The following is a 115343-nucleotide window of genomic DNA, read 5'->3' as shown; positions in this document are numbered from 1 at the left end:
TTGAGACGGTCCTCCAGGAACGAGATCGCTTCGCGCGGATTCTCCGCCGGGCTGATGTATACATGGATGATCGCGGTCTGCCGGTCACGCTGCAGCAGCTCCTCGTCGATCAGGTCGATATGTGCGATTTTCGGGGCTTCGGTGGTCAGGTCGGAATAGTCTTCGATATAGATGCCGTATGGGACGACCATCTGGGCGATCGAGGAGGCGACCTCCAGATGGCCGGTCGGGATCGAGACGAGTATTTCGGTCCAGTTCATCAGTCTTTTCCTCCCATGGCGTCCTTGAGCTTGTCGAAGAAGCTTTTGCGCTTCTCATAGTTCCGGTCGCCGGTCAGCTTGTCGAAGGCCTTGAGCGCATCCTTCTGCTTGGTATTCAGGTTTTTCGGCACCTCGATGCTGATGCGCACATACTGGTCGCCGCGGGTCGAACGTCCGATATGCGGCACACCCTTGCTCTTGAGCCGGAAGATGGTGCCCTGCTGGGTACCTTCGCTGATGTTGTACTTGACCTTGCCGTCCACGGTCGGGACGATGATTTCGGAGCCGAGCGCCGCCTGCGCAAACGAAACCGGGACCTCGCACCAGATGTCGAAGCCGTCGCGCTCAAACAGCGGATCCGGACGCACCGATACCGTGACCATCACGTCGCCGTTCGGGCCGCCGTTGACGCCGTGGTCGCCCTGGTTACGCACCGCGAAGGTCTGCGCGTCATCGATGCCGGCCGGGACATTGACGTCCATCTTGACGTTTTTCCGCACCCTGCCAAGGCCGTTGCAGTCCTTACAGGGCTTGGTGATGATGCGTCCCTTTCCCGAGCATCTCGAACAGGTCTTGGCGGTCTGGATCACGCCGAACGGCGTGCGCTGCTGGATCTTGATCTGGCCGGAGCCGTTGCAGTCCGGACAGGTTTCCGGCGCGCTTCCGCCCGCCGAGCCGGTGCCCTTGCAGGTATCGCAGTGCTCCAGCCGCTTGAACTCGATCTTCTTTTTACATCCCTTGACCGCTTCCATAAACGACAGGCCGAGATTGATGTTGATGTTGTTTCCGCGGATCGGCGCGTTCGGGTTCCGCGTGCGGGTCGAGCCGCCGAAGCCGGATGAGAACCCGCCGCCGAAGATGTTCTCGAAAATGTCGCCGATGTCGCCGAAATCGAATCCGCCGGCAAAGCCGCCGCCCGGTCCGCCCGCGCCGAAGTTCGGATCGACGCCCGCATGGCCGAACTGGTCGTATTTTGCGCGCTTCTCCTTGTCGGAGAGCACTTCATAGGCCTCGTTGACCTCCTTGAACTTGGCCTCCGCCTCTTTGTCCCCGGGATTCAAGTCCGGGTGATATTTCTTAGCAATGGTGCGGTAGGCCTTCTTCAGCTCGTCGTCCGAGCAGCCCTTCTGTACGCCCAGCACCTCATAATAATCGCGTTTCTCCGGCAAACAAACCACCTCACTTTATTTTTACACAACTCAAAGGGCCAAAGCGTGAATGTTTTTCAGAAAAGGCGGGAAGCCGTGACCTCCCGCCTCTCCGGTTCATCCGCCGTTTCGGCGGCATTCATGCTCGTAGCCCCTGAGGAACTCTATCTACTTTTCAGAAGATTATTTTTTGTCATTGATGTCCTTGTCGTCGTCAACATCCTTGTAGTCGGCATCCACAACGCCGTCGTCCGGCGGGGTCACGTTGATGTCGTCGGCATTCTGTCCGGCAGCGCCTGCCGCCTGATAGGCCTTCGTGGAGACTTCGTAGAATTTCTTCTGAAGGTCCTCCTGTTTTGCCTTGATGTCGTCGATGTTCGTACCCTTGAGCGCTTCCTTCAGCGCGTCGATCTTGGTCTGCAGCTCGGACTTGTCGCCCGCGTCGAGCTTGTCGCCGAGGTCGGTGATGGCCTTCTCACACTGATAGACCATCTGGTCCGCGCCGTTGCGGGTGTCGATCTCCTCGCGGCGTTTCTTGTCTTCCTCGGCAAACTGCTCCGCTTCCTTGACGGCCTTTTCAATGTCGTCCTTGGACATGTTGGTCGAAGAGGTGATCGTGATGTTCTGCTCCTTGCCGGTGCCGTTGTCCTTAGCTGAGACGTGCACGATGCCGTTTGCGTCGATGTCAAAGGTGACCTCGATCTGCGGAACGCCCCTCGGCGCCGGCAGGATGCCGTCGAGATGGAACATGCCGAGCGTCTTGTTGTCCTTGGACATCTCGCGCTCGCCCTGCAGGACGTGGACCTCAACCGAGGTCTGGTTGTCGGCAGCGGTCGAGAAGACCTGGGATTTTTTGGTTGGTATGGTGGTGTTGCGCTCGATGATCTTGGTGAAGACGCCGCCGAAGGTTTCGATGCCGAGGGACAACGGGGTGACGTCGAGCAGCAGGATGCCCTTGACATCGCCGCCGAGCACGCCGCCCTGAATCGCCGCGCCGACCGCGACGCATTCATCCGGGTTGATGCCCTTGAACGGTTCCTTGCCGGTGTAGCTCTTGACCGCGTCCTGTACAGCCGGGATTCTCGTGGAGCCGCCGACCAGCAGCACCTTGTGCAGGTCGTTCGGAGTCAGTCCCGCATCGGAGAGCGCCTGGCGCATCGGGCCCATGGTCGCTTCGACGAGGTCCGCGGTCAGCTCGTTGAATTTCGCGCGGGTCAGGGTCATATCGAGATGCTTCGGGCCGGTCGCATCCGCCGTGATGAACGGCAGGTTGATGTTCGCCTGTGTCACGCCCGAAAGCTCAATTTTCGCTTTTTCCGCAGCCTCTTTCAGACGCTGCATCGCCATCTTATCGCCCCTGAGATCGACGCCGGATTCCTTCTGGAATTCGCTTGCCAGATAGTCGATGACCCTCTGGTCAAAATCGTCGCCGCCCAGACGGTTGTTTCCGGCGGTTGCGAGAACCTCCTGCACGCCGTCGCCCATCTCGATGATTGAGACGTCGAAGGTGCCGCCGCCGAGGTCGTATACCATGACCTTCTGTTCGTGCTCTTTATCCATGCCGTATGCCAGCGCCGCGGCAGTCGGCTCGTTGATGATGCGCTTGACGTCGAGTCCGGCGATCCTGCCGGCATCCTTGGTTGCCTGTCTCTGCGCGTCGGTGAAGTAAGCCGGTACGGTGATGACCGCTTCGGTGACCGGTTCGCCGAGGTAAGCTTCCGCATCGGCTTTCAGCTTCTGCAGAACCATCGCGGAGATTTCCTGCGGCGTGTAATTCTTGCCGTCAATTGTCGTTTTAAAATCGGAACCCATATGGCGTTTGATCGAACTGATGGTCCGGTCCGGATTGGTGATCGCCTGACGCTTTGCAACCTGGCCGGCCAGACGTTCGCCGGTCTTCGTGAATCCGACAACCGACGGGGTGGTTCTGGCGCCCTCAGCGTTCGCGATGACGACCGCCTCGCCGCCTTCCATAACGGCTACGCAGGAGTTTGTGGTTCCCAAGTCTATACCAATGATTTTTCCCATAAGATTACCTCCAGTTCTGATTGTGTACCATTCATTTTATTTTGAGCATATTGTCTTGTTATCTATACATTATATAAAAGCCCTTCCGGCTTTCCTGCAATGTATGGTTCCGGCTAGAAGCCGGAAATTCGGGGTGCTAATTGGCCACTTTTACCATCGCGAACCGAATGATCCTGTCTCCCATCTGGTAGCCCTTCTGGAAGACCTCGACAATCTGGTTTTCTTCCATATTGTCATCGTCGACATGGGCGACGGCATGGTGCAGATTCGGGTCAAACAGTCCGCTGCAGTCGATCTCCTCGACGCCCAGTTTTCCAAAGACCTCATAGATGCCGTTTAAGACCATCTGCATGCCCTTCTGGAATTCGGTATCGGAGCATTCACAGGCCATGGCGCGTTCAAAATTGTCCACAACCGGCAGGAACGCTTCAATCGTGCTGGATACCGCTTCCGGATAGATGGCCGACTTCTCGCGCTGGGTGCGCTTTCTGAAGTTGTCATACTCCGCAAGCGTCCGAAGCAGCTTTTCGTTCAAATCGCCGACCTGCTGTTCGAGCGCCGCGATGTCCTCAGCCCTGCTTTCCTCCTGAACGGCCTCTTCCGCATGCTCCTGCGGGGAAGCTTCCTGTTCGGTGTTACCTTGTGCCTTTTCCTTCGGCGGGTCCTGATGTTTCTGCTTTTTCTTCTTATCATCCACAGCTGGTATGCTCCTTTCGATCCTAGATGGATTGGTGACTGTTGTAATCTATCATAAATGTAGAATCTGCACATTTACGGCTGGTCGTTCTGGCTCTCGATCGTATCGGCCAGCAGCCTGCCCAGAGTATCGGCAAAATACCGCAGATGCGGGATCAGCCTGGAATAGTCGATCCGCACCGGTCCGATGACGCCGATGGCGCCGCCGTCCATTCTGCCGATCTTGTACTTCGCAACGACCACACCCAAATCCTCCAGCTCATACTGTTCGGCCTCCTTGCCCAGAATCACCTTTACCATATCGTTCAGGCTGCTGTCAATCAGGCTGGTCAGCATCTTGCGGTTGTTGAGGAAGGTGAACAGCTCGTGCGCGTGGTCGTTCAGTTCCCGGTAAGCCAGCAGATTGGTCTGGCCGCCCAGGATGAAGTTGCCCTCTTCAATTTCCCGGCATATCTCATAGATACTCACGAGCAGCGGAGAAAATACAACGCTGTATTCCCCAAGCGAAACGAGCAGCGTTTCGATAAAGGCCAGCGTGATATTTTCCAGCGTCCGGTTTTTAAACCGGTCATTGACGAACTTTACGAAGAAGTCCAGCACATCGTAAGAAAGCTGGAATCCAACCCGGCAGACCTTGCTTTTGACCACGCCGTTTGAAGCCATAACCAGCACCACCGCCGTGGTCCTGCCGGCCTTCATGATCTCGATGCGGTTGATGACCGCATCGTGCGGCGTCAGGGTCGTGGTCACGGTCGCGCAGCTTGTGAACTGCGCCAGCGCTTCGCAGGCATCCTGCAGCAGCTTGTCGGGATCGGGATCCTTGACGTTGAACAGCGCGTCGATTTCGTTCTTTTCGGTTTCGGTCAGCGGCTTTATATCCATCAGCCGGTCAATATAGATGCGGTATCCCTGGTAGGACGGCACCCTTCCGGACGATGTGTGCGGCTGTTCGAGGATGCCGAGCTCGGAGAGCGCCGCCATCTCGTTGCGCACCGTCGCGGAGGAAACCGGAAAATCCAGCATGCTGCAGACCGTCTTGGAGCCAACCGGTTCGCCCGTATTGATGTATGCTTCCACAATAGCTGCCAGAATCTTCAGTTTTCTTTCATCAAGTTCCACAGCCATCACCTCTTTTACATTCCATACGTGCTGTATACAAACTTGTTTCGTGTTTCCGTTTCAGGTTTAGCACTCTATATCCTTGAGTGCTAAATAGAATTTATCACGTTTAGGTGGCACTGTCAAGGCATTTCATAGTTTCTTTACAAAATTCTTTCCCGCCGTCTTTTTATCAGAAGCTTCCAGTACAATTTCCTATTTTATAGTGTTCACGTTTTTTCTGGAATATATCACCTGCATAAAAATATTTGTTTTCCAATCCGACCAAATTCTAATAAACTTTTTGATCAAAAGTGTTGACATGTCCAAAGAACTATGGTATTATATTATGCGTTACGACAAGCAGCACGGAGAGGTGTCCGAGCGGTTTAAGGAGCTGGTCTTGAAAACCAGTGACTCGTCAGAGCCGTGGGTTCGAATCCCACCCTCTCCGCCACACCTCATCTTTAAATGGAGACGTACTCAAGTTGGTGACGAGGCTCCCCTGCTAAGGGAGTAGGCCGGTTAATAGCTGGCGCGAGAGTTCGAGTCTCTCCGTCTCCGCCAATATCTAAAACCCGAATCTGGCATTTTGATTATAAAAGTCGTTTTCGGTTGCGTATGAACCAGGGATTGTATCCCTGGTTTTTCGCATTTATAACGCTGTTTTTATAGAAAGCAAAGAGCGGACGAGTCAATCTCGCCCGCTCTTTGTTATTTTATTTTGTTCGTGTCTGCTGTTTCGTCGTTTCCCTTGTCCCACAACTGCGGCGTTTCGTCCGCATCATCTATAACACCGTGAATGGCCTGTTCTATCTCAACATAGGAAACCAATTTCTCATTGTTGAATTTATCAAGGATACACGACATTTTAACCGCCGAATATTCTAAATACATTCTCTCATCGTCAAGAAAAAAGCAATCAATCGGCACTTGCAAAACCTGTGAAATATCGTACAGCATAGGAACGCTCGGTAAATTTAATCCGCGTTCGATTTGTGTAATATGATTTGTTGACTTATGGATTAACTCACCGAGTTTTGCTTGAGTAAGCCCCGACTTATTTCGAAAAAACTTGATTCTCTCTCCAAGTTTCGCGGCATTCATTGCCTTCATACATACCCGCCCCACATCTAATAATATCAAGGAATTTTCTTACTGTGATAATATCATTATACTGTAGGACAGAGTTATACAAAAGAAAGTGAAAACATTATAATATTCCTTAAAACTAAATATTTCATTGACGATTAACACTAATAACATTATAATTTTCTCTTGTAATGCTATTTCTTTAAGGGAGGAATATAAATGTCATTCGTCAAACGTCTTGCAGGTAAATATATCCGCAAAGTGGACGAGCGAAACCGGATTGCTTTACCAACAATCTTCACAAGCAACATTGAAAACGAGGGCTTCTTTGCAGAACGTGAGGGGGGGGAAAATTCTTCTTGTTCCCCACACTCGCGGAGAAGCTTTTGAGAAAGATGCGGTCATTTTATTACCGGACGAACTTAACCGCATTATCGTCCCTGAATTTTTATTAACCTCGCGGGTTTATTGTGTTTCTGTTGTTGAGGACAGAATCATGTTAGAGCCTTTTAGCCCGTCTTGTTCTCTGTGTGGAGAAACGAAAGAGAAAAACTCCCATGTAGAATTGTTTTTGTACGATAATCGAGTTTATTTTTGCGGTGATTGTCTCAAATGGCTAAGCAACGGGAGAGAATCGGCGTCAAAACTCGGCGATGTTTTTATAATCGACCGCTTTCAGTCTGAAAGCATGAAGAACAGAGAGGACAAAACAGACGGCTACAACAACGAAATCAAAACCATCACTTAAACTGGTGATATGCACAGGCCCTAGAAGGAAAGAGACACAGAAAAACTGTCATTTGCATCACATGCACTGCAGCTGCTAAAGCAGTTATATCTCTATTGCTTCTCACTTTGAGCGAAATGATTGTTGTCATTCGCTTCGCTCTATCCTCAAAGCTTAAGCTTTTTATTCTCACCGGCATAGCCGGTGGTTTTGTTACGCTAAAGCTACAAGAAAGCCTGGAGGCGCCGATTGGCGCCTCCAGGCTTTTTGTGCTTTCACATCATATATTTACAGTTCCTGCTTTTTGCGTCCTGCCAGAATGAGGGCTGCCACAAATGCCAGCAGCATGACCGCTGAAATCGCGACCATCGGGAAAACATCTCCGGTATTCGCGTTTCCGCCCGCGCTCTGGGAGCTTCCGCTCTGCGAGCCGGTTTGTGAACCGCCGCCGGATGCGCCGGAACTGCTGCTGTCACCCGGCCTGCTGGAAGCATCTGTTTCTTCCAGCGCGCCGAACGCCGCTTTCAACTCATCATACGCAGCTTTGAGCTGTTCGGCGCTCGCCTGCGTATTGTCAAGGACCATACCCGCAGCCTCCAGCGCATTCTGGAATACCTGCCAGCTTTCGTTTGTATAGCTGCCCTTCTCAAGCTCCCTGTATTCATTGTAAAGATCGCGCAGACTGCTTCTCCATGCGGATGCATCGGACGTCCAGAGGACGTTTTCGGCAAAGGCGGTGAACATCTGCGGCCAGAATTCCCAGTCATGCGCGCCGTTTCGGACGTCATAGGAATACTGGACGCCCTTCGCGGTCAGCTTCTCCGCAAAGGCGTTCATGCTCTTAAGCCTTCGGTCCTGTGCGCCCATGCCAAGCATGACCGTCGGCACGTTCAGGCCCTCAATGCCCTCCAGGTCCATCGACGCCACCTGCGCCGAGCTCCAGATGCCGAAGTATCCGTATGCCGCCGGATGCGCCAGGTACAGCCTTGCCGTCATGGTGCCGCCCAGGGACAGGCCGCAGTAGGCCATCTCGTCGACATTGTTTGAGACATTGTAATGCTTCTCAATATACGGCTTGATGTTATCCATCTGGTTTTGGGTGGAGTCGGCAACCTCGCTGTTGTTCATGGCGACGACAACGGCCGGTTCGGTCTTGCCTTCCGCCACCAGGTTATCCATGATGTTTGGCAGGCATCCGTCGTTCATCCAGTCCAGCTCGCTTCCGCCGCTGCCGTGGGAGATGTAGATCACTTTATACGGCTGAGCACGGTTCTCATCATAGCCGTAAGGCAGATAGACGGCCAGTTCCCGGTCGTTTTCTCCTTCCTTGTAGGAATCGAATACAACGGTTCCGTTCTGTCCGTTCCGCGGCAGCTCGACCGAGCGGTCGACATCCTGTTTGGATGAGTCAAACGGCAGGTACACCATGCTGAAATTCGCTTCCCTGCCGGTGATGGTGTTGACAAGCGGCTTGTTTGCCGGGTCGGTTGTGCTGACGCCGTCCACGATATAGCGGTAGGAGAATCCGCCGCTTGGCAGCGGCATCGTCAGTACCCAGGTTCCGTCTCCAACGTTGATCATATCCTCGGTGTAGCCCTTTTCGTCCAGATTCATCGGGAACATATCTTTTTCCCATTCATACGGGCTGTATTTCACATATACACCGTTCTCCTCGCGGTAGAAGCCGAAGAGATCGCTGAAGATTTTGACATCCTTCGCGTCCGTGTTTTTGTATACGAAGGTCGCGGTATAGCCGGTTGGGGAACCTGCGTCTTCCTTGACGGTCACGCCTTCGGTGTAACCGGCGTTGTCCTTCCACAGGACATTTTTGGCAAAGGCGGTGAACATCTGCGGCCAGAATTCCCAGTCATGCGCGCCGCTGCGGACATCGTAAGAATAATCGATGCCCTTCGCGGTCAGCTTCTCCGCAAAGGTGTTCATGCTGCCAAGCCTTCTGTCCTGCGCGCCCATTCCCAGCATGATGGTCGGCTCATCCAGGCCGTCGATGCCTTCCAGATCCATCGACGCGACGCGGGCGGAGCTCCAGATGCCGAAATATCCAAACGCTTTCGGATGCGCAAGATAGATCTCCCCTGCCAGCGTTCCTCCCGCGGAAAGTCCGCAGTAGGCGGTGTCCGCAACCTCTTTGGAGACGTTATAGTTCGCGTTGATATACGGCATGATGTTTTCCATCTGATTCTGTACAGAATCCTTCACCTCGCTGTAATCCATCGAGACGACAACCGCCGGTTCGGCTTTGTTTTCCGCCACCAGGTTGTCCATGATGTTCGGCACGCATCCGTCGTTCATCCAGTCCAGCTCGTTTCCGCCGCTTCCGTGGGCGATATAGATCACCTTATACGGCTGAGCACGGTTCTCATCATAGCCGTAAGGCAGGTAGATCGCCAGCGGACGGTCATGCTCGTCTTCCTTGTATGAATCGAATACAACGGTTCCGTTCTGCCCCTTCCGAGGCAGCTCGATCGAACGGTCGATATCCTGCTTCGACGAATCGAACGGCAGGTACACCATGCTGAAGTTTGCTTCCTTACCGGTGATGGTATTGGTAAGCGGTTTGTTCGCCGGGTCGGTCATATGAATCCCGTCCACGACATAGCGGTAGGAGAATCCGCCGCTTGGCAGCGGCATCGTCAGCACCCAGGTACCATTTCCGACGTTTTTCATGCCTTCGGTATAACCCGCTTCGTCCAGGTTCATCGGGAACATGTCCCTTTCCCACTCATGCGGGCTGTATTTCACATAGGTGCCGTTCTCCTCCCGATAGAAGCCGAAGAGATCGCTGAAGATTTTGACATCCTTCGCGTCCGCGTTCTTGTACACGAAGGTCGCGGTATAGCCGGTCGGGGAATCCGCGTCCTTCTTGACCGTGACGCCCTCGGTGTAATCTGTACGGCCGTCCGCCAATGCGAAGCTTGGAACGATGCTCAGCAGCATCAGGACAGCAAGCAGAACAGACAGCAGCTTTTTACCATTGTTTCTCATTAAAAATCCTCCTTAAACTTTTTTTAAAAACCAGCCTACAACGTTTGATTTTTTTGTGTATGATGGTATAATTAATAATATATCAACTCAAAAAATTGTACAATATGAAATAAAACGATACGTTGTCGAAATCGACCACCCATTGAACAAATCCTGCAAAATTGTAAAATTAGAACACCATATTTGTAATTTATCTCACCATTTGTCGTATCTTACAACCATCATTGTTTCAATAGAAGGAGAGTTTTTATGATTCGCGTTCTGCTAGCCGACGACAACAAGTCTTCTTTAGATTATTTTGCCGAGATGATCGACTGGGAAAGGTATGGATTCCAGCTTGTATCGACCGCCGTCGATGGGGAAAACGCCTGGATGGACTTTCAGAAGCACCATCCGCAGCTGGTCATCACCGACATCCAGATGCCGGTCCTGTCGGGGATCGAGCTGACGGAGAAGATCAACGCGGCCGCACCGGACACAGTCGTCATCTTCCTGTCCAGCTACAGCGAATTCAAATACGCACAGGCCGCCTTGAAGCTGAAGGTATTCGACTATCTGCTGAAGCATGAGACGGAACCGGATACCCTGCTCAAAAAGCTTTTCGCTGTCAAGGAGCATCTGGAAAAACAGGGCCAACAGAAAAAAATCCTCTCCGAGGATGAGCTGCTGAATCTCTATCAGGAATATGTCCACGGGCAGCAGACCGTCAAACCGAAATACTATCCGGTTCTGAAGCACCGGTACGATTTCTATTATATAGAACAGAATCACATCCTTGAGGCGATGGCCCGGCATCTGCCGGACAGCACGCCTTTGATATCGGAGGCGCTGCTGAAGCAGACCTGCTATCAGGACTTCCCAGATGTCTCCGCCGTCATCAAAACCGCGCCGTATCAGTATCTGGTGCTGGCCCGCACCAGAGAGGAAACGCTGCAGATGGGCTATCAGCTCCGGGACAGGCTGGAGGACATGCTGCAGGCAAGCTTTTCCGCGGTGATCCTGGGGCAGTCCCTGTCGTCCGGGGAATGTATGCAGCGGTATCTCTCGCTCTCTGAACAGCTCTCCCAGCTTTATTTCTATCCGGTGTCCTCCGTCATTGACAGCGGCTACCTGCAGAACCGCGGCGACGATTCCGCGTTCCTGCAGGATACCGGCGGCCTGCAGAAGACGCTTGCGCAGCGTGAAAGGCCGTCGGTCCATCTGGTGGACGAATGGTATTCCAAAGCAATCCAGCTGAAACACTATCCCAGCTTCTGCCGGATTACGGAGCTGTTCCTGACCGATCTTCTGCAGTACCACCAGCGCATCATCGACGTCGGTTCCGGACAGATATTTTCCGTCACAGATCCAAGCGCGCCGGCCTTCTGGTGCGATGCGTATTCGATCTATCAATGGGTCAAACAGCAGTATGCCCGTCTCCTGCGGATCCTCCCCGACACAAAATCCCGCTATTCCGAAATTGTCAGCGAAACCATCGACGTGATCAGCAGGCGGTATATGGACGTCAACCTGAACGTGGACGAACTCGCATCCCAGCTGCACGTCAGCGTGAGCGGGCTCAACACCATCTTCAAAAAGGAAACCGGACAAACGGTCTGGAAGATGATTGTAAAAACCCGTATGGAGCATGCCCGAAAGCTGCTGGAGCAGAACGAATATTCCATCTCAGAAATCTGCACAATGGCCGGCTACAATTCCCTGTCCTACTTTTCAAAGGTATTTCGGAAGACCTTTGACATCTCGCCGCAGGCGTACAGGAGGCAGAACCATGAAAAGACCGGGCATTAATTCGTTGGCACAGAAAGGCATCCTGCTGATCGTCTCCATCGGCCTTGCGTTCATCCTGCTGATCAGCCTCTTCCTGCCGGATATTCTGTACAGCATCATGAAGCCGCATATCTCCAGCTACGTCTCAAGTCTGATCAATGCCAATACCATCCGGCAGAGCGTCATCTGGCGGTTGAACCGCGTCGCGTTCACCGGGCATGACGACGACGAGCTCAAGGAATGGCTGCTGACCTACGAACAGGGCGAGCAGGATGACGCATTGAAGGAGAAGATTCTATCCAAGGTGCCGGTCCAGAAGGTCGGCGTCGGCGGGTATCAAATCCGCGGGGAGGGGGCCATCTCCGTCACCACCTATTCGATGATCTACATCAACGGCGGGGATACTTTTTACCAGCCGGAATCACGAAAGATCGCGTCCATTGTGCTGGAGTCCGATTGGATTCACACGCTGTCCCCCGATATGAGCTACACTTATTCCCCGGTCATCTACTCCGACAGCCGGGAGATTCCCAGTATCATCTGCTTTACGATCCCCATCAGGATGGACGAACTGGACGGCTATATCATCCATATGCTCGATTTTTCCTGCATCCAGACGCAGTTCCGGGAGCTTGAGGACATCGGCATCCATGATTATATGCTTCTCCAGCAGGACCGGGTGCTTTATCAGAATCCGGACACCCATATCAAGCTTGACAGATATCCGGATTGGATGTATCAAGGCGTCCAGTATCAGACCATGGTGCAGGATACCGGGGAGGGCATGGACTTCATGACGCTGTGCTCCTATCAGGAAGAGGACTTCCGGGTCGTCGTGCATGCGGATAAAAAAACACTGCTGGCGCCGTATCAGCAGATTTTCTTTCTGATACAGCTGATCATCTATGTGATCATCCTGACGCTGCTGGTGACCATCCTGCTCGCGTCCAGGGGATCGCTCCGCCGGCTGACGAAGCTCAACCAGAAGATGGACTGTGTCAAACAGGGCGATTATGACGTCACTCTCAAGGACCCTAAAGAGGATGAAATCGGGAATCTCGCACAGACCTTCAACATGATGCTTGGCACCATCAAGCAGGATATCGATCACAAGGTGGAGAGCGAACGCAAGGAACAGCAGATGCAGTACAGCCTGCTGGTCTCCGCGATCGATCCCCACTTCATCTACAACACGCTGAACGTCATCACAATCCTGGCGCGCAGGCAGAAATGCAGTGAAATCGTCAGCGTAAACAAGGCCCTGATCGGCACACTGAAGGACCGGCTGACCACCAAAAACTGCAAAACCTTCGACAGTCTTGCGGTCGAACGGGAGGTTCTGGACCAGTACATGATCATCCAGTCCTATCTGTGCCACAACAACATCGACTACACGTTTGAGGTCTGCGACGATGATCTGGCCCTTCAGATTCCAAAAAATATCCTGCAGCCGCTGGTGGAAAACTGCATCAAGCACGGCTTGCTTCCCCATAAAGACGCCGATACCAGAGAAATTCTGGACGGCATGATCAGAATCTCCGTGCAAAGGCAGGAAGACCGTCTTCGGATTTCCATTGCCGACAACGGCGTCGGCATGGATGACAGCCAGATTGAAACCTATTTTTACCGGGACCTGCAGTCCATTGTAGAATCTGAGTCCGAGCATATCGGCATCTATAATATCCGCATGCGGCTCTCTTATCTGTATCAAGACCGATGTCAATGGATGGTTCAGAGTGAAAAAGGAAAAGGAACCGTCATCACGCTGATGCTGCCGGTTGACCCGGACAAATCAGCAACATAGAACCGGCAGCATAGAATCGGCTTTATAAACTCTTTCCGTCGGTACATTATCATTCTTCCTGCCCGATGCGGGCGGCAGTTCACCATGAACTGCCGCCCGCTTTTTGTCCTCTCAATTGCCAAAGCTTTTGCCGTCACGTATGCATTCGCCGCAAAGCCATCGGCCTGTTCCAACCCCCGAAATATCTTTGCCGCCTGCTTCGCTTTGAACCGGAAACATACGCAGATGAGAAAACCTGTTCCAGCCACGACACGCGGCCCGCACGTGTCCTTACAGGATTTACCGGTTCCATTTTTCAAAAATCTATGTTAATATGATTTTGTTGAGAAAAATGTTATTTTATAGAATTTAAAACAGGAGGAAGAGATTATGAAACGAATTTTGTTATCTTTGATAGCAGTCATCGCCATGTCGGCTACCGTTATAATCCCTTTAGACATAGAAAAATCCAGACAGGACAGCATTTACAAAACATCAGAAAACAGCAGTTCTTCGGACAGGAGCTCGGCCAGCGGCACGCGTTCCGCTTCTGAAGACACAAGCGATACAGAAGCCGTCTCCGATGCATCCGCCGAAGAGGAAACGACAGGCTCCAACTCCGCGGACAGCTCCGCAGCGAGCACACCGGCGGGTGCCGGCAAACGGACCGGCGAGCAGCAGAAACAGGCCGTGTCTTCTTCTGACGCCCCACAGACCTCTTCGCGGCCTCAGGCATCCCCGCCGTCAGCTTCGAAGCCGCAGAATTCCCAGCCGTCGGCATCCAAACCGCAGACCTCCAAGCCGTCAGGGCCTTCGTCGGGTTCCAACAGCTCGAATTCTTCACGCCCAAGCGTATCGATTCCGGAGTCCTCAAAGCCATCCAGTTCCAAGCCGCAAGCACCGGAAACAGATAACGGCAGCCTGTCCTACGCGCAGCAGGTGGTGAATCTTGTAAACAAAGAGCGGGCCAAAGAGGGACTCAGCGCCCTTTCCATCAGCCAGCCAGCCGCCGCGGCAGCACTGGTACGGGCCAAAGAGATTGAGGGCAGCTTCTCCCACACCCGTCCCAATGGCAGCAGCTTCAGCACGGCCCTGACCGAGCAGGGCGCCCGATACAGAAGCTCCGGCGAAAACATCGCCTGGGGCCAGAAAACGCCGGAGCAGGTCATGCAAGGCTGGATGAACAGCCCCGGGCATCGTGCCAACATCATGAGCCCGAACTTCACATCCATCGGCGTCGGCTATTACCGCAGCGCTTCCGGCACAAACTACTGGACGCAGCTGTTTATCGGCTAATATAAGCCGCGTTCTTACCCGGGCGATGGATCGTCATCTTTGTTCGGTCGGTTGATGGTCATCTTTGCCCAGTCAATTGATGGCCGCCCATGCTCAATCAACGGATTGTCGTCTTTACCCTATCAATCGATGGTTATCCGCTGGCTTGCATGGACTCCGCAAAAGAATCAAGAAAACACCTGTCTGCTTGCCGGACAGGTGTTTTTGCATGTTTCTCCAGTCTATCATTTCAGCTCCCCTGTCAGCTCAGACGCAACCACTATGATATCCCGTCACAGCCCGGATGACAACAAAAAGGCATGAAAAGCTGTACATCTTCAGTCAAAATTCTTTTTTCTTGTTGTGCTTTTTATTCAAAAATGCTATAATATTTCTGGTTGAATGAGATAAAATTTTGAAAGAATTTGATGAAACCGGTCCCCGCCGGAGAAGAGCAATGAAAGGAATGAAATCCATGCCGAATTATTATCAGCCCGAGATCGAATGCGCATCCCGGGAACAAATCCGGGCCTGGCAGGATGAACGTCTTGTCAATACGGTCCGGCACGTCTACAAAAATGTGCCTTATTACCGCGAAATGATGGATCAGAAAGGGGTTTCGCCGGATGACATCCGGTCGGTGGACGATCTGCACAAGCTCCCCTTCCTGACCAAGGATGATTTGAGAAACGCCTATCCCTACGGCCTGCTGGCCATGCCGCTCAGCGACTGCGTACGCATCCAGTCCACCAGCGGAACAACCGGCCGCCGGGTGGTTGCATTCTATACACAGCACGACATCGACCTGTGGGACGACTGCTGCGCGCGCGCCATCATGGCGGCGGGAGGCACCAAGGACGACGTCGTTCATGTCAGCTACGGCTACGGCCTCTTTACCGGCGGACCGGGACTCAACGGCGGTTCGCACAAGGTCGGCTCCCTGACCCTGCCGATGTCCTCCGGCAACACCGAACGCCAGATCCAGTTTATGTGCGACCTCGGTTCCACCATTCTCTGCTGCACGCCTTCCTATGCCGCATACCTGGCGGAAAGCATCCATGAACGCGGCATGCAGGATCAGATCAAGCTGAAGGCCGGCATCTTCGGCGCGGAAGCCTGGAGCGAGGAGATGCGGCAGGATATCCAGAATAAGCTGGGCATCAAAGCATATGATATCTATGGGCTGACAGAGATTTCCGGCCCGGGCGTCTCGTTCGAATGCAGCGACCAGACCGGTATGCACATCAACGAGGACCACTTCATCGCGGAGATCATCGACCCGAATACCGGCGAGGTGCTCCCGGACGGCGAAAAGGGCGAGCTGGTCTTCACCAGCATCACCAAAGAGGCCTTCCCGCTTCTGCGCTACCGTACCCGGGACATCTGCGTGCTGAACCGTGAACCGTGCTCCTGCGGCCGCACCCATGTCAAGATGTCCAAACCGATGGGACGTTCGGACGACATGCTGATCGTCAAGGGCGTCAACGTCTTCCCATCCCAGATCGAAACCGTGCTGATGAACAAGGGCTATCCGGCCAACTATCAGATCATTGTCAGCCGTGAGAACAACAGCGATAAGATCGAGGTCCTTGTCGAGATGACGCCGGAGATGTTCTCGGATGAGCTTTCCCGCGTATCCGCCAAGGAAAAGGAACTGGTCGACGCGATGAAGGCCATGCTGGGCATCTATGTCGTTGTCAAGCTCGTCGCGCCGAAGAGCATCGCGCGCAGCGAGGGCAAAGCCGTCCGCGTCGTCGATAAACGCAAACTGTATTGATAAAAGGAGGCGTGAATGCTATGACTGCGAAACAAATCTCGGTTTTTTTAGAGAACAAACCCGGCCAGCTTGCGGAATTCACCAAACTTCTGGAAAAGAACCAGATCAACATGTGCGCGCTGTCGCTGGCGGATGCGGAGGATTTCGGCATCCTGCGCATCATTGTGGATGATTCCTACAAAACCGCCTGTGTGCTTAAGGACGCCGGTTATGTCTTCTCGATCACCAAGGTTCTGGCGGTGGAGATACCCGACAAGCCCGGCAGCCTGGTCCATATGCTGGAAATGCTCGGCGAAAACGATGTCAATCTGGAATACACCTACGCCTTCACGATCCGCAAAGCGGACCGTGCATATATGATCCTGCGCGTGGCGGATAACGAAAGGGCGATCGAAGTTCTTTCGAAGAACGGCGTCAAGCTGATCTGCCAGGACAATCTGTCCGATCTGTTTGCGGACTAAAGAAAAAGATATCAGGCCGGGAAATGACAAACGCATTCCCCGGCCTTTTTGTATCTGCAGAGCGGACAGGCATCCCCCGCCCCGGGATGCTTTTATCTTCTTTACATCCATGATAATGAAAAACTCTGTTTTGGCCGACTATCGGCACACACTATATCGGTTTGAATTTCAATTAATCGATAGGAAAAAAGAGAAATCAGAGTACACCATGCTTTTACAGTCACTATGCGCATTTCATTTCTACGACAAATAAGGATACATATTTGAAAGAAGACGGAAAGGAAACCATTGCTATGCACATTGTGAAACCGGAAGACATGCACCGTATCGCGCCCCTGTTTGAGGGATGGAAAGAAACGATGATCGATTCCTGTCTGCAGGGGCTGATGGGATCAGCTTGGACGGACGACCTCGAAGCGCCGCAGTCCGCGCAGATTGTGGTCGGAGATTTTTGTTTCTTTGCGGGCCGGCCGGATACCACCTTCATCCGGCATATCCCAGAAGGCTTTTCTTCTCCCTGCATCCTGATGATCCCAGGCCATGACGGCTGGAACAGGCCGATTGAGCACATCTATCCGGACTGCGAAGCCTTCACCCGCTATGCCTTTCAGAAGGACGGCTGCTGCTTCAACTGTGCGCGGCTCGAACAGTACGCTGCGGCACTGCCGACCGGATACCGCATACAGCAGATTGACCGGCTGCTGTACGATCAGATTCGGCGTCAGGATTGGGCGAAAGACCTGTGCGCACAGTTTCCGGATTATGATCATTACCGCCGAAACGGGCTGGGATTTGCTGTACTGCATGAGAATCAAGTCGTCAGCGGCGCATCCTCTTACACCTACTACAACGGCGGCATCGAGATTGAGATCGACACCCACGAGGCACACCGGCGCAAAGGGCTTGCGCTTGCCTGCGCCAGCCGGTTGATTCTGACGTGCCTGAGCCGCGGCATCTATCCCAGCTGGGACGCCGCCAACATGGATTCGGTCGCGCTCGCGCAAAAGCTCGGCTATGTACTGGATAAGCCTTACCGCGCTTATGCCGTCTCCAATCCAAATCGGGAATAGCAAAAGGCAGGATATCGAGTCGGATATCCTGCCCTGTTTTATGAAACCGGCGCTTTGTTTTTAAAAATATAATCTGTCTCATGATCCTTCTCTCTTTTTTCCATCGAAATCCCTGTCGTTGCTTTTGATAGGTTCACTATAGTGAATGCCGCTTATCGGTCAGCCGTTTACACGTGAACGGCTCTGATGCTGCCGGTAACCGCTTGATTGTCCTAAAAACAGGCTGTTTTGAGTTTTGCACCCCTGCTGCAGACTTTCATCGTGTCACCTCGTAAAAATAACGATACCGAAACAGGAATTTTCATATCCTTGTCGGAATCTTCACAGAATCATGGTAAAATAAAAACTGTTATGTTCCGGCCGCGGCCCTGTCAATTCCATTCGGCCTGCGGCTGAAACTACATCCTGTACTTATCTTTGCAAGGAGTGAAGCTATGGACTTTATTGAAATCATCAAGGCAATCGTCTTCGGAATTGTCGAGGGCATCACCGAATGGCTGCCGATCAGCAGTACCGGCCATATGATCCTGCTCAATGAATTCTTTCCGCTGAAGGTCAGTCCTGCGTTCTGGGAGATGTTCCTCGTGGTCGTACAGCTCGGCGCCATTCTGGCGGTCGTGGTCCTGTACTGGAAGAAGCTGTTCCCCTTCCGTTATGAGAACGGCGTGCATATGGATAAGCCAAAATTCTCCATGTGGTTCAAAATTGTCGTCGCCTCCATCCCTGCCGCCATCATCGGCATCTGGGAGGACAAGCTGAACGAATTTTTCTATAACTATATGACAGTCGCCATCATGCTGATCCTGTTCGGCGTGCTGTTCCTCGTTGTCGAGCATATGAACCGCGGCAAGCATCCCAGGGTAACCGCCATTTCAGGCATCACCTACCGCGCCGCGTTCTTTATCGGCATTTTTCAGATGATCGCGGCGGCTTTTCCAGGAACCTCCCGTTCCGGCGCGACCATTGTCGCTGCGCTTTTGATCGGCATCTCCCGCCCGACCGCGGCGGAGTTCACCTTCTTCCTCGCCATCCCCGCGATGTTCGGCTCCAGCCTGATCAACCTGCTGAAATTCGGCTTCAGCTTCACCGGCAGTGAACTGGTCATCCTGCTCGTCGGCATGATCGTCGCATTCTTTGTCTCGATTGCGGCCATCAAGTTCCTGATGGGATACATCAAGAAACACGACTTTAAGGTATTCGGCTGGTACCGCATTGTGTTAGGAGCTTTGATACTGGGGTATTTCCTGCTCGTCTGACATCATCCATATCTTTAAAAAGGTGCATCGGCTGAAGTCGATGCACCTTTTTGCATAGAACCATGATTTTTCAGAAATTCGTATCGATAGGATATGCCAATCCGTTGTAACAGCATTGCGGTCATCCCTTTATAGGCTCTATTCCTTTTGGTCATTATATCCATATTTTTATCTGGAAAAGAGATGGATAATGAAAGCTTTTTCTCCTTGACTCCTTTTGCCTTCATAAAGATAAAAACACATACTTCCATATCTTCCATTCAAAACACTCCCTGTCTGAAAGGATGTCCATCTCTTTGAAAAAAGACGTATTTTACCTGGTTTTCAGGGAATATTTGATTGACTTTGTCCATTTTAATCTGTATGATGGACTTATATCCCATTTTATAATCAGGAGGACATAAAAATGAAACGCAAACCATTGGCGCTGCTTCTGACCGCGGCGCTTCTGTCATCCGGCCTGGGTGTTTCGGCCATACAGCCGCAGCAGCAAACGTCCATAAAACTGGATGCCCAAACGTTCACCATTGTCGATGAGAGCATCTCCCATGTCGATCACACCAAACGCGGCGGGGCCATCCTGTTCGACTCCCAGGACGAGCTTCCCGAAACGCCGGAAAAGGCAAACATCAAAATTGCCGGGAAGACCTGGCAGCCGAACTATATCATCCAATGGGGACAGCCCAGCTTCTACATTGATCTGGGTGCCTACTACGTGATCACCGATATCGGCTATATGGACATGAACGGCGCGCCGACCGTGGATGTGTTTTACGGGGAGCCGTTCGCATGGAAGATGCTTGGAAACCTGCCGACCAACTACTACAATTCCTACCGCGTCTCACATGTTGACCAGGGTACCCCGACGCGTTACCTGCGCGTCGTTTCCCAAAGCTCGGATACCGGCATCAATGAAATCGGCCTGTACGGCTATAAGGTGCGCGAGCTGGATGACAGCGATTTCATCAAGACCCAGCCCAAACCGGCGGATTCACAGCCTGAAAACCTGACCTCCGGGCAGAAAATCGGCGCGAACGCCTTCTGCGACGACCCGTATACCGCCCTCGCGGCGCTCGGCAATGTGCGCGAATACTACAACTGGAGCTGGATGACCGGCAAGGACGGCGCGCACTCCTTCAACAGCATCGTGAACAAGGACCGTTATTATCAGACCCTGCAGTCGATGGGCGTTTCGGTCATTCCCTGCATGCAGATGACCTGTCCGGCCTTCCAGCTTGAAGGCGAGGACTTCAGCAAAATCAAAAATACCATTCCGATTGCGGACGGCGCCGACACGCTGGATCCATCCTCCTACGCGCTGCACAGCAACGCGATGTACAACTTTGCGGCCCGCTACGGCAGCAACCCGGACGTCGATCAAGCTACGCTGAATGTCGCGGACGGCGATGTGCAGGTTGGCCTTGGCTATCTGAACACTGTGGAATCCTGGAACGAGCAGGATAAGACCTGGGAGACCAAGGACAGCTATTTCCATCCGTACGAGTATGCGGCGATGCTCAGCGCTGACTATGACGGCGACGAGGGACGCATCCAAAACGGCGGCGTCAAGACGGCCGATGAGAACTTCAAGCTTGCCATGGGCGGCCTTGCCGGCGGCTCGAAGGCGACCCGCTATCTTTCCCTGATGAAGAACTGGTTCGACCACAACCGCTCGGACGGGCAGTTTGCCTGCGATGTGATCAACTACCACGATTACATCACCGATGAGGAGGCGCCGGAACGGTCGAATTTCCGGGAGCATGCCCGCGATATCGTCGAGTGGACCGAACAAAACGCGCCCGGCCGGGAGGTCTGGCTTTCGGAATTCGACGTCATCGCATCCGACAAGCAGATCAGCGGCGTGGACAACCATGACAACGAGGCCTATGCCGAAGCGCGCGCCCAGCGGCTGCTGCGCGCCTTCCTGGTCGGCGAGCGCGAGGGGCTTGACAGGATGTCGATGTTCATGCTGCGCGACGAGTGGAGCGGCGTCTACTACAACAGCGGACTGACAACCGGCAAGGGCGACTGGGATAAAAAAACATCCTGGTACTATGTATCCGCCGCCACCGAGACGCTGCAGAATGCGGATCTGGTCGATGTACAGGAGAGCGACGACGTATATGTCTACACCTACCGCGACCGCAGCAGCTCTGAGACAATTTACGCGGTCTGGTCGCCGACAGCCGACGGCAGCACGGTTCCGGACTACCAGCTATCGGTTGGGGAACACCATAAAGCGACGCTCGTCACCCCGGCTTACGGCGTCAAGGAAGGAGAAAAACAGTTCCTGCCTATAACATCAGGGACCGTATCTCTGGATGTAACCGAAACGCCGGTATTCCTGAAGGTAAGCGACGAGGACGTCGCCTTCGACCACTATCCGCAGCAGCTCATCCATGTGCAGCAGATGCGCCTTGGCGAGCGGAACGGCAGCAGGGACACAGTTACCTTCGACAACCACGAAGTGATCAACCTTGCGAACGGTGAGACGCCCAGTGCGGACAACTTCATGCTGAATCAGTTCTGCCATCTGTTTGACGAGCAGAATCCCGAAACAACCGCCGCGACGCCCTGGGTCAAGACCGCTCAGAAACCGGCCACTGAGATGGCCGGCCCCGCGGTACACAAGGATCGGGCCTACCCTTACGACTGTGTGCTCACCTTTGACGATTATTACACCATCACCTATGTCGGCATCTATGACAGCTACAGCACCGGGAAGCTGGAAATCTATGACGACGTCTCAGGCGACCTGATTTTCACTTCAGCGCTCGATTCCTATAACACCTGGGTGCTCACCCCTCTGACGGACGAATCGATCCGCACGAACCGGATACGCATTGTCAAATACGACGACGCCAAGCTCAACGAGCTGGCCTTCTACGGATATCCGGCAGACCGCAAAATCGGCGTGGATGTCCCATCTGTACCGGGCGAGATCGGCTCACCGTCCACCATCTCGCATCCGCGGCTTGCCATTGCCGATTCGCGGCTCGGCGCACTTTCTGAGAGCTATTCCGGCAACCACGCGCCCATCGAACGGGCGTTTGCCGCTCTGCATGACGAACAGGAGCTTCTTCCTGAAACTGACCGTGAATCCATCAGCAAGGCCTCTTCATTCAAATCCAACTTTTCAAACATCTGGGGAAGCGGCTCGACGTTCCCGTTCGATGCGGTGGTGACGCTCGAAGAACGAAGCGCCATATCATGCGCCGCGATCTATGCCGGATGGGGAACCAATGCCGGCAAATTCGAGATTTACAACAACGAAACCGGCGAACTGCTGGTTTCCGATGAGCTTATCGGCAATGGAAAGCTCTTCTATTTTGACTTTGCGGAGCCGGTAGAAACACAGTCGCTGCACATTGTAAAGTACAACAGCCGCACCATCTGTGAGATCGGATTTTATGGAGACAGCTTATCCGTTTAACCATGCAGGATCATCCGCCGCACAATGATCTTTTTACAGGCATCGGCAAATTTCACATCAGATTTTTTATCTTCCGGTAATTGATAGATACCTAGGGCTGCTGTATCTCAGCGGTACAACGACCACTCAGACAATTGCAGCTTGGAAACCGCCGGTCTGCCGGTACAGAGCAGTACCGTAACCGCCTTAACAAAGCATCCTGGCAAACGAAATAAAACTGCTGAGATACGACGGCACCATCACTGCGCAGCCAAATCACCTGGGCACATACCGTATGCTGAACCGCAGCAGCCCAGCGGCCGCCCTGCCAAACATATGATAATACAGTCTGATACACGCGGTTATTCGGCAAAACATAAGAAGCGCCCTTCAAATTTGAAGGGCGCTTCTTATCTTTATGACGTCTATTGATCATGGTACAGAATCCATATCAATCGTAGTCTTTCACCATCTGCAGATAGTCGAAGGATTCATAGCCCAGCTTTTTATACAGCCGGATAGCGCCCTCGTTGACCGATGTCACCTCTAAACGAAACCGCTTGACCCGGCCCTCATATTCTTTCTCAAGGAAACAAAACAGCTCGGTGCCAAGCCCGTGCCCCTGAAACGCCGGGTCGATATAGACCTCCTCCGGCCAGACAACCAGCCCGGCAACCTCATTGGAGTAGGTCAGCGCCAGCAGCGCATAGCCTGCCGTTTTGCCTTCATGCTCGATGATAAGCCCCCTCGCATAGGGATTTTTGTGCATGATCTGCCGGAAGGTCTCCTCAAAATTTTCTCTGGGAATCGCATGCAGCACCGCGGAGGAATGATAGAACGCATCCGACAGGCGGATGTACTCCTCCCGGTCCTTTTCCATAAAATCTCGGATCATGGTGCTCTCCTTTCTAAATTCTCATCAGTTTTTATCAAAACAACGTTGAAAAACGTATAAAAATATGTTAAACTTGATATATATCCAATTGAAAGGGGCTACTATATGAATAATCTTGCAAGCAATCTGCGTGCTTTTTTCGATGAAAAAGGCCTTCATTATACTCAGACGGGAAAAGAAGAAGAAGCGTTCATCCTGCCGCAGAGAATCAAAGACAGCGATGTCATCTTAAAATTTCTGGTTGTGACAAAACCTGAGGACAGTTCGATCTCGATCTATGCCAAAAACCTCTGTGCCGTCAAAGAGTCCGGCCGCAAGCTGCTGGAGCTTCTCAACGAGTTTAACCGGGATTACCGCTGGATCTCCTTCTATGTCGACAACGACAACCAGATCACCCTGCTCGCCGACTCCAATGTCACCGAAAGCAATGTCGGGGACGTTTGTCTGCAGCTGATCGGACGCGCGGCGGGCCTTGCCAATCTGGTCTATCCCAAACTGAAAGAATTCGCAAAGGAATCCCAGGAATAAACAAAGGAAGGAGAAGCTTTTCATGAACTTATATTCGGAAAGATTACATAAATTTTTCACCGAAAAAAAGGTGGGCCATCAGGTTACCGGAGACGAACAGCAGGTGCTTCTGTTTCAGCAGCAGATCAAGGACACCAATGTCGTCCTGCGCCTGGCGGTCATCACAAATGTGGACGACCAGTCCATCTGCATCCATGCCCGGAACCTCTGCATGGTCAAGGAGGTCACCGACGGCCTACTGCAGACACTCAACGAATTTAATAGGAAATATCGCTGGATCACCTGCTACATTGACCGCAACAGCGAAATTGTCATGCGGGCCGACTCGCTTGTCACCCCCGGCAATGTCGGCGATCTAGCCATGCAGCTGATGCTGAGGATGATCAGCATTGCCGCGGACCTGTATCCCGCCCTGATGAAAGCCGTCTGGGCCTGATTCCCGATTTTACTGGATACGCCATTATAAAATGAACGGTATAGCTGGATGCTATACCGTTTTATTTTTATTATGATACCGATAGATCCACAGACTCATCCCGGTAACGCCGGATAAACAGCTGAAAACGCTGGGCTTCATCCTCCCTGCCGGGTTCTATCGGGATGGTATAGCACCTCTTTGCCGCCGTTTGAATGGACAGAACCGCCGGCGCTTTATCCTCAGCTTCCGCAAACGACACATCCTGTACGCTTTTCCACGGAAGATGCACCGCTTCAAACCCGTAGAAATCCGCGTTGACCATCGAGATGCCGTCGGTCATGCAGACCACGAGGTTTTCCGGATCGGCCTTTGATTTCATGAACTTTGACAGCCCCTGTTTTTTCCGCCGCTGCCAGAAGAAGCTTTCCACATGGTCGCTGAGCCGGTAGCACAGCTTTCCAAAGTTGTACATCATGTAGCTTTCGGTAAACAGCCGCTCGCATGCGGTGTTGTCATGCAGGAACAGATTCGGCGCATATTCGGGCGGGTTCCCAAGCAGGGTGTTGTAGATCTCAACCATCAGATCGTCGGACATCCGGCTGTAACTGAGGCTTTTGCGCCTGATCTCGCCGTCCTGCCGGTAAAGGATGGACATCTGGCATTTCAGCAGCTCCATATAGTGCCGGACAACCAGTACATCCTTCTGCTCGATGACCAGAACATCCTCTCCGCCGCGCTCTACAAACACCACCTCCTGTTCAAACCGGAAAAGCAGACTTTCCGGTATGACGGTCAGCCAGTGCTGCACACGGGGAACGAAGATCATCTGTGCCGGCTCCAGTCCCCTGTCGAGCCATGGACGCAGCGCGGGCAGAAAGCGTTCCGGCACATCAGAAAGCTCAAATATCCGTTTTGGCCAGCTTGCCGCGGTCGGCCTGGTATCAATCATTCCGTCTTTTTTTGAAAAAATCATATTGTTTTTTCTCCTCAATACTGCATGCAGACAGAAGCTTTTTCATGGCAATATCCGTATGGATGGGTCTAAGCCGCTTTCCCATCTGCTGTGGGCCGGGCCGTCATGCAGCTTTAACAACACTGCGAACCTTATAATTCTTTCCGCTGGCAGAATGATCGGACATACGCTTCACGCTTTCCGCCTATGATGCATGTTGTATGCGTGTTATTCCGCTGAAGAGCTCTCCCCGGATGCCGCGGAGCTTTCCTGTGTTTTGGAGGATGCTGCGCCCGAAGTTTCGGACGCGGTATTCTTCGAGGACTCATCCATACCCTCATACCAGGTTGGTAGGGTCAGCTCCGGCACCTGATTGATCTTGCTGAACTCCAGCGTGGTGACAATCGTACGGGTCTGCTTCTCATCGTTGTCGCCGACGGTGACCGTGGCATCCTCCTGGATGGTTGCCCACTGCGCAATCTTGTCCTTATTGAAACTGATCGTCGCCGTAACCGTGTTGTTCAGAGAGGTGACGTCAAACGTAAATTCCAGATGATAACCGCCGTTTTCGGTCTGATAGACCTTGACATCCTTAAAGAAATCCGGGTCAAGCGTCAGGCTTGGGACACCGATGACCCGTGCGATCGATTTGACCAAGTCAAAGTTGCCGACCGGATACTGCTGCCGGATTTTTTCATAGATCTCGGCGTACTCCTCGCCGGTATAGTAGAACTCAAACGGCTCATTTGCCACGCCGTCATAGCGCAGGGTGTCCTTGATGCTGGCGTAGAGCTGGAAGGTGCCGTCCCCGTTGGAAACGAAATGCACCTTGTTTTTCTTGCCGGTCAAAAGGTCCTTGACCTTGTTGGTCGGATCGTTTACAACCGTATGATAGGCCGTGATCTTGCCGTTTTTATTGACCTGCTCGACTTCCTTGATGAATTCCTGCGCGTCCACCTCGGTCAGTTCGGTGCGGTTCTGCATCTCGGCTTCCTTGTTCGCGCCGCAGGCGGCAAATACAAAGATAAAGCTGCATGCCAGCAGCACGGTCAGGATTTTTTTCATATTCATGATGGGTACTTCCTTTTCTCGTCTTAAATTCATGTGATCCGCCGCAGCGGATGCTTTCATCAAAGCCTGTCCCTGCAACAGGGCCGTTACAGGCTATTTTTCCATTCTATCCAATATAGTATACGGGGAAATGAGAGCTTCGTCAAGATTGCATCCACACTGTTTTCAAATTAAAAACAGTTTTTTTTCATGTGTGTAAACTATACAAAAAGGAAAAAATGGTTCCGGCAAAGGTTATGAAAAACTGAAGAAATCACAAAAATGATAGAAAATCCCTATGTTTCGATGTATAATGGATAAGATATAAAATAAAAAGGGAGTCATGAAATTTGATTAGAGAAGATTTACGCAACGTAGCCATCATCGCCCACGTCGACCATGGCAAGACCACCCTTGTTGATGAAATGCTTAAACAGGGCGGCACCTTCCGTGAAAACCAGGTCGTCGCGGACCGTGTGATGGATAACGGAGATTTGGAACGCGAACGCGGCATCACCATCCTGGCCAAGAACACCTCCGTCACCTATAAGGACGTCAAGATCAATGTCGTCGACACGCCGGGACATGCCGACTTCAGCGGCGAGGTGGAACGCATTCTCAAAATGGTAAACGGCGTACTGCTGCTGGTGGACGCTTTTGAAGGCCCGATGCCCCAGACCCGCTTTGTTCTGCAGAAGGCGCTGGAGCTTGGCCATAAAATCATCGTCGTCGTCAACAAGATCGATCGGCCGGACGCAAGGCTCGGCGAGATCGGCGACGAGGTGCTCGAACTGCTTCTGGACCTGGATGCTTCGGAGGAGCAGCTCGACAGCCCGATCATCTACTGCTCGGGACGCGACGGCACGGCATCCGTCTCCCCGAACATCGAGGGCACCGACTTAACGCCGCTGCTGGATTTGATCATCGACTACATCCCGGCTCCCGAAGGCGAACCGGAGGAAAAGCTGCAGATGCTCGTTTCCTCCATCGATTACAACGAATATGTCGGACGCATCGCGATCGGACGCATTGAGCGCGGCACCATCCGGCAGAATCAGGAGGTCATGGTCGCCGATTATCACGGCCACAAGGACCCCTATAAGGGAAAGGTCGTCAATGTCTATCAGATTGACGGACTTGAGCGCGTCGCAACCGAAACCGCCACGGTCGGCGACATCGTCTGTGTTTCCGGCGTCGAGAACGTCACGATCGGCGAGACGATCTGCGACACCGACTGTGTGGAGCCGCTGCCGTTTGTCAAGATCAGCGCGCCGACCGTCGAGATGACCTTCTCGGTCAATGACTCCCCGTTTGCCGGACGCGACGGCAAGTTCGTCACCTCCCGCCATCTGCGCGAACGGCTTTCGAAGGAGCTGCTCAAAGATGTCTCCCTGCGCGTGCATGAGGGCGAGACGGCCGACAGCTTCCGGGTCGCCGGCCGCGGCGAGATGCATCTGTCCATCCTGATCGAGACGATGCGGCGCGAGGGCTACGAATTCCAGGTCAGCACACCGCACGTCCTGTACAAGAAGAAGGAAGGCGTTCTGCTCGAACCGATCGAGCGCCTGCTGGTCGATGTGCCGGAGGAATCGGTCGGATCGGTCATGGAGCAGATGGGACAGCGCAAAGCGGAGCTTCAGCATATGACCCCGCAGGGCAGCCGTATGCGTCTGGAATTTTTGATTCCATCCCGCGGCCTGTTTGGCTACCGCAACGAGTTTCTGACCGAAACCAAGGGCGAAGGCATCCTGAACACGGTGTTCTACGGATATGAGCCGTATAAGGGCGACATCCCGAGACGCGCCACCGGTTCCCTGATCGCATGGGAGAGCGGCGAATCGGTCACCTACGGCCTTTACAACGCGCAGGACCGCGGCGCGCTGTTCATCGGCGCAGGCGTGCCGGTCTATGAGGGCATGATCGTCGGACAAAGCCCGAAGGCCGAAGACCTTGTGGTCAACGTCTGCAAGAAGAAGCATGTCACGAACATGCGCGCATCCGGCAGCGACGAAGCGCTCCGCCTGGTGCCGCCGAGAATACTGAGCCTGGAACAGGCACTGGAGTTCATCGCGGACGATGAGCTGGTCGAGGTCACGCCGAACAACCTGCGGCTGAGAAAGCGCATCCTCAACAACCAGCTGCGCGCCAAGGCCAACAGCAAGAAGAATAAAGAAGCGTAAACGCTTTTATACTATGACAGCCCGTCCAAGAGTATTCGGACGGGCTGTTTCGTTTTTCAAAAACGCCGATATAGAGGGTTCTTCATCTTTATATATTCAAATCGTTTCGGATGATTGGTTATTGCTTCGCTCAAACTCAGCGGCCAGGCTGTGGTTACCAAGTACCGCTTGGCAAAGTGGATGTTCTTCTTTGCACGGCCAAAGAAGAACCAAGAAAGGCCGCCAAAGGGGGAATGCCGCTTCGGTACAGTCAGTATGGACGTCATTCCCCCTTTGGATTCCCCCTCTGCCCGTCCACTTCTCAGCGGGGCAAGAAAGCTCAGCGTTTGCTGGGTTCGAACGTCCGTTATTCTGGCGGTTATATCTATATATTCCACTCGCCCTGTATTCAGAATCCATCAGCATAGTGATCTATTCTATGCTGTATGGTAAAGGTTTTGTTTTGTGCTCTAAATAAACAGGATGGTTGCCCGACGTGCCTGTCTTAGAAAGTTGAATCCCTGTAGACTTCCTGTAAGATGTTTCTTCGAAGAATCGTGATATATCCATGATCGATGCAAATCCACAAGAATCAGTGTCAATTCACGAACCAGCCAAGGTATTGGGGTACCATGAGAGAAGCCAGTAACCGGAGAAGCGTCCGCTGCTAGCTATGCCCAACCACCCTGCCAAAAGCAATACGCCGCCCGCAGGCGGCCGAAGCAGAAATAGGGATATCTGAGGGGATTTTCAAGGGGGCCATCTGGCTAGGAGCGGCACACTGTATGGCCCCCTTGAACGGCCTTTCTTGGTTACTTCTTTGGCCGCGCAAAGAAGTAACGACCACACTGCCGAGTGTCACTTGGCTAACAAAGTAAAACCACTGCGCTGCAGTGGTACAACAGCCACCAGTCAGATCTGCCCCACAAACAATAGAAAACACTCCACTTTTTCAGTATGCCGACAGCCCGTCCGGGAAAATTCCCGGATAGGCTGTCATTTTTATAGACGGAGGACTATATCCCCTTAAAGTCACCCCGATTGAATGATAAAATATTTATGAAAATATACCTTTTAGTGAAAGATCACTAAAGTGCCGTTTTAAAATCTGATAGGATATATATTAAGAAAACTTTCTATGTAACGCATCTCAAATCAGAAATATTCTGATTGTCGCGCGGCGGTTTGCAAATGTCAGATTGGGGATTGTGTACTGGAAGTGTCTAATCGTTTATACTATTTATGGTGATAGAAATGAGAAGAAAAGACAACCGGCAGTTTGTTCAGCTTGGATTAAATATTGCATATTACCGTAAAATGAAGGGGCTTACGCAGGAGCAGTTCGCTGAAACGTTGGGCATCAGCAGAACACATCTGAGCAGCATTGAATCCCCCAAATCAAGTCACGCGCCATCTCTTGAATTGGTGCTCAAGATATCCCGTGCGCTTGAGATCAATATAGACAAACTGCTCGACCTCAATCTATGACCTATATCTCCATATAATGAAAGTGCGCCGTGATGTTCATTTCCATACATCACGGCGCACTTGTTTATGATATAAAAACTACAGTGCCAGTTTCAAAATCTCATGCACGTCCTCGGCATACAGCTTCTTGAAATGGCCGACATGCTCGCAGTGCAGAACCGATTTCTTCGCCATCTCTTCCAGACGGTCGCCGGGAATGTTCGCATCCGACAAACGGATGGGCAGGCCCATGGACTGATACCATGCTTCCAGCCGGCGGATGCCCTCCCATACAATGCGCTCCTTGTCCTCAAACGGAAGCTGCACATCGAAGACCCGTACCGCGAACTGTACAAACTTGTCGATGTTGTCCTTGTATACATACTTCATCCACGCCGGGAAGACAATCGAAAGGCCCGCGCCGTGCGCAATGTCATAGATGCCGCTGAGTTCATGCTCGATGTTGTGCGAGCCCCAGTCGCCGACGCGGCCGGTGTTCAGCAGATTGTTGTGGGCGATCGTGCCGGCCCACATGATTTCCGCGCGGACGTCATAGTTGTCCGGTTCCCTGAGCGCAACCGGCGCATTGTACAGGATGGTTTTCATATCCGCTTCAAGCAGGCGGTCGGTCACATCGACATGGGGAACCTGCGTGAAGTAGCGTTCCATGAGGTGCGCCAGGATGTCCGACGCGCCGCAGGCGGTCTGGTAATCCGGCAGGGTGAAGGTGGTTTCCGGGTTTAGCACCGAAAATTTAGGGATCAGCACCTCGCCGTCATAGGAGCGTTTGAGCAGCCCCTCTTCCCTTGTGATGACGCTGCCGGTCGAGGATTCCGAACCGGCTGCCGGAATGGTCAGCACGCAGCCAACGCCGAGCACATCATGCTCGACCGGCTTGCCGTTGTCGAGATAATAATCCCAGACATCGCCCTGATAGTGCGTGCCGAGCGCGATGCACTTGGCCGAATCGATGACGCTGCCGCCGCCGACCGCAAGGATGAAGTCGAGATCGTTCTCCCGGCAGAGCTGGATGCCCTTCTGCGCCAAGCTGTAGCGCGGGTTCGGCACGACGCCGGGCAGCTCCACAAAGAAGATATCCTCTTCCTTAAGGGATGCCACCACCCTGTCATAGACGCCGTTGCGTTTGATGCTGCCGGAGCCGTAATGCAGCAGGATGCGTTTTTTTGCGCTGTACCGCGCTGCCTGTCTGCCTGCCTGTCTTTCCTCCCCTTTTCCAAACAGGATGCGGGCCGGGTTGTAATACTCAAAGTTCAGCATATGATACACTCCTTTTTGTCTGTAAGATGATATGGTCAAGCCATTGAACTGTAAAATGGTTTTGCCGGTCTGTGTTTCCCGGAAGCCGGAAAGAACGGATCAATCGTCGAATACATCGCGGTACTGCTCGATATAGTTCATGCAGTATTCATCCTGTCCATTGATCAGCAGGGCGGACTGGATGGCAAACCGGATGGAATTGTTCGTCACGTCGGTGATGGCGCTGTCCAGGCCCATCGTGATCGCGCTTGCCAGGAACGCCGCGTTGATGTAGGCGCGGCCCGGCAGTCCGAACGAGATGTTCGATAGCCCGCCGGTCAGGTGCACATCCGGGAAATGCTCCCGGAGCAGCTTGACCGATTTGAGGGTTTCCAGCCCTGCCATATGGTCGGAGGAGATCGCCTGCACCAGAATATCCAGATAGATGCGATCGTCCGCAATGCCCGCGCCGCGCAGCATATGGATCAGCCGCTCGGAGACCTCCAGCCGCTCTTCAGCCGTCTGCGGGATGCCGTTTTCATCGATCGGCAGCGCAACGATGCCGGTGCCGTATTCACAGACCGTCTCGAGCACCGGGAGCCGGTCTTCCTCGAGTGTGATCGAATTGACGATCACCTCGTTGTCGTGATAGACCTTCAGCACCTCTTTGACCGCGGCCGGGCTTGGGGAATCGATCATCAGCCGCGCATCCGGCGCTTCCTCCAGCACATGCGAGATGGCCCAGAGCAATGTTTCCACTTCTTTTTCAAGGAAAACGCCCGCGTTGACGTCCAGATAGTCCGCGCCGCAGTCGATCTGCTTAGCCGTCATCTGCTTGATATAGGAAGCATCCCGTTCTTCGAATGCCCGATGTACACTTGGAATGGAACTATTGAGTTTTTCTCCGATGATGATCATGTCTGTTATTCCTCCATTTCATTTATCCGGTGGCTGATGGACCTGTACCACGCATCCTGCCGGTTCATCCCGCTTTGCGGCGGGGGTCATTCCTGATATTCCCGCGCCTTCAAAGCCCGGACGATTTCGCCCATGATATCGGAACGCTTAAACGGCGTGATGCAGTAGTATCCGTCGACCATATCCTTCATGCGCTTCGCGTTGGACAGCGACAAACTGACGGCGATCTCGGCGCACTCCTCGCGCGTCTTATCCTCATACAGCGCGATGATCTCCTCCGTCAGTTCCATGCCCGCAATCTCGTTTGCGATGAAGCAGGCGCTCTTGTAGCTGACAATCGGCATGATGCCGCCGAAGAGGTAGGCGTTCAGGCACTCCTTCGCCATCCGCAGGTTCTCAAATGCACGGTCGGTGAAGGCGGGCTGTGTAAAGAAAGCCTGTACCCCGCGTTCCTCCTTGAGCTTTGCGCGCTTGAGCTCCGCTTCAAAGTTCGCGGCGTTGACATTCAGCGCGCCGATCAGGAAGAACGGGTTATGGGAAAAGATCGTCCTGTTAAGATCGGTGATAAACGAGGCGAGCACGCTGGAATTCATATTGAACACCCCTTTGACCTCGCCGCGGTCGGCCTGTGAAATCGGGTCGCCGGTCACGATCAGCACGTTGCTGATCTTCTCGACCGAAAGGCCCAGCAGAAGCGCCTTGGTCGCGTTGGTGTTGCGGTCGCGGCAGGCCATATGCGGCAGGGTGTCGATGCCGATTTCCCGCGCGATCTTGATGGCTAGCACCGAGCTGTCCACCCTGGCCCGTGCAATCGGGCAGTCGGCGACTGTGATGACGTCCGCGCCCTGCTCTTTGAGTTCCCGCGACGCGCGCAGGATGAATGAGATATCGGTGTCCGCGGGCGGGTCCAATTCGACCGCAACCGGCTTGACGCCCGCTTTGAGCTTTCGAAGCAACGCGTTTTCGGATTCCGGCTGGTGATCGACATAGATGACCGGCTGACCTGACACGGCCTGTCCGGTGCTTTCCTCGCGCAGCAGCCTTGCGGTCTGCCGGATGTGCTCCGGCGTGGTGCCGCAGCATCCGCCCAGGAAAAAGACGCCCTGCTTCTGGATTTCCAGCATCTTCATCGCGAAGTAGGATGGGTTGTTGTTGAAGACCGTGCGTTCATTGGTCACGATCGGGTAGCCCGCGTTCGGCATGACCGAGAACGGCCGGTCTCCCCAATCCAGCTTTTGGATGTACTGCAGCAGATGGTTCGGTCCGGAGATGCAGTTGAAGCCCAGCGCATCGATGTTCGGATTTTTTCCAAGCCGCTGTAAAATCTTGTGCCCGGACACACCCTTGCGCGTAAACCCGTCGGGCGCGACGGCAAACGAAGTGATCACAAACGCGTCGGGACAGTTTTTTTTCAGATAGTCGAGCGCCTGCACCAGATGCTTGTAGCCGCTGAACGTCTCAAACAGAAAGTGCTTCGCTCCGCAGTCGAGAAACACATCGATAATTTTTCTGTATTGTTCGGTGATGGAAAGCTCGTCGTCGTGGCTCACCGGCCCGATGTCCGCGAAGACATGGACCCTGGTTCCCCATACCGCCCGCTGTGCGATCATCCATCCGGCACGAATCAGCGGCTCGACCTCATCGAAACTGCGATTCAGCGAAACGGTGTTGCAGGAAAAGGTATTGGTTTTGATCGCCTGCGCGCCGGCCTCAATATATTCCCGGTGGATGTGCTCAATCAACGCGGGGTTCTCCGCATTCGCCACCTCGCAGAACGGGATGTCCGTATTGGTCAGGGACGCGTAGTAGGAACCCATCGCGCCGTCAAACAGCAGGTAGGGTCTGTCAAATATCATGGAAGCACTCCTTTCCTCCCCTGGCTGCCAGGACACGCAGCCTGTGTGTTTCTTTATTATACATCATCCATTGCGGTTAATAAAGTAAATTTTTCTGCGGCACATTCATAAGTTCTGGCAAAGATACTTTTGCCGCGCCTCTTCCCCCATCTGCGGATGTGAAAGGCGTTGGATATAGAAAGGGAACCGCTCCAAAAGGACGGTTCCCTTAGACTGTAAAAAAGTGAAAAGCGCTGTTCTGACAGGCCGGGTATATGTGACGCTGTGACGCGGCGGCTTTGCCGTATTTGCCAAGGTATTTTATAAAGTGACAGTTTTATCGCTGTCACGCAGCGGTCTTTCGCTGTTTACCAAGTGACACTTGGCGGGGTGGTAGTTACTACCGCTGTGATGCGACGGTGTCATTATGTTTACCAAGACACCTTGGCAATGTGGTCGTTACTTCCACTGTGGTACACGGCTTTACTAGACTGCCAAGTGACCTTAGCTGTGTGGTCGTTACTTCTTTGCCGACCAAAGAAGTAACCAAGAAAGGCCGTTCAAGGGGGCCAGCTGCGCTGGTGCACGCGCTACGCGCCACTGAAATAAAAAAGAGCCTATGACAAGCACACCACAACAACGCAGCAGAAAAAGCGGCGTAGCCGAGCGCCCACCGCAGGTGGTGGCCCCCTTGAAAATCCCCTCTGATATCCCGCTTTCCGCTTCGGCCGCCTGCGGGCGGCGTTTGGATGGGGCTTTGTGTTGGGAATGGCTAGCAGCGGACGCTTACACTCCCTACGACAGTCTTTTCAGGTACCCCGATTCCCACAGCTGCTGTGTAAATAATTTCTCAACCGAAGAACGCCGTAGGCGATTGCTCCACCGCAGGTGGTCTCAGACTTAGAATGGTGTGGAAATCGTTACTCTTCGTTTTTTGACAGACTAAGGGAATCGATCCAAGGGGATGATTTCCGGCTTCTCCATCAAGGATGCCTGGATATTCGTTGAATGATCAGTCCGCATACCTCTTCATAAGCTGAAGGATGAAAAGCATCAGCACCAATAGAAGCGAAATCGCCAGTCCTGTCAGCGAATAATAGCTCAGCCCAAAAAACAACGGAAAAACAGAGGTTATCACCGCCGCGACGGACAATCCAAAAAGGGCGTTCAGGCGTCTCCTTGTCATGCCGGCAAACAGGAACACGATAAAAAGAAGAAAAAATGCAGCGGATAAAACAGCCGTCAGGAGCGGGCCGAAATTGGCATACCCAAACGGGGTCATATCGAAATAGGAGAAGGTCTGCCTGATCGTCCCGCCGCCGGAATCCGGGGCAACGGCAAAGTTGCATACCGCGCCAAAGGGCAGAAGTTCCAGTATAATCATTGCAAGAAGCGTAAAAAGACCTATCACCTTATACCTTTTCATCATTCCACCTCCAAGCAGTCATCATAATCTATGGTTACCTGGCGCCATTCGTTTTGTTCCATTCTATCATATGAAATACATTCCTGCAACATCAGCTTTGATTGATTGATTCATAGATATTTATTACGTTCACGCCCTTGCTTACAGCATAGTCTACGGTATATTTCGTTCCCCCTGTCTGCTGTGTCAGATAACAGATCATATAATCACTGTGATCTGCCATATAGCGGTTTCGTCTGTGCATGCAGCCGCGTGAATAATCATGAGAAGTATAGATGATCCGATCCGCCCGGTTTAAAATATTCTGATAAATTTCCGCATCCGCTTTGTTCCATTTCTCTGCTTGATTTTTACATGGCAGAGCCAACAACAGCTTTATCTTCGGGAAAGAACCCTTTAGTCTGAGTACCGTTATCGCGCAAAGCGTATCGAAGCCAAGCGCACCGCCGGCGATAAAATACAGCACACCTTGATGAATGAGATGTACAATCTCTTCTTCAAGGTGTTTTTGTATCGCGGGAAGTTTTATTGTTGGTATGTTTCTGTGTCCAGAAAACGCACATGTTAGACTTTTCATATAATCCTCCAATATTTCTGTAATAGTGAAAATCGACATATTCTATTGTACAGAAATAAAAATATTTCGTCAATACAGAATGTTGTATATTTCATAATATTGATAAAATGATAAGTAAAGGGGGGATTCTGCATGGAAAAAGAACAACTAAAGGCAATGGCTGGCAGAATAAAAAGCCGCCGGGCATTTCTTGGATTCACACAAGAGAAATTTGCTGAAATCGTAGAGATTTCCTTCAGTTCATACACAAAAATCGAAAATGCATTTCAGCAGCCTTCACTTGATACATTGATTAGAATTTCTCAAAACTTGTATGTTTCACTTGATTATATTATATTTGGAACCGACGTAAATGAGCCAATAAACAATGAAAAAAGCGAACTTCTGTCCGCTTTACTCGATTTCTCAGATCAAGATAAACTTTCACATGCTAGTGAAGTACTAGATAAACTCATAAGAATTAAAGACCAGAACTATGATAGTCTTTAACCTGTTATTGAACCGTCAACTATATGTAAAATAGATTTACAATCAAAGAGGTGTGTTGTGAAGTTCTAATGAAATCACAACGCATCTCCCTTTTATTGCAGGGACCCAGCGAAGCCTTTGCTGAGAATTAAGATAACATCCCCATGGTTGCAATTGTGCCGGGAACTTGCTATAATCTTTTCTGAACGACAAATCAGAAGAATTGGGAGTATCAAACATGATCGTACAGTTAGAGCAGGTATGTAAAAGCTATAACGGCAACCTCATACTGGAAAATGTGGATTTCAAGATCAACGAACATGACCGGATCGGACTCATCGGCGTCAACGGAGCCGGAAAATCCACACTGCTTCGCATTCTCATCGGGGAAGAGGATGAGGACAGCGGCACCGTTTCGCGCGCGCAGAACCTGCGCATCGGCTACCTGCGGCAGAACAGCGGGCTTGAACGCGACGCAACCATCTGGGAGGAGATGCGCTCGGTTTTCCGCGAGCTCATCGAGCTGGAACACACACTGCGCGCATTGGAAAAGCAGATGGGTGAAATCGGCGATCACGAAAGCGCACAGTACCGGCAGCTTTCGGAGGAATATGCCAGAAAGCAGGAATACTACGAACAGAACGACGGCTATCTGATCGACGTCAGGATCAAAACCATCCTGAACGGCATGGGCTTTGACGACAAGGACCGAAACACCGTCATCAATACCCTGAGCGGCGGCGAGAAAACCCGGCTTGCTCTTTCCAAGCTGCTGCTCGAGCAGCCGGACCTGCTGATTCTGGATGAACCGACCAACCATCTGGACTTCAAGACGCTGCTCTGGCTGGAGGAATACCTCAAGACCTACAAGGGCGCGCTGCTGGTTGTCTCGCATGACCGCTATTTTCTGGACAAGCTGGTGGACATCTGCTGCGAGATCGAACGGCACCGGCTGTACACCTACAAGGGCAATTACACCCGCTACCTCGATTTGAAGGAAGAGATGCTTTCCCACTGGCAGAAGGAATATGAGATCCAGCAGCAGACCATCCAGTCGATGCAGACCTACGTCGAGAAGAACATCGCGCGTGCCTCAACCTCGCAGAGCGCGAAGAGCCGGCTGCGTGCGCTTGAGAAGATGGATGTCATCGAGAAGCCGCCGGCACGGCCGAAGGTGCCGCATTTCACCTTCAGCGTCAACCAGCGTCCGCCGTTTGACCTGCTTGAGGTCGACCGGCTGTGCCTGACGGTCGGAGAAGGAAACACACAGAAGGAACTGCTGGACAAAGCGACCTTCGACGCCAAGCGCGGCGAAAAGGTGGCGTTCATCGGCGCGAACGGCATCGGCAAATCCTCGCTGCTCAAAGCGCTGCTTGGAAGAATCCCGCATCAGGGCGGGCGCATCGTCTGGGCAAGGAACGTCAAGTGCAGCTTCTATGACCAGGAGGGCCAGAGCCTGCATCCGGACAACACGGTCTTTGACGAGATGCGCCGCCGCTTCCCGCAGCTGCTGGATCTCGAGATCCGCAAGGCGCTGGGCGGCGTGCTGATCAGCGGCGAGAACATCTATAAAAAGGTTTCGGTCATCAGCGGCGGCGAACGCGCGAAGCTGATGTTCGCGATCCTGATGCTCGAGGAATCCAACGTGCTGGTGATGGACGAGCCGACCAACCATCTGGACCTGCCGTCCAAGGAGGTGCTGGACAAGGCGCTTTCGGAGTATGAAGGCACCGTGCTTTTGGTCTCGCATGACCGCTATCTGCTCAACAAGATCCCCGACCGGATCATCGAACTGGACGACAAAGGCGTCCGGCTTTACGGCGGCAACTTCGACTTCTATCTGGCGCAGAAAAAGCTGGAGGAGGAACAGGCGGTTCAGACCGAACGGGAGGAAAAACGGGAGAAGGGCAAAACCTCCGGCTACCGTTCCCGCGAACAGAAGCGGCTGGAGGTACAGCAGAGGCAGAAGCTCAGAACGCTGGAGACGCAGATCGACGCGGCCGAGGCACAGATCCGGGAACTCGAGCAGAGCATCGCCGACCCGGCAAACGCGGCGGACTATGAACTGCTGCAGCAGAACTGCTCGATGCTCCAGGAGCTTCGCAGCCAGCTTTCCGACCTGATGGACGAATGGGTGCTGCTGCAGGAAGAAGCGTGATGCTTTCGCATCCGGGCGGAACACGGCGATCCGTATATGAAGACGGCACAGCGGCAAAACCCGGATTAAAAAACGGAAAGCCTTTGGAAATAACCCACCCGCTTCCGATCCATATATGATGAAAATTTCCGCCTGCGTCTGGGGCATGGTACTGGCTGAAAGACATTCTGAGCGGATTTGTTATCTGATGGGTATGTGGAGATTGGTACGGACGGGTGAATACATTCTGAAAAATTTGAGAAAAACCGTCAAATCTCTTCATTTGGCATTGATTTCTTGCGAATTTATGATAGAATGGAACAGTACAATTTTTTATTGAGGTGAATCGAATTTGAAAAAGACATTGAAAATACTGAGTTTATGTGCAGCGGGGGTGCTTACCATGAGTATGTTTACAGCGTGTGGAGGCAATAATTCAGGTTCAGGCGGCAATGCCGTAGAGGCAAAGAACCAGTACGCGGATTCCAGCACCGATCTGATCCAGTTCCAGGATCCGAAGAGCGGCAGCGAGATCGCGACGCTGGAAACCACAGAAGGCAACATCAAGATTATGTTTTTCCCCGACGAAGCCCCGAAGGCTGTTGAAAACTTCCTGACCCACGCGAAGGAAGGCTATTACAACGGCGTCATCTTCCACAGGGTCATCAATGAATTTATGACGCAGACCGGCGACCCGCAGGGAACCGGTATGGGCGGTGAAAGCATCTTCGGCAAGGAATTCGGATTGGAACTGAGCACAAAGCTCAACCATTTCCGTGGCGCAGTTTCAATGGCGAGAACCATGGATCCGGAGAGCCAGGGCAGCCAGTTCTTCATCGTACAGGCAAACCCGACCGCCAACATGACATCGGATGACTACTGGACCCAGGCGGGCGATTATGTCAACCAGTCCAGACAGAGTTCCGGCCTTGACACTATCGACGCTTCTACGATCTTCACCGATAAGGTCAAAGAGATGTACGCAAAGGTCGGCGGTTACCCGACACTCGATCAGAACTACACCGTTTTCGGCCAGGTCATCGAGGGCATGGATGTCGTCGATAAAATCGCGGCCGCAGAGGTCGATTCGAACGACAAACCAACAAAAGACATCGTGATCAATAAGATCACCGTAGAAACTGTAAAATAATCCATTGTTTTTGAGAGCTCCTATCCGGGATGTCCGGATAGGAGCTTTTTTATTGTGTCAGAAACTACGTCTATACCGGCAGAGATTCTTCCATTATGATTGGCTTCAGGCATGGAGCAAAATGAATGGCAATAAAAGATGCGTACTTCAGAATGAAGAGCCATCGGAACGTTTCATTGCCCTAGAAGCACTGTGCATGTGATATATGAGTCGGATTACACCGTGCTTCTTTGCAGGCCAGCCATTATCCATGCCTTCGGGTCCGGACCATCGGTTCAACTGATGGCTTTTTAAGAGGTTTCAGCCACCGAAGTTTACACATAAAGCTGCATTTCTTTGTTTAAAAATGTAATCTCCTGTCAGAAAGCTTTTTCATGCAGCGCGATTGTTCACTTTTTACACCTGGAGAGACGTATGAGCCGGCTGATATTACATATTGTTTTAAACGACATCATCAAATTGAAGATCATTTTATGGATATATATTACAATTTCGACATTTAGCAAACTGCATAAAAAATTCCGTTCTGTTTTTTCCATATCATCATTCCATGGTCAACTTCTGCTTCCATCAATATTGTTGCAGACTGCGATCGATTGCACCTTCCGTATTTGAACAATCTTTCACCAATACTGCCTTTCACCGATTGTGAAGCAACCTGTACATTTATTTCACGAATATGGACAATTATCTCTCCTATATGTGCTTTTCTTTTCCAATCGGCGTAAAGATTCCAATTTGTATTATTTTATTTTTTTAATTATTACTTGTGCAATTTACCACAAAACACACCGATTCCACCGGCTGTCATCCCGCATACATTTGGCTATATTGCACAATCGTTTACAATTTATTGTGTTTTTCAATTACGTTTATTCATTTTTATCTGTTACATTATTATGGAAATATTCACAGGAATGAAAAACACTTCTCATATATGCCTTCCTGGGATATTGTGAAGCAGCGGCATGCAGAAAGATGGTAAAACAGGCAATAAAAACAGCGTTTCCCGACATGGCTGTCAATCAGGAACTGATGCAGAACCCATCGGCCAAATCAAAAACGGGCAAATTTCCGGTACCGTCCTTTGCAATTGTACGGAAAATAAGGGAGCAGGTTTACTGTGGCTCTTTTTCGCAAAAGGATCATCTGTATAGATACAATCACTGTTATCCAGTATGTCTTGGGAAAACGATACCATCATCACTGTTTACGATCTGCAGCATGCCCCAAAAGAAAGACAGAATTCTATGACAAAAAGGAGGAAAAACAACATGCGTAAAAACATGAAAAAGACATTGGCCTGCGTACTGGCTGGCGCAATGGTTCTTTCCGGCAGCATCACCTCGTTCGCCGCAACGACCGATCCTTCGGTCAGCGAGCGTGAAACAAGAAATGCTGCGCTGTCCATGCGGGCTGCAAGCGAGGGCATGGTGCTCCTTGAAAACCAGAACAACGCGTTGCCTCTGCACACCAAAAAGATCGCGCTGTACGGCGGCGGCGCACAGGCCACCGTGAAAGGCGGCACCGGCTCCGGCGACGTCAACTCCAGGCATGTCGTGACAGTCCGCGAGGCCATGGAGGAGGCCGGCTACGATATCGTGACCAGGGACTGGCTGGACGCCTGGCAGGTTCTGCAGGACGACGCGCCGCAGTCCTCCATCCTCGGCGCACAGCCTTTGGCGGACGACATCGCGCTGACTGACGACGATATCGCGGCGGTCGCTGATGCGGGCTCGACACCATCGTCTATGTCGTTGGAAGGACGGCCGGCGAATTCAAGGACCGCACCGTCACAGGCGGCGACTATCTCCTGAGCGACGTGGAGCGCGCCAACCTGGAAAAGCTCGGCGCGGCATTCGAAAACGTTGTGGTCGTGCTGAATTCCGGCGGTATCATGGACACCAAATTCTTCGGTGAAATCGAAGGGCTCGATTCCCTGCTTCTGATGTCGCAGGCGGGCTGCGAAAGCGGCACGGCGCTCGAAAGGGTGCTTTCCGGCGCGGTCACCCCGTCCGGCAAGCTGACCGACACCTGGGCGGTCGACTATGAGGACTATCCTTCCTCTGAAACCTTCGCTAAGAATGACGGCGACAGCCTGCAGGAAAACTACACAGAAGGCATCTACAACGGCTACCGTTATTTCGATACATTCGGCGTCACGCCGGCCTATGAATTCGGCTACGGCCTGTCCTACACCGATTTCACCATCGATGTAAACACGGTCTATGCGGATGCGGACAAGGTCACGGTCAACGCCACCGTCACCAACACCGGCGACACCTATGCCGGCAAAGAGGTCGTAGAGGTTTATTTCTCGGCTCCGGACGGCACGCTGGAAAAACCGTATCAGGAGCTGGCGGATTACGAAAAGACCGATCTGCTCGCACCGGGCGAAAGCCAGCAGCTCACCGTTTCCTTCAACACCACGGACATGTCCTCCTACGATGAGGAGCTGGCCGCCTATGTCATGGACGCGGGCGACTATGTCATCCGTGTGGGCAACTCCTCCAGAAACACCGAAGTCGGCGCGGTTGTCCGTCTGGACAAAACCGTCACCACCGAGCAGCTTTCCAACCAGCTGGTCTGCGACCAGGAATTTGAAGAGCTGAGCAAGGCCGGCGCGGTTCCGTATACTTACGAGGGCGAAGCCGATGAGATCGCGGCGGCGCCGGTCATCGAACTGGCGGCTGACAGCATTGAGACGGTCAACAACGCAAGCCCCTATGATGACCAGAGCGTCACCACCTACCTGCTTGAAGGCGACGACAGCTATGAGCCGTCCTCCTACACCTTCAACGACGGCACCACCTATGAAGAGAATATCGAGTATGTCTCCCCGGTTGACGCGGACAAACTGAACCTGATCTCGGTCTACAACGGCGAAACCAGTCTGGACCAGCTCGTGGCCAGCATGAACGTCAGCGAGCTTGCGAAGCTCGTCAACGGCATCGGCATGGGCGGAAGCCAGGCGGTCGTCGGCGCACAGGCCAACACCGTCAACGGTGCGGCAGGCGAAACCACCGGAGATTTCTTCTATAAGTACTTCATCCCGAATATCGTCCTGTCCGATGGACCGGCCGGTATCCGCATCACCAAGGAATACGAACAGAACGGAACAAAATACTACCAGTATGCGACCGCGTTCCCGATCGGCACGCTGCTTGCGCAGACCTGGGACAAGGACCTGATCAACGAGGTCGGCCAGGCTGTCGGTGAAGAGATGGTCGAATTCGGCGTCACCATCTGGCTGGCGCCGGGCATGAACATCCACCGCAACCCGCTGTGCGGACGCAACTTCGAGTATTACTCCGAAGACCCGGTCGTCAGCGGCATCACCGCAACCAATGTGATCGGCGGCCTGCAGTCGGTCGACAGCGGCATCACGGTCACCACCAAGCACTATATGGGCAACAACCAGGAATCCGACCGTCAGACCTCCAACAGCTCGATTGGCGAACGCACCTCCCGTGAAATTTACCTGAAGGGCTTTGAAATTGCCATCAAAAACGCCAAACCGAAATCCCTGATGACCTCTTACAACAGGGTCAACGGCATCTCCGCCGCCGCAAACTATGACCTGTGCACCGACATCCTGCGCGGCGAGTGGGGCTTCGATGGATTTATCACAACCGACTGGTACACCAACGCCGACCCGGCCCAGTCCATGCACGCCGGAAACGACGTGATCATGCCGGGCGGACATGCCGCGGACGTTCTGAACGCACAGCCGGTAATCGCACAGCCATCGTTCACCGCCGACGGATATGTCACCTATCAGCTGCTTTACGGCTTTTTGAAGAAGGAAGACTGGAACGACTTCGTTCTCAAAAAGGGCGGCGCTTCCACCGTTTCCACCACCGTTGCGGCGGGCGTTACGCTCAGCAGCGATGTACAGAAAAAAGTCACTGCCGGCACCGCAACCGTCACGGAAAATGAAGACGGCAGCAAAACCGTCACCTATATCGGCAACTGGAAAGAGAAGAATCCAACCATCGCACTCGGCGATCTGCAGAAATCCGCCAAGGCGCTGCTCAGCTTCATCATGGAATCCCCGCAGTTCCGCGCCGTCCTGGCCGATCCTCCAATCGATCCGGACGCGCCGATTAAATCGAACTACACCGCCATCGTGGAGGGCTTCGACTGGGGTCCGGCCATCACCAAGCTGGTCGTCGATCTCGGCGTAAAGGCCGATGCCGGCTCGATTGACAAGGATACCTTCGGCGTCTATGTGGAACGCACCGGCGGCGGTATCTGGGGAGAGAGCAAGGGCGACCGCGCGGTCACTTCCGCTTACCTGTCCGATAAAAACGGCGCGGCGGTTGACGGTTCCAGCAGGTATGTCACGATTGAAATGCCGGTTGGACCGACATTGACGCTCGGCTCACCGTTCAACTACAACTTCTTCGGCGGCGGCCACAACGAGTGGGTCGACTCCGCTTATACGGTCACGCAGCTCAAGGACTTCGCGGCAGGCGACAAGACCATCTCCGATCTGGTCATTGACAAGAGTGCCGGCCAGAAGAACCTGATTGCCGATGAATTCGAAAAGGGCTCTGTCTCCTACACCGATGAGAAATACGGCGACATCACCCTGAATTACGGCTCCTGGTCCCCGGCTGAGGACGAGAAGAAGAACCCGCTGATCATCTGGCTGCACGGCGCGGGTGAAGGCGGCACCGATCCGGATGTCGTCCATCTGGGCAACAAGGTGGTCAACCTGGCAACCGACGACATCCAGCAGTACTTTGACGGCGCGTACGTCCTGACCCCACAGGCGCCGACCATGTGGATGGACGACGGCTCCGGCGGATACAACACCGACGGCAGCACGATGTATGAAGGCGCGCTGATGAACCTGATTGAAGAGTATGTCGCAGCCAATGACGACATCGATATGAACCGCATCTACATCGGCGGCTGCTCCAACGGCGGCTTTATGACCATGAAGATGATCATCGCGCATCCGGACTACTTCGCAGCGGCATATCCGATCTGCGAGGCGCTGCCGGACCAGTACATCAGCGATCAGGACATCGAGAACCTCAAGGACCTCCCGATCTGGATCACCCAGGCCGCGAACGACACCACCGTCAAACCGTCTGAAACGGCGATTCCGACCTACAACCGCCTGATCGAAGCCGGCGCTTCGAACGTCCACTTCTCCTACTTTAAGGATGTCGTCGACACCTCCGGCAAGTACACCAACGCGGACGGCACACCGTATCAGTACATGGGACACTGGTCCTGGATTTACACGCTGAACAACGAATGCACACTGGATTACGACGGCACGCCCGTCCTGCTGAACGGTGAAGAGACCACCATCATGGAATGGCTCGCCGCGCAGAACAAGGCACAGGCGACCTCGAATACCGCGGGCATCGAGATCAACCGGTCCTACAACGTCGTCACCGGCGTCAGCACAGGAACCGAGCCGGCAGACCTGCTCTCCAGCTTCTCCGTTCCTGCGGGAAGCGAGATCAGCATCGTTGACGCCCAGGGCAACGCGCTTAACGACGGCGCGTATGTCGGCACCGGCTGCCAGGTCATCGTGACCGCAGACGGCGTCACCACCGACGTTCTGGCCATCGCGGTCAGCGGCGATGTGAACGGAGACGGAAGATCCTCCGTCATCGACCTGCTCTCGATGAAAGGCAGAATCCTCGGCCGCGACGCTTACAGCGCGGCACAGGACTTCGCTGCCGATGTCAACGGCGACAGCCGCATCAACATCTTTGATCTGGTCATGCTCAAGCTTGCTATCCTCAATGATACTGTCATTTAAAACATAAACCATTCGGAACAAAGGGAGGCGCCCTCGGGCGGCCTCCCTTTGTCTTTGTCCGTTTGTGCATTCTGACGGGACAGCATACCGGAAAGAAAGCGGCGCGGCGCATTCGGATGCCGCTGCAAACAGCTTCATCTGCCGTGCTGTGGAAAAGCGGGACGCCTATCCGATGCTTCACGCCGGAAACGCAAGGTGCAGGTACACAGCTCACTTTATTTTGATTTCCGCCGATATAAATCCCATAACGTACTTTCCGTCAAGCTTCATCCGCTCCATGACCGCAGCCTTCCTGCACCGTTACCCTGCTGAAACTGCGAACGATCTGTAAACCCTGTCCTATATGCATTGACAATGCCTGATATGAGATATATTATATATAAAACATATATAATATATCTCATATCATATTGTTGGGAGGCTGTTATGAATCTAACATCATTCAAAGACCAGATCTGGGACCTTCTGCGCGGTGTCTCCGACGACATGGAAACCATCTTCCAGCCCATCACGCAGAACTATGGGCTGACGATGATTCAGGTCCGCATCCTGCTGGAGCTGAACATGAACGGCGCGCAGAGCATTGGGGCGCTTGGAAAAACCATCGGCATTGCGGGCGGCAACATGTCCGCCATGTGCAAAAAGCTCCAGCAGCTCGGATTTGTCACCCGCATCCGGGATCACAGCGATGAGCGCGTCGTCAAGGTCACATTGTCCGGGCAGGGGAAAGACACCATCCATGAGGTGGATGAACTGCTCATCCAGCGGTACTCCCAATGCCTGGACGGAGAAAAGGAAGAGGATCTCGACAACATCATCGAGGGACTTAAAAAGCTGCGCCGCCTGCTGCAGCGTTTAAAACATACGCAGGAGCCTCCTGCGGAAAAAGGAGTACAGCTCTATGGATAAAGTTAAATCACCCAAAAAACCGCTGATCTATTACTGCATGATCGCTTTGCTCATCCTTCTGCTGCTCAACACCTTTGTGTTCCCGGCTGTCATGAAAAGCCAGGTCACAGAGGTTGACTACGGCACCTTTCTGGCCCGTGTGGAAAAGGGTGAGGTCACAAAGGCTGAAATTGACGAGCATGAAATCGCCTTTCTGGCACAGAACGACGAGGGAAAGGACAGCATCTACATCACCGGACGCATGGACGATCCGGGCCTTGTCGAGAAGCTTTACGCCGCAGACGTCCAATTTACGCAGGTTATCCCACAGGAAAACTCTCCGCTGACCAGCTTTTTGCTGACCTGGATTCTTCCGATCGCGATGTTCTCCCTGCTGGGCCTGCTGTTCTCCCGCATGCTGCAGAAGAAGATGGGCGGCGGTGCCAACGCGATGACCTTTTCACAAAACAAAGCGAAGGTCTATGTGGCGGCACAGACCGGCAAGACCTTCGCGGATGTCGCCGGCCAGGACGAAGCCAAGGAGGCACTCGGCGAGATCGTCGATTTTCTGCATTCTCCGGACAAGTATAAAAGCGTCGGCGCGCTGATGCCGAAAGGCGCACTGCTGGTGGGCCCTCCGGGAACCGGCAAGACGCTGCTCGCAAAAGCGGTCGCCGGCGAGGCGAATGTACCGTTCTTCTCGATTTCCGGTTCAGAATTCATCGAGATGTTCGTCGGCATGGGCGCCGCAAGGGTGCGCGACCTGTTCAAACAGGCGCAGGAGAAAGCGCCCTGCATCGTCTTTATCGATGAGATCGACACCATCGGTAAGAAGCGCGACAGCGGCCAGTTCAGCTCGAACGACGAGCGCGAGCAGACCCTCAACCAGCTGCTGACCGAGATGGACGGCTTCGACTCCAGCAAGGGCGTGGTCATCCTAGCCGCGACCAACCGCCCGGACACGCTGGACAAGGCGCTGCTGCGCCCCGGCCGGTTTGACCGGCGGATTCCGGTGGAGCTTCCGGACCTCAAGGGCCGCGAGGCCATCCTGCGGGTGCATGCCGGGAATATCGTGACCGACGGCCACATCGACTACAACGCCGTCGCACGGGCGACCGCCGGCGCGTCGGGCGCGGAGCTTGCGAACATCGTGAACGAAGCGGCGCTGCACGCTGTCAGAGAAGGGCGGCCGCAGGTCGTTCAGAACGATTTCGACGAGGCTGTCGAGGTGGTCATCGCGGGCTATCAGCGCAAGGGCGCGGTCATCTCGCCGAAGGAAAAACAGATCGTCGCTTACCATGAAATCGGACACGCACTCGTCGCGGCCAAACAAACCGATTCCGCACCCGTACATAAGATCACGATTGTTCCGCGCACCTCCGGCGCGCTTGGCTACACCATGCAGCTTGAGGAGGGGGAAACCAACCTGATGTCCAAGGAGGAGGCGTTCAACAAGATCGTCACCTTCACCGGCGGCCGCAGCGCGGAGGAGCTGATCTTCGGCACCTTCACCTCCGGCGCATCCAACGACATCGAACAGGCCACAAGGATTGCGCGCGCGATGGTCACGCGGCTCGGCATGAGCAGGGAATTTGACATGATGGCATTGGAGACCCTCTCGAACCAGTATCTGGGCGGCGACGCGTCGCTTGCCTGCTCGCCTGAAACCGCTGCGAGGATTGACGGTGAGGTTCTTTCAATCATCAAATCCGCGCATGAAAAAGCCGTTGGCATCCTGAAGGAAAACATGGAAAAGCTGCATGAGCTGGCGGCCTACCTGCTGGAGAAAGAAACCATCTCCGGAGAGGAATTCATGGAGATTCTCAACGGCTCAACGGTCAATCTAAAGAAATAAATCGTTTAACCGGAATATTGTTTGTTTAAACGTCATCCAACACAGCCGTTCTGCTGAACCAGATACCATTCAATTCCCTCAAACATCAAAATGGGATCCATGCCGGTTTAAGCGGAGCGGTTCATCCGCTTATCCAAGGCGCCACACTGTAAAACCGCATGAAACCATCTAAAAAGATGTTCTGACATCATTCCCAGAATGCATAAGTATCATAATAGAAGAAGGAGCGATTGTAATTGACTGCCAAACAAAACACCGATCTCGGCCGCGACAGCGTCGGAAAGCTGCTGTTCAAGCTGGCTGTTCCCGCCATTGCGGCGCAGATCATCAATATGCTGTACAACATTGTGGACCGGATGTACATCGGCCACATTCCTGATATCGGCCCGGCCGCGCTGACCGGCGTCGGCGTCACCTTCCCCATCATCATGATCATTGCCGCGTTCAGCTCGCTGATCGGTATGGGCGGCGCGCCGCGCGCGTCGATCTGTATGGGAAGACAGGACAATGACGGCGCCGAACATATCCTCGGCAACTGCTTTACCGTGCTGCTGGGCATCTCGGTGGTGCTGACCGCCGTTTTCCTCATATTTGGCAAACCGCTGCTCATGATGTTCGGCGCCAGTGAAAGCACGCTGCCCTATGCCAGCGCTTACATGAACATCTATGTCTGCGGCACGATCTTTGTACAGCTGGCGCTGGGGCTCAACGCGTTCATCTCCTCGCAGGGATTCGCGACTACGAGCATGATGACCGTCGTCATCGGCGCGGTGATCAACATCGTGCTCGACCCAATCTTCATCTTCGTCTTCGGCATGGGCGTTCAGGGCGCGGCGCTCGCGACGATCCTCTCGCAGGCAGTCTCTTCGATCTGGGTGCTGTGGTTCCTGTTCGGAAAGAAAACCAAGCTGCGCATCCAGAAGAAATATATGATCCCGCGAAAGCATATCATCCTGCCGGTGCTTGCGCTGGGCGTCTCGCCGTTCATCATGCAGAGCACCGAAAGCCTGGTCAACATCACGCTGAACGCTTCCCTGCAGACCTACGGCGGCGACATCGCAGTCGGCGCCATGGCCATTCTGGCCAGTATGATGCAGGTGGTGCTGCTGCCGCTGATGGGCCTGACGCAGGGCGCGCAGCCGATTATCGGCTACAACTACGGGGCCGGGCAGCCCGGCCGGGTGAAAAAGGCCTTCAAGCTGCTGTTAATTTCCAGTCTGTGCTTTACCGGTATCCTGTGGGCGGTGGCGATGGTTTTCCCCGAGCTCTTTATATTGATCTTTACCGAAGACGCCAGTCTCACATCGTACACGATCTGGGCGATCCGCATCTATCTGGGCGCATCGTTCATATTGGGCGCGCAGGTCGCATGCCAGCAGACCTTCATCGCGGTCGGGCAGGCAAAAAGCTCGCTGTTCCTGGCGCTGCTGCGTAAAATTGTGCTGTTAATCCCGCTGATCTTCATTCTGCCCTGCTTCCTTTCCGACAAGGTTTTCGCGGTCTTTCTGGCCGAACCGATTGCGGATATCATTGCAACCGCCGCCACCTGTATCCTGTTCGGCCTGCAGTTTAAAAGAATCCTGAAGGGCTGCGCCGAAAAGGAAGCGGCGCTTCCCTCCAATTGACCATTCCTGAAAGGATGATGTATTTGGATTCCGTTTATCTCCAGTTTTTGTATCTGATGCTGTACAGTGTCATCGGATGGGTCTGCGAAACGATTTACTGCTCGATCGGACAGCGCAGATTTGTAAACCGCGGCTTTCTGAACGGCCCGCTCTGCCCCATCTATGGCGTCGGCGCGCTGCTGGTGCTGAATCTGTTCGGCCCGTTTTCAAGCAACCTGCCGCTGCTGTTCCTGGCAAGCATGGCGGTCACCAGCGTCATCGAATACATCACCAGCGTTTTGCTGGAAAAGCTCTTCCACTTGACACTCTGGAATTACTCCGGCAGGCTTTTCAACCTGCATGGACGCATTTGTCTCAGAAATTCCTTGCTGTTTGGGCTGATGTCGGTTATACTGGTACATATCATCCATCCCCGCTTCGACCGGTGGCTTTCAAAGATTCCTGAAAACGCGCTTGTGTGGATTGCCGCAGCGTTGTTCCTCCTGCTGCTTGCCGATATCCTGTACACAGTCCGCTCAATGCTGCTCTTAAACGGCAAAATTGAACAGATCCATCAGTTGTTTGAGGAACTGAAGGAGAAGACCGCACAGAGCCTGCAGGCCCTTCAGCAGCCGGAACGCGGCAGCGCGCTGCAGGCGCGCATCGAACAGATCAATCGAAGCGTCGGCGATCTTTTGACCCGGCACCGGCATTCCCACGGACGCATCCTGAAAGCCTTTCCGAACATGAAATCCCTGAAGCATCAGGAAGCGCTTGACCAGATCCGCCGGGAGATCAAAAAACGGAAGAATAAAATCAAATGATCCATAGACTGAATTTAAAAAGGAAAGGAGTTTTCATATGATGAACTGGCTGAGAAGGTTCATGATGGGACGGTACGGAGCAGACCAGCTTTCGTTTGCCCTGCTGATCCTGTACTTTGTGTTGACGCTCGTCTCTCAAACGATCAGATGGCCGTATCTCATGCTCATCGCGCTGCTGCCGATAGCCTGGTGCTTTTTCCGGATGCTTTCGCGCAATGTCCAGAAGCGTTATGCGGAGAATCTGGTGTTTTTAAAATTCTGGAATCCTGTCAAAGGATGGTTCAGCCGGCATTTCGGCCGGATGCGCGACAAGACCCATCGCTACTACCGCTGTCCGCAGTGTTCCCAGCAGCTGCGCGTTCCGAAGGGCCGCGGCAAGATCGAGATATCCTGTCCAAAATGCCACACAAAGTTTATTAAGAAAACCTGAAAAGAGGACTCCGGACAATCGTCCGGAGTCCTCTTTTGATGCCATCAAAATACAACCACCTGAGGTGGGCAATCGCCTACGGCGTTCTCTGTCGAGGAATTATTTAAACAACGGTTACGGGGCATCTGCGGTGGAGAAATTGCTTATGGCGTTCTTCGGTTGAGGAATTATTAACACTGTGGCTACGGGAATCAGGGTACCGACAAAGAAAACCTCAGGGAACGTTAACCTCTGCTACCAGCCATTCAGCCACCCTGCCAAAAGCAAAACGCCGCCCGCAGGCGGCCGAAGCAGAAAACGGGATATCGGAGGGGATTTTCAAGGGGGCCACCACCTGCGGTGGGGCGCTCGGCTACGCCGCTTTTTCTACTGTGTTGTTGTGGTGCGTGGTCATAGGCTCTTCTCCTTTTTCAGTGACGCGTAGCGCATGCCCCAGCGCAGCTGGCCCCTTGAACGGCCTTTCTTGGTTACTTCTTTGGCCGGCAAAGAAGTAACAACCACTATGCCAAGTGTCACTTGGTAAACAAAGTGGAACCGCTGCGCCGCTGCGGAACAAAGATTACATCATAAAAGAACCGCCGAGCATCATAGAAAACAATCTATCTCACAAATTCCTATTAATTTTCAAAACAATATTGCCAAATGGAATAAATAAGGCTGCATCCTGTGATGCTGTTTGTTATCTGTACATTTTAAACCGCTGGTCAATATCCTGAAAGGTCTTCTCCCCCGCTTCGCCGGTTGGATTTCCAAACGGCATCTGTGCGATGAGCTGCCAGACATCCGGAATATCCCACCGCTCCTTGACCTGCTCGTCGATCAGCGGATTGTAGTGCTGCAGGTTTGCGCCAAGCCCTTCGGCTTCCAGCAGATTCCAGACTGAAAACTGGAACATGCCGTTCGACTGCTGCGCCCACACGGGAAAGTTGTCCCGATAGAGCGGAAACTTGTTCGCAAATTTCCCAACCACCGACGTGTCGTCAAAAAACAGCACCGTTCCATAGCCGGCCGCAAACGATCCGATTTTCTGCTGCGTGGCTCCGAATTTCTCCGGTTCGGTCACCTTTCTCAGCGTCTCAAGCACAATGCTCCACAGCTCGTCGTGCTGCTCGTGCAGCAGCAAAACCGCGCGGGCGCTCTGCATATTGAAGGATGACGGCGTATACTGCAGAGCCTGACGGATCAGCTCCGCTATGCGTTCATCTGATATGCCCGGCTGCTTGCCGATCATATAGATGCTGCGCCGGGAACGGATTGAATCTAAAAAATCTTTGGACATGGTCTGCCTCCTGTTCTGAATGGGATTTCTCCTACATAGTATGTTCTGTTCTCACCCATCTATGTTTGGATTCTTTCAGAAATATATGCGGCCCGTGCTCTCTCCCTGCAGGGTAAAAGCACGGGCCATCTATGAAAAGGTTAGAATGGGCGTTTTAATCCGCAGGGATAGGTCTCTCCTGTCAGGTTCTCCTGCGCCTCGGCAATCGACGCATACAGCCGGTATCCGCCGGAAAGGTTGTAGCAGTCAAAACCGCTGCCGCTCAGAATGCGGCTGGCCACATAGCTGCGCAGTCCGCTGTGGCAGCACTCATACACCGGTTTGGATGGATCCAGTTCATCGAGGCGTTCCCTGAGCTCATCGAGCGGGATGTTGATGAACCCGTCAATATGGCTGCTTTGATACTCCATTTTTGTCCGTGTATCGAGCAGCGTCACACTGCCGTCGCGCGGAAGCTTAGCGATATCATCCCAGAAGAACTGCTTGACCAGGCCGCCAAGCACATTCTGGATCACAAAGCCGATCATGTTGACCGGGTCCTTTGCCGATGAATAGGGCGGCGCGTAGCACAGCTCCAGATCGGCCAGGTCGTCGGCGGTCATTCCGGCGCGAATGGCCGTGGCCAGCACATCGCAGCGCTTGTCCACACCGTCGAAGCCGACGAGCTGCGCGCCGAGGATGCGCCCGGTCTTGCGCTCAAAGATTGTCTTGACCGACATATTCGTGGCGCCCGGATAATAGGTCGCATGGGATGGGGAATAGGTATACACCTTGTCGTAATCGAGTCCGGCCTTTTTCGCTTCGGTTTCATTGATGCCGGTGGTTGCAACGGTCATCTCGAAGATTTTTAAGACGGCGGAACCCTGTGTATCTTTATAGGTATGCCGGATACCGCAGATGTTGTCGGCCGCTATGCGCCCCTGCCGGTTCGCAGGCCCGGCAAGCGGGATAAATCCCGGTTTTCCGGTCACGAGGTTTTTGATCTCGACGGCGTCTCCGACCGCATAGATGTTCTCATCGCTGGTGCGCATCGTCTCATCGGTCAGGATGCTGCCGCGTTCGCTGCAGGCGATTCCCGCTTCCTTTGCAAGCTCGCTTTCCGGACGCACGCCGACCGACAGGATGACCATATCGGTGCACAGCTCCCCATCCTGCAGGGAGACCGTCAGACGGCCTTTACAGCTTTGGATGGCTGTGACGCCGCTTGAGAGCCTGAGCCGAATCCCCTGCTTCAGCAGATAATTGTGCACATCGCAGGCCATATCGAAGTCGAGCGGTGCTATGACATGGTCGGACAGCTCGGCGATGGTCACCTCAAGGCCCAGACGGCGCAGATTTTCCGCCATCTCCACACCGATGTATCCGCCGCCGACAATGACCGCGGACCGGATGTTCTCTGAAACGGCGTACTGCTGGATTCGTTCGGTATCCGGTATGGTCCGCAGCGTGAAGACGCCCTTTTGATCGATTCCCTCAATCGGCGGGACAATCGGCTTCGCGCCCGGAGACAGAATCAGCTTGTCATAGGCTTCTTCATAGGTTTCGCCGGTCTGCAGATTGCGCACGGTGACCCGGCGGTTCTGCGGGTCGATGCCGACCGCCTCATTGAAAATGCGCGTGTCGATGCGAAAACGGCTCCAAAAGCTCTGCGGTGACTGCAGCGTCAGCATATCCGGGTCGGTGATCTCTCCGCCGATATAATATGGCAGGCCGCAGTTTGCATACGAAATATATTCCGAACGCTCCAATAGAATGATTTGGGCGTTTTCATCCAGACGGCGCAGCCTTGCCGCCGCGCTCGCACCTCCGGCCACGCCGCCGATAATAACCACTTTCATTTCTCACATCTCCTTACAATTCCCGCCAAGTTGTGCTATACTGTTAGATAGATTCCAATCAGGGGGAGGGGTTCACATGGCATCGATGGATACCAATTTTCTTATGGAGGTACTGCCGTTCTGGAAAGCACTTTCCGACGCCGATCAGCAGTACCTCATACAGCATACCCGTGTTTCAGATTACCCAAAGGGAACGCGCGTTCACAGCGGTTCGGCGCAGTGTACCGGCGTGCTGCTGGTTTTTACCGGACAGCTTCGCGCCTATCTGCTTTCGGAGGAGGGCAAGGAAATCACTCTCTTTCGCCTGCTGGAACAGGACAGCTGCTTATTGTCCGCAACCTGCATCCTGAAGAACATCTCGTTCGACATCTTCATCGACGCGGAATGCGATACCAAACTTTATGTAATTGAGGCCTACGCGTTCCAGACCATCTGCAGGAAATATATCGAAGCCGAGACCTTTTCAAAGGAGAACATCTCTTCCCGGTTTTCCGATGTGATGTGGGTCATGGAACAGACCATCTTCATGAAGTTTGATCAGCGCCTTGCAATCTTTCTGCTGGATCAGGCTTCGCTGGACGGCAGCGATACCATCCATTTGACGCATGAACAGATTGCCAGGCATATGGGTTCTGCCCGGGAGGTCGTTTCCCGGATGCTCAAGTATTTTCAAAATGAAGGGCTTCTGCAGGTTTCGCGCGGCGGCATCAGGCTGCTCGACCGCAAGCGTCTGCGGGACCTCACCTGAATCAGACGTTCAGCATCTCTTTGATCTGGTCCTTGCCTTTTGCGCCGACCGAGATCTTGACGACCTTGCCATCCTTGAGCACAACCAGTGTCGGGATGCTCATGACGTTGAAGGAGCTTGCAAGCTCCGGCTGCTCGTCGACATTGATCTTGCCGACCTTCGCCTTGCCGATCAGCTCCTCGGCCACCTGGTCCACCAGCGGGGATACCATCCGGCAGGGTCCGCACCACGGCGCCCAGAAGTCCACCAGTACCGGTACATCTGTGTTCATTACTTCCTGCTCAAAATTTTCTTTCGTTATAGATACAACACTCATTGTGAATGCCCCTTTCGTATTGTTTGATATTAGTATATGCGATATGCATGCTTTCGTCTGTGATAAAATCACATTTTGCAGGAGAAGTTGTCTTTTTTTATTTTTCTTGTCTGGCAATCCAATGCAAATTGGATGAATACCGGAATCCGGTTCCCATAATTTCCGAATGACTGCCGTCTTCGTTAAACTAGTTTTGATATAGACATGTCTGTCAGATTTTAAAAATCAAAGTGTTTTTGCTTTTATCAATCATCACAGAACTTCGGCTGGATAGTGGGTATATGTCTGCGGCGCGGCAGATTTCGTGATTGTCAATTTTGTCTTGGCAGAGTGGCTATGGCATCGCTGAGACGCAGCGGCCTTACGCTGTTTGCCAAGTAACACTCGGCAATGTGGTTGTTACTTCTTTGCCGGCCAAAGAAGTAACCAAGAAAGGCCGTTCAAGGGGCCAGCTGCGCTGGGGCATGCGCTACGCGTCACTGAAATAAGAGAAGAGCCTATGACAAACACACCACAACAACGCAGCAGAAAAAGCGGCGTAGCCGAGCGCCCCACCGCAGGTGGTGGCCCCCCTTGAAAATCCCCTCAGATATCCCTCTTTCTGTTTCGGCTGTCTGCGGACAGCATTTGGCTTTGGACAGGGTGGATGAATGGCTAGCAGCGGACGTTTACGTTCCCTACGACAGTTTCTACCTGTACCCCGATTCCCGTATCGGCTGCGTAAATGATTTCCTGACAAGAGAACAACGTAACGATTGCTCCGTCTCAGGTGGTGCAGGCAGCGGTTTCATTGGTGCTTTCTGCCTAATAGACCGAAGCCCACTCTGCTATGGAGTGGTGTTTTTTGTTAAATCGTCACACAGTATCTGGAAAACATATACAGACACCCAAGCTATGGCAAAGAATACATTGATCCATAATGATCTCAGAAACAAAACAAGATGTTATCAACCGGTGCTTATTCAACAGCAGTCATATCATATTCCAATGGAAAATATGATAAATTCCATGTTTACGGATTCAATTCTTCAGATTTTATAAATTTATTGCAAGGATTCGCGAGCGCGGTATTGATTAATGCGCCTATTTTTTGTACAATCAATGATAGACAAAAATCACTACAGGGAGGAAACACACAATGGGTAAAGCTTTGATCATCGGCGCGGGAGGCGTCGCCAGTGTTGTTGTACATAAATGCTGTCAAAACTCCGAGGTGTTTGAGGAAATCTGCATCGCGAGCCGTACAGTCTCGAAATGCGATGCTTTGAGGGACAAGCTTCAGGGAAAAACCAAGACAAAGATCACCACCGCGCAGGTCGACGCGGATCACACCGATGAACTGGTCGCTCTGATTCGCAGGGTTCAGCCGGATATCGTCATCAACGTCGCGCTCCCCTATCAGGATTTGACCATCATGGATGCATGCCTGGAGACCGGCGTGGATTACGTGGACACGGCCAACTATGAGCCGCTGGACACCGCAAAATTCGAGTATAAGTGGCAGTGGGCATACCGTGAGCGGTTTGAGAAGGCCGGCATCACAGCGCTGCTGGGCAGCGGGTTTGACCCGGGCGTGACCGGCGTGTTCAGCGCCTATGCGCAGAAGCATTACTTCGATGAAATCCACAGGATCGACATCGTGGATGCGAATGCCGGTGACCACGGCTATCCGTTCGCCACCAACTTCAACCCGGAGATCAACATCCGTGAGGTCACCGCAAACGGCAGCTACTACAAGGACGGCAGTTTCATCGAAACGCCGCCGATGTCGGTCAAGCGGGTTTACGACCTGCCTGAGATCGGCCCCAAGGACATCTATCTGCTGCATCATGAGGAGATGGAATCCCTCGCGCTGAATATCAAAGGCATCCGGCAGATCCGTTTCTGGATGACCTTTTCTGAAAACTATCTCAACCATCTGAAGGTGCTGGAAAATGTCGGCATGACCTCGATTGAACCGATTGAATTCGAGGGACAGCAGATCGTTCCGCTGCAGTTCCTGAAGGCGGTCCTGCCCGATCCGGCTTCCCTTGGACCGAGAACAAAAGGCAAGACCAACATCGGATGCATCTTCCAGGGCATCAAGGACGGAAAAGAGCGCACCTACTATGTCTACAATGTCTGCGACCATCAGGAATGCTACAAAGAGGTCGGTTCGCAGGCCATTTCCTATACCACCGGCGTCCCGGCCATGATCGGCGCCAGCATGATTCTGACCGGCAAGTGGAAGAAGCCCGGCGTCTACAACATCGAGGAGTTCGATCCAGATCCGTTCATGGACGCGCTGAATAAATTCGGTCTGCCGTGGCAGGAAAGCTTCTCCCCGGCCCTGATCGACTAGGAGAGGAGGAGCAGCCATCACACAGATTGATTTTAACCGGCTCCCCACCCCCTGCTATGTTGTGGATGAGGGCCTTCTGCGCCGCAACCTTGAACTGCTGCACAGCATTGAAACGCGGACCGGGTGCCATATCCTGCTCGCGCTCAAGGCCTTTTCGATGTACAGCACCTTCCCACTGATCGCGCGGTATCTTGACGGCGTTACAGCCAGCGGCCTGCTGGAGGCGCGGCTCGGCTATGAAGAGATGGGCAAGGCTGTCCACGTCTTCTCCCCCGCCTACAGCGAGGACGAATTTGACGAGATCATAGGGTACTGCGGCCACATCGTGTTCAATTCGTTTGACCAGTGGCGCAGGTTCGCACCTAAAATCCAGGCATCCGGAAAGCAGATTTCCTGCGGCATACGGATCAACCCGGGTTACTCGGAGATTGAAACCGACCTGTATAATCCGTGCTTCCAGAACTCCCGGCTCGGCGTGACACTGGAAAGGTTCGAGCCTGAGGCGCTCGATGGCATCGAAGGGCTTCATTTCCACACGATGTGCGAGCAGAATGCCGACACGCTCGAACGAACGCTGGCTGTCGTCGAAGAGAAATTCGGCCGCTGGCTTGGCCGGATGAAATGGATCAACTTCGGCGGCGGGCACCACATCACCCGGCCGGATTATGATGTTGAACGGCTTGTTCGCTGTATCGAACACATCCAGGACACCTATGATGTCGAGGTCTATCTGGAGCCCGGCGAAGCGGTCGCGCTGAATACCGGGTTTCTTGTCGCAAAGGTGCTGGATGTTGTCGAGAACGGCATGAATATCGCGATTCTTGACACATCGGCCGCCTGCCATATGCCGGACGTGCTGGAGATGCCGTACCGGCCTCAGATCATCGGCGCGGGAATTCCCCGGGAAAAGGCATATACCTATCGTCTGGGTGGGCCGACCTGCCTTGCCGGGGACATCATCGGCGACTATTCGTTCGACCAGCCGCTTTTTCCCGGGAAAAGGCTGGTGTTCTGCGATATGGCCATCTATACGATGGTCAAAAACAACACCTTCAACGGCATGAACCTGCCGTCCATCGTCCTGCATCATGAGGACGGAACCGATGAAGTGGTCAAGCGGTTCGGCTATGAGGATTTTAAGGCACGGCTGTAACGGTTTTGTTTCACCGCCATCCTCGGCGTGTACAGCCGGCCGGCTCATGAGAAGACAAAAATCAATCGCGGCGGATAAGACCCGCCGCTTTAATGGTCAATCCTTATACCGAGAAGTTTCTATATTTCCCGGTAAATACAAAAAGGGTGAACCGCCATATGGCGGTTCACCCTTTTTTCAGCAATAACGCTATGATGATTAAAATAGAATTTTATTGCAGCGCATTTCCATCGAAATATCTTTCACCGTCATGGTAAAAACAGTCTCGACCACGATCGGTAAAAATGAAGTGTACCGATAGGAAATTATCCGTTTAGAAGCTGCAGCTTCCAGTTCAGCAGGTCGATGACATTGATCTTGCCATCCCCGTTGTAGTCGGCCAGCAGCATCTGTTCCGGTGTAAACGCAATCTTGCCGCTGATGTACTTTTGGATCAGCTCGAGGTCACTCGTATCCAGCACACCGTTTCCGTTGACATCTCCCGGAACGATGCCGATGTTTCGGATCGCCTCGTTGAGGGCAGCCGCCGCATCGTCCGCCTGCCGCTGGGAAACCAGCTCGGTGTCATAGACCCTCAGCGCCTCAAGATACACCGCCTGCAGCTTCTCCCAGGCGTTCAGCGGATAGTCTTCCGGGTTCAAAAGCTTCGCGCGGATGATCGCCATACAGAGCTCATATCTGTCCACGACGACCTTGGCATCCCCGAACGCCGTCATCGCAGCCCTCAGTTCCCGGCAGGCTGCGCTGATCTCCTCGGCGGATGCGTCCCCTTCTTTGTCCGCGGCAGTCTGCGCCGCGTCGATTGCCTCAAGCAGTGCCGTTCTGACCTCTGCCGGTGTCTGGCCGTTCAGGATGCCCTCCACGGAATTGTCATAGAACGCCTGCGCGTCTTCGATCAAAGCCTTTAGCGGTTCCGCCGAAACCGTCACACGCGGCATGGCAAAACAGGCATGGTCAAACCTTGTGTCGTCTCCGCCAATCGTGACGACCAGCCGCAGCAGCTTATAGCCCTCCATCGGGATGCTCACATCCACCGGATCCATGCTCAGATCCATATGCTTTTCATAGAGGAGGTCGTCGTCGCCCCAGATCTGGTAGTCGACCGTACCCGCTCTGCCGTGCTCCGCGAATTCACGCTGTGCCTGCGCGTTGTTTTTCATATCGTCGCCGATGCCGATCTTCGAGGTGAAGACGACCGGCTGTCCGCCCAGATAGTAGGCGATGTTCATCGGGGAATTTCCCTGGAATCCATCCTGCGGTCCGGAATACTCCACGCCGCCGAGTTCCATCGGGATTCCATCGATTGTGAGGCCGTCGCGCGGCATTGGATCGGTCCAGCCGGTGTAGGACATCCAGTTCTTGGTGGTCAGCGCGCCGGTTACTGGAACCAGGTTTCCCTCCTCAATCTTCGGATCAATCCAGTCCGCGTGGTCATTGTTCATGCCGTCCAGATCATCCACAACGAGACGCAGGAAATCGCAGCCCGCAAGATCGACGGAGATCTCCTTCGCATCCTGCCAGGCGCCCATCCTGCCGGTCTCATACAGCAGGTCGTCGTCGCCGTATATCTGGAAGGATACGGAGGATACGCCTGCCGCCGCCTCATCGTCAATGCCCGCCAGCGCCGTAAAGGTGATATTCCTGCCGCCGATGTAGTAGATCATCTCAGACGGCGCATGGGTGCCCATACCGGCCGCATAGGTCTTGCCGTTGATGGTCAGCGTCCTGCCCTCGACCGACTGATCCTGATGGATGCTGCCCCATCCGGCCTTGCCGGATACCCAGTTTGTGGTGGTCAGCGGGCCGTAATCCACCGGCGTCAGCCCTTCGGTGGACATCCTCGCTTTGACGCTCACAAAGGTATTGAACGTGACGCGGTCGGTCGTCCGGTCCTCATACAGCAGGTCGGCGGCAATCGTGATCGGGACATTGCTGAGCTCCTGCTCCCCCGCCGTCACAAGCCACTGGATTTCAAAGCTTTCGCCGGTCGCCAGATCCTTGACGGTATTTGTCGTGATCGGCTTCGCGGTGAAGCCCTCCGGCAGGTTCAGGATAAACGCCGCGTTTTCCACAGCCAGCTGTCCGCCGTTGACGAACTTCGCCGTCAGGATCGTCCTGCTGCCGGTTCTGAGGCTCGAATTGGACAGGCTGCCAAAGATGTAAGCGCCCTTGTCAACCGCACCGGCCGGCTCAACGATGTACATCTTGACGCCGTGGGATGGAACGGACGCCGCGGCAATGCCGGATACGGTTTCGACAGCGCTGCCGTCCTCATGTTTCTCCCAGACATCCCGAAGCCGATAGCTCGGCGCATCCGCCAAACGGTAGTGCTCGCCGTAATACTCCGCATCCATCTTTTCTATCAGGCTGCCGATCTCGGAAATTTCCATATGCATCATCGCGGAGGAATCGGAACGGTTGAGCATCAGCAGCGCAAGCTTTCCGCCCTGCAGCGGCTTCGCCAGATATTCGAGATCCCCATCGTCTTTGAAACGGATGCCCTGTACGCCCATGGCGTCCTGATCGACCGCAATCGCGTCCTCGTTGGTGATGATCTCCAGGATGTCCTGGCGTTCATCCAGAACGCGCAAATCGTTGCCCAGAATCAGCGGGGACGCCATCATACACCACAGGCTGAAGTGGGACACATTTTCGTCGCGCGTCAGGCTGCCGTTGCCAACCTGCAGCATATCCGGGTCGTTCCAGCCCTTGTCCGGTCCCGCATAGGGATACAGTTCAACATTGACGTCGTAGATGCTCATCACGGAGCCCCAGCTCGCGCCGATGTCACCGGTGGTCCTCCACATATTTCCGGTCTGCGGACCCCAGGTCCAGGGCTGCCGTCCGCCCCATTCGCAGATGGAGAAGCAGATCGGCCGTTCAGGCTCACCGGATTCTCTGGCAACCGCCTTGGTCGCCTTCATCAGGGCGTCGCGCATCGTGCCGTAATTGTACCGCGCGCTGTCCGCGTCCCGGTAGGAGGAGCGGATCGGATTATAGAAGCGCAGCGTGTTCTCTCCGGCCTTCAGCTCCAGCATCGCCGAGCCTCTGGCCCACGCGCCGTTATGCGCCGGGACCGGCGGCAGCATCATGCGGACCGGATGGACGCTGTCCCCGTTGATGTCGATGAACATCGGCACCTCGGAATCCGAGTATTTGCGGATATAGACAAGGTTCAGCGCATATTCGCCGTCCTCTGGAACCGTGACGGTAAAGGTCGCGCTGCCCGCGTTCTCATGCAGCCCGTCGATGTATCCGTTTGTCATATAGGCGTTTCCCTGCAGCTGCGCAGAAGACGCCGGATAGGTTTTTACCTCCGTACCCTTTTCAAACGGCTTCGCAAGCTGGATCTCGCGGATGCCGTAGGACATGGTGGAAAGCTGCACATTGTGGCAGTAGTCATACTTGAAGTAATCGACGCCCCACTGAGCAAAGGAGGCGGCATCCCGTTCCTCGTTGAAGACCGATGCCGGAAGGTCCTGACAGGTGTACAAGCCGTTGGAAGTATAAAGGCCGATCTTCATACCGCGTTCATGCACATAATCCGCCAGCCCCTTGATTCCGTCCGGGAAACGGATCGGATCGCTCTGCAGCCTGCCGTTGATGTCCCTCGCCGATGCCTGCCAGTTGTCGTCGAGGTTGATGTACTCGTAGCCAAGGTCGGTGAGCCCGTGCTCCTTCATGGCATCCGCCGTGCTCGTAATCAGGTCGTCGTCAATGTTGGTCTGAAAGGCGTTCCAGCTTGACCAGCCCATCGGCGGCGTCTTTGCCGCACCGTTATCGTGCGCGCCCACACCCATGGACAGCATACAAGCGGATAAAGCCGCGACCGACAGAACAGTGAACATCTTTGTGGTTTTTTTCATGCTCTTTCCTCCTTTTTAAATAAAAAACAAATAATCAGCCCTTATATTATTAATTATATATTATCTTATTTAAACCTCATTGTAAATGCATTTTTCTATGATTTGTATAAAATATCTGTATTTTTTTCTTTTCCGCAATTCCATCATGCTCACGATCTATAAACGCTCCCTATTTTTCGGTGATTTTATACATATGAACCTTCCTATAGCCCCGCAGTATTTTCACGGCTGCACGTCCATTCGCGCAATGCAATATATTCATCATTCAATCTCATTCTATCCACATAAAACCTGTGAAGCATATCTGCAGACAGAGCCTACGGGCACCCGACAGGAAAATCAAAACCACCTGTTGAACTGGTGGTATGCACCGGCCCTGAAAGGGCATCCTACCGGCCGGTCTCTTAAGAGACACCGTCATTTTCATCACACACTATAACTGCTAAAGCAGTTATATCTCTATAGCTTCTCACTTTGAGCGAAATGATCGTTGCCATTCGCTTCCCTCTATCCTGAAAGCTATAGCTTTTTATTCTCACCGGCACAGCCGGTGCTTTTGTTACGCTAAAGCTACAAACAGAACGGCGGCACTCTAAAGCGCCGCTGTTTCCGCAGATCAATAAATGGCAGGATATAAAAGAACAGAGCCGCGTTTGATATCCGAACGCGGCTCTGTTCTTTTATTTTATGTCAGCCGATGTGCTCTTTTTTGTCCTCTTCTTTGGTTCACGCTTACAGTATGGAATCTTCTGTATCTTCTCATGATGCGCAAGACAGGCCTTGCAGTCCCCATGCCGCTTACACTTTCGCAGACAGGTACATTCTTCCAATCCATTGGCAAGCATTCCACTTCTCCCCTTTGCTCTAAATATCCAGCCTTCAGTATAGCATACCGGCCTGGATGCTGTCACGCGAGTCTTTTCGTTTTTCTGAAAATTTTTTATCAATAACACTTGACATTTCAGAAAAACAGATGTATGCTTTAGATAAGACATACTACAAATGTAGAACTATGATCGGAGGTGATTACAATGTGCGAATTGACAAAATTACCCGATGGCGAACTGAAAATCATGCAGGCAGTCTGGGAAAACACGCCCCCTGTCACTACCCGGATGGTGATCGATCGGTTATCTCCATCAAAAAAGATTAAAACCCAGACGGTCCTCACCCATCTGGACAGGCTCATCGCACGCGGGTTCATCCGCTGTGAGAAGGTGGGACAGGAACGCCGTTACTTCCCGCTGGTAACCTGTGAAGATTACCAGCAATTTGAAACAAAACGGTTTATGGAGCAAATCCACAAGAATTCCTTTTCCAGTCTGGTGACAGCATTGTTTCGCGGAAAAGAAATACCAGAACAGGAGTATCAGGAGCTGAAAGAATGGTTGGAGAAGGAGGGCAGAAAGCCATGAGTTTCTTTCTCCCATCGCTGTTCATCTGCTCGGCAACCATGTCGGCAGCGGGGCTCATCTATCTGGCTTTAAGACCACACCTTGCAAAACGTTATTCCGCCAGGACGCGCTATTATGCGTGGCTGCTGATTCTTCTGGGATTCTTAATTCCATTCCGTCCACAGTCTGATACCGCCATCATTCAAATCGAATTGCCGGCGGCATCCAGTGCTTCCTCCGTCAAATCGAACAATCCTTCAGAAACGGATCTGGCCGGCAAGGGACAACTGAACCGTACATATGGGAACGCCCCCGATTCCCCGCGTTCCCCATCCGGCACTGGAAAAACAAATGATGCGAATGGACATCCGCGCGTATCCATACCGTCAAACGGTCATGACCGTCTCGCTTTAAAATCAGATGTACCGCTGTCTTTCATCGGCTCTTCCCTGCGATTTCCGAGTGATAGCGGCGTCCTGTTTCCAGCTTCTCAAGGCCCCGGCCAGAATAACGACGATCAGAGTTTACCCCGCGGCATCTCATGGGAGCTGCTGACTGCCCTGATCTGGAGCATCGGTTTTTTGGGAAAGCTCATCTATCACCTCACCGCACATCTGCGATTCATGCATATCGTGCGCCGATGGAGCACAGATATCACCGCGGAACCGATCAACACCATGCTGGACAGCCTTGCAGCAGAGATGGAAGTCAGGCAAACGGTGCGTTTGAAATCCTGTCCTCTGATACACTCCCCTATGCTGATCGGACTTAGAAATCCCTGCATCCTGATTCCAAAGCAACAGATTCCAAAGGAGATTCTGCCGCTTGTCCTGAAGCATGAGCTGGTTCACCTGAAACGCAAAGACATTCTTATTAAAGTATTCGTTTTACTGGCATCCTCCCTGCACTGGTTCAATCCAATTCTGTACCCCATTCTGCAGGCAATTTCACTGGACTGTGAAACCTCCTGTGACGAAGCGGTACTCAGCAACCAGCCCAAAGCCATACGCCTGCGCTATGGGGAAGAAGTCCTGGAGATTTCCAATAAACATCCAAAACTGCAAACCATATTTGCTACCAATTTTTATGGAGGTAAAAGAGTTATGAAAGAAAGACTGCAGAATATTCTATCCTGTACCGGCAAACAAAAAGGCATCCTTGTGCTGGTTCTCGTTCTTGTCGTGATCATCGCATTCGGCGGCATTGTCAGCGCGGTGAACGGACCATCGTCGGACGATTCCTCCGACGGCACAGCTTCTGTCACAGATTCCTCTCAGCCACCCGAAAATGAGCCGTCCAACCAATCCGAATCGGATCCTTCATCTCAGACCGCTTCGGAAGCTGAAATCGAAACAAAAGCGCCGCTGCCGACTCCCGAGGACTATGAAGGGCTTAAGGAGCTTGCGCTCTCGGGCGACGCAACCCAAGATCAGATCTATGAGTTTTACAAAGCCGCCGCCAAGCGCCGGGTGGAAGGCACCGACCTGTCCGGCACAAAGGTCACCGGCGACGACATTCCTTTTACGGAAATGCACACCGTAGATGATGGATATCGGGTGTATTACCAGGATCCTACCGGCAATACCTATGAAGAAAAGATGCCGGAGGACGGATTTGCTATTGTTTATGAAAACGGCATAGCCGTATGGTGTGATAAAGACGGCTGGTTTATATCCCTTCATGGAGACTCTTACCCTAGGAGAGATGATCCACAATACGGGAATGCCGGCGTTAAAGACCCGGAAGGCTACGAAGCGTTTTTCAAGGGCTATCTCGAAGACTTCCCGGAAAAGGAGTGGCTTATGAACATCACCGGCCTTGGGGATGAAATATCTAAACTGAGAAATGGTGAAGCGTTTGACGACACGTTTTATAACCATCTGAGCAGTATCGCCTCTTACAACATGGATGACGGCATCTGGGTGAAAGGGAGCACAATTGACGAGTTTGCAAAAAAGCTCTCCGATGACTCTTCTTTAAACGGAAAAAAGGAAAAGAATGAATATGGTGACTATGTACTAAAATATGACAATGGTATCGCACTGACATGCAGCATATATGGTACTTATACGGATATTTCCGGTGTAACATGGTATGCATATGAGCATCCGGATGCATCGGCTGAAGAAATCTTAAAATGGCGGATTGAAACCTTTTGGGATATTCAAAAGGATTTTCCGGACCTGGTTTTGGGTGGCGGTAATATTAAAGGTATGCTGAACAATCAATTTTTCTTCGATGGCAAACCGGAAAGTCGGGCCAAACAAAAGGTTCTATGGTAAAACCAAACGAATTACCTTTCCCTCTACGTGTGAACCTGCCTCTTTATGAAACACTGTTCTTCCCCTCATATCAGCTTTGCTTCATCCAATACGTGAAAGGCATGACTTCATTATACAGTTTTATGTGCTATGCTTCGTTAAACGCAATCACCCCCATGCAGAATCATTCTGCATGGGGGTGTTCTTTTTATAGCTTGGTTTTTTTCCAATAACACTACGCAATCCGTTTACTGCAAAAAGGCAGGGTGGAGGGCCAAGCCCTCTCACCCTGCCGATTTGCGTTATGATACCAATGTTAACCGTTTAAGATCTGCAGCTTGATTCGAAGCAGGTCAAGCACGTTGACCCTGCCATTTTCGTCACGATCCGCCGCGGAGAAGAATACGCCGTCCAGATCGTCTTTGCCGAGAATCGCGGATTTCACATGAAGCAGGTCTTTGACGTTGACAAGACCGTCGCCGTCCGCGTCGCCCGGGAGCATAACGACGATTTCATCCAGGACCGCACCGTTTACAACCAGCTTGATGGTGCTGCCGGTGCCGACCTTCGCGTCGTCGCCCAGGAGATTTCCATCTTTGTCATAGACAGCGAGATTCTCACTCTCATTAGCAAAGTTCGCTTTGAACTGCGCAACCGTCTGTCCGGACGGATCGATGGTCACCACGCCATCCTTAATGGGAAGCTCGGTTTCCAGCTGTTCGTCATCCGAGCCGGAACCGATCTTGATCTTCAGAACGGCCGGCGTCCATTTGGAATTCGGATCGGCATTGGACACGCGGACCTCGAAGGATTTTCCTGCAAAGTCCTTGGTCAGTGAAACCACGCCGTTCTGATCGATCGAAACGCCGTTCAGATTTTCTCCGTTTACGATCTCCCATTTCTTTTCCTGATCCCCTACATTCGGAACCGGGATCTGATCCTGAACGGTGTGGATCGCGGTTGCGGACAATGGGATGGAAAGCGCGTCATCGCCGGCCGGCAGTTCCACATTGCTCGGTCCGTCGATTTTGTAGGTGATGTTCTTCGCTTCGGTGTTCATGGTATAGACGTTGAAGTCCTCAATGCTGACAGAGTCGGTGAGGTTTCCGCTGGAAAGCTCAAACACCGCATACTGCAGCGTGGTGCTGACGTAGTTCTTCTGGAGATCCTCCGCCTTCAGCACAACCTCTTCGCCGTTGTCGTCGGTGTACTTGACATAGACCGAGCACATATGGCCCTGCGATGTGCTGTTGACGGTATCGAGCATCCAAACCTCGTAGAAACGGTCGCGGTTCAGCGGTCCGCTCATCAGCGAGGTCAGCTTGTTGCCCGTAACGGCGTTGTTGGAGCCGGAAGACGTTACGCCCGCGCCGGAATACGAGATGCCGTTGTTGTTGAACACAACGCGGAAGACATCGGTCGCGTTGCGGCATTCTGCGTTTCCGTCACGGAAAGCGAGTTCAAACGGTCCCTCATCCGGACGAACCTTCGCATACATCACGACGGTCTTGTTCTCCAGTCCCTCGGCGTTGGCAGCTTCCAGGCCGACATAGGTGTCGCCGTGGACATAGCCGCCGGTTCCGGAATTCTGATGGAAATAAACCTTCTTGCCGGTTGTCTCATCCAGCAGGATCTTATCGCCGGTCTTGCCGTTTCCGGCGCTGATGCGGCGGTTCGGATAAAGGCCGACAAACGGCAGGTCTCCGCGGATTGCCGCGTCGGCGGGCTCGTTGTTGATATAGTAATAGTTGTTCTTTCCATCCACCGATACCCACTTCACGTCGCCCAAAGGCATGGTCTGGATATCGACCGGTTTGCCCCAGACATCCGGACGGTGGTAGTCGTCCGATTCGATCAGATGCAGCGATACGGTGTAATCCTGCACATCGCCCCAGGCGGATTCCGCCCGGATGGTTCCGATCAGCGTTTCTGGATCAAACTGTGTGATGCTCAAAGTGACACCTTGAATGGCATCCGCTGTAAGCTGCGGAATCGGATCAATGGCAAACCACTGCTCCGCGAAATCGCGGACCGACGGATGGAAGCTTTCTATCGGCTCGTCGTTCAGGTAGATCGCCGTGACAAAGTCCATATTGCGGTCGATGTTCACAACGTAGGTGACCACATCCTCGCCGAGTGTCGCGGTGATCACAACGCGCGGATCCTCAGAGGATGGTTTGCTGATATCGACGTTGACACCTTCGTAGGCGTCCACTGTGATGGTGGGATATTCTTCCCAGCCCTCAATGCGCTCGGTATATTCCTTGACTCTCTCGTCGAAGCCTTCCATCGGCTCGCCGTTGATGTAGATATTCTTGATAACCGGAGGTCCGGTGACCAGGTTCTTGCTGGAAGCCATCTCATCCATTTCCGGCGTGACCGGACGCAGCGTATAGGTGTAGGCATAGTCTCGATCCGGACGCACGATGAAATCGCTGTATGGGCCGGTGTTCCAGGTTTCACCGCCGACGCCCATCTGAATCTTGTTCAGGTTCAGCGTGATTTCCGACGGTTCCGGCAGAGCTTCCGGATGGAGCGGGCCGTCCCTCTTGCCGTAGTTATAGGTGGAGATATCATCCGCCGTGTAGTTCAGCGCGGAGAATTCCATGACGTCGTGGGAGATTGCCAGCAGGCCGTATCCCTCATCGTTGGTGAGCGATACCCAGCGCGTGTCGATGCGGTTGCCGGTTTCCTGCGGGCGCTGGCGTTTGACGAACATCTCATCGGTTGTCGTCTCATAGACGCCGACATGGGTGCCGGTATGACGGTCGATGTAGTTTTCATCCGGTCCTTCACCGTAGTATTTGACGTTGGAGTACTCAAGCGGAAGCTGTACGAAGCTGCCGACCACAGGAATGTTGTTCGCGTCGGCGCTTGGAGACAGTGTCTGGTCAACCGTCACGTCGCCGTTTCCATAGACGGTGTACACCATCGTGTAGTCGGACGGCGCCAGGGCGTTGCCCTGTGATTTGGACGGCAGAACCGCTTTCACGGCAATCCTGACCGTCTTGTCGTTGAGCCGGTCAACCGTTACGTTCATATCCTTTTTGTTCTTCCACACATCACGCCAAGCGCGTTCAAACAGGTTGCCCATAGAACCGCTGATGCTGGTGCCGTTGTCGTTGTCGACGACCGCGCGGTAGAAATTCGGTACCGGGCCGTTTTCAATCAGGGTCTTGCCGCCGACAGTATACTTGGAAATCTGTCCAGTCGTTTTGCTGATGGTGACGCTGAAATCCTGATTCTGCGGGGTTTTACCGGTGATTGTGACATCGGCTTCGGTTTCGTTGACACCGTCAAACTTATCGATATTGCTGATGCCAATGCCCCAGTACGGGGAATCGACCGGCAGCTCGAACTGTTGGAAGGAGGAAACATGGCCTTTTTCGGCCCAGTCCGGACGGTATTCGTCTTTATAGCTGAAGGTGAGGTTCAGATAATAATCGGTGTTCGCTTTCGGTTTCTCCGGAAGGAAAGCGCTGTAAGGGATGTTGATGACCTGATCGACGACCAGCGGGTCGATGTCCAGCGTCATCGTGTCGCTCGCCAGGACCTTTCCGTCCTCCATGAGTTCCCATTTCATATCATAGACATTGGCGTTGGTGAACAGCGCGTTGTTGCGGAAGGTGATGTCGCCCGCCATCAGCGCCTCGTCGTCCTTTACAGACATCTTGATATCCTGATAGCCCGCTTTGGTCTCCACCAGTGCCGGAGATGCGTCTCCGTTGGCCAGCACGATGCCGTTGACGCAGAAGTTTCCGCTCCGGCTCAGCGTGCCGAGGCTCAAGGTTTCATCCCAGTCCGCGCCGTAGCCGTAGAAGCCGTAGGAACCGTCGTCGGAAAGCGTCCAGACGCTCTGGTCCTTCCAGTCCCAGATCCAGCCGCCCTGCACGCGCGGGTTGCTCTCAAACGCGTCGATGTAAGCCGTGAGGCCGCCGCCCGCATTGCCCATTGCGTGTTCATACTCGCAGATCACACGGGGCTTGTTGTTGCCTGTATACGCTTTTGTTGAGGATGCGGACGGATACATCGTGGAATCCACGTCCGCCAGATCGTTGCTTCCCTGATAGTGGATTGGCCGGGTCGGGTCGTTCGCACGGATCCATTTCGCATTGTTCTTGTGGTTGTCGCCGCCGCCGGCTTCGTTGCCCAGAGAATACATCACGACGCTTGGCTCGTTCTTGTCGCGCAGCACGGTGTGCTTTGCGCGCTCAAGCATGGAGTTTGCCCAGAGCTTGTTGGTTGGGACGCCGTTGCTGCGGCCGTTGTGGCTTTCTACATTGAGTTCATCCAATACATAGATGCCGTATTTGTTGTAGAGCTCATACATATACGGATGATGCGGATAGTGCGAGGTACGCACGGAGTTTACATTGTACTCCTTCATCAGAAGAAGCTCCTGCATCATATCCTCGCGGGTCAGGGCTTTCGCATTCAGCGGGTTGGTCTCTCCGCGGTTGACGCCCTTGAAATAGATCGGCTCACCGTTGATGAAGACCCGTACAGGATCCGCCGAGGTGCCCGCGCCGGACATGTAGATTTCCCTGAAGCCGACCTTCTGGCCGACGGTCTCTACAACGTTTCCGTTCTCATCATACAGCGTGAAGACCGCGTCGTACAGGTTCGGATGCTCCGCCGACCACTTGTCCGGATTGGCGACGCGCTGAGACAGTTCGACGGTCTTTTCATCCTCGTGGCTCATCATCATGACCGCGTCGCTGACCGTGTTTTCAAAGACCGGCGTGCCGTCCTCTTTGTAAAGACTCATGCCGACCTTATAGCCTTCCACCGCGACGCCGTGGCGGTTGGTCAGTTTAAAGGAGACGTTCAGATCCGCGTCGGAGTTTTCCTGCTCGCCGATCAGATCGGTGACGACGGTAAAGTCCCTGATACCGGTCTTTGGGGATGCGGTCAGGAAGGTGTCGCGCAGAATGCCGGACACGTCGATCATATCCTGATTCTCCAGGAATCCGCCGGTCGTCCAGCGATAGACACGAACCGCAATCTTGTTGACCGCGCCGGGGATGATGTACGGCGTGATGTCGAATTCATCGGCGGTAAAGCTGTCCTCACCGTAGCCGACGGAATGTCCGTTGACCCAGACATACTGGCCCTGGCCAACGCCCATGAAGGACAGGATAACCTGCTTATCACCCCAGTCCGCCGGGATTTCAATTTCTCTGATGTAGGAACCGACCGGATTGATCTTGCCGCTGGCTTTTGTGCCTGCCGGAGCGTTTGCCACCGATCCGTTCGAGTAGCCTACGCCATGTCCGTAGATCTCCCACGGATACGGCTGGTTGTTGTAAACCGGCTTATCGCCGAGGACACCGGCAAATTTTCCGGCGACCTGCCACGCGGTCGGCACCGGCAGCTTGATCCAGTCGCCCTGATATTCATCTTCGCCCAGCTTAAACGCTGTGTTGACTTCATAGTTATAATCTGTTTGATAGAAGTCCGCCGGGACTTCATCGGTGTACATATCCAGGCAGAAATCCCATTCACCGTTCAGATCGATGAAGTTGGGGGAATTCCACATGGTGCTGTATGTTGTATTCTGACGTGCGCTCTCCTTGTCGTCAAACGGCGCAAAGATGGAACGCGCTTCCTCGCGGTTGATCTCCACGACCTCCGCTTCGTTCTGCCATTCATGTCCGTTGAACACCGGCTCCTCGATGACATTGTCGGTGATGGCACGGAACTTTCCGGAAACCTCTTTCAGATCAGCTGCCGCGGCGTCAATCACAACCTGGTTGATGGACGGGCTCGAAAGCGTTTCCTTCGCAGCCGTCAGTACCTCTTCCAGCGCCGCGATATCGATCTCGGTGTACTGTCCAACTTCGGTTCCGATATTTTCCTTTGCGGTATCCAGCTTTGCCTGCGCCTCTTTGATGGCCTTTTCAAGCTCCGCCGTATCGAATTCCCCGAATCCCTTTACATATACGAACTTCGCGTTGTCGACATGCGCGTCGGAGGTGTTGGAGCCGCCCGCACCGGTCGAACGGAAGCCGACTGTGGCTGTGCCGCCCGTTACTGCGACCTCTTCCATGACGAAGTTTTCATATGCGACACTGGAATCGGAGGTGGTTGGAACATTCAGTTCCTCATCATAATTTCCGCTTTTCGCATACATCTTCATTGTGGTGCCCCGGTTTGCGATCTCCGCTTCGAAACGGTAGATGCCGTCCGGGAGATTCTCCACGGTCTGGTAAACGCCGGCCTGGAATGCGCTGCCCGCCCAGAAGCTCAGCACGTTTCCGCCGGTGCTGCCCACATTTCTGGATTCCGTATAGGCAGCCCTGGATGTGGAGCCCTCTTCATGCGTCCAGCCTGTGATGGGGGCATCCCGGTCCGTGTTCGAGGTGTTCTCTGCACGGAAATTCCAGTTGACCAGCAGATTTTCTTCTGCTGCCAGACTGAAAGGAGCACTCAGCACGATGAGCACTGCCGCCAGAAAAACAGCCAAAAATCTTTTGGAATGATTTTTCATATCATCTTTTCCTCCTCTGTTTTAATCATAAGGTCCTTTTTCTTTGACGTATCTGTTTTTATGTCCTTTTTACATCCATCCTTGCGGTTTCTCGATAACCCCCGCACATATTGGATTCCTTTCCATACGCCGGCTGCGTCCACCTCCTTCTTCATAATTTCCACGAAATAAAATGAGCGCCGGCTCTTTGATGATACAAAAATGGCCAGTCTTTCCTGTCAATTTATAAAACAGAACCAAAAGCGTATGAAAAAATTATGAAAGAACTACCCATTTTATGATTCTAGTTTACATGAATACAAACAAAAATCATATGGATATTTTATTCGATTTTATGCACATTTATCTCTCATGCCGTGGTAAAGAGAATATCGCTCAGATAAATCGGATTTTATCGGCGCAGGTACATTGTTTATCACTCTTTCGGCGCGGCAGCCTGTAAAAAGAGCGCCGTCGGCTTCGATTTATTTCCTTTCCCCGTCTGTGCCGCATCATATGGAAATGCTGGTCATGACATGTCCATATGGTTGATTTCCAGATTAAAATGCCATCCCCCTTTTCACTGTACATCCATCGTTTGGCCGGCGAAATTTCCTGTTATCTCCATTTCATCGAAAGCTGCTCGATGGCGGGATTGATCTGGTACTGAAGCGGATAAAACATCCACTGCCCTCAAATCGCTTCCACACATTCTGCCAGCTTCGCATCGTTTCAAAAGACACATTGTATTGTTCAAAAAGTGTCTTCAGAATGAGGTTGCTTTTGTGTCTCAAATTAGATATAATATGATCAAGGTTTTTTGCACAGGTTCTTAAATTACAGGGAACTTCAGTGAGGAGAATGGATATGGAGCTAGAACAGACAGCGGCATCTATGCCGGATACCGGCATACCTGAAACGGTCGGTGCATACAGCAGCCTTTTGGAAGCTGCGGGAATTGGCATCGTTGGCTTTTTATTGGATGAGAATCTTTCCGTTCTCTGGGCCAACGATGCCTTTTATCGTCATACCGGATATTCCAAAGAAGAATACCACCGTTCTTTCGAGTCGCTCCGGCAGTATTACGTCGATGACCCGGATGAATTCGCATCCATCAAGGAGAGATTAGCAGGCATGCAGCCAGCCGGAGCTGGCGCCGGCCTGACTGTCCGCTTTCCGTTTAAAAACGGGGACCATTCCTGGGTCCGCATGTCATGCACCTCAAGCGGGCAGACCGAAAATGGATACACTGTGTGCAGCGCCGTCCTGACCGACGTCACAGACGAGGTGCGGCAGCGGAGCGCAGAAAAAGAAATGTGTGAAGAAAAGGCCCGCTACTTTGAGTGGATGATGGACGAATACGCGGGCAACATCTATATCTGTGACCTACAAAGCTACGAGCTGCTGTACCTGAACAAGACCGCCTTGGAGGCTCTTTACGAGCTCACCCATCTGACCCGCTCAGAAATCCTCGGGCGCAAATGCTATGAGATCATTCAGGGACGAACCTCTCCCTGTCCCTTCTGCACCAACAAGCTGCTCACCGAAGACGAATTTTATGAATGGGAATTCGACAATCCCAATCTGGGCCGGACGTTCATGATCAAAAACAGGATCGTCAACTGGAACGGGCACAAGGCCCGCATCGAGCTGTCCCACGACATGTACAGCCCGGAATACAAGCTCGCGAAAAAGGACCAGGAGCGGGACGCCATCATCCGGACCATACCCGGCGGGTTCGCGCGGGTGGATGCCCGGGATATGAGAACCGTTCTCTGGTACGGCGGGGGCTTCCTGCAGCTGATCGGATACACGCAGGGGCAGTTCGAAGCACAGCTCCATTCCCAGTGTACCTATGTACACCCGAATGATATGGATCGCGCGACCCGCATTATGCTGAACGCAAAGGAAATCGGCAAAGACACGGCTGTGGATGTCCGCATCATCACCCACGCAGGGAAAATCAAGATTTTGACGATGACCTTCAGTTATGTCAGCGCCGAGGAAAGCTGGGACGGCATTCCCTCCTTCTACAGCGTCGGCATCGATGTGACGAAGGAACGCAGAGAGCAGGAGCGGCAGCGCAAAGCGCTGGAAGAAGCCTACCAATCGGCACGGGTGGCAAGCCAGGCAAAGACCAACTTTTTGTCCTCCATGTCCCATGATATCCGAACGCCCATGAACGCGATCATGGGCATGACGGCCATCGCGAAGGCCAATCTGGATTCCCCGGAAAAGATGCGCAGCTGCCTGGAGAAAATCGACACCTCAAACCGGCACCTGCTCAGCTTGATCAACGAGGTACTGGATATGTCCAAAATAGAAAGCGGCAAAATCGACCTCACGCTCGGCCAGGTCAACCTGCCGAACCTCGTTCAAAACGTCACGGATATGTGCCGTCCCCTGATCGCGGAAAAACAGCAGCAATTCCAGATCAGCATCGGGAAGGTGCTGCACGAAAACGTGATCGCCGACGGGGACCGCCTGCAGCAGATTCTGATGAATCTGCTTTCCAACGCCATCAAGTACACCCCCGAGGGCGGGGACATCACGCTGAGAATCAATGAACTGTACTCTTCAACCCCCAGGCAAAGCCAGTATGAATTCATTTGCATCGACAACGGCATCGGAATTTCCAGTGAATTTATGCCCCGCCTTTTTGAACCGTTTGCCCGTGCCGAGGACCCCCGCATCAGCAAGCTGCAGGGAACAGGCCTCGGCATGGCCATAACGGAAAACATTGTGCGCATGATGAACGGCACCATCGATGTGCGCAGCAAGCTCGGGAAAGGAAGCCGGTTCACGGTATCCGTTCCATTGGAGATCTGCATAGATGAAGAGACAAGCAGTAGCGAATTGACCGGCAGGCCCGTGCTGGTGGTGGACGACGACCAAATCACCTGTGAAAACGCCACCGCGCTCCTGAATGAGCTGGGAATGCGGGGCTACTGGGTATTGTCGGGTATGGATGCGGTCGGCCGCATCGCCGCGGCCCATGAACAAAATGACGATTTCTTTGCCGTCATCCTGGATTGGAAGATGCCGGAGATGGACGGGCTGGAAACGGTCAAAGCCATTCGAAAGAGGCTGGGCGAGGATGTGCCGATCATCATCATCTCCGCCTATGACTATTCCGATATAGAAGAGGAGTTTCTGCGCGCGGGCGCCGACGCCTTCATCACAAAGCCGCTCTTCAAATCAAAAATGCTGCATGTCCTGCAGCTGTTCATCACCGCAGACAACGCAGAGACGGCAAATCCATCGGCAGAAGAAGCGCAGGCTGCTCTCTCTGCCAAAAGAGTGCTGCTGGCAGAGGACAACGACATCAACCGGGAGATTGCCGTCGAGCTGCTGCAGATGCAGAACATCGATGTGGACACCGTGGAGAACGGACAGCGTGCGGTCGAGGTGTTTAAGGCCTCCGCACCGGGAGATTACAGCGCCGTTCTGATGGACATCCAGATGCCGGTTATGAACGGGTACGACGCTGCCGCCGCCATCCGCGCGCTGAAGCGGGAGGACGCCGCGACAATCCCGATTCTGGCGCTGACGGCGGACGCCTTCGCCAGCGACGTGGCGAAGGCCCGCAGCGCCGGGATGAACGACCACATCGCCAAGCCGATTGAATTGAATCACCTGCTGGAAGCCCTGCAGAGATGGCTGGGTTAACCCTACATAACCGCGAAGAGCGGCGCCTAACAATTTTGTTGGGCGCCGCTCTTTTTTGGAATAAAGGCAGCTGAGAGACACAGCGCTTCCGTCATTTTTATGCATTCCGGGACAACCGCACCAATCCTCCATGCCTAAAAAGCATCATTTGCAATCAATGATAAGTATTTGACATTTTCCAAACTGGGATTAAAATAGATGCAGAACCCAATACAAACGCTGTTTGGTTGAGATTATAAAAGGAGCATAAGAAATGGAGAAAGAGATGTTAGCGGGAAAAGTCGCCGTGATCACCGGCGCAAGCTATGGCATGGGACAGACGATCGCGGAACTGTTTGCCGAAGAGGGCGCCTGTGTCGTCCTGACCGCGCGCGGACAGGAAAAGCTGGATGCGGTGGTGGAAGGCATCCGCGCCAAGGGAGGCCGGGCAATCGGCGTGGTCGCAGACGTCTGCTCCACGCAGGACACACAAAGAGTCTTCGCTGAGACACAAAAAGCGTTCGGCGGTCTGGATATCCTCATCAACAACGCCGGCATCGGCGAGCAGAAGTGCATCGATGAAACCGACGACGACTGGATGCTGTATGTGATGAACACCAACCTGGGCGGCCCGATGCGGTATATCCGGGAAGCGCTGAAGATCTTCCTGCCTAAAAATGAGGGCGTCATCGTCAACATCTCATCCGTTAACGGAACCCGCCCCTTCTGCGGCGCGGCCTACACCGCAACCAAGGGCGCGCTGAACACCCTGACGAAGAATGTCGCCATGCGCCTGATCGACACCGATATCCGCTGCAACGCCGTCGCGCCCGGCGCCACGGAGACGCCCGCCCATCTGTCCAACAGGGACGGCCGTCAGCCGGGAGGCGCGAAAATGCTGCAGCACAGCGGACATTTTGTGTATTTTCCCGGTCCCGAATGCGAGCCGGTCGATCAGGCATATGCCTGCCTGTACCTGGCCAGCAGGATGGGACGGCATGTGAAGGGGCAGGTCCTTCAGGTCTGCAACGGCGCATTTCTGTAAGTATCCCCGCCGCTGCGCACGCCCATGATATAAACATTTTGTAAAGATTCACACAGCTGCCCTTGACATGGAGTGAACTCCAAGGTGTATGGTACCAGCAGAGGTTTTTGCTTACAGTTCCCAGAACGACCATACCTGCCTGGAGAGCAGTTCAGTAACATCGGCAAAAACGAACGCACATACCGGATACATGAACAGGAGGAACAAACGAATATGTTAGGAAATTTCAGTTATTCAAATCCCACCAAACTCTATTTCGGCCAGAACGCCCTGCAATATCTGGGTGAGGAGCTTTCCCGCTATGGAAAAAACGTGATGCTGGTATACGGCGGAGGCTCCATCAAGAAGAACGGCATTTACGACAAGGTCGCCGCTGTCCTGAAGAGGAGCGGCAAAGTGATCATCGAAGACGCGGGGGTCATGCCGAATCCCACCGTCGATAAGCTCTACGAGGGTTGCAAACGCGCAAGGGAAGGTCAGGTTGACCTGATTCTGGCCGTCGGCGGCGGTTCCGTCTGCGACTATGCGAAGGCGGTTTCCGTCTCCGCGTACTGCGACGAGGATCCGTGGGATAAATATTACCTGCGCATGGAGGATGTCAGCAACAGAATCATTCCGGTCGGCTGCGTGCTGACCATGGTCGGCACCGGCTCGGAGATGAACGGCGGCGCCGTCATCACCAATCATAAAACGAAGCAGAAAATCGGCCATGTGTTCGGCGACAATGTCTTTCCGAAATTCTCGATCCTCAACCCCATCTTCACCTATACCCTGCCGAAGTACCAGATGACCGCCGGCTTCTTCGACATCATGTCCCACATCCTGGAGCAGTATTTTTCCGGTTCCGACGACAATACCAGCGACTACATCGCGGAAGGCCTGCTGAAATCGCTGATACACAGCTCCCGCATCGCGGTGAAGGATCCTGAAAATTATGAGGCCCGCAGCAACATCATGTGGATTGCCACCTGGGCGCTGAACACCCTGATTGCCAAGGGCAAGACCACCGACTGGATGGTGCATATGATCGGTCAGTCGGTCGGCGCATACACCGACGCCACCCACGGCATGACCTTATCCGCCGTCTCGATGGCATATTACCGGCATATCATGCCCTATGGCCTTCATAAATTCGTGCGGTATGCCGTCAATGTCTGGGATGTCAGCCCGGACGGCAAAACCGATGAAAACATCGCCAGGGAAGGCCTTGGCCGCATGGAAGCGTATATGAAAGAGCTGGGCCTTGAGATGCATCTCAGCGGCCTGGGCGTTACCGAGGATATGCTGGACGGGATCGCCAAAGGCTCCATCATCATGGACGGCGGCTACAAAGTGCCGTCGCAGGATGAGATCGTACAGATTCTCAGAGAAAGTATGTAATGATCAGCGGATGCAAATAAACCATTCCATAAAACAAACAGCCATCGGACAGATAACAATATCTGCTCGATGGCTGTTCCAGATGTTAAGGAAATTTTCATGCCACAAAATATAACTGCATTCTCCTGCCGCGCAGAGTCGGAAGACCATCTCCCGCTCCATTTTATTTCTTTATCTCAAAGGCCCTATGTTACAAAGGCGGACCGTGCAGGCCGCTTATTTTCTGAATATGTCGACCGCATGGCTCGTCACGCCCAGTAAATCCTCACGCTCACAGGTGGCAAAGTGATATTTCAAATACCATGCAAATTCATCCTGGTCCATCGCGTCCACCGCTTCACGCATGAAGAGAGCGCAGCCGTCCGCCGCGACATAGTGCAGCCGCGTTACGGGAAACACGGACATCAGACGGTCAATATCCTCCTTGCGGACAAGCTCGAACAGATCCTTCGGCTCGGATTTGGCGGCAAACGTTGCCGGGTCAAGCAAGCCCTTTTCAATATATTCCGGAACATTGATGTCGCCGCGGTGGAACCCTTCGTCCAGAAGACAGCCGTCGGATATGACGTACGCGGCAAAAATCACGCCTCCCTGCTTCGTCACACGAATCGCTTCGCGCAGGGCCTGCCGTTTATCCTCTTCGCTGTAAAGATGGTACAGCGGGCCCAACAGCAGCGTGATGTCGTACTGATTGTCCGGAAATGCGGACAGGTCCATCGCGTTGCCCTGCGTGACGGTGATCGTTTCACCCGGCTGCGTATTTTGACGGAAAACCTCGATATTGTGCTCGACCAGCTCCACCGCGTCAACGGCATATCCCTGACGAGCCAGCGCATGGGAATATCGTCCGGTTCCGGCGCCGATTTCCAGCACATGGTCGCCGGGTTTGATGTACTTCTCAATGTAACGCATCGTGGTGAGGAACTCAACCGAGCCATGCCTGGATGCAAGACGGCCATCCTCGTCATAATGGCTGTAAAGTTCAATCAGATATGGATTTGTTTCCATACTGCATATCCTCCCTACTCATTAAAAATATCTTCACAGTCCGTCTGCGGGGATACCTCTCCCGCATAAACCGTGGCGTTTTCCTCTATTTTGTATGATCTGCAGCCTGAAAATAAGGATTCCATATGGAGTCCCAGCCTGCCGCATCATCGAACTGCTTGGGATTCGCTGATCCTGCCGGCTCACACCGGTTCAGCGTCCAGCTGCCGCCGCAGGTGCTGCAGGAATTTTTCCGCGGCCTTCGAGAAGAACCGATACTTTTTCCACACGAGGTCCATTCCGATCTCCAGCCCGGGATACAGCGGCCGGAAACAAAGATTGCTGTCCCCCGTCGTGTTGATGAGCTTGTCAAGGGTCAACGCATATCCCATCCCTTCGTCCACCATGCGGGAACCGTTGTAGACGAGATTGTAGGTGGCCGTGATGTTCCATTGATCCCGCTCCAGCTTCATCCATTTTTCCAGCGGGCTGCCGCCCGTCGTCTGCCGTGAAATGATCAGCGGCTTGTCCCATAAATCCTGCGGCCTGATGGATTCCTTTTGTGCGAGCGGCGCATCCCTGCGCATCAAAACGCCCCACGTATCCTTCATCGGCAGCCGCAGATAATCGTATTTGGAGATATCGACCGGCTCCAGAAAAATGCCGAAATCCAAAAGCCCCTTATCAAGCTTTTCTGTGATGTCCATGCCGTCGCCGCTGGTGATATGGTAACGGATGTCCGGGTATTTCCGCTGCAGCGTCTTCGCGGCCCTGACAATGACGCGGATTGCATCCGTTTCGCCCGCTCCGATCGAAACGTCTCCGGCGACGATCTCACTGTCAAGCGCGATCTCTCTTTCCGTCTTGTTCACCAGCTCAACGATCTCCTCCGCCCTTTTCCGCAGCAGCATCCCCTCTTCCGTCAGGGATATTTTGCGACTGCCCCGGATCATGAGCTGTTTGCCCAGCTCGTCCTCCAAATCCTTCAGCTGCCTGGAAAGCGTCGGCTGTGTGAGGTGCAGGGACTCTGCCGCCCCCGAAATGGTCTGTTCTCTCGCCACTGCAAGAAAGTATTGCAGAACCCGCAGTTCCATGAACACACCCCCTTGTTTTTCCAGTGTAGCACACAGAATCATACTTGTCAAGCATATCAATCTATCCATTATAAGTATTTGCTATTTGTATTGGCGGGTATTACAATAATATCAAGACACAACCGGGAGGTATTCTCGATGAAAGAAACATACATCGTCATTTTGATGATAACACTGCTCACCCTGTCCTTTTTCGCCGCGGTCTGCGGCGGCACGGACTGAAACATCCGGTCTGGCACAGACCCTTGAAATGGGAAACTACAAACCACTCATAAAAATTTGATGTCAGGAGGAATCCCCATGAAACATTTGAAAGGCATTCTGGCGGCTGTATGTTCCCTCTGCATGCTGATCATGCTGGCAGGCTGCGTTCCAAAAGGAGCTGCTCAGAATGCATCCTCTTCTGTGGCTACGGGAAGCCATGATGACACAGCTTCGTTTGCGGCTGTGGAGAGCAGCGAAACGACATCCTCTTCCTCAGTCGAGGAAAGCAGAGAATCAGCGCCCCCTTCCTCGCAAAATGAAGAGCCGGAATCGCAGAATACAGCGGATGCCGGCACATCAGACGGCGAGATCCGCATCCGGCTTCTCTATGAGGGCGGTGAGACGATCGCTGTGCTGGAGGATAATCCCACGACGCAGAGCCTTCTCTCTCAGCTTCCGGCCACCGTAACTTTCGACGACTACGCCGGGTCAGAAAAAATCGCTTATTTTCCTCATGATTTGTCTGTACAGGACGCGCCGGACGGCTATGACCCCGCACGAGGCAATGTGGCCTGCTATGGTCCCTGGGGCAATCTGGTGTTCTATTACCAAGAAGCATCCTATGCGGATGGCATTATTTATATGGGCCGTGTAGAATCCGGTCTGGAAGAGCTTGCCTCCATGGGAGCCGGCTTTGAAGTCACGGTGGAACAGATCAGCTGAAACGGAGACGAAACAATGGAATACCATCTCCCCCCACTGACGGATATTGAAACAGGACGCCGGAGAAAACGGGCTTTCCATACGGGCGCCATGTGGATTTCCAGTCGCCCCCGGAGGACTGCCGCGGCAGTCAACAAAAAGGAGAGCACAGCGCCATCCCGGCTGCTGCATGGTACTGGAAAACAGCTCTGAACGGATATTTTTCCTGGCGGCGGATCGTTCTCTGCCAGAAAATTGCTTACTGAGTGATTCTCCGCAGAAGATATTCCGAGAAAACCGGCACAGAGCCATTGACTTCCAGGTTTAACAGGAGGGTTGGCTGATCAATCCGGTGGAAGACCCGTGAAACAGATGCTCTGGAGACTTTTTTGAATCCATGTAAATAAACTGATGACACGCACGCGGTCTTGTCCCTGTATTTTTGCGTTCACCCTTTTAATAAATGATTATATCCCATGTTTGTCCTTTACCGCTGCGTTCTTGTCCGCTTGGAGACGGTAAAGAACCATATAAAAACAGGCTGCCCGAAAGCAATGCTTTCGGGCACCTGTTTTATGGTTTCAGACAGACTTTCCCATGTTAAACACCGTTCTATCCATCCTTGTTTCCGTTTATGAATGAAACCGGCGGACGGTTTCAAGGAGCTTCTCCATATCCACCGGTTTGGAGAGGTACCCGTTCATGCCGCTGCGCATCGCCTTGTCGATATCCTCGCTGAACGCATTGGCCGACAGCCCGATAATCGGAACTGTCTTTGCCTGTAAAGCATTCATTTTACGAATCATCTGACTTGCCTCCAGACCGCCCATAACCGGCATCTGGATGTCCATCAGAATCAGCGTGTAGCCTTCCGGGCTGGCTGCGAACAGTTCCGCTGCCTCTTTGCCGTTGCACGCCCGCTTTACATGCGCGCCGTTTTCCTCTAAGATGACCGTCACAATCTCCGCGTTGATGTCATTGTCTTCAGCCAGCAGCACCCGGGCCGGTGCAAGATCATACATGTTCCCCTTTGCTTCTTTCTGCGGGGTATCCTGTAAATCTGCGTCCTGCGCGGGACGCCGCAGCCTAATGCGCACCGTAAACCGCGAGCCTTCGCCCGGCCTGCTGTTTACGGAGATTTCGCCGCCCATCATCTTCACAAAGCTGCTGCTGATCGCAAGGCCAAGTCCCGTGCCGCCATACTGCCGGTCCGTCTCCTGCTCGAAGGGTTCAAAGATGCGGGATTGGAACTCCTCGCTGATGCCGACGCCGGTATCCGTGACAAGGAATTCCAGTGAAAGCTCGTGATCATTTGCTTCCCTTTGAGAAACCTCCAGCGTCACCCGTCCGCCCGGCGGCGTAAACTTCAACGCGTTGGATACGATATTGACGAGGACCTGGCTGAGCCTTGTGTCGTCTCCAATCACGGTATACGACGCAAGACCGCCGCATGTTACCTGGAGATCCACGCCGCTGTCTTCCGCCTTTTGCTGAAACATACCGTATATCTGCTCAAGCATATCCTTCAGATGAAACACACGATATTCCAGTTCGATCTTACCGCTTTCAATCCGGGACATATCCAGAATATCATTGATCAAAGCCAGCAGATACTTCGACGACATCCCGATCTTCTGCAGGCAGCCGTCCACCCTGCCGCGGTCATCCGGATACATCTGGGCGATTTCAGTCATCCCGATAATGCCATTGAGAGGGGTTCGAATCTCATGGGACATGCGGGAAAGGAATTCACTTTTCGCTTCGCTTGCGTGCCGGGCCATATCCAGCGCCGCCTGCACCTTCTTCTGCCGGCGGCTGTAGATCCAAAAGAGCACAACAATGACGGCGAAACCGATGCACAGACAGATCAGTGTGTTTTTTGCGCGATTGACACTCGTTTCAGAATATTGTTCGGCGGCCGATACGGTACGGTTCGCAAGATCGAAATAGGACTCGCTGAGTTCGAAAAGCAGCTGGTCGTCCACCCCGCGGCGCACCCTTGTAATTTCATCCTTCAGTTCCTTCCAGGACTGATGCATCTGGGCAACCAGCTCCTGATACTGTGTATCCTCAAGAGCTGTCAGCCCATTCTCCCCTTCTCCGGTGGAAAGCTCCATAAGGATTTCATCCAGATAACCGATCAGCTTATCATTGGAAGACCCCTTCATCTCCTGCTTGATCAGCCGCTGCGTCGCCCCGCGGACAATGCCGGTGTAGTTGACGACCCGCGCGTTTCCCTGCATACGGATGATGGTCGTCAGGGATAGGATGCTGAACATGCAGAATAAAACGGTCAGCAGTACCGGGATACTCTTCTGCAGCCAATGTTTGATCTTCATGGATCGCGTTTCCACCTTCCAGTATTCTCTTTGCCCTGGCATTTACAGCCCCAGCACGCGGCCCAGGGTGATCCGCAGGACATCCACATCGATGGGCTTGGCCACATGCGCGTCCATCCCGGCGTCCAGGCAGGCCTGAACATCCTCGGCAAAGGCGTTGGCCGTCATCGCCACAATCGGGATGGTTCTGGCATCGGGCCGGTCCAGCTCACGGATGGCGCGGGTGGCCTCATAGCCTGTCATGTTCGGCATCTGGATATCCATCAGCACAGCGTCATAGGTTCCCGGCGGCGCCGTCTCAATGGCCTGGAGGGCCTGGACGCCGTCCGTTTTGACGACCGATTCGGCGCCGCTCATTGCCAGCAGCGCGCTGAGAAGCTCCGCATTGATCGGATGGTCCTCCGCAATCAGGAAGGTATATCCGGCAAATGGTTTATCCTTCGAGAAACCGGCATTTAAGGCTCCCTTTTCACAGACGCTTTCGACATGCTCCACCTGTTCGAACTCCAATTCGATCTGGAACGTGGAGCCCTCGTTTATCCGGCTCTCCACAGAGATGTCTCCCTGCATCAGCTCCACGAGTCCCTTGGTGATGCTCAGTCCCAGTCCCGTTCCCTCAATACGAAGAATCGTGTCCTCGCGGGCAAACGGTTCGAAGATATGATTCAGGAATTCTTCTGACATCCCGATTCCTGTATCGCATATGGTAAACCGGTAACGGACATGCCCTGTTTTCTCAACTGGCGCAACCTCTTCCACCTGAAACGCCACACGGCCGCCTTCCGGCGTGAACTTGACCGCGTTGGAGAGCAGGTTGATGAGGATCTGGTTGATGCGCAGGGAATCCCCATAGAAATATTCATGTACAATGTCTTTTTCCCGCATCTCAAACCGCAGTCCCGCAGCCTTTGCCTGTGGCTCTATGATCGCGGAAAGCTGTACGATGAGATCGGGAAGTGAGAGCGGACGCTGGCTCATGACAATTTTGGACCGTTCGATCCGGCTCATGTCCAGCACGTCGTTGATGAGGCTCAAGAGATGCTTGTTTGCCGCAGATATCTTCTTCAGGCAGTTTTCCACCCGCTCCCGGTCGTCCAGATAGGCCAGCGCCAGCGTCGTCATCCCCATGATGGCGTTCATCGGCGTGCGGATATCGTGGGACATGGATGTCAAAAACTCGCTCTTGGCCCGGCTTGCCTGTTCAGCGGCGGTCAGCGCCTCCTCCAGCGCCTTTTTCGCAGACCGTTCCGCCGCCAGCATATCGGTCACGTCCGCCCGCACAATGCAGACCGTCCCGTGGTTCTGGTCGCCCCACAGCACATTGACCTGCTTGTACAACAGGCTGCCGTCCTTCGCATGGTAAGGAAAGACGAAGTCATAGCCGGCCGGCTTTTCAGCCAGCCGCTGCAGGATGGTTTCCAGAAGGAATTGATGCTTCACACCTTCCGTATCTTCCTGTGTACCGTAACAGCCGACAAACTGCTGTGTCGCCTGGTCATAATCCTGCGTCTGATAGGGCGGCAGATTTTCCAGCACCATCTGCCGGGTATACATGGTAAAGCGCCCGCTGCCGGTATGGATAAACCCTGCCAGATCAAAGGTATAGGCGATCATATTGAGCAGGCCCTGCTGCTCCCGCACAGAGTCGGTGATGTCGGTGCAGGCCAGGCAGACCCGGCCCAGCCTCAGGTCCGCGGCGAAAACCGTCATGTTTTTGGTCCGGATATCGCCGTTTTCACCTATGGCCGAATAGGAAATGGTATAGGAGTTCTTTTCGTTCAGCTGCCTGCAGATCCCTTCCCGCGACAACGCCTGTTCATACCGCTCCCTGTCTCTTGGTACAACAGCCGATTGAACCATTCTGGCCAGCCTTTTGGAATAACAGCCCTGGCTTTCCGGAACCAGATACGCGTCATCACTGCTGCTCAGAACCCGGAAGAAATCCTCCTTCAGATTTAAATCCACGATATAGTCGTGGCTGCTGGCGGAAAGCTCGTGCAGAATCCGTTCGGAAATGGTCTGTTCGGTGATGTCCGTTACGGTCAGAATCCCGGTAATATCGCCGGTGTCCGGCGTTTCCACGAGATTCACCTTGAACTGGACATAGCATTCGCGGCCACTCTTTGGCAGCCTGATCAGACATTTCAGAATCTGCTCGGTGTCCTTCCTTGCAAACGCGGCAAGCGCCGGGGCGTTCAGATAGGTGTCCAGAAACGCCTGCCGCTCCGCTTCATCCACGACAAGGCCGGCAATCCCGGTGAAGAATTTCTCCCGGTCCCTGCCCAGTGTCTCCAGGAGCCTGGAATCCGTGTAATCCTTGATCTCCAGAATCCTGTTCTGTGTGATGTTGCAGTGGCCCACAATCAGGGTATCCGGCCCGGGCGTACGGTAATGCTGCAGGAGCATGCTTTCATACTGGCGCCGCAGCTGCTCGTTTTCCGCAACGGTTTTGCTGATATCGGTATACACGGAATAGAGTCTGCACACACCGTCCTCCGTGCACAGCATCGACACCACGCTTTTCACCCAGATATAGCCGCCGTCGCCCAGACGCATGCGGCCGGTCAGCTCGCAGTGTCCTTCGCCTCTTTCCAGATACTCAGCCAGACCTTTTTGAATTCCCTGTACATCATCCGGATGGACGCCGCCGCAGATGTCGTCCGCGTAGAGGGCTTCCACCTCTTCCATCGTCATATGGGTCATGGCGGCGACGCCGCCGGATATATACTCCATCTTTGTGCTGCCGTCGGACTCGATGCGGATCACGGAAATTCCGCCGGGGAGCGCTTCCACGATGGTTTTGAAGTACATCTCCAGGCGTTCCTTCTCATGGCGGGTGTTGACCTCGCCGGTGACGTCCCGGATGTATTGGATATATGACGGAATTCCATTCCAATCCGTCTCCCTGAAACGGGCGGTATAAAACCTGCCCGTCCCTTCTATCTCAAACTCATGGTCCTTTCCGTCCGGACCGTATTTTTTCAGCGTACAGAATTCACAGGGAGAGGTTCTGCCATGAAGCGCTTCATAGCATTTCTGCCCTGTACAGGGTTTCCCATCCATAAAAAGGTTTTTGGATTCGTTGGCATACAGCAGCTCATAGTTCTCTTTATCGATCACATAGATGCCGTCCGCCGTTTCATTGGCGATACTCTGGTACATGCGGCTCTGCTCAGACATACCGGAAAGGACGGCGTAGAAGCGCATGGATTCGGACAAGGGGCCCATACGCCGGCCATTGAGGTGAATCCAGCCCAGGGTGCCGTCCTTGCGGTGAACCCGGTAGGAAACATCCAGGACCTTGCCGCTTTTCAACGCCTCCCGGCCCACCTTCGCGATTCGCTCCCTGTCCGGCTCATAGATATAGTCTGTGATGCCCCGGCGGATATTCTCCTCGTATTCCTCACGGGTACGGCCTGTCAGGGCCGGAACCCCGTTGGAATAAAAGATCGGGATACCGCGGTCCCCTTCTATTTTGTAGCTCGCGATGCCTCCGGGAATCGAATTGACAAGATGATTCATCTCCATCTGGGCTTCCCTGAGCGCGGAGACATCGTGAAACACACAATGGAATAGGGGGCAGCCGCGATCCTCCCCGATCTGCTTCGCCTGGACGCGGACCCAGACGACATGCCCATCCCGGTGCTGCTTCCGGAACTCGAAATCCGCCACCGTTTGGGTTTTGATTGCCCTTTGAACCTGCTCAGCCACCATCGCGGTATCCTCCGGATAGATCAGCTGAGCCGCGTCCTGCTTGGCCAACTCTTTGTATTCTTCCACTGTATAGCCGGACAGCTCCGGAACACCGTCGGAAAAGTACACCGTTTCAAAGATATCCGAAATTCGGTAGATTGCAACGCCGCCCGGAATGGCGTTGATGACATCCTCCAGCTTCTCGCCGGCGTCGGTCAGCTCCTGTTCCAGACGCTTCTGCTCGCTGACGTCGCTGTACACGCCGTAAAGCAGCTTTTCACCGCCCTCACCGGTTCTGACTGAGCCCACCAGATTGATCCAGCGGTACTCCTCCCTTTTATCGTTGTACAGCCGGTAGGTGTCCTGCATCAGGCCGCCGTCCCGGATAACCGTTTCAATTTTTTGTTTCAACAGAGTCAAGTCGTCCGGATGGACGCCCAGAAAATCCGTTTCCTGCTCCACGCTGTGGATATGCTCTGAGGAGTACCCGGTGATCTCATAAAACGCCGGATTGTGGAAGATCGGAAGAATCTTTCCATTTTCGAACCGATAGACACACAGCCCGCAGGGAATGCTGCCAAGGGTGGTGTTCAGTTCCTCCTCGATTTTTTTATGCCGCTCTTCGTCCCGCTTTCTGTCGGTGATATCCAAAATGTATTCGATGTGAGCGGGCTGTCCGGCCCAGTCAATGAACTTTCCGCTGAGCTGGTAAACGCGCTGGTTGCCGGGATGACGAAATTCCCGGACCTTAAACTCATCTTTGCTCATCTTCCCGGCACGGCAGAACGGGCAGGGTTCGGAAAAGCCCGCAATCCTGTAGCAGACGGCGCCCGGCCGGTCAGACTCCGGGAACAGCTTTCTTGCCAGAGGGTTGGTATAGAGCAGCTTCTGGTCGCTGGCCGCGCTGACAAAGATGGCGACCGGCGCGTTGTCCAGCATCACAGTCATCTGGCTGATGGACAAAAAATCTTGTTCTGTCACGCCCGATCGCCTCCCTTCAAGCCTTCCCTCAGCCTGTCCGCTTTCTGGAACTCTATTTGAATAGCCTGGTACAGTGACGGATAATCTTCGTGCCGCTCTCCGGCACGAAGCGGCTCCACTATGGCATTGACCGCGTTGTACAGCGGGGTCAGTCCCATATTGCCCACAACGCCCTTCAGCGCATGGGCGGCCTCAAAGGCCGCGGACAGGTCGTTTGCCTCGAGTGCGGCGCCCAGCGCAGAAAGGCCCGTATCCCGAAACAGCATGTCCAGCAGTCTCATATACATCGCTTCATTCCCCATAAAGCGGTTCATGGTTGCCTGATAGTCCGCGCCGTATGCCTCGAAGAGCTCTTTAAATCCCTGCACTTCTCAGGCCTCCTCCCCCAAAATGCCGCCAGGCTTCACAGCCGCAGGCGGATGTTTCAACAGCATCTCAAACTCCTTTACCGGCATGGGCCTTGCGAAATAATATCCCTGCACACAGTCGCAGCCGATGTCACGCAGGCGTTCCAGCTGTTTCTTTGTCTCCACGCCTTCCGCCACAACGTCGAGCTTCATCCAGCGGGCCAGGCTCATAATAAACTGCAGAATTCCCTCATCGGCCGAGATTTCTATCTCGCTCTGGAGGAATTTCATGTCCAGCTTCAGAATATCCACCGGCATCCGGCTGAGCATATTGAGCGAGGAATATCCGCTTCCGAAGTCGTCCATTTCGACGATAAAGCCCAGCTTCCGCAGGCGCCCGACCGTATCGATGATCTGCTGCGGGTCTTCCGTATAGGCGCTTTCGGTGATCTCTAAATGGAGACGTTGGGGAGAAAGGCTGTGCTTCCGCACGATGCCAGCTAAAAAGTCCGCGAGGTCCGCATGATAGATATCTGCCCGGGAGACATTGACAGATACGGGAAGCGGCAGATATCCCCTTTCATCCCAATCCCGCATGATTCCGCATGCCTTGTCCCAGACATACCGGTCCAGCTTTGAGATAAACCCGTTTTTCTCAAACAGAGGAATGAACTCCGCCGGCGACTGCATCCCCCATTGCGGATGGTCCCAGCGTACCAGCGCCTCCGCTCCCGCCAGCACGCCGTCTGAAATCCTGTATTTGGGCTGCAGGTATATCTTGAACTGTTCTTTTTCCAAAGCCGATTCCATACTGTCCGTGATCTTCTGCCTGCGCAGCATCTGGCTGCGCAGCGCATCGTCATAAACGGCAAAATATTTTCCATACTGCCCTTTGATGCTCTGGGCTGCCAGAAGCGCCCTGTCATACATCTGTTCTACCGATGCGGCGGTATCCTTCACCCTATAGATTCCCCACTTTATCGCAACGTTTTTTGCGTTAGACAGGGTGTTGACCTGTTCGAGGATATCTGTAAACATCTCATCGGTATATTCCTGTTCGTGTTTCACAATACAGGCAAACCGGTCCGCATTCAGGCGCCCGCAGACGCCTCCTTCCCCCAGAAGCCCGATATACAGGTCCGCGATTCCCTTCAAAAGCTTATCCCCGGCCTCAATGCCGAAAACGTCGTTGATCAGCTTGAAGTTTTCGACATCGGAGCAGATGAGGTCATACTCCTTACCGGGATTCTGCCGCAGGATTTCCTTTGCGCGCTCATAGAAAAATGCTTTGCTGTAAAGCCCCGTCAGCTGGTCATATTTGAGCAGGTTGACCATAGCGGCGGATTCCCGCAGGTTGATGATGCTGGCGACCCGGTGCAGGATGACCTGCGGCCTATAGGGCTTGGTCACAAAATCCGTTGCGCCGTGGGAGAGAGCCGCTACTTCGTCCGCTTCCGCATCCTTCTGCGTGGTCACGATAACCGGGACAGCGCTGCAGGCCGGATCGGCCTTCATCATGGACAGGAAGGTGTAACCGTCCATGACCGGCATGACGATGTCCAGCAGAATCAGGGAGATTTCCTCCCCATACCGCTTCAGCACGTCCAGCGCCTGCCGGCCGTTCTCCGCTTCCAGTACCTCATACGTATCCGCCAGGATCTGACACAGGAGACATCGGTTGATTTCCTGGTCCTCCACAACCAGTATCTTTTTCTTTGAGATCATCGCTTCACACCTTCCATATGCTTCCGAGCTGCCGCTTCATAGCATCCCGGTCATTTTGCTGTTCATAAACACAGCGAACAAGCAGCTGGTCACCTTGTTCACATGGTTATATTTTTATAAAATTATATCAAAATCTGACGATAAAAGCAACCTTTCCGACATGCTTCTTTCAAAAACATAGCATTTGGCCGGAAAAGATGCTATACTGTCATCAGCAGAACCATCTCACCCCGAACATAACCCGCCGGGAGGATCAACAGTGGAACAGAACATGGAATTACAGCACGTGATCTATGATATTCTAAAGACGCAGATACAATTCGGGATTTACCGCTTTGGGGAGCGGCTGCCCACCATTGAGGAAGAAAGCCGGCTTTTCCACGTCTCGATCAAAACCATCCGCGCGGCTTACCAGCGCCTGCAAAAGGAAAGCTACATCACCATGTCCCAAAAGGTCGGCGTCAAGGTTAAGGTACAGTACAGCGAGCAGAACATCAGGCTGCATATTCAGGGCTTCTTCTCCCGCCATAAGGACGCACTCATCGATCTGAGCTGTTCGATGCGGCCGCTGTTCAGCCAGGCACAGTGGCTAGGATTTCGAAACGCCACACCGGAGCTGCTGAACAAAATGGAGCGGCTTTTCATGCAGAAAGAGGTTCTTCCGCCGCATCTCATGATTCAGCTTCTCCAGTACATCTACGGTTCTTTAAACAACGATCTGCTCATGCGTCTTGTCTGCCAGGTTTTTATGTTTTACCAGGCGCCGTTTTTAAGCGTTCCGGAAAATTTAAAGAATCTCGAGACACAGGGTTATCATCCTTTCCTTCATATGATCGATTTATGCCGGGAACAGATGTGGACGCAGCTCCGAGCGGATGTGGATGCGTTTCAGGAACATCTTTCCCATACGTTACAGCAGCTCTACAACAGACACAGCGGCCAACCGCTGTCGGTACCCCAGATCCGCTTTGCCTGGAGCGGCTACAAAAAGGCCTCTCAAATCCGCTATTCCCTCGGTATGGAGCTGCTGGTCAGCATCAGCCGCGGCGAGTATCCCGCGGGTTCTTATCTGCCCTCCGTGAACAAGCTGGCGCAGGACAAGCAGGTTTCTGTCAGCACGGTGCGCAGGGCGTTTTCGGTCTTAAACGGTATTGGTGTGACGAAATCCGTCAACGGAGCGGGCACTCAGGTACTGCCGCTGTGTGAAATTGCGGATAACTGCGATTTCACACAGCAGACCGTCCGGAACCGCATGCTGGAGCATGCGCAGAGCCTGCAGCTTCTGGCTCTTTCCTGCAAAGAGGTTACCGAGCTCACAATTGCTTCGGTGAATGCCGAAGCCATAGAGTTGTGTAAGGAACGCCTTCATACTCTGCAGCGCACACAGCGGTATGAGCTTGCAGCTTATGGCATACTGGGCATAATCGCCCAGTATGCGCCTTATGATACGATTCGAACGGTATACACGGCGCTGTTTCAGCAGCTTCTATGGGGGTATCCTCTGCGGAGTATGCGCGAAGACCGGGAAACGCTCAACGCCTTGTTTCTGCCTTATTTCCATTCCTTTATGGATTGCCTGGAACGCGGCGATGCCGCCGGCCTTTCCTCAAAGCTGGAAGCGCTGCTGCACCGCGAAGTCAATTTTGCCGCAGGCCAGCTCGTGAAACTGGGAATAGAAGAAGCCGCCGGTCTTGTTCTTCCAGACACAGACCAATAGACAGCATCATTGCATAGGACTTCATCCACATTCAGGGAGTCATCCATAATCATACATATGGCTATATGGTTTGCTGTTCATATACATTATATTTTTTTCGCCGCGGTTTGGCATCCGGTAATTTTTTCATGTGAGACAGAAAAATAGAAGGCACTTGGCGTAAAAATCTCCAAGTGCCTTCTTTATATCTTAATAAAGCTTTTTTCTGCAATTTATACTGGTTTGTTTACATATCGATTACTCTTACCTATTTTATCTGTATTCGAGATGAAAGTTAAAATATATAATTCAGATAAGTTATAATAATCTTGGGTGATAAGTATGAATTACAGGCATATAAAAGAACTTCGTATCGATGCCGATAAAAAGCAGTGGGAGATTGCCAAGCACCTCGGAGTCGTTCAAAACACATATTCCAAATATGAAAATGGCGTCATCGAATGGACGGCCCCTCTCCTTGAAAAACTGGCTGACTTCTATGGGACAAGCGTTGACTATTTAATTGACAGAACGGATGAGAAAAAACCATATTCAAAAATGACAAGGGGAAAAGAATGATCTTTTCCTCTTGTCATTTTTAATTGTGCAGGCTCCTATATCCCTAACTCCTATAAGCGGAAATTTTTTAACTTCCGTTTTATCACGCTACAAACTTATCGCTCTACAAAATTTACGATCATTTTGATTACAAATAAAACTGCCCATTACCTGAAAAACAGGTAATGGGCAGTCATAATTCAACGCTTATTTGCCTGCTTCTTCAACCGCAACCGCGCACGCCACGGTAGCGCCGACCATCGGGTTGTTGCCCATGCCGATGAGTCCCATCATCTCGACATGCGCCGGAACGGAGGAGGATCCGGCGAACTGAGCGTCGCCGTGCATACGTCCCATCGAATCGGTCAGACCGTAGGAAGCCGGGCCTGCCGCCATGTTGTCCGGATGCAGCGTACGTCCCGTACCGCCGCCGGAAGCAACCGAGAAGTATTTGACGTCGTTCTCATAGGACCATTTCTTATAGGTACCGGCAACCAGATGCTGGAACCTTGTCGGGTTGGTGGAGTTTCCGGTGATGGAAACGTCGACCTTTTCCTTTTTCATGACCGCAACGCCTTCGAGCACGTCGTTCGCGCCGTAGCATTTTACCTTCGCCTTGTCGCCGTCGGAGAACGCGACCTCACGGACGACATTCAGCTCGCCGGTGGCGAAGTCATAATCGGTCTCCACATAGGTGAAGCCGTTGATTCTCGAAATGATGTACGCGGCATCCTTGCCAAGTCCGTTCAGGATGACGCGCAGCGGTTCTTTACGCGCTTTGTTTGCGGTTCTCGCGATACCGATCGCGCCCTCTGCAGCGGCGAAGGACTCATGTCCAGCCAGGAAGCAGAAGCATTTGGTCTCTTCTCTCAGCAGCATGGCGCCGAGATTTCCGTGGCCCTGTCCAACGTTTCTCTGTTCCGCGACCGAACCCGGGATACAAAACGCCTGCAGGCCGATACCGATCGCTTCGGCAGCGTCGGCAGCTTTGTCGATGCCCTTTTTCAGCGCAATTGCAACGCCGAGGGTATACGCCCAGCAAGCATTCTCAAAAGCGATAGGCTGAACACCTTTGACAATCGCCTCTACATCAATATTTTTGCTTAAGCAAAGATCACGGGCATCCTCAAGGCTGCTGAAACCATATTCCTTCAGACATGCCTCAATTTTTGCCATTCTTCTTTCTTTTCCTTCGAATTGAGCCATAATTCAGTACCTCCTATCCTTTCAATTATTCTTCTCTCGGGTCGATATACTTGGCAGCGCCGTCATAACGTCCATAGGTACCGATGTTCTTCTCATACGCTTCGGCCGGATTGGCACCGTGACGGATGTCCTCAAGCATTTTGCCGAGCTTGACGAATTTGTAGCCGATGACCTCATCGTTCTCATCGACAGCGATGTTCAGGATGTAGCCCTCCGCCATTTCCAGATAGCGGACGCCCTTTGCTTTGGTGCTGAACATGGTTCCAACCTGGGAACGGAGTCCTTTTCCCAAATCCTCCAGACCGGCGCCGACCGGCAGGCCGCCTTCGGAGAACGCGGTCTGGCTTCTGCCGTATACCAGCTGTTTGAAGATTTCGCGCATGGCAACGTTGATCGCGTCGCAGACAAGGTCGGTGTTCAGTGCCTCGAGCATCGTTTTGCCCGGCAGGATTTCAGCCGCCATCGCTGCGGAATGGGTCATACCGGAACAGCCCAGGGTTTCCACCAGAGCCTCTTCGATGATACCATCCTTGACATTCAGGGTCAGCTTACATGCGCCCTGCTGCGGCGCACACCAGCCCACACCGTGGGAAAGACCGGAAATGTCGGTGATCTGATACGCTTTTACCCATTTGCCTTCTTCAGGAATTGGTGCCGGTCCGTGATTCGGACCTTTTGCGAGAACGCACATGTTCTCTACTTCATGAGAATACGTCATATCTAGGTAACTCCTCCCGCTTTTATATTTTTGGTGTTATCCTTCTCAAAAGAGCGTTGATATCTCAACTTCCTACCCATTATAATATTTTTTGACGACTTTCGCAAGTGTCCTGACGGAACTTGTTGTTAAATTAATAACTATGTAACATTCTTTACCGTTTCCCCGAACCGCGCAAAATGCGGCTTTCTCACAGCAGCGTGCTGCATCCGGAAAACAAGCCGCTTCCATCTGCATACCGCCGTTATACCGCTGCATGGATACGGCCGTTCTCCGCCAATTGGCAATACATGTTCGGCCCTTCTACCGCGTATCTTACCATATAAAAAACAGGAGACGGCAGTCCCCGTTTTTCGGACGCTGCCCTCTTCTGTGAGATTATCCTTTTTTCTGAAACAGCCTTCGCAGCAGGCTGTGCTTCTTCGGCGGCGCCGCCGGCACCAGGGCCGCGTTGCGGATGGCTTCCTCCATAAAATACTCCTGGCTGTTGACCCTCTGGCCGCCCGACGACTGCCGCAGCGTGTATCTGCCGTCCGATGACTGCTCGCGCGCTTTGACGTTGTCGTGCAGCTGGATGTCGATCATCTGCATGATCCGGTCCGCGATCTTCTGGTCGAGTACCGGGCAGGCGATCTCGACGCGCCGTTCGGTATTCCTCGTCATCATGTCCGCGGAGGAAATGTAAAGCTTGCGGTCCGCGCCCTTTCCAAAGCAGTAGATGCGCGAATGCTCCAAAAAACGCCCGACGATGCTGATGACCGTGATGTTCTCGGTCCTGCCCGGCACCTGCGGAATCAGGCAGCAGATGCCGCGGATGATCAGCTGGACGCGCACGCCGGCCATCGACGCCTCAATCAGCTTTTCGATGACGCCTTTATCGGTCAGCGAGTTCATCTTCATAAAGATGCTTCCCTCTTCCCCGGATTTTGCCTTGCGTATCTCGCGGTCGACCATCGTCATGATCATCGGCTTTAAGCTGGACGGCGATACCCGCAGATGGCGGTACTGGCCGTTCAGGTTGCCCAGCGCGAGGTTTTTGAAGAACGACACGGCGTCCTCTCCGATCTCCTGGTTCGAGGTCAGAAGCGACAGGTCGGTGTAGAGCTTCGCGGTGCTCTCGTTGTAGTTGCCGGTGGCAATCTGGGTGATGTACTGGATCTTTGTGCGTTCGCGGCGGGTGATCAGGCAGATCTTCGAGTGTACCTTGAAGCCGTCAAGCCCGTAGATGACCCGGCAGCCGGCCTCCTCGAGCCGCTGCGCCCACTCAATGTTGTTCTGCTCGTCAAACCGCGCGCGCAGCTCCATCAGCACGGTGACCTCCTTGCCGTTTTCGGCCGCCGTGATCAGGTATTCGGCCAGCTTGGACTGGCGCGCTATGCGGTACAGCGTGATCTTGATCGAGACGACCGCCGCATCCGACGCAGCCTCCTTGATCAGGTTTAAAAACGGCGTCATGCTTTCGAACGGATAGGACAGGAAGATATCCTTGCGCAGGACCTGCCGCGTCATGCTCTCGTGCGGATTGACGCCGGCGGAGGCCTGCGGGGTGAACGGCTTATTCAGCAGCGTCTGCTTGAGCGCGGGCGGCAGACTGTCCTGGAACGAAAAGATAAACGACATATCCAGCGGGATGCGGCTGACAAAGATCTGCCTCTTTTTGATGTTGAGCCTGCGGCACAGGTAGTCGGAAAACTCGTCGCTGATCATCGACTGGATCTCCAGCCGCACCGGCGCGAGGCGTTCGCGCTTCTTGATGACCTTGCGCATGTGCTGCCGGTAATCCATATCCTCGTCAAAGAATCCTTCGTCGGTGTTGATGTCGGCGTTGCGGGTTACGCACATGATGGTACTTTCGACCACCTCGTACATGTCGAACACCTTCGCCGCATAGGAGAGGATCAGATCCTCCACCAGCATATAGCGCAGGCTGTCCTGCGGGATCTGGATGATCCGCTTGAGCGCCGGGTTGACCGGTATGATGCCGAACAGCGTGCGGCCCTTGTGGCGCAGCAACACCGCGATATTGAGCTGCTTGTTCTCCAGATGCGGGAACGGATGCCGCACGTCGATGATCTGCGGCGAGAGCAGCGGCATGACCTCCTCCTCGAAGTACCGCTCCGCGTAGTGCTGCTCGAAGGTGGTCAGCTCGCTTGGCCGCATCTGCTGAATGCCGTGCTTCTGCAGCTTTTCTTCGATGTCTCCCAGCGCCCGGTCCCGAAGCGCATACAGCGGCACCGTCGCCTCATAGATCGCTTCAAGCTGCTCTATGGGGGTCATGCCGGACTTGTTGTCGATTTCATCCGGCTCCATCAGCGCCAGGTCGGTCAGGCTGCCCACGCGCACCATATAGAACTCATCGAGATTCGTTGTAAAAATCGAGATAAACTTGAGCCTTTCATAGAGCGGCGTCTCCTCGCAGTTCGCCTCTTCGAGGACACGCTCGTTGAATTTCAGCCAGCTCAGCTCCCGGTTCTGCATACATTGTAGATCACTGTTCATCATGATTCCCCTGTTTCAATAGATTCGATATCAGATATCCTTCCCGCACGCCGTAGCTGCTCACGGAGAAGTCCACGCATTTGAACTTTCTGGCGACCGCCTCCAGAATCATCAGCCCGGGAAGGATGGTGTGGATTCGTTCCGGCATGACCTGCAGCAGCTCATGGCACATCTTTTTGTCAATATGATGGTAATTCTTCAAAAGATGCCGTATGACATCGGTTGGAATGGTGTCGGCGGGCAGATCCTCGGGCAGTATCTGGAGTGCCAGCTTCTGCGCGGAGCGGAACGTGCCGCCGATGCCGTACAGATGCTGGGTCTTGAGCCTGGAAAACCACATCACCCTGCTCAGCTGTTCGTCAATCGCGCGTTTGATCGCCTTCTTTTCCACATCGATCGGGAAGATGGCCTTGACAAAGCCGCTGTACAGCGACAGGCTTCCGACCGGCAGGCTCTCCTTATAGAGGACTTTCCCGTCTTCAAAATAGAGCAGCTCGGTGCTGGCCCCGCCGATATCCGCCATGATGCCCTCTTTCGCCTGCATCTGATGCTGCATGCCGACAAAGCCAAGGCGCGCTTCCTCGTCGCCGGACAGGATTTCCACCTCGACGCCCAAACGCTCCTTCAATTCCCGCAGCGCTTCCTCCCGGTTCTGGACATTGCGCAGCGACGCCGTCGCAAACGCGCGGCAGGTCTCGACGCCGAATCCCTTGAGGATCCGCATATATTCTTCCAGCACCTCGCAGGCCTTGCGGATGCCGAACGAGTTGATCCGGTTATCCGTAACATAGGATGCGAGCCCCGCAACGGTCTTTTGATTCATCAGAATCTGAAAATCATTGCCGGCACACCGGTAAATAGACATCCGGATGGAGTTGGAACCCACATCGATCACGCCACATAACATCTGTTTTAGCCTCCCATACTTTCCATTTTACAGATTTCCCGCTCGCTTACCACCAAAATGGTATGAATGATCTGTAAAAGTTGCACCTCATCTTTATAAAAACGCAAAACGCCCAAAATCCTACCGATCATAAGATTCTGGGCGATTGTTAAAACGTATTGCTTCGTATATTTTTCAGATATGGCAGCCGGAATTACCTGTTCCAGTCATTCTGATCCCAGCCATGATTCGGATCCTGATTTTGATCGGGAGCTTGATGCCGACCCTGGTTCCCGTTCGGATTCTGGCTCCAGCCCTGGTTGGGATACTGGCTCTGGTTATCATTCGGGTTCTGATTCCAATTTGGATTCGCACCTTGGCCCCAGCCCTGATCGGGATACTGACCCTGATTCCAGTTTGGGTTCTGATTCTGGCTGGGATACTGACCCTGGTTAAAATTCGGGTTCCAGCCCTGGTTCTGCTGGTTCCAGTACGGATTTCCATAGCTGTTTGAACGCGGCGGCGGATAGGGCGCCCCGCCCAGCGTAACCGGTTTCTTTTTTGAGATCACCAAAAGGATGATCGGAAGGGCCAGCGGCACCAGAATCGAAAGTACGATATAGACCACCTTGTTCTTCGGATCGTAGTCCCTGAAGATTCGGTAGCTCAGAATCAGCTGGTAAACCGTCGCGCCTACCGCCAGCAGTCCCATGACCATGGAAATGATACTGAATACCATCATGGATGACATAAACTGCTGCAGCTGCGGCGTATAACTGCCATCTTCGAGATAAGGCAGCTGTTCCAGCAATTGAAACACCATGGTAAAGCTGACGATCAGTGTCAAAATGGTGACCAGCACATCAAAAATATAAACAAGCAGCCAGGCAATCCGGTGTTTGGACTGTACATGCTGGTGTCCATTGATATCATCGACGATTTCTCCAAATACATAAGCGCGCGCAATCGGTACCCAGGCAAGCGCGGGATGCTTGAGCTTCCTGTTCTTTGCCATCCTGTTTACGCCGATTGCCTCTATGATATAGGCCGCCAGAAAAGTTGCCGCCGCAAAGATGATGGCAAAGGTCATCAGTACCATAATCATATCGGAAAAGATACGCAGCGCTTCCTCTGTCGGGATGTCATGAGAATAATAGAAATAGGGTTCATAGGGCGTCATTTACATTCATCTCTTTTCACTCAATTTGACTGTTGTTCAGCAGCCGAACGCGGTTCTGTGCCTACTCTTTATTTTATTAGGCACAGAATACAAACATACCATGATTTTATCAGGCCCGGAATGAAACATACCATGCTGAAAGGATCATTCCACAAGGTGATTTCCGCTGCCCGCACCGTTTCGGACTTCCGGTTTTACGTGTGGTCCTTGAAATCATAACGGATGTTTTTTCAGAAACAGGCCGTAATAATATTTCAAGTTCTGTACGATCGTTAAAAGCCTGTGCGGTCATTAAAAACCGCCTGCCGTGAAATCGGAGCCGCCCCAGTTATCCCCCGGCATCTCCATACTGGCAGATAAATCGGGCGCTTCAGCATCCGAACCGCTTCGCAGGCCGGACGGCACATCGCGGCGGGACAGGAAGAGCACAAACGGCATAACCGGCACCAGGATAATCGACAGGACCATGTAAAGCGGAAATGCATCCGACGCATAGTCGCTGTAGATAAAGCCGAGGGCCGCATAGGCGCCGATTAAGAACAGGCCGGCCGCGATCATCCCCCACCAGCCGAAGAAGTACAGCGTCGCCGCGGCTGTCACAAACAGCAGCGTCAGCAGGATGCTGAAGCAGAAGCCCCGGCCTTTTCTGCGGCGGATCACACTGTCCGCGATGCTGCCGAACAGGAATACATTGGCGATTGGAATCCACGCCAGAAACGGCGCGCGTTTTCCTTCGGTCTTTGCCATACAGAACAGGCCGATGGCCAGAAACACATATAACACAATCAGAAAGGCGGCCAGTACCGATGCGTAGATAATCGCATAGGTCATAACCATTTCCACACTTCCCATGGGTAACACCTCATCATTTCATCAATTTTCGAGCGGATGCTTTCATAAAAAAACCATAGAATATCAATGAAAGCTTCATACATGCATTATAACACAGATCGCCGTCTTTGAAAAGGGACTGACGGCGATCTTTATAGAAAATTTTAACGTTTGGTCATTTTATGGTACCGCTGTTTGCGGCTCTGGTTCTTCCAGATGGTGACAGCGATATACTCGATCAGCAACACGACCAGGAAGATGACGATAAACTTAAACCAGAACGACCGCACAATATCGGTGGCCGCGTCCATGGCGGACAGCAGGAAGTTCCGGCCGATATCCTCCTGTGAAACCAGCGGGACCTGCCCGATCTGCTCGCCGGACAGCATCAGGTTGATGTATCCAATGCGCTCCCCCTTCTTGATGGGGGCCTTGACGCTTTCCGGAATCACCGGCACCGGCTGAACGGAGCTTGCGTCGATTTCATTGGGAACCAGCGCTTCAAAACCCCGCTCCGGGTAGAGCAGCAGCTGGTCCTTCTCCCAGGAAAGCTCCAGCTTCACCTGCGCCACCGACTTCTCGGTGGAAAGCAGTTCCTTATCCTCAAACGATTCGAACGCCCAGTCATACAGCTTGGAGGTATCGGTAAAATGCAGCATATCGTCAATCGGCTCGCCGAGGATGATCAGCAGATACCGGTAATCGCCCGACGTCGCCGTCGTGATCAGATTCTTGCCGCTTTCCGGCAGCGAGCCGGTCTTGACACCTTCAACGCGGGAATCGTAGTACATGCCGCCGTTCACCTCATCCATCATGAGGTTGGTGGTGACCAGCGTGCGCGCCTCGTGCTTGTTGGTTTCCGCAATTCCATAACGGGTTTGCTTGACGACATCCGAAAAGCCGGGAATATTGAGCGCATACTGCGTGATCTTGCGCAGGTCCTCCGCCGTGGTGTACTGCTCGGGATCGAACAGGCCGTGCGGGTTGGTGAAATGCGTGTTGACCGCCCCGATTTCCTGTGCCTTCGCGTTCATCATCTCCACAAATTTCGGGATGCTGCCATTCCCCAGCTTGTCCGCCACAATGCTGGCCGCTTCATTCGCGGACTGGATGAGCATGCAGTGCAGCAGCTGGTTCATCGTCAATGTCTCTCCATGCCGGATATCCGCGGTGGAGATGTCCAGGCCGACGAATTCCTCATAAATATAGTCCTTGGCTGTCGCAGTTTCCGCATCCAGGTCCTTCACATTTTCCATCAGCAGAATCGCCGTCATGATCTTGGTCAGCGACGCCGGATACAGCTTCTCATCCGGATTTTTGGAGTACAGCACCTCGTTGGTATCCAAATTTACCAGCAGCGCCGCCTTCGCGGAAATTTCAAACGGCGGATTATATTCCGCAAAGGTATTGAAAAAATTCGCAAAAACTGATAAAGTAAGTAGTAGCGTTAGTACGACTGCCTTTTTCTTCATGCTTTGGGTCTCCTCATTTTTATATATTTTCATACAATTTCTACACACAATTCTAATGAATAGTATATCATAGATTGTGGGCAATAAAAAGATGCATTTTTGTGCACGATTGAATTTTTTATGAGAAAAATCTAAAATATATTTCCGGCGCGGATGGAATCCATGCCATCGAATCTGATAGTTGGAGAGTTGTACCATGATTTATGTAACCGGCGATTTTCACGGGGATATCGAGCGATTCAAAGATCACAAGCTCAAAAAGTTAAAGAAGGGCGATACGCTGATCATCTGCGGCGATTTCGGCTTTTTATGGGACGGCAGCAAAAAGGAGAAGCAGACGCTGAAATGGATCGGCAAGCGTCCCTATCAGGTGCTGTTCGTGGACGGCACACATGACAACCAGGATCTTTTGAAGAGCTACGAACCCGAAGAATTCTGCGGCGGCAAAGCGCGGCGCATATCCGGCGGGCTGTGGCATCTGATGCGCGGCAATGTCTATACCATTGAGGACAGGAAGATCTTCGCCTTCGGCGGCGGGGAAACCCGGGATACCGATATCTATGAGCACAGCGATTACTGGTGGTTTGACGAGCTGCCCACCGTTGATGAAATCGACTATGCGCGGTCCTGCCTGCAAAAGCACGACAACCAGATCGACTACATCGTCACGCACGACGCGCCGGGCGTTATCAAGGCGTTCATCAACATGGATGACAATCATTTCAACCATCTGCACACCTTCTTCGATGAGGTCAACAAGAACTGTGATTTCAAGATGTGGTTCTTCGGGCTGTACCATATGGATAAAAAAATCCCGCCCTCCCATACGGCGCTGTTCTGGAAGGTCTATCCGCTGGCTTAATGGCGCTCATAATAAAAACAGGAAAACCTGCTGAAAGTTTCACGCTTTCAGCAGGTTTATGATTGTCAAAACAAACCGGATTCAATCTGTATCAGACAGCCAAATTTCTTCTGTTTCTATCTCTTATTGTTCCGGTTCGCATTCCTTGAGGAAAAACCGCAGCGACATCACAGTCACAGCGATGTTAAATTTCGCCTCATCGCTTACCCTGCGGGGCGGGGCAGCTAAAACAGCTTCTATATCCTGTTTGCTCACGCCTGCCATCCTTGCGACCGTATCTTTAGACAGCCCATGATAGGAGATCAGCACCTTTAAAAAAACGCTCAGCTTCAAATCCTTGTCCTCTGCGGCGCTCAAACAAAGAAAACGGATCTTATTGAACAGCGCAAAACGATAGGCCGGCTCCTCCGGCAAAAAATCAAGATGTCCCTCAGATAATTCCAGTATCTGTTGAGCTGGTAAAAGCAGATATCTGGACAGCGTATCCAGATTGAACTGATACGCTGTGAGCAGCTCCTTGAGCTGCCCGGCAACATTGGTACATTCGTCCATTTTTTCCTCCTCAGCTTTCTGAACGGCATGCCGTACGTTATTTTATTTATCGAATCTCCTGTTCCAGCTCCCTGAATAAACTGCAGTCGAAAAATTCTGTTAAACTGATATCCAGCCCGTCGCACAGCATTTTGATGGTCACAATCCCTGGATTTTTACTGACCCCGTACATGATGTTTTTCAAGGTGGATGGCGGAACCGCCGACAATCTTGCCAGGGTGTTGAGCTTGATATTCCGTTCCACGCACAACTCGACAATTCTATATGAAACTGCTTTACAGGTATCCATATGTATCTCCCCTATGGTGAGAAAACCTGCTGGAAGGCTCTTTGCTTCCGGCAGGTTTTTTATTTGTTTTCGCGGTCTTCCAGCGAGACGCACTCGTCGATGACGCCTTCGACCAGTGGCAGATATTTCGGCGGCAGCTTGCTGAGCTTATCGGCAACGAGTGAATAATCCTTGTCCACGCGTTCCCCAGTCAGCAGATAATCCGCACTGACACCAAGCGCGATGCTGATTCTCAGCAGGTTTTCAGGACGGACCGCCTTCACGCCGCGTTCCGCTGTTGAAATAACGCGCTGGCTCATATCCGCTTTTTCCGCAAGCTCTTCTTGAGACAGCTGCAATTTTTTACGCAGGGCGATCATACGCTTGCCCATTTCCACTGTTATATGGTCAATCTCCATGCAAAGTACTCCCCGCAAAGCTTCAAATTCTGTGTTTACCGCTTTAAACGTACCGGTATAACCTGTCCGCAAATGATGTAAAACTGTGGACATCCGTTATTTCACATCGAATCTTCCCGACTCTGAATGGTTAAAAAATCGTCAAGGATACCTTCTATCAAAAATAAGTACTTCGGTGAAATCCGCAGCAGCTTCTCCGCTACAAGAGAATAATCTTTATTGACTTTTTCTCCTGTCAGAAGATAGTCCGTACTGACACCGAGTGCCTTGCTTATTTTCAAAAGATTTTCCGGCCGAACCGCTTTTACGCCGCGTTCCGCTGTTGAAACCATCTGAGGGGAAACATCTGCTTTTTCGGCCAGCTCTTCCTGTGATAATTGTAATCTCTTTCGAGCCGAAGTAATGCGCCTGCCCATTTCACAAATAATCTGATGATCTTTCATTGGACATATCCTCTTCATTGTTCAAGGAACTTACTGAATCTCCTGTTCTAAGTCCCTTATCTCCTGACAATCAAAGAATTCTATTAAATTAATATCCAAACCGTCACATAGCATTTTTATTGTAACAATTCCCGGATTTTTGCTAGCCCCATAAATAATACTTTTTAAAGTCGACGGAGGAACAGCTGACAGCCGCGCCAAAGCGTTAACAGCTAAGTCTCTTTCATCGCAAAGTTGCAATATCCTTGCAGCAACCGCTTCGCGTGTATTCATAAAAAACCTCCACCACAATCAGAATAATTATAGTGTATCCATTATAAATCCGCCAATTAGTTGATATATAGACTTTATAGACTATATATCGTATAATGGTTTATATATCAACCTTTATAATGGGTGGTGATTTTTTGGATTCATACAAAACTAAAAACAATTCTAAATGCTCATACGGCAAGGACATTGCCTTACTCAGAAGATCATGCTCCCCTCCCCTGTCGCAGCTTGATCTCGCCCTGAAATTGCAGATGGCCGGCATCTCTGCCAATGACCACATGATCAGTCTCATTGAAAACGGGGAACTGGACGCAGACGAAGCGGTCCTGCACGCGTTGGCCCGGATATTTCACACATCCGCCGAGACATTGTTGAACGATTGAACCATATTCATCGCCGAACAGCTCTGACAAAAAGAGGAACCGGACAGCTTCACTGCCCGGTTCCTCTTTTATGCTATGTATCCCGATGGGATTATTCTTCTTCATTCCAGGAGTACATCTTGCGCAGCTCTTTGCCGACCTGCTCAAGCTGATGCTCCGCATGGATTCTCTTGTCAGCCAGGAAGTGCGGACGGCCGACCTTGTTCTCGGTAATCCAGTTGCGGGCAAAGGTGCCGTCCTGAATCTCTCTCAGAACCTTCTTCATCTCTTTCTTGGTATCCTCGGTGATGATGCGCTTGCCGATCTCATAGTCGCCGTACTCAGCGGTGTCGGAGATCGAATATCTCATCTTCGAGAAACCGCCCTGATAGATCAGGTCGACGATCAGCTTCATCTCATGGATGCACTCGAAGTATGCGTTCTCCGGCGCATAGCCGGCTTCGACCAGCGTTTCAAAGCCCGCCTGCATCAGCGCGGTCACACCGCCGCAGAGCACTGCCTGCTCACCGAACAGGTCGGTTTCGGTCTCCTGACGGAAGGTGGTTTCCAGCACGCCCGCTCTCGAACCGCCGATGCCCGCCGCATAGGCCAGCGCGACATCCAGCGCCCTGCCGGTCGCATCCTGATGGACCGCCACGAGGCACGGAACGCCCTTGCCTTCCACATATTCGCTGCGGACCGTATGGCCCGGACCCTTCGGCGCGACCATGAACACATCGACATCCTTCGGCGGCACGATCTGTCCGAAATGGATGTTGAAGCCGTGCGCGAACGCCAGCGCCTTGCCTGCGCTCAGGTTCGGCTCGATGCTCTGCTTATATAAATCAGCCTGTTTTTCATCGTTGATCAGAATCATAATGATGTCGGCTTCCTTTGCCGCGTCAAACGCGGTTGCAACCTTGAGTCCGGCTTTCTCCGCCTTTGCCCAGGACTTCGAACCCTCATAAAGGCCTACAATGACATCGACGCCGCTTTCATGCAGGTTCAGCGCATGCGCGTGTCCCTGGGAACCATAACCGATAATTGCAACCTTTTTACCATCCAGTAAGCTTAAATTGCAATCTTCCTGATAATAAATCTGTGCCATAATACTTTACCTCCATTACAGGTTGCCCTGCAGAATATATGAGCAAATCGGCCTTGCAACCGATACACTGTCCATATGGGATTTGAGTCATCCGTCAAGAACGCAGCAGCTCCAGCAGTTCATATTTCTGTACGCTCTGCAGAAGCGTCTCGATCTTTTCCGGCGTATCAATCATCTTAAAGGTCACAAAACGCGGGGATGCATCGGTGATCCTCGCACCGGCTGCGGTCATCAGGCTCAGCAGCTCTCTGCGGTCGCCGCTTGCGGCAAATTTCATCAGGACCAGTTCATCTCTGGATACGCTCATCTTTACCATTCCCCCGAATATACGGATTTCAAAACAATCAGTAACCGGTCTCAGTTACTTTACTGCTTTAATCCGATTGTTCCCCATTATACACCAACCAATGCGCGGATAGTTTGTACGGTTTTTGAACAAACTATATTTCTGTCGGAATTGTGCAGTTTCTACAAGATCTGCTTGCCGTTGCCCTTGATTGTGTCGCTGCCCTTCTGCAGCGCAATGACGCCGGTGCGCGCGATTTCCTTGACGCTGTACTCGCTCAGCAGCGCCAGCAGGCGCTCGATGTTCTCGGTCTTCTCGGTGACCTCGATGGTCAGCGTCGTGACGGTCAGGTCGATGATCCGCGCGCCCAAAATCTGTACGATGTCCATGATTTCCCGGCGTTCATTCGGCGTCGCCTCGATCTTAATGAGCACCAGCTCGCGTTTGAGCAGCTCATCCGACGGGATGGTGCGCACCTTCAGCACATCGATCAGCTTGTTGAGCTGCTTCTCCACCTGTTCGACCGTGTGGTCGTTGCCGTCCACGACAATCGTGATGCGCGAGATGGTCGGGTCCTCGGTCACGCCGACCGCCAGGCTGTCGATGTTGAAGCCGCGCCGTGAAAACAGGCCGGATATTCTGGAAAGCACGCCCGCATGGTTCTCAACCAGGACTGATATTGTATGTTTCATGGAATTCCATCCTTTCTGTTCTCAGCTACAGCGAGCTTTCCATCGGGTCGACGATACATTCCAGCAGGTACGGTCCTTCGGCGTTCAGCATCTCATCGATGGCCTGTCCGGCCTCGTCCATGCCGCTGATGCGCCGGTGCGCGATGCCGTAGGCATCGGTCAGCTTCATAAAATCCGGGCTGCCGCTCAGGTCAACCCCGACGTAGTTCGCGCGGTATCCCTGATACTGCAGCTCCCGCACCATGCCGAGCTTGGTGTTGGTCATCACGACTATTTTGACCGGGACGCCGTGCTGGCAGATGGTCGCCAGCTCGCAGAGCTGCATCTGGAACGAACCGTCCCCGCAGACCGCGACGACCTGCCTGTCCGGACACGCCAGCTTGGCGCCGACCGCGGCCGGAACCGAATACCCCATCGTGCCCATGCCGCCGGTCGTCAGAAACCGGCTGTTTTTGATCATGAGGTTGTTCGCCGACCAGATCTGGTTCTGGCCGACATCCGCGACAAACACGGCGTTCTCGCCGGTCTTTTCGGAAAGCAGCCGCAGAAAGTTCTTCGGGTTGACGTATCCTTCCCGCTCCGGCAGTTCTCTGGGAAGCTGCGCGCGCAGCTCGTCAAGCAGTTCGATCCACTCCTCGGTGTCGGTCTGAAGCTCCTTTTCGCAGAGCTGTTCGAGCACCGTGGCCGCGTCGCCGACCAGCGGAATCGAGGTGTGCATGTTTTTGCCGATCTCCGCCGGGTCGATATCGATGTGCACCACCCGGGTGCGCTTGGCCAGGATGTTCGGCGTGCTGACCGCCCGGTCCCCGACCCGCGCGCCGATGATGATCAGCAGATCGCTGTCATGGATGGCGCGGTTCGCACACTTGTTTCCGTGCATGCCGAGCATGCCGTAGTAAAGCGGGTCGTCGGTGTTCATGATGCTGATGCCCATCATGGTCGAGACCACCGGAATCTGGAACTGTTCCGAGAACGCATGGATCTGGCCGGCCGCATCCGACGCGAACGCGCCGCCGCCGACGCAGATCACCGGGCGCTTCGCCTCCTCGATGGCCTGCAGCACCCGTTTGATCTGGATCACATGTCCCTTGACGTTCGGGTTGTAGCCGCGGATGCTGACCTGATGCGGATACTGAAAATCGATCATCTGTTTCTGGATATCCACCGGCAGGTCGATCAGAACCGGGCCGGGACGGCCGGTGGACGCGATATAGAAGGCTTCCTTAAAGACCTTGGGAATGTCGGCGGCATCCTTGAGCAGATAGCTGTGCTTGGTGAACGGCTCCGCCGCGCCGGTGATGTCCACCTCCTGAAAGACATCCCGGCCGAGCAGGTCGCTGCTGACCTGTCCGGTGATCGCAATCAGCGGGATGGAATCCATATAGGCGGTGGCGAGCGCCGTGATCAGGTTGGTCGCCCCCGGGCCGGAGGTCACCACACAGACGCCGGGCCGTCCGGTCATGCGCGCATAGCCGCTCGCGGCATGTCCCGCGTTCTGCTCCTGCCGCACCAGGATGTGCCGGATGCCGCTTTCGGACAATTCATCGTAAAACGGACAGATCGCCGCGCCCGGATAACCGAAGATGACCGGGACCTGTTCCTTTTCCAGGCATTTCACAACTGCCTTTGCACCATTTATCATCTTGAAACTGCCTCCTTGCTGTTTCCATTATGATCAGATCTTGCTGAATGACGGTTCTATTCTTCATGGATTTATATAAACATGGATGGGTATAAACATAACGCCTTTTGTCTTTTCACGGACCGTTCTTTTATGGCAATCGGCCGTTAGATTCGAAAGACTAAATGGATTATCTGTTAAAATTTTATCATATTCGCGGCCTGCAAACCAGCAGATTTATAGAATGAATCGATAACACGCTGTGAATGCGCATCATGGATTCTGATGCACAGCTCCACCGGTTCAGCAGAATTCACTACATGCCGATTGGGTCTAATGTATATCAGCGACGATCTTGTCCAACGTGTCCACCCAATCCATGAGGACGGCGGAGTGCTCTTTGAGCTTTTCCGGATTCTTTTCAAAGCCCTGCAGCAGCTTGTACTGACGCTGAAAATACAGTCTCAGCTTTTCAAACAGCACCCCATACTCCAAAAGGCTTCCATCCCGTTCCTCGCACAACCGTTTCTGCATATGCGCAAACCTGTCCCTGAACTGGTCGGCGGACATCCCGACGGTCTTTTTAAAATCCCTTAAAACCCATTGCCGCTCAAAGATATTGCGCCGCATCCAGCCCGCATACTGTTCCTCAAAGATATCGACCATCTTTTGAATGAATGGAAGCACCTGTTCGCTGCAGACTTCCCGTGTTTCGGCCGCGTCCTCTTGCAGCAGGCCGCTGTCCAGCAGCGCCTGAATCGATCCAATTTCCTGTCCGTGATAGTTCCGGGCGGACAGTACGGAAACCGCAAAGCCGCATCCGGCTTCCCCGGCATCCAGCATATGGCTTTCATTCATCCCATAAAAAGCATCGACCGTCATGCCCATCCTGTCCGCTACAATTTCAATGGCGCGTTCGGCAGTCGCCGTTTTGACCAGACCTGGCCCTATAGAATAGGTAAAAACCCCTGTCTCCTCCAGTTCGGCCGCCAGCGTGCTGCAAAGCTCCACCTGCGCGGTTTTGAACACCTCATACGCGCCCATGTAAGGCGCCGCTCCCGATGAGGGCACAAACACGATGACGCCTCTGCCCCTGCGCTTCATTTCCGGCAAAAACAGCTGCGTGAGCAGCAGCGGTGCTCTGAAATTGACCCGGAAGCTCTGATCCCATATCTCAATCGGCACCTCTTCCACATTGCCCAACGCCGTCATGGTCGCGTTGTGAAACAGGATATCGATAAAGCCGTACCGCTCCGTCATCCGTTCCGCCATGGCTCTGACCTGCGTGTCATCCGACAAATCCACCTGATAATAAACCGTTTCGGATTGGGGATAACAATCGTTGATATGCTTTGCGGCCGCCGTCCCCTTTTTCTCGTCGATTTCGGCAATGATGACCGACGCGCCCATATAGGCGAACGCCTTTGCCGCTTCAAAACCGATGCCTCCGCCAGCGCCCGTCAGCAGCACGGTTTTCCCCGCCAGCGCGTTTTTATAACCGGGATGTTTTTCAAGCAGCATCATCGATCATCCTTTCACAATTGTTTACCAAATAGATTTGTTTCCTGTGCACCAGCCTGCAATCGAACCTATGCCCAGACTCTGGCTTTACCATGGCTGCAATGGCTGCAGGTTTTACTATGGATTGATTCTGCACGCCGGTCTGCAACCGGGATGCAGTATATGAAAATATCTTAATTGAATAAAATATATGTGCCTTTTTATTTCCGGCACTAAGATGCCCTTATGCCGGCAAAACTAAGATCATATCCTTCAGAACCGGCGATGTTCAGAAAATAATTGTCCTTTATTATACTCTTTCCCATGAAACTCGTCAACAACTTTATGTTACAGCCAAAAACATCAAAAAAAGACTTGCTTTTCTCCCCGTAAAATGCTATAATTTTCAGGAAAACGCACGCACAACCGTTTGGGAAGACATGGTGCTTCGGCGGATAACGCCGGGGTCGTCTGTTCAAGTTAAGGTGTGCGGTGGAATTTAACCTTAAGGAGGATTTTATTATGGGCGTAGTATCCATGAAACAGTTACTGGAAGCAGGTGTTCACTTCGGACACCAGACAAGAAGATGGAATCCGAAAATGGCGAAATACATCTTCACCGAGCGCAATGGCATCTACATCATCGACCTGCAGAAGACCGTCAAGAAATTAGAGGAAGCGTATATGTTCGTTCGCGACGTCGCGGCTTCCGGTGAAACCGTCCTGTTCGTCGGAACCAAAAAACAGGCCGGCGATTCGATCCGTGACGAGGCGCTCCGCGCAGGCGTACACTATGTCAACGCAAGATGGCTCGGCGGCATGCTGACCAACTTTAAAACCATCCGCCGCAGAATTTTCAGACTCGAGCAGCTGCGCAAGATGGAAGCGGACGGAACCTTTGACCGCCTGCCGAAGAAGGAAGTCATCAAGCTCAACCTTGAAATTGAAGAACTCGAGAAATTCCTCGGCGGCATCAAGGATATGGACCGTCTCCCGGGTGCGCTGTTCATCGTCGACCCGAGAAAAGAGAGAATCGCTGTCGCTGAAGCGAAGAAGCTCGGCATCCCGACCGTCGCAATCGTCGACACCAACTGCGATCCGGACGAAATCGATTATGTCATCCCGGGCAACGACGACGCGATCCGCGCTGTCAAACTGATTGCGCAGACCATGGCCGACGCCATCATGGAAGGCAGACAGGGCCAGGATGTGGAAGACGAGGAATCCGAAGAGGAAGCAAACGAAGAATAATTCTATAGATCTTATAAAACGACTGGAGGAAGATCATTATGGCATTTACTGCAAAAGATGTTCAGGCACTCAGAGAGAGAACCGGCTGCGGCATGATGGACTGTAAAAAAGCCCTGACCCAGTCCGAAGGTGATATGGATAAAGCAATTGAACTCCTTCGCGAAAAAGGCCTTGCGGCGGCTGAGAAAAAAGCCGGCCGTATCGCTGCGGAAGGACTTGTATATGCGACCAACGACGCGAATGTCGGCGTTGTCATCGAAGTCAACGCGGAAACCGACTTCGTCGCGAAGAACGACAGCTTCGTACAGTTCGTCAAGACCTGTGCGGATGTCGTTGCGAAACAGAATCCGGCCGATGTCGACGCGCTGCTGCAGTGCAAAGCGGACGGCTCGAACGACACCGTCGAAGAGATGCTTCGTGAGAAGATCCTGACCATCGGCGAGAACATGAAGATCCGCCGCTTCGCCCGTGAAGAGGGCGTCACCTGCACCTATATGCACGGAGCCGGCAGAATCGGCGTCATGGTCAAATTCGACACCACGCCTGAAATCGCCGCGAAGGACGAGTTCGTCGCCTATGCGAAGGACGTCGCGATGCAGGTCGCCGCTTCGATCCCAAGCTATGTCGGCAAGGAAGACGTTCCGGAAGCGGTTGTCGCCAAGGAGAGGGAAATCCTCACCGCGCAGGCAATCAACGAAGGCAAACCGGCCAACATCGCAGAAAAGATGGTCAACGGCAGAATCTCGAAATATTACAAGGAAGTCTGCCTGCTGGAACAGCCGTTCATCAAAGACGGCGACATCACCGTTGCGAAGTACACCGAAAACACCGGCAAAGAGCTTGGCGGCGATATCAAGGTACTCAGTTTTGTCCGTTTTGAGAAGGGCGAAGGCCTTGAAAAGAGAGAAGACAACTTCGCCGATGAAGTTGCCAGCATGATGAACTAATCACATTGTATGCTATTGAAGCCCGGATGCAGAAGCATCCGGGCTTTTTTTGTTTTATCTTATTTAAGTTAAACATTGAGGTGAATCACCCTAACATTTTTCTTCAATGCATAATCTACCGTATACTTTGTTCCTCCGCTTTGCTGCGTCAGGTAGCAGATGCAGCAATCACTGTGATCTACAAGGTATCGATTTCTTTTATGCATACAGCCTGTATAATAATGATCCGATGTATAGACGATTTTATCCGCTTGATCACAAATGGTTTTATACATGGCCGCATCATCAGTATTCCAGAACTTTTCCTGATTCCTACAAGGTAAAATCAATATCAGTCTAATATACGAGTATGTTTTCTTTAAATCGAGTACCGTGAGCGCTGCCAGTTGGTCAAACCCGCAAGCCCCTCCCGAGCCAAAATACCAAACTCCTTTCTCAATTAATTTTATTATTTCCATTCTTAGACTGCGCTGTAAGGCAGAAACCTTACATGCCGACAGATCTCTATGTCCCGTAAAACAACAAGTTCTCTCTTTCATGATAAAATCACCTCTTAATAATTATTATCGTAACTATTATACGATAATAATTATTAAAATACAAATACTACTCTTCTATAATGGTACTAACAACAATACGAAATGAGAGAAATATGGATATTTTAAAGAGAATCACAGAATATCGGATCAAGAAAAATTGGTCAGAATATGAATTGGCAAAATTTTCAGATCTACCGCAGTCTACAATCTCCTCATGGTACAAAAAAGGGATGTTGCCGTCCATATCATCCTTAGAGAAGATTTGCAAGGGGCTTAACATCACACTTTCACAGTTTTTCTGTGATGGGGAAGATTCCATTGTTCTCACTGAGAAACAGAAAGAGTTAATAGAAAAATACAATGCGCTCTCAGATTCCCAAAAAGAGAAATTAGATATCTTTATAGACGGCATGCTATCCAGATAGCATCGCATTAGAGACTTCCGGCAAACATGCGATTGAAAACAGGTAGTTTAAAATGGACAGACCGCGGTGAATGGGGGCTTTTTCATGGATACACGAATTAGAATTATCGCAATCATGTTTGCTTTGATCATGTGTTTGACACTTGTCGCTTGCAATGCAGGTAAAACTGATCAGGTATCGGTTTCTATAGGTACATCTTCGAAGTTTAGTCTGGAAGACATTGAAAATGCTGTTCAACGAGTAAAGGAAAAATTCAAAGACTTTGAAGATTGTGAACTTTTGGAGTTGTGGTATGATGAGACAGCAGATACTTCTACCTCTAAAAACTCTATGGTGCTTTTGTCTAATTTCAAGGTCGGTCCTTCCGGCGGAAATGGAAGCTTAGAACCAAATTCGACCTATACCGAATGGCAGTGGATTCTCATTCGGGATAACACATCTGACAACTGGTTGGTCAAAGACTGGGGATACGGATAAAAAGCTGCTGAAGAATCTTCAGCAGCTTTATTATTTTTAATGACAACTTTCTTAGGAAAGGCTGCTTAAATATCAGTTTTATATACCTGATATTTCCTAAAAATTTGACATCTTTCAGGGAATGCGCTATACTGTATTTATGCTTATGGCAGAGTAGGAAGCTGTGGGTCAAGTGCTGGCGGAACGGGGAGTTGTCCGCCGGACGAAAAGCCGATTTGGCTTGCCGTACATCTTCCGCATCCCGCTGCCACATAAAAGGGCAGTACACAACCTCTTCTATGTGGCAACATCAGAAACATAGAAGGAGGCTATTTTTATGCCCGAAAACGGTTATTTACCGCTCTTTTCGTGCGCCTACTGGAAAAGTGCGGTGCGCGAATTCAAAAGCGTCCGCAAGCTGACCTTTGCCGCACTGATGATTGCGGCGTCGGTTATCATCAGTTCCCTGTTCATCCCGGTCGGGGAAAACCTGCTGATCTATTTCTCCTACCTCGCAAACGCGGTCCTGTGTCTCGTCTGCGGGCCGGTTGTCGGCGTCAGTGCCGGCTTCATCGTCGACATGGTCGACTATTTCCTACACCCGCTCGGCGGATTCTTCCCGGGCTACACCTTGTCCACCATGCTGGAATTCCTGGTCTTCGCGCTGCTGCTCTACCGCTGCCGTGTCTCTGTAACCCGGATTGTGCTGGCAAGGCTGATCATCAACATCTTTATCAACGTCGGGCTTGGCTCCCTGTGGAGTGCCATGCTGTACGGCAAGGCATACTACTATTATCTTGCCAAGGGCATCGTCAAAAACCTGATCATGCTGCCGGTTGAAGTCATCCTGCTGCTGATCATCCTGCGCGCCGTGATGCCGGTTCTGGCACGCAAGGGATTTATTCCAAAGCCCAAAGGGCGTGTCATCCCCATTTTTTAGACAATCTATTGAACATATATCATTCATGTCACAAGCAGTAACTCCCATAAAAACAAAGAGAACC

General features: G+C 52.9%; 87 protein-coding genes, 2 tRNA genes and 1 riboswitch (1 of these 90 running past the window's edge). Of the genes, 43 read left to right on the top strand and 46 right to left on the bottom strand.

The genetic code is table 11. From position 1 onward, the window contains the following. The 5 genes from prmA to hrcA all read right to left on the bottom strand — a co-directional run. Positions 1-260, bottom strand: the 5' portion of a protein-coding gene (gene prmA, locus BN348_RS04065) for a 50S ribosomal protein L11 methyltransferase (protein ID WP_040196387.1). It extends 682 nt beyond the left edge of the window; the window shows 260 of its 942 coding nt (coding positions 1-260); it begins with the start codon at positions 258-260; its stop codon lies off the left edge, out of view. Beyond that, positions 260-1429 carry a molecular chaperone DnaJ gene (gene dnaJ, locus BN348_RS04060; RefSeq protein ID WP_040196385.1) on the bottom strand — a complete coding sequence of 390 codons (1170 nt, stop codon included), beginning with the start codon at positions 1427-1429 and terminating at the stop codon, positions 260-262. Before dnaJ ends, prmA begins: the two co-directional genes overlap by 1 nt. Before the next feature lie 162 nt (positions 1430-1591). After that, complete coding sequence (gene dnaK / locus BN348_RS04055) at positions 1592-3436, bottom strand: molecular chaperone DnaK (RefSeq protein ID WP_040196383.1); 1845 nt, start codon at positions 3434-3436, stop codon at positions 1592-1594. A gap of 136 nt (positions 3437-3572) precedes the next feature. After that, entirely contained in the window at positions 3573-4133 is a 561-nt protein-coding gene (gene grpE, locus BN348_RS04050) for a nucleotide exchange factor GrpE (RefSeq protein ID WP_052446695.1), read from the bottom strand. A gap of 74 nt (positions 4134-4207) precedes the next feature. Then, positions 4208-5251: a heat-inducible transcriptional repressor HrcA gene (hrcA, locus tag BN348_RS04045; protein ID WP_040196379.1), complete on the bottom strand. Its 1044-nt coding sequence runs from the start codon at positions 5249-5251 to the stop codon at positions 4208-4210. Between the two features lie 349 nt (positions 5252-5600). Here hrcA and BN348_RS04040 point away from each other — a divergent pair. Together BN348_RS04040 and BN348_RS04035 are read left to right on the top strand one after the other, a co-directional pair. Further along, positions 5601-5687 (top strand) — tRNA-Ser (locus tag BN348_RS04040). Between the two features lie 16 nt (positions 5688-5703). Beyond that, positions 5704-5797: transfer RNA gene (locus tag BN348_RS04035), tRNA-Ser, on the top strand. A 147-nt stretch (positions 5798-5944) separates the two neighbouring features. On the opposite strand, the gene BN348_RS12975 is transcribed toward BN348_RS04035, so the two are convergent. Next, the gene (locus BN348_RS12975; RefSeq protein ID WP_052446694.1) at positions 5945-6346 is read right to left on the bottom strand and encodes a helix-turn-helix domain-containing protein; all 402 of its coding nucleotides are present in this window, start codon (positions 6344-6346) and stop codon (positions 5945-5947) included. Between the two features lie 304 nt (positions 6347-6650). On the opposite strand from BN348_RS12975, the gene BN348_RS04025 reads away from it, so the two are divergent. Next, complete coding sequence (locus BN348_RS04025) at positions 6651-7070, top strand: hypothetical protein (RefSeq protein ID WP_156136406.1); 420 nt, start codon at positions 6651-6653, stop codon at positions 7068-7070. A 267-nt stretch (positions 7071-7337) separates the two neighbouring features. Here BN348_RS04025 and BN348_RS04020 read toward each other — a convergent pair whose 3' ends face one another. Beyond that, positions 7338-10052: an alpha/beta hydrolase-fold protein gene (locus BN348_RS04020; RefSeq protein ID WP_040196375.1), complete on the bottom strand. Its 2715-nt coding sequence runs from the start codon at positions 10050-10052 to the stop codon at positions 7338-7340. Between the two features lie 249 nt (positions 10053-10301). Between BN348_RS04020 and BN348_RS04015 the strand changes: the two genes are divergently transcribed. The 7 genes from BN348_RS04015 (at position 10302) to BN348_RS03985 (ending at position 19441) form a co-directional block, all read left to right on the top strand. After that, positions 10302-11840, top strand: a complete 1539-nt coding sequence (locus BN348_RS04015) for a response regulator transcription factor (protein ID WP_040196374.1) — start codon at positions 10302-10304, stop codon at positions 11838-11840. After that, positions 11821-13623 (top strand): sensor histidine kinase, encoded by a 1803-nt coding sequence (locus BN348_RS04010; protein WP_040196373.1) that lies wholly within the window; start codon positions 11821-11823, stop codon positions 13621-13623. The genes BN348_RS04015 and BN348_RS04010 overlap by 20 nt, the downstream gene beginning before the upstream one ends. 369 nt (positions 13624-13992) lie before the next feature. Beyond that, positions 13993-14898: a CAP domain-containing protein gene (locus BN348_RS04005; RefSeq protein WP_040196372.1), complete on the top strand. Its 906-nt coding sequence runs from the start codon at positions 13993-13995 to the stop codon at positions 14896-14898. Positions 14899-15352: 454 nt separating this feature from the next. Next, positions 15353-16654, top strand: coding sequence for a phenylacetate--CoA ligase family protein (locus tag BN348_RS04000; RefSeq protein ID WP_040196371.1), 1302 nt, complete (start codon positions 15353-15355; stop codon positions 16652-16654). 20 nt (positions 16655-16674) lie between these two features. Next, the gene (locus BN348_RS03995; protein WP_040196369.1) at positions 16675-17115 is read left to right on the top strand and encodes an acetolactate synthase; all 441 of its coding nucleotides are present in this window, start codon (positions 16675-16677) and stop codon (positions 17113-17115) included. A 293-nt stretch (positions 17116-17408) separates the two neighbouring features. Continuing rightward, positions 17409-18185 (top strand): GNAT family N-acetyltransferase, encoded by a 777-nt coding sequence (locus BN348_RS03990; RefSeq protein ID WP_040196420.1) that lies wholly within the window; start codon positions 17409-17411, stop codon positions 18183-18185. A 434-nt stretch (positions 18186-18619) separates the two neighbouring features. After that, positions 18620-19441, top strand: coding sequence for an undecaprenyl-diphosphate phosphatase (locus tag BN348_RS03985; RefSeq protein ID WP_040196368.1), 822 nt, complete (start codon positions 18620-18622; stop codon positions 19439-19441). 14 nt (positions 19442-19455) lie between these two features. Here the strand turns inward: BN348_RS03985 and BN348_RS03980 are convergent, their stop codons facing one another. Further along, positions 19456-19701 (bottom strand): hypothetical protein, encoded by a 246-nt coding sequence (locus tag BN348_RS03980; protein ID WP_040196367.1) that lies wholly within the window; start codon positions 19699-19701, stop codon positions 19456-19458. A gap of 146 nt (positions 19702-19847) precedes the next feature. Here BN348_RS03980 and BN348_RS03975 point away from each other — a divergent pair, with 146 nt between their 5' ends. After that, complete coding sequence (locus BN348_RS03975) at positions 19848-22874, top strand: hypothetical protein (RefSeq protein ID WP_040196365.1); 3027 nt, start codon at positions 19848-19850, stop codon at positions 22872-22874. A gap of 430 nt (positions 22875-23304) precedes the next feature. Here BN348_RS03975 and BN348_RS03970 read toward each other — a convergent pair whose 3' ends face one another. Next, positions 23305-23748 carry a GNAT family N-acetyltransferase gene (locus BN348_RS03970; protein ID WP_040196364.1) on the bottom strand — a complete coding sequence of 148 codons (444 nt, stop codon included), beginning with the start codon at positions 23746-23748 and terminating at the stop codon, positions 23305-23307. Positions 23749-23853: 105 nt separating this feature from the next. On the opposite strand from BN348_RS03970, the gene BN348_RS03965 reads away from it, so the two are divergent. Together BN348_RS03965 and BN348_RS03960 are read left to right on the top strand one after the other, a co-directional pair. Beyond that, complete coding sequence (locus tag BN348_RS03965) at positions 23854-24276, top strand: YbjN domain-containing protein (protein WP_040196363.1); 423 nt, start codon at positions 23854-23856, stop codon at positions 24274-24276. A 22-nt stretch (positions 24277-24298) separates the two neighbouring features. After that, complete coding sequence (locus BN348_RS03960; protein WP_040196362.1) at positions 24299-24712, top strand: YbjN domain-containing protein; 414 nt, start codon at positions 24299-24301, stop codon at positions 24710-24712. Positions 24713-24782: 70 nt separating this feature from the next. On the opposite strand, the gene BN348_RS03955 is transcribed toward BN348_RS03960, so the two are convergent. Together BN348_RS03955 and BN348_RS03950 are read right to left on the bottom strand one after the other, a co-directional pair. Beyond that, positions 24783-25667 (bottom strand): hypothetical protein, encoded by an 885-nt coding sequence (locus BN348_RS03955; RefSeq protein ID WP_040196361.1) that lies wholly within the window; start codon positions 25665-25667, stop codon positions 24783-24785. Positions 25668-25874: 207 nt separating this feature from the next. Next, entirely contained in the window at positions 25875-26717 is an 843-nt protein-coding gene (locus tag BN348_RS03950; RefSeq protein ID WP_040196360.1) for a hypothetical protein, read from the bottom strand. Positions 26718-27046: 329 nt separating this feature from the next. Here BN348_RS03950 and typA point away from each other — a divergent pair, with 329 nt between their 5' ends. Continuing rightward, on the top strand, positions 27047-28876 hold the full coding sequence (gene typA / locus BN348_RS03945) for a translational GTPase TypA (protein ID WP_040196358.1): 1830 nt from the start codon (positions 27047-27049) through the stop codon (positions 28874-28876). Between the two features lie 1233 nt (positions 28877-30109). Beyond that, a complete protein-coding gene (locus tag BN348_RS03940) occupies positions 30110-30343 on the top strand; it encodes a helix-turn-helix transcriptional regulator (RefSeq protein WP_040196419.1) in 234 nt (77 codons plus the stop codon). A gap of 78 nt (positions 30344-30421) precedes the next feature. Here the strand turns inward: BN348_RS03940 and BN348_RS03935 are convergent, their stop codons facing one another. The 5 genes from BN348_RS03935 to BN348_RS03915 form a co-directional block, all read right to left on the bottom strand. After that, positions 30422-31600: an iron-containing alcohol dehydrogenase gene (locus BN348_RS03935; RefSeq protein WP_040196357.1), complete on the bottom strand. Its 1179-nt coding sequence runs from the start codon at positions 31598-31600 to the stop codon at positions 30422-30424. Positions 31601-31699: 99 nt separating this feature from the next. After that, a complete protein-coding gene (locus tag BN348_RS03930) occupies positions 31700-32497 on the bottom strand; it encodes a dihydropteroate synthase (RefSeq protein WP_040196356.1) in 798 nt (265 codons plus the stop codon). Positions 32498-32583: 86 nt separating this feature from the next. Beyond that, a complete protein-coding gene (locus BN348_RS03925; RefSeq protein WP_040196355.1) occupies positions 32584-34353 on the bottom strand; it encodes a bifunctional homocysteine S-methyltransferase/methylenetetrahydrofolate reductase in 1770 nt (589 codons plus the stop codon). Between the two features lie 991 nt (positions 34354-35344). Next, a complete protein-coding gene (locus tag BN348_RS03920; RefSeq protein WP_156136405.1) occupies positions 35345-35758 on the bottom strand; it encodes a hypothetical protein in 414 nt (137 codons plus the stop codon). Positions 35759-35849: 91 nt separating this feature from the next. Next, entirely contained in the window at positions 35850-36335 is a 486-nt protein-coding gene (locus BN348_RS03915; protein WP_040196353.1) for an SLOG family protein, read from the bottom strand. 132 nt (positions 36336-36467) lie between these two features. Between BN348_RS03915 and BN348_RS12970 the strand changes: the two genes are divergently transcribed. The 10 genes from BN348_RS12970 (at position 36468) to BN348_RS03860 (ending at position 51479) form a co-directional block, all read left to right on the top strand. After that, positions 36468-36824 (top strand): helix-turn-helix domain-containing protein, encoded by a 357-nt coding sequence (locus tag BN348_RS12970; RefSeq protein WP_052446691.1) that lies wholly within the window; start codon positions 36468-36470, stop codon positions 36822-36824. A 217-nt stretch (positions 36825-37041) separates the two neighbouring features. Next, positions 37042-38961: an ABC transporter ATP-binding protein gene (locus BN348_RS03905; protein ID WP_040196351.1), complete on the top strand. Its 1920-nt coding sequence runs from the start codon at positions 37042-37044 to the stop codon at positions 38959-38961. 382 nt (positions 38962-39343) lie between these two features. Further along, positions 39344-40090, top strand: a complete 747-nt coding sequence (locus BN348_RS03900) for a peptidylprolyl isomerase (protein ID WP_082020776.1) — start codon at positions 39344-39346, stop codon at positions 40088-40090. Positions 40091-41364: 1274 nt separating this feature from the next. Then, positions 41365-41907: a glycoside hydrolase family 3 C-terminal domain-containing protein gene (locus BN348_RS14290; protein ID WP_197068275.1), complete on the top strand. Its 543-nt coding sequence runs from the start codon at positions 41365-41367 to the stop codon at positions 41905-41907. Further along, positions 41835-45878, top strand: a complete 4044-nt coding sequence (locus BN348_RS12960) for a glycoside hydrolase family 3 N-terminal domain-containing protein (protein WP_278247736.1) — start codon at positions 41835-41837, stop codon at positions 45876-45878. Before BN348_RS14290 ends, BN348_RS12960 begins: the two co-directional genes overlap by 73 nt. 426 nt (positions 45879-46304) lie before the next feature. Further along, on the top strand, positions 46305-46787 hold the full coding sequence (locus BN348_RS03880) for a MarR family winged helix-turn-helix transcriptional regulator (protein WP_052446688.1): 483 nt from the start codon (positions 46305-46307) through the stop codon (positions 46785-46787). After that, on the top strand, positions 46780-48621 hold the full coding sequence (ftsH, locus tag BN348_RS03875; RefSeq protein ID WP_040196348.1) for an ATP-dependent zinc metalloprotease FtsH: 1842 nt from the start codon (positions 46780-46782) through the stop codon (positions 48619-48621). Before BN348_RS03880 ends, ftsH begins: the two co-directional genes overlap by 8 nt. A 236-nt stretch (positions 48622-48857) precedes the next feature. Beyond that, positions 48858-50246 carry an MATE family efflux transporter gene (locus BN348_RS03870; RefSeq protein ID WP_040196346.1) on the top strand — a complete coding sequence of 463 codons (1389 nt, stop codon included), beginning with the start codon at positions 48858-48860 and terminating at the stop codon, positions 50244-50246. Between the two features lie 23 nt (positions 50247-50269). Then, positions 50270-51049, top strand: coding sequence for a putative ABC transporter permease (locus BN348_RS03865; protein ID WP_040196345.1), 780 nt, complete (start codon positions 50270-50272; stop codon positions 51047-51049). Positions 51050-51086: 37 nt separating this feature from the next. Further along, the gene (locus BN348_RS03860; protein WP_242844301.1) at positions 51087-51479 is read left to right on the top strand and encodes an intracellular growth attenuator family protein; all 393 of its coding nucleotides are present in this window, start codon (positions 51087-51089) and stop codon (positions 51477-51479) included. 679 nt (positions 51480-52158) lie between these two features. On the opposite strand, the gene BN348_RS03855 is transcribed toward BN348_RS03860, so the two are convergent. Together BN348_RS03855 and BN348_RS03850 are read right to left on the bottom strand one after the other, a co-directional pair. Further along, positions 52159-52758: a nitroreductase family protein gene (locus BN348_RS03855; RefSeq protein ID WP_040196343.1), complete on the bottom strand. Its 600-nt coding sequence runs from the start codon at positions 52756-52758 to the stop codon at positions 52159-52161. 140 nt (positions 52759-52898) lie between these two features. Beyond that, positions 52899-54596, bottom strand: coding sequence for an FAD-dependent oxidoreductase (locus BN348_RS03850; RefSeq protein WP_040196342.1), 1698 nt, complete (start codon positions 54594-54596; stop codon positions 52899-52901). Positions 54597-54672: 76 nt separating this feature from the next. Between BN348_RS03850 and BN348_RS03845 the strand changes: the two genes are divergently transcribed. Next, on the top strand, positions 54673-55344 hold the full coding sequence (locus tag BN348_RS03845; protein ID WP_052446687.1) for a Crp/Fnr family transcriptional regulator: 672 nt from the start codon (positions 54673-54675) through the stop codon (positions 55342-55344). Between the two features lies 1 nt (position 55345). On the opposite strand, the gene trxA is transcribed toward BN348_RS03845, so the two are convergent. Continuing rightward, positions 55346-55660 (bottom strand): thioredoxin, encoded by a 315-nt coding sequence (gene trxA, locus BN348_RS03840; RefSeq protein WP_040196341.1) that lies wholly within the window; start codon positions 55658-55660, stop codon positions 55346-55348. A 573-nt stretch (positions 55661-56233) separates the two neighbouring features. Here trxA and BN348_RS13830 point away from each other — a divergent pair. From BN348_RS13830 to nspC, 3 genes are all read left to right on the top strand, one after another. Further along, positions 56234-56701, top strand: a complete 468-nt coding sequence (locus BN348_RS13830; RefSeq protein WP_156136403.1) for a hypothetical protein — start codon at positions 56234-56236, stop codon at positions 56699-56701. A gap of 97 nt (positions 56702-56798) precedes the next feature. Then, positions 56799-58001 carry a saccharopine dehydrogenase family protein gene (locus tag BN348_RS03835; protein ID WP_040196340.1) on the top strand — a complete coding sequence of 401 codons (1203 nt, stop codon included), beginning with the start codon at positions 56799-56801 and terminating at the stop codon, positions 57999-58001. A gap of 16 nt (positions 58002-58017) precedes the next feature. Next, positions 58018-59154: a carboxynorspermidine decarboxylase gene (gene nspC / locus BN348_RS03830; protein WP_420885251.1), complete on the top strand. Its 1137-nt coding sequence runs from the start codon at positions 58018-58020 to the stop codon at positions 59152-59154. Between the two features lie 305 nt (positions 59155-59459). Here the strand turns inward: nspC and BN348_RS03825 are convergent, their stop codons facing one another. Beyond that, entirely contained in the window at positions 59460-63020 is a 3561-nt protein-coding gene (locus tag BN348_RS03825; RefSeq protein WP_040196336.1) for an NPCBM/NEW2 domain-containing protein, read from the bottom strand. Between the two features lie 1031 nt (positions 63021-64051). On the opposite strand from BN348_RS03825, the gene BN348_RS03820 reads away from it, so the two are divergent. Together BN348_RS03820 and BN348_RS12955 are read left to right on the top strand one after the other, a co-directional pair. Further along, complete coding sequence (locus BN348_RS03820; protein ID WP_040196335.1) at positions 64052-64435, top strand: BlaI/MecI/CopY family transcriptional regulator; 384 nt, start codon at positions 64052-64054, stop codon at positions 64433-64435. Beyond that, the gene (locus BN348_RS12955) at positions 64432-66696 is read left to right on the top strand and encodes a M56 family metallopeptidase (RefSeq protein WP_052446686.1); all 2265 of its coding nucleotides are present in this window, start codon (positions 64432-64434) and stop codon (positions 66694-66696) included. The genes BN348_RS03820 and BN348_RS12955 overlap by 4 nt, the downstream gene beginning before the upstream one ends. Positions 66697-66991: 295 nt before the next feature. On the opposite strand, the gene BN348_RS03810 is transcribed toward BN348_RS12955, so the two are convergent. After that, on the bottom strand, positions 66992-73165 hold the full coding sequence (locus tag BN348_RS03810) for a glycoside hydrolase family 2 TIM barrel-domain containing protein (RefSeq protein WP_040196334.1): 6174 nt from the start codon (positions 73163-73165) through the stop codon (positions 66992-66994). 846 nt (positions 73166-74011) lie between these two features. On the opposite strand from BN348_RS03810, the gene BN348_RS03805 reads away from it, so the two are divergent. The 3 genes from BN348_RS03805 (at position 74012) to BN348_RS03795 (ending at position 79217) form a co-directional block, all read left to right on the top strand. After that, complete coding sequence (locus BN348_RS03805) at positions 74012-76813, top strand: PAS domain-containing hybrid sensor histidine kinase/response regulator (RefSeq protein WP_242844300.1); 2802 nt, start codon at positions 74012-74014, stop codon at positions 76811-76813. Between the two features lie 253 nt (positions 76814-77066). After that, a complete protein-coding gene (locus BN348_RS03800; RefSeq protein WP_040196333.1) occupies positions 77067-77837 on the top strand; it encodes an SDR family NAD(P)-dependent oxidoreductase in 771 nt (256 codons plus the stop codon). Between the two features lie 213 nt (positions 77838-78050). Next, positions 78051-79217 (top strand): iron-containing alcohol dehydrogenase, encoded by a 1167-nt coding sequence (locus BN348_RS03795; RefSeq protein ID WP_040196332.1) that lies wholly within the window; start codon positions 78051-78053, stop codon positions 79215-79217. Between the two features lie 216 nt (positions 79218-79433). Here the strand turns inward: BN348_RS03795 and BN348_RS03790 are convergent, their stop codons facing one another. Then, positions 79434-80225 (bottom strand): class I SAM-dependent methyltransferase, encoded by a 792-nt coding sequence (locus tag BN348_RS03790; protein ID WP_040196331.1) that lies wholly within the window; start codon positions 80223-80225, stop codon positions 79434-79436. 182 nt (positions 80226-80407) lie between these two features. Then, positions 80408-81298, bottom strand: coding sequence for a LysR family transcriptional regulator (locus tag BN348_RS03785; protein ID WP_040196330.1), 891 nt, complete (start codon positions 81296-81298; stop codon positions 80408-80410). 300 nt (positions 81299-81598) lie between these two features. Here BN348_RS03785 and BN348_RS13505 point away from each other — a divergent pair, with 300 nt between their 5' ends. Then, positions 81599-82225: a cyclophilin-like fold protein gene (locus tag BN348_RS13505; RefSeq protein WP_082020772.1), complete on the top strand. Its 627-nt coding sequence runs from the start codon at positions 81599-81601 to the stop codon at positions 82223-82225. 611 nt (positions 82226-82836) lie between these two features. Here the strand turns inward: BN348_RS13505 and BN348_RS03775 are convergent. Genes BN348_RS03775 through BN348_RS03760 form a run of 4 tightly spaced genes read right to left on the bottom strand, consistent with a single transcriptional unit; the run spans position 82837 to position 91289 of the window. Continuing rightward, positions 82837-84543 carry an ATP-binding protein gene (locus BN348_RS03775; RefSeq protein ID WP_040196329.1) on the bottom strand — a complete coding sequence of 569 codons (1707 nt, stop codon included), beginning with the start codon at positions 84541-84543 and terminating at the stop codon, positions 82837-82839. A gap of 42 nt (positions 84544-84585) precedes the next feature. After that, positions 84586-89217, bottom strand: coding sequence for a hybrid sensor histidine kinase/response regulator (locus BN348_RS03770; protein WP_242844299.1), 4632 nt, complete (start codon positions 89215-89217; stop codon positions 84586-84588). Then, on the bottom strand, positions 89214-89585 hold the full coding sequence (locus tag BN348_RS03765) for an Hpt domain-containing protein (RefSeq protein WP_040196328.1): 372 nt from the start codon (positions 89583-89585) through the stop codon (positions 89214-89216). The genes BN348_RS03770 and BN348_RS03765 overlap by 4 nt, the downstream gene beginning before the upstream one ends. 3 nt (positions 89586-89588) lie before the next feature. Then, positions 89589-91289: a two-component system response regulator gene (locus BN348_RS03760; RefSeq protein ID WP_040196327.1), complete on the bottom strand. Its 1701-nt coding sequence runs from the start codon at positions 91287-91289 to the stop codon at positions 89589-89591. A 259-nt stretch (positions 91290-91548) separates the two neighbouring features. Between BN348_RS03760 and BN348_RS03750 the strand changes: the two genes are divergently transcribed. After that, on the top strand, positions 91549-93006 hold the full coding sequence (locus BN348_RS03750) for a GntR family transcriptional regulator (RefSeq protein WP_040196324.1): 1458 nt from the start codon (positions 91549-91551) through the stop codon (positions 93004-93006). A gap of 321 nt (positions 93007-93327) precedes the next feature. Further along, positions 93328-93564, top strand: a complete 237-nt coding sequence (locus tag BN348_RS03745) for a helix-turn-helix domain-containing protein (RefSeq protein WP_040196323.1) — start codon at positions 93328-93330, stop codon at positions 93562-93564. Positions 93565-93750: 186 nt separating this feature from the next. On the opposite strand, the gene BN348_RS03740 is transcribed toward BN348_RS03745, so the two are convergent. The 7 genes from BN348_RS03740 to BN348_RS03710 form a co-directional block, all read right to left on the bottom strand. Beyond that, positions 93751-94749, bottom strand: coding sequence for a GGGtGRT protein (locus BN348_RS03740; protein WP_040196322.1), 999 nt, complete (start codon positions 94747-94749; stop codon positions 93751-93753). 25 nt (positions 94750-94774) lie between these two features. Then, the gene (locus BN348_RS03735; RefSeq protein WP_040196321.1) at positions 94775-95467 is read right to left on the bottom strand and encodes an iron-sulfur cluster assembly scaffold protein; all 693 of its coding nucleotides are present in this window, start codon (positions 95465-95467) and stop codon (positions 94775-94777) included. A gap of 378 nt (positions 95468-95845) precedes the next feature. Continuing rightward, positions 95846-97966: a polyphosphate kinase 1 gene (gene ppk1 / locus BN348_RS03730; protein ID WP_242844298.1), complete on the bottom strand. Its 2121-nt coding sequence runs from the start codon at positions 97964-97966 to the stop codon at positions 95846-95848. Then, a complete protein-coding gene (locus BN348_RS03725) occupies positions 97956-98873 on the bottom strand; it encodes a Ppx/GppA phosphatase family protein (RefSeq protein WP_040196318.1) in 918 nt (305 codons plus the stop codon). Before BN348_RS03725 ends, ppk1 begins: the two co-directional genes overlap by 11 nt. Before the next feature lie 193 nt (positions 98874-99066). After that, positions 99067-100032 (bottom strand): nucleoside recognition domain-containing protein, encoded by a 966-nt coding sequence (locus tag BN348_RS03720; RefSeq protein ID WP_040196316.1) that lies wholly within the window; start codon positions 100030-100032, stop codon positions 99067-99069. Positions 100033-100323: 291 nt separating this feature from the next. After that, the gene (locus BN348_RS03715) at positions 100324-100884 is read right to left on the bottom strand and encodes a hypothetical protein (RefSeq protein ID WP_040196314.1); all 561 of its coding nucleotides are present in this window, start codon (positions 100882-100884) and stop codon (positions 100324-100326) included. Positions 100885-101027: 143 nt separating this feature from the next. Next, the gene (locus BN348_RS03710; RefSeq protein ID WP_040196312.1) at positions 101028-102335 is read right to left on the bottom strand and encodes a D-alanyl-D-alanine carboxypeptidase family protein; all 1308 of its coding nucleotides are present in this window, start codon (positions 102333-102335) and stop codon (positions 101028-101030) included. A 196-nt stretch (positions 102336-102531) separates the two neighbouring features. Here BN348_RS03710 and BN348_RS03705 point away from each other — a divergent pair, with 196 nt between their 5' ends. After that, a complete protein-coding gene (locus BN348_RS03705) occupies positions 102532-103197 on the top strand; it encodes a metallophosphoesterase (protein WP_040196310.1) in 666 nt (221 codons plus the stop codon). 123 nt (positions 103198-103320) lie between these two features. Here BN348_RS03705 and BN348_RS03700 read toward each other — a convergent pair whose 3' ends face one another. The 11 genes from BN348_RS03700 to BN348_RS12950 all read right to left on the bottom strand — a co-directional run bounded on the left by BN348_RS03700 (position 103321) and on the right by BN348_RS12950 (position 110742). Continuing rightward, positions 103321-103749 carry an HTH domain-containing protein gene (locus BN348_RS03700; protein WP_040196309.1) on the bottom strand — a complete coding sequence of 143 codons (429 nt, stop codon included), beginning with the start codon at positions 103747-103749 and terminating at the stop codon, positions 103321-103323. Between the two features lie 46 nt (positions 103750-103795). Then, positions 103796-104038: a helix-turn-helix domain-containing protein gene (locus tag BN348_RS03695; protein WP_040196308.1), complete on the bottom strand. Its 243-nt coding sequence runs from the start codon at positions 104036-104038 to the stop codon at positions 103796-103798. A gap of 59 nt (positions 104039-104097) precedes the next feature. Continuing rightward, the gene (locus tag BN348_RS03690; protein WP_082020770.1) at positions 104098-104436 is read right to left on the bottom strand and encodes a helix-turn-helix domain-containing protein; all 339 of its coding nucleotides are present in this window, start codon (positions 104434-104436) and stop codon (positions 104098-104100) included. Positions 104437-104537: 101 nt separating this feature from the next. Then, a complete protein-coding gene (locus BN348_RS03685) occupies positions 104538-104879 on the bottom strand; it encodes a helix-turn-helix domain-containing protein (RefSeq protein ID WP_040196307.1) in 342 nt (113 codons plus the stop codon). Between the two features lie 30 nt (positions 104880-104909). Next, positions 104910-105152 (bottom strand): helix-turn-helix domain-containing protein, encoded by a 243-nt coding sequence (locus tag BN348_RS03680; protein WP_040196306.1) that lies wholly within the window; start codon positions 105150-105152, stop codon positions 104910-104912. 203 nt (positions 105153-105355) lie between these two features. Beyond that, on the bottom strand, positions 105356-105640 hold the full coding sequence (locus BN348_RS03675) for a hypothetical protein (RefSeq protein ID WP_040196305.1): 285 nt from the start codon (positions 105638-105640) through the stop codon (positions 105356-105358). Continuing rightward, complete coding sequence (ilvC, locus tag BN348_RS03670) at positions 105627-106622, bottom strand: ketol-acid reductoisomerase (protein WP_040196303.1); 996 nt, start codon at positions 106620-106622, stop codon at positions 105627-105629. Before ilvC ends, BN348_RS03675 begins: the two co-directional genes overlap by 14 nt. A gap of 94 nt (positions 106623-106716) precedes the next feature. Then, entirely contained in the window at positions 106717-106929 is a 213-nt protein-coding gene (locus BN348_RS03665) for a hypothetical protein (protein ID WP_040196302.1), read from the bottom strand. A gap of 161 nt (positions 106930-107090) precedes the next feature. Further along, the gene (ilvN, locus tag BN348_RS03660) at positions 107091-107600 is read right to left on the bottom strand and encodes an acetolactate synthase small subunit (RefSeq protein ID WP_040196301.1); all 510 of its coding nucleotides are present in this window, start codon (positions 107598-107600) and stop codon (positions 107091-107093) included. A gap of 25 nt (positions 107601-107625) precedes the next feature. Further along, complete coding sequence (gene ilvB / locus BN348_RS03655) at positions 107626-109242, bottom strand: biosynthetic-type acetolactate synthase large subunit (RefSeq protein WP_040196299.1); 1617 nt, start codon at positions 109240-109242, stop codon at positions 107626-107628. Between the two features lie 312 nt (positions 109243-109554). After that, positions 109555-110742: an SDR family NAD(P)-dependent oxidoreductase gene (locus BN348_RS12950; RefSeq protein ID WP_197068274.1), complete on the bottom strand. Its 1188-nt coding sequence runs from the start codon at positions 110740-110742 to the stop codon at positions 109555-109557. Between the two features lie 501 nt (positions 110743-111243). Between BN348_RS12950 and rpsB the strand changes: the two genes are divergently transcribed. Beyond that, positions 111244-111972 carry a 30S ribosomal protein S2 gene (rpsB, locus tag BN348_RS03645; protein ID WP_040196297.1) on the top strand — a complete coding sequence of 243 codons (729 nt, stop codon included), beginning with the start codon at positions 111244-111246 and terminating at the stop codon, positions 111970-111972. 38 nt (positions 111973-112010) lie between these two features. Next, positions 112011-112919, top strand: coding sequence for a translation elongation factor Ts (gene tsf / locus BN348_RS03640; protein WP_040196296.1), 909 nt, complete (start codon positions 112011-112013; stop codon positions 112917-112919). Between the two features lie 68 nt (positions 112920-112987). Here tsf and BN348_RS03635 read toward each other — a convergent pair whose 3' ends face one another. After that, a complete protein-coding gene (locus BN348_RS03635) occupies positions 112988-113458 on the bottom strand; it encodes an SLOG family protein (protein WP_040196294.1) in 471 nt (156 codons plus the stop codon). 113 nt (positions 113459-113571) lie between these two features. Between BN348_RS03635 and BN348_RS03630 the strand changes: the two genes are divergently transcribed. The 3 genes from BN348_RS03630 to BN348_RS03615 all read left to right on the top strand — a co-directional run bounded on the left by BN348_RS03630 (position 113572) and on the right by BN348_RS03615 (position 115279). Beyond that, the gene (locus BN348_RS03630) at positions 113572-113883 is read left to right on the top strand and encodes a helix-turn-helix domain-containing protein (RefSeq protein ID WP_040196293.1); all 312 of its coding nucleotides are present in this window, start codon (positions 113572-113574) and stop codon (positions 113881-113883) included. Between the two features lie 84 nt (positions 113884-113967). After that, positions 113968-114360: a hypothetical protein gene (locus BN348_RS03625; protein WP_040196404.1), complete on the top strand. Its 393-nt coding sequence runs from the start codon at positions 113968-113970 to the stop codon at positions 114358-114360. Positions 114361-114507: 147 nt separating this feature from the next. Then, a riboswitch (THF riboswitch) is annotated at positions 114508-114609 on the top strand. 67 nt (positions 114610-114676) lie between these two features. Beyond that, positions 114677-115279: a folate family ECF transporter S component gene (locus tag BN348_RS03615; protein ID WP_052446682.1), complete on the top strand. Its 603-nt coding sequence runs from the start codon at positions 114677-114679 to the stop codon at positions 115277-115279. Positions 115280-115343 lie beyond the last annotated feature (64 nt).

Source organism: Candidatus Soleaferrea massiliensis AP7 (assembly GCF_000820765.1).
Taxonomy (GTDB): domain Bacteria; phylum Bacillota; class Clostridia; order Oscillospirales; family Ruminococcaceae; genus Soleaferrea; species Soleaferrea massiliensis.
This window is presented reverse-complemented; position numbering and strand designations above follow the sequence as displayed.

Excerpts from the sequence above, each read along its gene's own strand:
- dnaK (WP_040196383.1), bottom strand. The coding sequence starts at position 3,436 with ATGGGAAAAATCATTGGTATAGACTTGGGAACCACAAACTCCTGCGTA.
- BN348_RS12975 (WP_052446694.1), bottom strand. The coding sequence starts at position 6,346 with ATGAAGGCAATGAATGCCGCGAAACTTGGAGAGAGAATCAAGTTTTTT.
- BN348_RS04020 (WP_040196375.1), bottom strand. The coding sequence starts at position 10,052 with ATGAGAAACAATGGTAAAAAGCTGCTGTCTGTTCTGCTTGCTGTCCTG.
- BN348_RS04015 (WP_040196374.1), top strand. The coding sequence starts at position 10,302 with ATGATTCGCGTTCTGCTAGCCGACGACAACAAGTCTTCTTTAGATTAT.
- BN348_RS04010 (WP_040196373.1), top strand. The coding sequence starts at position 11,821 with ATGAAAAGACCGGGCATTAATTCGTTGGCACAGAAAGGCATCCTGCTG.
- BN348_RS04005 (WP_040196372.1), top strand. The coding sequence starts at position 13,993 with ATGAAACGAATTTTGTTATCTTTGATAGCAGTCATCGCCATGTCGGCT.
- BN348_RS04000 (WP_040196371.1), top strand. The coding sequence starts at position 15,353 with ATGCCGAATTATTATCAGCCCGAGATCGAATGCGCATCCCGGGAACAA.
- BN348_RS03995 (WP_040196369.1), top strand. The coding sequence starts at position 16,675 with ATGACTGCGAAACAAATCTCGGTTTTTTTAGAGAACAAACCCGGCCAG.
- BN348_RS03990 (WP_040196420.1), top strand. The coding sequence starts at position 17,409 with ATGCACATTGTGAAACCGGAAGACATGCACCGTATCGCGCCCCTGTTT.
- BN348_RS03985 (WP_040196368.1), top strand. The coding sequence starts at position 18,620 with ATGGACTTTATTGAAATCATCAAGGCAATCGTCTTCGGAATTGTCGAG.
- BN348_RS03980 (WP_040196367.1), bottom strand. The coding sequence starts at position 19,701 with ATGGAAGATATGGAAGTATGTGTTTTTATCTTTATGAAGGCAAAAGGA.
- BN348_RS03975 (WP_040196365.1), top strand. The coding sequence starts at position 19,848 with ATGAAACGCAAACCATTGGCGCTGCTTCTGACCGCGGCGCTTCTGTCA.
- BN348_RS03970 (WP_040196364.1), bottom strand. The coding sequence starts at position 23,748 with ATGATCCGAGATTTTATGGAAAAGGACCGGGAGGAGTACATCCGCCTG.
- BN348_RS03965 (WP_040196363.1), top strand. The coding sequence starts at position 23,854 with ATGAATAATCTTGCAAGCAATCTGCGTGCTTTTTTCGATGAAAAAGGC.
- BN348_RS03960 (WP_040196362.1), top strand. The coding sequence starts at position 24,299 with ATGAACTTATATTCGGAAAGATTACATAAATTTTTCACCGAAAAAAAG.
- BN348_RS03955 (WP_040196361.1), bottom strand. The coding sequence starts at position 25,667 with ATGATTTTTTCAAAAAAAGACGGAATGATTGATACCAGGCCGACCGCG.
- BN348_RS03950 (WP_040196360.1), bottom strand. The coding sequence starts at position 26,717 with ATGAATATGAAAAAAATCCTGACCGTGCTGCTGGCATGCAGCTTTATC.
- BN348_RS03940 (WP_040196419.1), top strand. The coding sequence starts at position 30,110 with ATGAGAAGAAAAGACAACCGGCAGTTTGTTCAGCTTGGATTAAATATT.
- BN348_RS03935 (WP_040196357.1), bottom strand. The coding sequence starts at position 31,600 with ATGCTGAACTTTGAGTATTACAACCCGGCCCGCATCCTGTTTGGAAAA.
- BN348_RS03930 (WP_040196356.1), bottom strand. The coding sequence starts at position 32,497 with ATGATCATCATCGGAGAAAAACTCAATAGTTCCATTCCAAGTGTACAT.
- BN348_RS03925 (WP_040196355.1), bottom strand. The coding sequence starts at position 34,353 with ATGATATTTGACAGACCCTACCTGCTGTTTGACGGCGCGATGGGTTCC.
- BN348_RS03920 (WP_156136405.1), bottom strand. The coding sequence starts at position 35,758 with ATGAAAAGGTATAAGGTGATAGGTCTTTTTACGCTTCTTGCAATGATT.
- BN348_RS03915 (WP_040196353.1), bottom strand. The coding sequence starts at position 36,335 with ATGAAAAGTCTAACATGTGCGTTTTCTGGACACAGAAACATACCAACA.
- BN348_RS12970 (WP_052446691.1), top strand. The coding sequence starts at position 36,468 with ATGGAAAAAGAACAACTAAAGGCAATGGCTGGCAGAATAAAAAGCCGC.
- BN348_RS03905 (WP_040196351.1), top strand. The coding sequence starts at position 37,042 with ATGATCGTACAGTTAGAGCAGGTATGTAAAAGCTATAACGGCAACCTC.
- BN348_RS03900 (WP_082020776.1), top strand. The coding sequence starts at position 39,344 with ATGAGTATGTTTACAGCGTGTGGAGGCAATAATTCAGGTTCAGGCGGC.
- BN348_RS14290 (WP_197068275.1), top strand. The coding sequence starts at position 41,365 with ATGCGTAAAAACATGAAAAAGACATTGGCCTGCGTACTGGCTGGCGCA.
- BN348_RS03880 (WP_052446688.1), top strand. The coding sequence starts at position 46,305 with ATGAATCTAACATCATTCAAAGACCAGATCTGGGACCTTCTGCGCGGT.
- ftsH (WP_040196348.1), top strand. The coding sequence starts at position 46,780 with ATGGATAAAGTTAAATCACCCAAAAAACCGCTGATCTATTACTGCATG.
- BN348_RS03860 (WP_242844301.1), top strand. The coding sequence starts at position 51,087 with ATGATGAACTGGCTGAGAAGGTTCATGATGGGACGGTACGGAGCAGAC.
- BN348_RS03855 (WP_040196343.1), bottom strand. The coding sequence starts at position 52,758 with ATGTCCAAAGATTTTTTAGATTCAATCCGTTCCCGGCGCAGCATCTAT.
- BN348_RS03850 (WP_040196342.1), bottom strand. The coding sequence starts at position 54,596 with ATGAAAGTGGTTATTATCGGCGGCGTGGCCGGAGGTGCGAGCGCGGCG.
- BN348_RS03845 (WP_052446687.1), top strand. The coding sequence starts at position 54,673 with ATGGCATCGATGGATACCAATTTTCTTATGGAGGTACTGCCGTTCTGG.
- trxA (WP_040196341.1), bottom strand. The coding sequence starts at position 55,660 with ATGAGTGTTGTATCTATAACGAAAGAAAATTTTGAGCAGGAAGTAATG.
- BN348_RS03835 (WP_040196340.1), top strand. The coding sequence starts at position 56,799 with ATGGGTAAAGCTTTGATCATCGGCGCGGGAGGCGTCGCCAGTGTTGTT.
- BN348_RS03825 (WP_040196336.1), bottom strand. The coding sequence starts at position 63,020 with ATGAAAAAAACCACAAAGATGTTCACTGTTCTGTCGGTCGCGGCTTTA.
- BN348_RS03820 (WP_040196335.1), top strand. The coding sequence starts at position 64,052 with ATGTGCGAATTGACAAAATTACCCGATGGCGAACTGAAAATCATGCAG.
- BN348_RS12955 (WP_052446686.1), top strand. The coding sequence starts at position 64,432 with ATGAGTTTCTTTCTCCCATCGCTGTTCATCTGCTCGGCAACCATGTCG.
- BN348_RS03810 (WP_040196334.1), bottom strand. The coding sequence starts at position 73,165 with ATGAAAAATCATTCCAAAAGATTTTTGGCTGTTTTTCTGGCGGCAGTG.
- BN348_RS03805 (WP_242844300.1), top strand. The coding sequence starts at position 74,012 with ATGGAGCTAGAACAGACAGCGGCATCTATGCCGGATACCGGCATACCT.
- BN348_RS03800 (WP_040196333.1), top strand. The coding sequence starts at position 77,067 with ATGGAGAAAGAGATGTTAGCGGGAAAAGTCGCCGTGATCACCGGCGCA.
- BN348_RS03795 (WP_040196332.1), top strand. The coding sequence starts at position 78,051 with ATGTTAGGAAATTTCAGTTATTCAAATCCCACCAAACTCTATTTCGGC.
- BN348_RS03790 (WP_040196331.1), bottom strand. The coding sequence starts at position 80,225 with ATGGAAACAAATCCATATCTGATTGAACTTTACAGCCATTATGACGAG.
- BN348_RS03785 (WP_040196330.1), bottom strand. The coding sequence starts at position 81,298 with ATGGAACTGCGGGTTCTGCAATACTTTCTTGCAGTGGCGAGAGAACAG.
- BN348_RS13505 (WP_082020772.1), top strand. The coding sequence starts at position 81,599 with ATGAAACATTTGAAAGGCATTCTGGCGGCTGTATGTTCCCTCTGCATG.
- BN348_RS03775 (WP_040196329.1), bottom strand. The coding sequence starts at position 84,543 with ATGAAGATCAAACATTGGCTGCAGAAGAGTATCCCGGTACTGCTGACC.
- BN348_RS03760 (WP_040196327.1), bottom strand. The coding sequence starts at position 91,289 with ATGATCTCAAAGAAAAAGATACTGGTTGTGGAGGACCAGGAAATCAAC.
- BN348_RS03745 (WP_040196323.1), top strand. The coding sequence starts at position 93,328 with ATGAATTACAGGCATATAAAAGAACTTCGTATCGATGCCGATAAAAAG.
- BN348_RS03740 (WP_040196322.1), bottom strand. The coding sequence starts at position 94,749 with ATGGCTCAATTCGAAGGAAAAGAAAGAAGAATGGCAAAAATTGAGGCA.
- BN348_RS03735 (WP_040196321.1), bottom strand. The coding sequence starts at position 95,467 with ATGACGTATTCTCATGAAGTAGAGAACATGTGCGTTCTCGCAAAAGGT.
- ppk1 (WP_242844298.1), bottom strand. The coding sequence starts at position 97,966 with ATGAACAGTGATCTACAATGTATGCAGAACCGGGAGCTGAGCTGGCTG.
- BN348_RS03725 (WP_040196318.1), bottom strand. The coding sequence starts at position 98,873 with ATGTTATGTGGCGTGATCGATGTGGGTTCCAACTCCATCCGGATGTCT.
- BN348_RS03720 (WP_040196316.1), bottom strand. The coding sequence starts at position 100,032 with ATGACGCCCTATGAACCCTATTTCTATTATTCTCATGACATCCCGACA.
- BN348_RS03715 (WP_040196314.1), bottom strand. The coding sequence starts at position 100,884 with ATGGGAAGTGTGGAAATGGTTATGACCTATGCGATTATCTACGCATCG.
- BN348_RS03710 (WP_040196312.1), bottom strand. The coding sequence starts at position 102,335 with ATGAAGAAAAAGGCAGTCGTACTAACGCTACTACTTACTTTATCAGTT.
- BN348_RS03705 (WP_040196310.1), top strand. The coding sequence starts at position 102,532 with ATGATTTATGTAACCGGCGATTTTCACGGGGATATCGAGCGATTCAAA.
- BN348_RS03700 (WP_040196309.1), bottom strand. The coding sequence starts at position 103,749 with ATGGACGAATGTACCAATGTTGCCGGGCAGCTCAAGGAGCTGCTCACA.
- BN348_RS03695 (WP_040196308.1), bottom strand. The coding sequence starts at position 104,038 with ATGGATACCTGTAAAGCAGTTTCATATAGAATTGTCGAGTTGTGCGTG.
- BN348_RS03690 (WP_082020770.1), bottom strand. The coding sequence starts at position 104,436 with ATGGAGATTGACCATATAACAGTGGAAATGGGCAAGCGTATGATCGCC.
- BN348_RS03685 (WP_040196307.1), bottom strand. The coding sequence starts at position 104,879 with ATGAAAGATCATCAGATTATTTGTGAAATGGGCAGGCGCATTACTTCG.
- BN348_RS03680 (WP_040196306.1), bottom strand. The coding sequence starts at position 105,152 with ATGAATACACGCGAAGCGGTTGCTGCAAGGATATTGCAACTTTGCGAT.
- BN348_RS03675 (WP_040196305.1), bottom strand. The coding sequence starts at position 105,640 with ATGAAGAAGAATAATCCCATCGGGATACATAGCATAAAAGAGGAACCG.
- ilvC (WP_040196303.1), bottom strand. The coding sequence starts at position 106,622 with ATGGCACAGATTTATTATCAGGAAGATTGCAATTTAAGCTTACTGGAT.
- BN348_RS03665 (WP_040196302.1), bottom strand. The coding sequence starts at position 106,929 with ATGAGCGTATCCAGAGATGAACTGGTCCTGATGAAATTTGCCGCAAGC.
- ilvN (WP_040196301.1), bottom strand. The coding sequence starts at position 107,600 with ATGAAACATACAATATCAGTCCTGGTTGAGAACCATGCGGGCGTGCTT.
- ilvB (WP_040196299.1), bottom strand. The coding sequence starts at position 109,242 with ATGATAAATGGTGCAAAGGCAGTTGTGAAATGCCTGGAAAAGGAACAG.
- BN348_RS12950 (WP_197068274.1), bottom strand. The coding sequence starts at position 110,742 with ATGCTGCTTGAAAAACATCCCGGTTATAAAAACGCGCTGGCGGGGAAA.
- rpsB (WP_040196297.1), top strand. The coding sequence starts at position 111,244 with ATGGGCGTAGTATCCATGAAACAGTTACTGGAAGCAGGTGTTCACTTC.
- tsf (WP_040196296.1), top strand. The coding sequence starts at position 112,011 with ATGGCATTTACTGCAAAAGATGTTCAGGCACTCAGAGAGAGAACCGGC.
- BN348_RS03635 (WP_040196294.1), bottom strand. The coding sequence starts at position 113,458 with ATGAAAGAGAGAACTTGTTGTTTTACGGGACATAGAGATCTGTCGGCA.
- BN348_RS03630 (WP_040196293.1), top strand. The coding sequence starts at position 113,572 with ATGGATATTTTAAAGAGAATCACAGAATATCGGATCAAGAAAAATTGG.
- BN348_RS03625 (WP_040196404.1), top strand. The coding sequence starts at position 113,968 with ATGGATACACGAATTAGAATTATCGCAATCATGTTTGCTTTGATCATG.
- BN348_RS03615 (WP_052446682.1), top strand. The coding sequence starts at position 114,677 with ATGCCCGAAAACGGTTATTTACCGCTCTTTTCGTGCGCCTACTGGAAA.